The sequence below is a fragment of the Streptomyces sp. CA-288835 genome (assembly GCF_050936385.1).
In the GTDB taxonomy this organism is placed as follows: Bacteria; Actinomycetota; Actinomycetes; order Streptomycetales; family Streptomycetaceae; genus Streptomyces.
The window spans coordinates 3,930,815-4,045,348 of record NZ_JBNJMW010000001.1 but is presented as its reverse complement, the minus strand read 5'-3'; the positions used below and the strand labels follow the sequence as shown (position 1 = coordinate 4,045,348).

Here is a 114,534-nt window from a genome sequence, read left to right as displayed (position 1 = left end):
CCAGTTCACCGCGCTGCGCGCTGCTGAGCTCCGCCAGCAGCGCCCGCTCCTGGTCGAGGAGCGCGGCGAGCGCCTGGTCCGCGCGGTCCCGCCCCTCGTTGGTCAGCCGCACCAGCACGCCCCGGCGGTCGTTGGGGTCGGGGAGGCGCTCCACCAGGCCCTTCTTCGCCAGCCGGTCGATACGGTTCGTCATCGTGCCGGACGTCACCAGGGTCTGGGTCAGCAACTGGCCGGGGGAGAGCTGGTACGGAGCCCCGGCCCGCCTCAGCGCCGTAAGGACGTCGAACTCCCAGGGCTCCAGGCTGTGTTCGGAGAACGCAAGGCGGCGTGCGCGGTCCAGATGCCGGGCCAGCCTGCTCACCCGGCTGAGCACTTCCAACGGCTCCACGTCGAGGTCCGGGCGCTCCCGGCGCCACGCTGCGACCAGCCGATCGACCTCGTCCTCCATAGCGATCAGTGTAGTGGTTGTGTCGATGTGAAGTCTCTTGACGTCAAGATAGTGAGGGTGTGAGGCTGAGGGTTCCCGCCGGTCCCTCTCGGTTCGCTTCAAGGAGGCCCCGCCATGCCTGCCGCCGCCGCTCCCGCCTGGGATCCGAGCCAATACCTGCGCCACGCGGACCATCGCGCCCGCCCCTTCGTGGACCTCCTGGCCCGCGTCCCGGACCTGCCCACCGACCCGCCCCGCATCGCCGACCTCGGCTGCGGCCCCGGCAACATGACCCGCCTTCTCGCCGACCGCTGGCCCACCGCGCACATCACCGGCCTCGACAACTCACCCCAGATGCTCGCCCGCGCCGAACCCCTCGCTGGCCCCACACCGGGCGGCGGCCACCTCGACTTCGCCGCCGCGGACGCCGGGACTTGGGCGCCGGCAGAGCCGTACGACCTGATCGTCAGCAACGCCACCCTGCAGTGGGTACCGGATCACGTATCCCGCTTCCACGCTTGGGTGGACGGCCTCGCCCCGGGCGGCACCCTCGCGTTCCAAGTGCCCGGCAACTTCGACGCCCCCAGCCACCGCCTGATGCGCGAACTAGCCCAGTCCGCGCGCTGGAAGAACCGCCTGGCCGGAACCCTCCGCCACGACGACGCGGTCCACGAGCCCGCCGGCTATCTCCGGGCCCTCACCGAACTCGGCTGCGAGGCCGACGTCTGGGAGACGACGTACCTGCATCTCCTGGCGGGCGAGGACCCGGTCCTGGACTGGGTGAAGGGCACGGGTCTGCGCCCGGTCCTGACGGAGTTGGGCGAGGAGGCGGAGGCTTTCGTCGCCGAGTACCGCGACCTGCTCCGCGAGGCCTACCGGCCTGCGCCGTACGGCACGGTCTTCCCCTTCCGCCGCATCTTCGCGGTGGCGCGGAAGGCGGACGCCTGATCCCGCTGCGCCTGATCCCGCCGAGCCGCAACGGCAGTCACCCACGCCCCGGCGGCAATGTTGTGCAGAATGTTGACCGCCACCATGAGCACGCCTACCTTCGCGGTGTCCCGCCCCCCACTCAAGGGAGACCGCGATGCCCCGGCCCTTAGTCGCATCCCCCCGCACCCGCGCTCGTACGTCATCGGCGCGCGCCACCGCTCTCGCGGTCGCCCTCCTGCTCGCCGCCTCCGCCGTCCCGACGGCCTCCGCGTTGGCCGCCGACGCACCCGCCGAGCACATCGAGGGCACCCTCCCGTCCGGCGCCAAGTACGTCATGGACAAGCCCGCCGACTGGAACGGCACCGTGCTGCTTTTCAGCCACGGCTACCGGCCCGTCGGTTCGCCCCTCGCCGCGCAGAACGCGCCCGACGACGCGACGAAGGCGCTTCTCCTCGAGAAGGGGTACGCGCTCATCGGCTCCTCGTACGCCACCAACGGCTGGGCGGTGACGGACGCCGTGCCCGACCAGCTCGCCACCCTCGACGTGTTCACCGAGCGAGCGGGTAAGGCGCGGCGCACGCTCGCCTGGGGGCAGTCGTACGGCGGACTGGTCACCACCGCCATCGCCGAACGGCACCCCGGGCGCATCGACGGCTCGCTCGCCATGTGCGGGCTGGTCCACGGCGGCGTCGCCAACTGGAACAACACCCTCGACCCCGTCTTCGCCCTCAAGACCCTGCTCGCGCCCGGCTCGTCCGTCGACCTCGTCGGCTTCCCCGACCAGGCCTCGGCTGCCGCCGCCGCCGAGACGATGAGCGCGACCGTCACCGACGCCCAGGCCACACCCGAGGGCCGCGCCCGCATCGCCCTCGCCGCCGCCCTCCACAACCTCCCAGGCTGGAACGACCCCTCGCAGCCCAAGCCCGCCCCGGACGACTGGAACACCCAGCAGGCCAACCAGTACCAGGCCCTCCAGGGAATGCTGAGCCTGCCCGCGTTCAGCTGGCGCCAGGAAGCCGAGAGCCGGGCCGGCGGCAACATGTCCTGGAACACCGGCGTCGACTACACGAAGATGCTCCGCCGGTCGTCGGTGTACAAGGAGGTCACCGAGCTCTACAAGGACGCGGGTCTGTCCCTGAAGAAGGACCTGGGCGCCCTGAACCGGGCCCCGCGGATCAGCGCCGACCCCGCCGCCGTCGACTGGATGAGCCGCACCAGCGCGTTCACCGGCCGGCTGCACAAACCACAGCTCACCATCCACACCACCGGCGACGCCCTCGTCCCCGTACAGGTCCAGAGCGCCTACCGCAGGGCCGCCACCGCCGGGGGCTCGTCGGCGCTGTTGCGTCAGGCGTACGTCGACAACCCCGGCCACTGCACCTTCAGCCCGGCCGAGCAGACGGCCGCCCTGCACACCCTGGAGAAGCGGCTCGACAAGGGGCGCTGGCAGGGCACGGATCCGGCGTCGCTCAACGCCACCGCCGCCGCGGCCGATCCCACGACTCCGGCCCGCTATATCCCGTACCGGCCGGCGCCGTATCCCCGCCCGTACGACCTGGCGCATCCCGGCGACGGCCGGTGACGCGTGCGTACGGCCGCCTGCGCTGTCGCCGGCGCGGGCGGTCGTACCCTTTACCGCTGTGGAGGACGACGACCTGGACATGACGGCCACGACGGACACGACGGACACCGTTGAGGCCCCGCAGTTGCGCCCCCAGTCGCTCGTGCTCACCTTCTTCGGCAACCACGTCCTGGAGGAAGGCGACCTGTGCGTCTACTCCGGCAGCATCATCGACGTGCTCGCCCGGGTCGGGACGGGGGAGCAGGCCGTACGTTCCACGCTGACCCGGATGGTCAACCGGGGCCTGCTGCGGCGCCAGCGCGAGGGCCGCAAGATGTTCTTCGGGCTCACCCCGCAGGCGTCCCGCATCCTCGAGGACGGCGGACAGCGCATCTGGCGCGACGGCGCGGTCAACGAGGACTGGGACGGCACCTGGACCCTGCTCGGCTTCTCCCTCCCGGAATCCTGGCAACGCCAGCGCCATGACCTGCGGTCCCGGCTGACCTGGTCCGGATTCGGCGCCCTCTACAGCGGGCTGTGGATCGCCCCCGGCCACGCCGACGTCCGCGACGCCGTCTCCGAACTCGGGCTCGACGCCCACGTCAAGGTCTTCCACGCCCGCGCCGACGCGTTCACCGACGTCGGCCTGATGATCCGCGAGAGCTGGGACCTGGAGAGCATCGCGGCGCGGTACGTCGCCTTCGACAAGCGGTGGGCCGCCGTGCCGGCGCCGGCCGATCCGGTCGCGACGCGGCTGCGGCTGGTTGCCGAGTGGCTGCGGATCATCCGTACGGATCCTCGGCTGCCTGTGCAGCATCTCCCTCCGGAGTGGCCGGCCCGGCAGGCCCAGGAGACGTTCCGTCGAATAGCGGGGGAGACGGCGGGGTCCGCTGCGCGGATGGCGGCGGAGCTCTTGGAGACGGTTCCGCTGCGTTTGGCTTCATAGCTGGCCAAATAACTGGCTTGTTTCTGGCGCAACCTTTTCTCCCCTCCCCGCTCATCAGATCGAACCGTTCCGCTTTCTAGCCGACCCGCCGAACGTATGCCATACGTCACTGTTACTTCGCTGTGAATTCAAGTGGCGTTTGCTATGGTTCAAAGCCGCAGGGGGGTCTGTGACCAGGCGTGATGATTCTTGCCATCCTTTTTTGCTGCCTTTTTCTGGTGGCTTCAGCCTGCCCTGTTGTTGTTTCCGCGGAGCGGCTCCGCTTCCTGAAAGGAATTCTTCGGTGGTACCCAGACTCCGGATTGTTCGAGTGAAGCCGAGAACGCCGTGAAGATCGCTTTCTTGATCAACAACGCGTATGGAATCGGCGGAACCATCCGCTCCACGGCGAATCTCTCGGCCGCGTTCGCCGAACGGCACGACGTCGAGGTCGTCAGCGTGCACTGCGTGAAGGATGAGCCGGCGCTCCCCTTCGACCCGCGCGTCCGGCTGACCTCGCTGATCGAGATGCGCGAGGACAGCCCGGGATACGAGGGTGAACACGAGCTCACCCGGCAGCCCTGCACGATGTTCCCGGACACGGGAGCGGCCAAGTACTCGTTGAAGCTGCCGTACTCGGGCCTCCAGGACGCGCGCATCGGCGGCTACCTCAAGGACACCGACGCCGACGTGGTGATCGCCACCCGCCCGGACCTCAACGGCTACCTCGCCCGCGACGGCCGGCCCCGCTACCTGCGGATCGGCCAGGAGCACCTGAGCCTGGACGCCCACAGCGACCTGCTGCGCGAGCACCAGAACCGAGCCGTCGCGGCCCTGGACGCCTTCGTCACCGTGTCCGAGGCGGACGCCGCGCAGTACCGCGCCGCACTGCCTGAGGTGACGACGCGAATCGTCTGCGTACCCAACGGCGTGCGCACCCCGGCCGTCCTCCCCTCCTCCCTGGACTCCGACGTCATCGTGGCGGCCGGACGCCTCATCGCCGTCAAGCGGTACGACCGGCTGGTCTCGGCCTTCGCCAAGGTGGCCGCGGAACATCCCGGCTGGACTCTGCGGATCTACGGGCGCGGCCCGGAGAAGGCGAGGCTGCGCGAGCAGATCGAGCGGCTCGGGCTGTCCGATCGCGCGTTCCTCATGGGACCCGTGTCGCCCATCGAGACCGAGTGGGCCAAGGGCGCCATCGCCGCCGTCTCCTCCGACATGGAGTCCTTCGGCATGACGATCGTCGAGGCCATGCACTGCGGCGTCCCGGTCGTCGCCACCGACTGCCCGCACGGGCCCGGCGAGATCATCACCGATGGCCAGGACGGACTGCTCGTACCCCTCTCCGGTGACGTCGACGCCTTCGCCGACGGACTGAAGCGCCTCGTCGCGGACTCCGCACTGCGCCACAAAATGTCCGCCGGGGCCCGGGAGAAGGCCGCGACCTACGCCCCTTCCGTCATCGCCCGCCGCTACGAAGCGCTCTTCGACGAACTCTCCCGCAAGCGCCGCCGCACCCTGGCCCGCGGAAGCACGGCCCTGGTCCGACGCCTGAGCCGCACCGTCAGGACCCGCCCGGCCGCGCCCACCGCGCTCCCGGAGAACACTCCGCCGCCCGCCGCGCATGCCCGCGCGACCGCGGAAGGCGGTCTGACCGTCCTGCTGAAGGTGGCCGAACTGCCCGCCGGACCACTGGACTTCGTCCTCCGGCTGCGCCGCGACCCGGCCAAGCGGGAGGTCCGCCTCCCCGTGCTCCCGGACCCGGACTCCCCGGACACCGGCGCCCGCGTCACCCTGCACCGAGCCGAGCACAGCCTCGCCGAGGGCCGCTGGGACTGCTATGTCGCCCCGCGTGGCAACGGCTCCCGTACGCGGCTCACCGCACGGCTCGTCGAGCAGGCGCCGCTGCTCAGAAGATCCATCGCTGTCCGCGAGCCCGACGGCGTGAGCGCGTGGATCCCCTACACCACCGCCGACGGCTTCCTCGCCCTGCGCACCTGGCTGCGGCCCGCCCATGCCGAGGTCGAGCGGATCGAGGCCGGCGAGCGCTCGGTGTCCGTCACCGTTGTGGTGCACGGCCTCGCGAGTGGGGTTGGGGTCACGGTGCAGGCGGTGTCCCGGACGGAGCGCGCGTACGACTTCTCCGTGGCCGCCCGTCCCGCAGGCACCGACAGCTTCCGCTTCACGGTCCCGTACGAGGAGGTCATGGCCCGGCGCACCGGGGAACAGGACCTCTGGGATCTGCGGCTGTCCACCGCCGACGGCACCATCCCGGTCGGCCGGATCAGCGGAGACATCGTGGAGCGCAAGAAGACGGATGTCGTACCGGCGACGGTCCTCGACCACCCCGAGCGTGGCAGCACCCGGATCAGACCGTACTTCTCCGCCACCAACGACCTGGCACTGAGCGCCCGCGACGTCGAGGACGACTGAGGCCGGGCGGGCTGAGGGGGCCGACTGAACGCCCGGCCTCCTCAGCCCTCCCCTTCAGCTCTTCCGGTGCCCGATCAGGCGCGGCTTGGCCTCCAGCCCGTCCAGGCCGTGCCAAGCCAGGTTCACCAGGTGGGCGGCCACCTCTGCCTTCTTCGGGCGGCGTACGTCCAGCCACCACTGTCCGGTCAGGGCGACCATGCCGACCAGGGCCTGGGCGTACACCGGCGCGAGCTTCGGGTCGAAGCCGCGGCTCTTGAACTCGCGGCCCAGGATGTCCTCGACCTGTGTCGCGATGTCGGAGATCAGCGAGGCGAAGGAACCCGTGGACTGCGGGATGGGGGAGTCACGGACGAGGATGCGGAACCCGTCCGTGTACTCCTCGATGTAGTCGAGCAGCGCGAACGCCGCCTGCTCGCACAGTTCGCGGGGGTGGCCGGCCGTGAGCGAGCTGGTCACCATGTCCAGCAGACGCCGCATCTCACGGTCCACCACCACCGCGTACAGGCCCTCCTTGCCGCCGAAGTGCTCGTACACCACCGGCTTGGAGACCCCGGCCTTCGCCGCTATCTCCTCCACCGACGTGCCCTCGAAGCCCTTGGCGGCGAAGAGCGTGCGGCCGATCTCCAGCAGCTGCTGGCGCCGCTCGGCCCCCGTCATCCGGGTCCGGCGCGCACGCCGCGGCTTTTCGTTGCTGGATGTGCTGGAGTCGGCCACGCCGTCAATCATGCCGCCTCGGCGGTCTCCTGCTTACCTCGGGAGCGCTTCGCCTCCGGGTCCCGGCGCGAATCGATACGCGAGCGTGACGGCCAGCGCACGTCGTACGCCCAGCCGAGCATCTCGAACCAGCGGATGATCCGCGCCGAGGAGTCCACCTGTCCGCGCTCCACGCCGTGCCGGGCGGAGGTCGGGTCGGCGTGATGCAGGTTGTGCCAGGACTCACCGCAGGACAGTACGGCCAGCCACCACACGTTGCCCGAGCGGTCACGCGACTTGAAGGGGCGCTTGCCCACGGCGTGGCAGATCGAGTTGATCGACCACGTGACGTGGTGCAGCAGCGCCACGCGAACGAGTGAGCCCCAGAAGAAGGCCGTGAACGCGCCCCACCAGGACATCGTGACCAGACCGCCGACCAGCGCCGGGAGAGCCAGGGAGATCCCCGCCCAGAGGAGGAACTGGCGGGAGATCGCACGGATCGCCCCGTCCTTGATCAGATCCGGCGCGTACTTCTCCTGCGGCGTCTGCTCCTCGTCGAACATCCAGCCGATGTGCGCCCACCACAGGCCCTTCATCAGCGCCGGGACCGTCTCGCCGAAGCGCCACGGGGAGTGTGGGTCACCCTCGGCGTCGGAGAACTTGTGGTGCTTGCGGTGATCGGCGACCCAGCGGACCAGCGGGCCCTCCACCGCCATCGAGCCCATGATCGCCAGCGCGATCCGCAGCGGGCGCTTGGCCTTGAAGGAGCCGTGCGTGAAGTAGCGGTGGAAACCGATGGTGATGCCGTGGCAGCCGAGGTAGTAGAAGAACACCAGCAGACCGAGGTCCAGCCAGCTCACCCCCCAGCCCCAGGCCAGCGGTACGGCCGCGAGCAGCGCGAGGAACGGGACGGTGATGAAGAGGAGAAGCGTGATCTGCTCGATCGAACGCTTCTGCTCGCCGCCCAGCGTGGCGGAGGGGATCGGGGTGTCGTTGTGCGCCTTCGGGGCGTCGTCGATCACATCGGAGCTTGTGGTCATGGGGCGTCCCCTGTGGGGTTCGTGGATTGTGACGATGCCGGATGTACGGGCATACAGAGCCGTTTGTCATGCCTACGGTTCCGTAACCTACGGCGTCGTAAGTATGGCAGCGCACAGCCCGGCGGCAAGAGGCCGAGAGTCTGCGCATCCGCATCGAGACCTATCCTTGGAATCGGTCGGACAGCGCGGTCCGCTCTGTTTCTTAAGTTCCCGGATGCCTTCCTGCTATGCGGCCAGCGCTGCCGCAGGCCGACGGCTCCCGGGGCGTCCACTCAGCCGAGCCCCCAGACGAGCTTCACCACTGCAAGGAGCCGCACCTGTGAGCAGTGCCGACGACCAGACCACCACGACCAGCAGTGAGCTGCGCGCCGACATCCGCCGCCTGGGCGACCTGCTGGGCGAGACCCTCGTACGCCAGGAGGGCCCCGAGCTCCTCGAACTGGTCGAAAGGGTGCGCCGCCTCACCCGCGAGAACGGCGAGGCCGCCGCCGAGCTGCTGCGCGGCACGGAACTGGAGACCGCCGCCAAGCTGGTGCGCGCCTTCTCCACGTACTTCCATCTCGCGAACGTCACCGAGCAGGTGCACCGTGGCCGTGAACTGCGCGCCAAGCGGGCCGCCGAGGGCGGACTCCTCGCCCGTACCGCGGACCGGCTCAAGGACGCCGACCCCGAGCACCTGCGCGCGACCGTACGGAACCTGAATGTTCGCCCGGTCTTCACCGCTCACCCGACCGAGGCCGCCCGCCGCTCCGTCCTCAACAAGCTGCGCCGGATCGCCGCCCTCCTGGAGACCCCCGTCATCGAGGCGGACCGCCGCCGCTACGACACCCGTCTCGCCGAGAACATCGACCTCGTCTGGCAGACCGACGAACTGCGCGTCGTACGCCCCGAGCCCGCAGACGAGGCCCGTAACGCGATCTACTACCTCGACGAACTGCACGCCGGCGCGGTCGGCGACGTCCTCGAGGATCTGACCGCGGAACTGGAGCGCGTCGGCGTCCAACTGCCCGACGACACCCGCCCGCTGACCTTCGGCACCTGGATCGGCGGCGACCGCGACGGCAACCCGAACGTCACCCCCCAGGTGACCTGGGACGTACTGATCCTCCAGCACGAGCACGGCATCAACGACGCCCTGGAGATGATCGACGAACTCCGCGGCTTCCTCTCCAACTCCATCCGCTACTCGGGCGCCACCCAGGAACTCCTGGACTCCCTCCAGGCCGACCTGGAAAACCTCCCCGAGATCAGCCCCCGCTACAAGCGCCTCAACGCCGAAGAGCCCTACCGCCTCAAGGCCACCTGCATCCGGCAGAAGCTCGAGAACACCAAGCTGCGCCTCGCCAAGGGCATCCCGCACGAGGAAGGCCGCGACTACCTCGGCACCTCCGCCCTCCTGCGCGACCTCACCCTGATCCAGACGTCCCTGCGCGAACACCGCGGCGCCCTCTTCGCCGACGGCCGTATGAACCGTACGATCCGCACGCTCGCCGCCTTCGGCCTGCAGCTCGCCACCATGGACGTACGGGAACACGCCGACGCCCATCACTATGCGCTCGGTCAGCTCTTCGACCGGCTCGGCGAGGAGTCCTGGCGCTACGAGGACATGCCGCGCGAGTACCGGCACAAGCTGCTCGCCAGGGAACTGCGCTCCCGCCGGCCCCTCGCGCCGACTCCGGCCCCGCTGGACGCGGCCGGGCAGAAGACCCTCGGGGTGTTCGAGACGGTCAAGCGGGCGCTCGAGGTCTTCGGGCCCGAGGTCATCGAGTCGTACATCATCTCCATGTGCCAGGGCGCGGACGACGTGTTCGCCGCGGCCGTCCTCGCCCGCGAGGCCGGGCTGATGGACCTGCACGCGGGCTGGGCGAAGATCGGCATCGTGCCGCTCCTCGAGACGACGGACGAGCTGCGCGCCGCCGACACCATCTTGGAAGGCATGCTCGCCGACCCCTCCTATCGGCGGCTGGTCGCGCTCCGCGGCGACGTCCAGGAGGTCATGCTCGGATACTCCGACTCCTCCAAGTTCGGCGGCATCACCACCTCACAGTGGGAGATCCACCGCGCCCAGCGGCGGCTGCGCGACGTTGCCCACCGGTACGGCGTACGGCTGCGGTTGTTCCACGGCCGGGGCGGCACCGTCGGCCGGGGCGGCGGTCCCACGCATGACGCGATCCTCGCCCAGCCCTGGGGAACCCTCGAAGGCGAGATCAAGGTCACCGAGCAGGGCGAGGTCATCTCCGACAAGTACCTGATCCCCGCGCTGGCCCGGGAGAACCTGGAACTCTCCGTCGCCGCCACGCTCCAGGCCTCCGCCCTCCACACCGCCCCGCGCCAGCCCGGCGACGCGCTCGCGCGCTGGGACGCGGCGATGGACGTCGTTTCGGACGCCGCCCATGCCGCGTACCGGCGCCTGGTCGAGGACCCGGACCTGCCCGCGTACTTCTTCGCCTCCACGCCGGTCGACCAGCTCGCCGAACTCCACCTGGGCTCCCGGCCCTCGCGGCGGCCGGATTCCGGCGCGGGCCTCGACGGGCTGCGGGCCATTCCGTGGGTCTTCGGCTGGACCCAGTCCCGGCAGATCGTGCCGGGTTGGTTCGGCGTCGGCTCCGGCCTGAAGGCGCTGCGCGAGGCGGGCCTGGACTCGGTCCTGGAGGAAATGCACGAACAGTGGCACTTCTTCCGCAACTTCGTCTCCAACGTAGAGATGACGTTGGCCAAGACGGACCTGCGGATCGCCGGCCATTACGTGGACACTCTGGTGCCGGATGACCTGAAGCACGTCTTCGACACGATCAAGTCCGAACACGAACTGACCGTCCGCGAGGTGTTGCGGATCACCGGCGAACGCGAACTCCTGGACGCCCAGCCGGTCCTGAAGCAGACCTTCACGATCAGGGACGCTTACCTGGACCCGATCTCGTACCTCCAGGTCGCCCTGCTGAAGCGCCAGCGAGACGCGGCGGCTTCGGGCGCGGACCCGGATCCGCTCCTGTCGCGGGCGCTGTTGCTTACGGTGAACGGGGTGGCGGCGGGGTTGCGTAACACGGGGTGACGGACGGCTTGGAGGGGCGGCAGGGAGGTTCTCGCCCCCGCCGCCCCTACCCGTCCCATCCTCGGGGCGTTGCCCCGAACCCCACCAGGGGCTCCGCCCCTGGACCCCGCTGGGGCTGCGCCCCAGACCCCGCTATCGGCCTGGCGGCCTCGTCCTCAATCGCCGGACGGGCTGAAATTCAGCCCCTCCGGCGTTTGAGGAGCGGGGGTTCGGGGGCTGGCCCCCGAAACGGGGTCCAGGGGCGGAGCCCCTTGGTATGGGACGGGTAAGGGCGGCGGGGGCGAACCCCCCTCACAGTGCCACGAACGCCGCCGTCAGCAGCGTCAACCCCGCGCCACCCAACAGCCACGCAAACCGAGCCGACCGCAGCCCCCCAGCCACCACCAGCGAAGCCAGAAGCATCGCACCCCCGAGCGGAACCCACGCGTACAGCAGCCCGCCGGGCCCCGTGCGGACCACCTCGTTGCTCCCCGGCTTCACCACCACCGCGTACGTCTCACCCTTGTCCACCACCACCGTGCTCGAGATGGTCACCCGCTCACGCGCAGTGGACCCCGGCGACACCGGCGCGTACGACCCCGTACACCGATCGTCCGCGCACCGAGTGACCGTCATCGTCCCCCGCTCACGCCCCTTGGTGAGCATCACATGCTGCGCCGTACCCCACGACGCCCAAACCCCGGCAATCAGCAGCAGCACCGCAACCGTCCCCATGGCCGCGATCCGCCCGAACCGCAGCGCGGAACCCGCGCTCGGGCGGGACATGAGGGCAGACATGGCGGCGATCCTTGGCCATCGCCCTGCGCTCGGTCAACTCCGACTGGATCACACCGGGGGACAAGTCACGAGTTGTACGTACTCTGCGCCCGCTCCAGCCCATCAATCACCAGACACTCCACCGCATCGGTCGCCCGGTCCACGAAGTAGTCCAGTTCCTTGCGCTCCGCCGCGGAGAAGTCCTTCAACACGTAATCCGCGACCTGCATACGCCCCGGAGGCCGCCCGATCCCGAACCGCACCCGGTGATAGTCCGAACCCATCACCTTCGTCATCGACTTCAGCCCGTTGTGACCGTTGTCGCCACCACCCAGCTTCAGCCGCAGCACGCCATAGTCGATGTCCAGCTCGTCATGGATGGCGACGATGTTCGCGACCGGCACCTTGTAGAACTCCCGCAGGGCGTTCACCGGCCCACCCGACAGATTCATGTACGACATCGGCTTGGCCACCACCACCCGCCGACTCCCCGGCCCAGGCGGCCCGATCCGCCCCTCCACCACCAGAGCCTGCGCCTTCCCGGCCCGCTTGAACTTCCCCCCGATCCGCTCCGCCAGCAGATCAGCCACCATGAACCCCACGTTGTGCCGGTTCCCCGCATACTCGGACCCCGGATTACCCAGCCCCACCACCAACCAAGGGGCTCCTGCATCACTAGTCACGTGCATATCTCCTTCATACGCGCAGAGCCGCCGCTCCCCGAAGGGAACGGCGGCTACAGGCTGTGGGCAATCGTTCCGCAGGGCGGAACGGGTGGGCACAGCCCCAAACGCCGGGCGCCTCAGCAGAAGCGGTACGGCGAAGGGCAGCCCCCGGAGGATCAGGCTTCGGCGGTCTCGCCTTCGCCCTCACCCTCGCCCTCAGTCGGCTCCTCCGCCTGCGCGGCCAGAACCTGAAGAACCACCGCATCCTCGTCGATGGCAAGGCTCGTACCGGCCGGCAGCGGGACGTCCTTCGCCAGAATCGAGTCACCAGCCGCCAGGCCCTCGATGGACACGGTCACCGACTCCGGAATGTGCGTGGCCTCGGCCTCGACCGGCAGCGCGTTCAGCACATGCTCGACAAGGAAGGCACCCGGAGCCAGGTCGCCCTCGGTGTGCACGTAGATCTCGACGTTGACCTTCTCGCCACTGCGGACGAGCAGCAGGTCCACGTGCTCCAGGAAGCCCTTGATCGCGTCACGCTGAACGGCCTTCGGAATCGCCAGCCGCTTCTTGCCTTCGATCTCGAGGGCGAGAAGAACGTTCGGCGTACGCAGCGCCAGCAGCAGATCGTGACCCGGCAGCGTCAGATGAATCGGGTCGCCACCGTGGCCGTACAGGACACCGGGAACCTTGCTCTCACGGCGGATACGACGCGCCGCGCCCTTGCCGAACTCGGTACGCGTCTCGGCGGCGAGCTTCACCTCGGCCATGCTCATCACTCCTCGTAGATAGGGGGGAACGTGGTCACCCGGCCATACACAACGGCCTGCTACGAAGAGCGCGTCGATTACGGACCGCCGTACCAGCGCCTTCACAACGCCGTACGGCCTCCCTCGCCGAGCAACTGTGACAGCTTACGCGGCGGGAAGGCCGTACCAGAAATCGATCTTCAGACCCGCAACGGGCCTGCTGACCGGCCAACTACTGACCGGCCTACTGGTCGTCGAACAGGCTCGTCACCGAGCCGTCCTCGAACACCTCACGCACCGCACTCGCGATCGTCGGCGCGATCGACAACACCGTGATCTTGTCCAGCTGCAACTCACCCGGCGTCGGCAGCGTGTTCGTGAAGATGAACTCGCTGACCTTCGAGTTCTTCAGCCGGTCCCCGGCGGGACCCGACAGCACGCCGTGCGTCGCCGTCACGATCACATCCTCCGCACCGTGCGCGAACAACGCGTCCGCCGCGGCGCAGATCGTGCCACCCGTGTCGATCATGTCGTCGACCAGCACACACACCCGGCCCGCGACATCACCGACCACCTCGTGCACCGTGACCTGATTCGCCACGTCCTTGTCGCGCCGCTTGTGCACGATCGCCAGCGGCGCACCCAGCCGGTCACACCACCGGTCCGCCACCCGCACCCGGCCGGCGTCCGGCGAGACCACGGTCAGCTTCGTGCGGTCCACCTTCTTGCCCACATAGTCCGCGAGCAGCGGCAGAGCGAAGAGATGGTCGACCGGGCCGTCGAAGAAGCCCTGGATCTGGTCCGTGTGCAGATCCACCGTCAGGATCCGGTCCGCACCCGCCGACTTCATCAGATCCGCGACCAGACGCGCCGAAATCGGTTCACGTCCCCGGTGCTTCTTGTCCTGACGGGCGTAACCGTAGAACGGCACAATCACGGTGATGCTCCGAGCGGAAGCCCGCTTCAGAGCATCGATCATGATCAACTGCTCCATGATCCACTGGTTGATCGGAGCCGTGTGGCTCTGGATCACAAAGCAGTCCGCACCTCGCGCCGACTCCTCATAACGGACATAGATCTCGCCGTTCGCGAAGTCATAGGCCCTCGTCGGGACAACCCCGACACCCAACTGCTCGGCAACCTCCTTGGCAAGCTCGGGGTGTGCGCGGCCGGAGAAGAACATCAACTTCTTCTCGCCGGTCGTCTTGATCCCGGTCACAGCACTGTCTCCTCAGAGGTATCTCAGCCGGTCGCCAACGGTGATCCCAGCCGGGTGTGCGGATGTGCACCTATCACGGTACGCCGTCGCAGACGCGCCGATTTCTGGTCAGCTTTCGCTTTCGGCCTCCCGGGAAGCCGCCTCAGCCGCCTTCGCGGACGCGCTCCCCGGACGCTTCCGCGCCACCCAGCCCTCGATATTCCGCTGCTGGCCCCGGGCCACGGCCAGCGAACCCGGCGGCACATCCTTCGTGATCACCGAACCCGCCGCGGTGTACGCGCCATCCCCAACCGTGACAGGCGCCACAAACATGTTGTCCGAACCCGTCTTGCAATGTGAACCCACGGTCGTGTGGTGCTTCGCCTCACCGTCGTAATTCACAAAGACACTCGCGGCACCGATATTCGTGTACTCACCGATCGTCGCGTCCCCGACATACGAGAGATGCGGGACCTTGGTCCCCTCGCCGATCGAGGAGTTCTTGGTCTCGACGTACGTGCCGATCTTGGCCTTCAGCCCGAGACGGGTACCGGGACGCAAGTACGCGTACGGACCCACGGACGCCTCCGGACCGACCTCCGACCCGTACGCCACCGTGTTGTCGACACGAGCCCCCGCGCCGACCCGCGTATCCGTGAGACGGCAATTCGGGCCGACCTCTGCACCCTCGCCCAGATGCGTGGCACCGTGCAGCTGAGTGCCCGGATGCACGATCGCGTCCTGCTCGAACGTCACGGTGGCATCGACCCAGGTGGTCGCCGGGTCGACGACCGTCACCCCGGCGAGCATCGCCCGCTCCAGAAGCCGGTCGTTGAGAATCCGACGCGCCTCGGCAAGCTGCACCCGGTTGTTGATCCCCGCGATCTCACGATGATCGCCGGCCACGGACGCCCCGACCCGATGCCCGGCCTCGCGCAGGATGCCGAGCACATCGGTCAGATACTCCTCACCCTGACTGTTGTCCGTACGAACCTTCCCGAGCGCATCCGCCAGCAGCTGCCCATCGAAGGCGAACACACCCGAATTGATCTCACGGATCTCCCGCTGCGACTCGGTGGCGTCCTTGTGCTCGACGATCGCCGTCACGGCTCCGGAGACCCCGTCGCGCACGATCCGCCCGTACCCGGTCGCATCCGGGACCTCGGCGGTCAGCACGGTGACGGCGTTCCCGTCGGCGGAGTGCGTGGCGGCGAGTTTCTGCAGAGTCTCGCCACTGAGGAGGGGAGTGTCCCCGCAGACGACGACAACGGTCCCGTCGACGCCGCCGCCCAACTCCTCCAAGCCCATCCGCACCGCATGCCCGGTCCCGTTCTGCTCGGCCTGAACGGCAGTGCGCACCCCCGGGTCCACCTCGGCAAGGTGCGCGGTGACCTTCTCGCGGGCGTGCCCCACGACGACGACCAGCTGCTCGGGCTCCAACTCGCGTGCGGCGGTGAGTACATGACCGACGAGAGAACGGCCACAGATGTCGTGCAGAACCTTCGGTGTGGCCGACTTCATACGGGTGCCCTCACCCGCTGCGAGTACGACGACGGCTGCCGGGCGGTTGGCGCTCACGGGTGTGCCCTTCGGCTTCGGATGTGGGGTTTGGTCATCCGCAGGATACCGGGGGGTCGTGCGGGGGAAATGTGAGCGGGGCCTGACCCCAACTTCTTGGGCCAGGCCCCGAACCGAGCAGGGCTCCCCCGCCAGGACTCGAACCCGGACAGATGGCACCAAAAGCCACAGTGCTGCCAATTACACCACGGGGGAACGAAGCCGACCGAACCGGACATCCGGCCAGGTCGCCGTGTGGGCACCCAACACTATGCCGTACCAGGCGCCTTCCACGCGACGATACAACTTGGCACCGCGCCGCACTCAGATGCTGAGGCACGAGGAGTGGTGTAGGCCAGTGCGGAAAAGTCACCGGAAAACCGGGTGCGGGCGCCCGTAGGCTGGAGGCATGACCACGACGGGGGAAGACCACACCGCGGCCGGGACGGGGCCGTGGTGGTGGGTGCGGCAGCGTAGTGCGTGGCTCGATGGTGGGCTGGCGTTGGCGTCTGCTGTCGAGTGTGGGTTCGAGGGTGTGGAGTTCGCGCGCGATGCCGGGTTGGCGGAACCGGTGGGCGCGGTTTTCGGGGTGTTGGCGGGGTCCGTACTGCTGTTCCGGCGTCGGTGGCCGATTGCTGTCGTGCTGGTGTCGATCGCGATCACGCCTGCCGCGATGGGCTTCTTGATGGGGATCGTCGCGCTCTACACGCTGGCCGCGTCGGAGTTGCCGCGGCGGATCATCGGTGCGCTGGCGTCGATGTCGATGGTCGGGGTGCTGATCGTCGCGTATGTGCGGGCGCATCAGGGTGTCGCACGCGGTGATGCGGCGTTCGGTGAGTGGGCCGTGCCGTTCTTGTCGCTGACGACCTCGCTGGGGCTGACCGCGCCGCCGATTCTGCTCGGTCTGTATGTGGGCGCGCGGCGGCGGCTGATGGAGAGCCTGCGGGAGCGGGCGGACTCCCTGGAGCGGGAGTTGCAGCTGCTGGCCGAGCGGGCCGAGGAGCGGGCCGAGTGGGCGCGGAACGAGGAGCGGACGCGGATCGCGCGCGAGATGCATGACGTGGTCGCGCACCGGGTGAGCTTGATGGTGGTGCATGCGGCGGCTCTGCAGGCCGTTGCCCGGAAGGATCCGGAGAAGGCGGTCAAGAACGCGGCGCTGGTGGGGGACATGGGCCGGCAGGCGTTGACCGAACTGCGGGAGATGCTGGGGGTCCTGCGTACGGGGGATGGCCTGTCGCCTCGTACGCAGCCGGTGCCGCTCGCGGCGGTGGGTGCGGCGGCGGCTGCCGCGGCGTCCCGGGCCGTCGACGACGAGGGCGGCGACGGGCCGTGCCTGGCCGATCTGGACGAGTTGCTCGGGCAGTCGGCAGCGGCTGGTATGGCCGTGGATCTGTCGGTGGACGGCGATTCGCGTGCGTATGCGCCGGAGGTCGAGCAGACCGCGTACCGCGTCGTCCAGGAGGCGTTGACGAACGTCCACAAGCATGCGGCGGGTGCGAAGACGCATGTGCGGCTGGCGCATCGTTCGGCGGAGATCGCGATGCAGGTGGAGAACGAGCCGCCGCCGGAGCCGGACGCGGCGTCGGGTGCGCGTCTGCCGAGCGGGGGGAACGGTTTGGTGGGCATGAAGGAGCGGGTTGCCGCGCTGGGCGGGGTGTTCGTGTCGGGGCCGACGGATGCGGGTGGGTTCCGGGTGTCCGCGGTGATTCCCGCCGAAGGCTGAAGGCCGAGGGCTGAGGACGTACGAGCCCTAGGGGCGTCAGCCCGTTGTCAGCCGTACCGGCTCGATGCCCGACAGCAGCCCCGTAAGCGCCTGGTCGACATCCGGGCCCAGGTACCAGTCGCCCGTGTGGTCGAGCGTGTAGACGCGGCCCTCGGAGTCGATCGCGAGCAGTGCGCGGCTCTCGGATTCCTCGCCGAGCGGGCAGACCTGGGCGTCCAGGGCGCGGCCGAGGTCGGCGAGCGTACGGGCCATGTGCAGGCCGTGCAGCGGGTCGAGGTGGAGGGGGGACGGGGCGACCTGGCGGCCTGGCCCCGAGACGGGCACATGGAGTCCGCCGAATTCGGCCCATGCTTCGACGGCCGCCGGGAACACGGCGTGCCGGTGTCCGGCCGGGGACTCGTGGTTGCGCAGGGCGTCGGCCCAGTACTCGGCCTGCCTTATGTCCCAGCGGCCCGGCTGCCATCCGGCGGCGCGCAGTGCGGCGTCGACGGGTACGGGGAAGCGGGTCGTGGAGGTGGAGCGGTCGGCGTGCATGGGTCCTACGTTCGTCTGTGCGGCGTTCCTGCGCTGTGGATCATTACGGGCGTACGTGTGGGAAGGCTCACTTCTCCGGTGTCGTCGGGTCGACGATCCGTACGCCGAAGTGGGCGCTGAGTGCGGCGCAGGAGCGGCAGGGTGTGGCGAAGCCGCCGTGCAGGGGGTCGCCGTCCTCGCGGATGTAGCGGGCGGTGAGTTTGGCGTTTTTGAGGGATTTGCGGGCTTCGCTGTTGGTCATGGGCTTGCGGGCGGCTCTTTTGGAGCGGGCCGCGTCGGCGGCGCCGAGGTGCCGGGAGATGAGGATGGTCTCGGCGCAGCGGCCGGTGAAGCGGTCGCGCTGGGCGCTGGTGAGGGTGTCGAGGAAGTCCCGTACGAGGGGGTGGAGTTCGGGGAGCTGGTCGCCGCGTGCGGCGGTGCCGGTGAGGGTGGCGCCGCGTACGGAGAGGGCGGCGGCGACGGTGGGGAGTATGCCGTCGCGGCGGTGCTGGAGGGTGGGCGCGTGAGGTCGTTCGGTGGTGCTCCAGCCGACCCGTGGGTCACCGGATCTGCCCGTCTGCGTAGCGCTCATGATCTTGTTTCCTCCCCATCCCCACGGTGTGGCCGCTGTGGTCGCGACCCCCGGGTGCGGGGACAGAGTGCCAAACTCCGAGGCTGGTGCGGAAGCTGAGGTCACCCGACACGCGTGTTCTTCGTCGCAGGGTCACGGCGGGGTGACGGCAGGTCACGGTGGTGGAGGGTCGGTGTTCGGCGGGCGGAACCGGAGGCCCGGTGACCGGTGTCGTACAACCGCATAGGCTGTCGGCAACCACGATCCAATCGGAACGCCGCAGGGGGCAACCGCCATGACGACAGGTCGGCTCGGGCAGCAAGCCGCGCCGCCGAACGCGGCCTATGCCGGGCAGGTCGTACATTTTCCGGATCCGGTCCGGGCTGCCCGTCACCCCAGAGGTGTACGGGTCGACGAGTACGGCTACCCCGACTTCTCGGACTATGCGCGTGCCGCGGCGGAGATCGCCGAGCCGCCCGAGGGCTTCGGTGTCGATGAACTGCGGCTGACGGACTACGTATCGGCGAACGCGGCGATGGCGGCCACGGGGCACGACCTGTGGGACACCATCCCGGCGGTGGCGACTCCACACGGCTGGACCTGGCATCACGTGCCGGGCACGCGGCGGCTGGAGTTGGTGCCGGTCGAGGTGAAGGCTCTGCTCCGGCACCACGGCGGGCTCGCGACGGCGGCGGTCGACCAGAACAAGAGGGGTACGCGGCCGTTGCAGGAGACGCGGCCGGTGCACTTCGGGCTGCCGAAGACGTCGGTCGCGGTGAGCGAGCAGCTGGTGCAGGGCGTCGAGGAAGACCTGGGGTACCGGCTTCCAGGCGCCTATCGCACGTTTCTGAAGGCGGCGGGCGGCTGTGCTCCGGTGGGGGCCGCGCTGGACGCCGAGTTGGGGCTGCTGGTCGACCAGCCGTTCTTCACGGTGCGCGACGAGGCGGCCGTGAACGACCTCGTGTACGTCAACAAGTGTCTGCGCGACCACCTCACCAAGGATTACCTGGGAGTCGGCTTTGTGCAGGGCGGGTTGCTCGCGGTGAAGGTGAAGGGCGAGCAGGTCGGGTCGGTGTGGTTCTGCGCGTTCGACGACGCGCGTGACCAGGACGCGTGGCCGCCTGCCGAGCGGGTGCAGCGGCTGTTGCTGCCCTGTGGTGACGACTTCGACGAGTTCCTGGGCCGGCTGGCGGGCAATCCGCCGGAGCTGGAGACCGTGGCGAACCTGATGGTGGACGGCGGCTTCGCGCGAGCCGTGTCCGTCTCTTCGGTGGGGGAGTGAGCGTCCGATGGTGACCTTCGCGCAGGCGCAGGAGCGCGCGGAAGAGTGGATCAACGGTGATGTCCCCTCGTATCAGCATCGCGAGGTGCGGGTGCGGGAGTTCGAACTCGGCTTCGTCGTCTGGGCGGAGGACCGGGCCGAGGGCCCGCGTTCCGACGGCGGCGCGCAGCGACTGGTGATCGCGCGGGACAGCGGGGAGGCCACGCTGTGGCCCTCGCTGCCGGTGGGTGAGGTGATCCGCCGGTACGAGGAGGAATACGGGCTGCCGGACGCGGCACCCGAGCCGGCACCGGCGCCTCCGGCGCGGGTGGATCTGAACCAGACGTCGTTCCTGCTGACTCCTCCGGAGTGGTTGCAGGAGGCGGCGGATCGGATGGGGATTCCGGATCGGCGGGAAGGGGCGGGGGCGGGTTCGACCGGTTCGCCTTCGGGGGCGACCGGTTCGTCGGGTTCGTCCTCAGGCTCATCCGGTTCGTCTTCGGGTTCGGCTGATGGGGCGGGGGCCCGTCCGGCCGCCGCCGCCGCTGATGCCGGGGCCGCCAACGGGGCGTCGGGGAGCGGGAGTTCGCCGTCCGGTACGTCGCCGTCCGGGTCCTCCGCTCCCGGTGCGCCGTCGTGGCCGTCCGCCGGGGGTGGGTCCGAGTCGGGTTCCGGCGGCGGGCCCGGTACGCCTGGCGCGGCGACACCGTGGGCCGGGACCGACACCAACGCCGACGCGGGCGAGGACCGTTCGGTGCCGCTGCCCGCGACGGTGTTCTCACCGCCGCTGAGCGAACCCGACGACGGTAGGACGCCGCCGCCCACGCCACCGGACGCCAAGACCGCCCTGATGCAGGGCGGCAGCCAGCTTCCGCGCACGGCGGTGGCTCCGGCGGTCGACGGGCAGCAGACGCCGGGTGCGCCGGGTACGCCTCCGCCCGGTGGTCCGCAGGGGGCGGGTGCGGCCGGCACTCCGCCGCCCGGTTCGTCGTACGGGTATCCACAGGGTCCTGGTGCGTCCGCGCCGGGTGCTCCGCAGGGGACGCCGCCGGGTGCACCGGCTGCTCCTGGAACACCGCCGCCTGGTTCGTCGTACGGCTATCCGCAGGGTCCCGGTGCGTCCGCTCCGGGTGGTGCGCAGGGAGCACGGCCTCCGGGTACGCCCGGCACTCCGCCGCCTGGTTCGGCGTCCGGGTCTCCGCAGGGCCCTGGTGCGTCGGCTCCGGGTGGTGCGCAGGGAGCGCCGCCGCCTGGTGCGCCCGGAACACCGCCTCCGCCCGGTTCGTCGTACGGGTATCCCCAGGGCCCCGGCGCCCAGGGAGCCCCGCCTCCGGGAGCGCCCGGTACTCCGCCGCCTCCCCCTTCGTCGTACGGGTACCCGCAGGCGCCCGGTGGCGCTCCGGGTACGCCGCCGTCCGCCGGGCCCAATGCCCCGCAGCCGCCCGGCGGTTCGGGCGGGCCGGGGCGGCCGTTGGCGCCGAATGCCGGCGACATCGCTGACGCCGCGACCAGCAAGGCGCAGTCGCCGCCGCGTGGGGCGCGTGGTGGTGGCGCGACTACGCCGCCTCCGCCGGGTGCGCCCGGGACGCCGGGGGCGCGGCCGGGCGGTCCGTCCGCACCGTCCGGGCCCGGTGCGCCGGGTTCCTCGGGGGGCGGCGGGTACGTACCTACGCAGCTCGTCTCGCAGCTCCCCCCTGACGCTGACGGGCCCGAGGGGCCCGGACAGCCGGGTGCGCCTGGCGGACCCGGTGCTCCCAACCCTCCGAGCGGTACGCCCTCGGGTGGCGTCCACCATGCGCCCACGATGTTCGCCGACCCGAACCAGCCCGGCGGCAGTTCCGGTGGCCCCAAGCCTCCGGGCCCGCCCGGTGCCCCCGGCCAGCCGGGTACGCCTCCGCCGGGTGCGCCGAACCCGCCAAGCGGTACGCCCGCCGGTGGTGTCCACCACGCGGCGACCATGCTCTCCGGCTCCGGTCCCGGCTCCGGCCCCGGCGCACCGCAACCGCCGGGTGCCCCCGGCGCCCCGGGTGCGCCCAAGCCACCCGGCGCTCCGGGTGCCCCTGGTCAGCACGGCCGGCCCGGCGGCCCCGGAGCCCCGAACCCTCCGGGCGGTACGCCCTCCGCTGGAGTCCATCACCAGCAGACGGTGCTGTCCGGTCCCGGTCCCGCAGGCCCGGCTGCGCCCCCGCCGCCGCAGGCTCCGGGGATGCCGCCGGGTGCGCCACCCCAGCAGCCCGCGCCAGGCCACCCGACACCAGGTCAGCCGATGCCGGGCCAGCCCCCGATGCCGGGCCCGGGCGGCGGACCGACCCCCGGTCAGCCGATGCCCGGTCAGCCCATGCCGGGCGGACAGCCCCCGGCCTACGGTTACCCCCCGCAGGGCGGCCAGCCGACCGTCGGCCCCGGCTATCAAGCCGTACTCCGCTACCGCGCGCAGGACGGCTCCGAGCAGCAGCTCATCCGCCGCTCGGCGCCCGGCACCCCGCACCCGGAGTGGCAGATCCTGCACGAGCTGCGCGCGATGAACGTGCCCCCTCAGCAGGTGCTGGAGCTCCACACGGAGCTGGAGTCCTGCGAACTGCCGGGCGCGTACTGCGCGCGGATGATCCGCGAGAGCTGGCCGCAGGCGAGGATCACCAGCATCGCCCCGTACGGCACGGACCACGCGAGCCGTCAGCAGGGCATGGCTCAACTCCTCGCGCACCAGGGCGAGTTGCACCAGGTCGCGGACGGGCCCGCCCGGCCGGCACCGGTGCGTGCGCCGTTGCCGCCGGTGCAGCCCGCGCCGCCCATCCCGCCGGAGGCGATCGGTCAGGAGCTGGCGGCGGCGTTCGGACCGGGCATCTTCCGGTTCGACCAGGCGGCCGTGTCCCGGCAGGGAGTGCCCCCGATCGTGGCGCACACCCTGGTCGTGGCCGGGCTGCCCGTGGACATGAACCCGTTCTTCTGGGCCCAGGCCCAGCCGGGCCGCCCGGTCCCGACGCTCGCCGAACTGGCTCAGGACCGCGGGGTGCAGCCGGCCTCGGACGCGGGCTCGTACCTGGTCATGGGCAGCGACTTCGGCAAGGCGATCTGCGTCCAGTACGGCACGGCGAACATCGTGGCGGTCCCGGTCGAGGCGGGCCCGGGCGGCGCACCCGTACCGCCGCAGTTCGTGAACACAGGACTTCCGGAGTTCGCCCGCAGCCTGGCGCTGCTGGGCAGGATGTGGCGCCTGCGGTTCGGCCTGAACCAGGAGCAGGCGGGCCGCTGGACCGTCGACTTCCAGGCCCAGCTCGCCGCCCTCGACCCGGCGGCACTCGGTTCGCCGGAGAGCTGGTGGTCGGTGCTGCTGGAACAGATGTGGGACGGCTTGCTCTGACCTCACCTTCCGCAAAGGGGCGGGCCCGGTCGACCGACCGGGCCCGCCCCTTTGTCATCCGGCCCCTATTCCTCATCCCACCCCTTATTTCTCATTCCACCCCTTTTGCCATCCGGCCCTTACTGACTGAACGGGCGGAGTGTCGCATTATGAACACTTCCGTCTGATCTACCAGGATGTGCGGCACATCATGCTGTACGCCGCCGAAGAGGGGATTCGAGGATGAGCAGCGCAACGGGCGCATCGGTGTCGCCTCATGGCTTCATGGCCGTACGAGGCCGTGGTTACCGTCCCGAACAGGTGGACGCGTACACCACGGAACTCTCCGAGGACCGCGACGCCGCCTGGGAACGGGCCGCTCGCCTGACCGTACTGGCCAAGGACATGGAGGCGGAGGCGGGCCGGCTGGCCGAGCGGGTGGCCGGGCTCCCTCCGCAGACGTACGAGGCGCTCGGCGAAGGTGCCGCGCGGCTCTTCGAACTCGTCAAGGAGGAGGCGGCGGCTGTCCGCGAGAGGGCGCACCGGGACGCGAGGAGTGCCCTGGAGGAGGCGGAGTCCGAGGCCGACCGGGTACGCGAGGCGGCACAGGCGGAGGCCGACGCGGTACGGGGCGAGGCCGACGAACGAGCGCGTCAGCGCCTGCTGGCCGCCCAGGCCGAGGCCGACGAACTGCTCATCGCCGCACGCCTGGACGCGAAGGAACAGCGCGGCGAGGCAGTGGCCGCGTTGCGCGACATGCGGGAACGCTCGGAGGCGAAGCTCGCCGAGCAGGCCAAGGAACACGCCGACCGCCTGGCGGAGCTCGACCGCGCGACAGAGGAACAGGGGGCCGCCATCGACGAACGGCACGCCCCGCAACTGTCCCGCGCGGAGGCAACCCTGGCCGAAGCCGAACGAGCCCTGTCCGAGGCCCAGTCCGCGACCCGCCACCTCCAAGAGGAAGCGGAGTCCCAGGCCGCGGCCATCCTGGCAGAGGCCCAGGCCCGCGAAACGAGAATCGCCCACGAAACAGAACGCCTGCTCCGCGCCCACGCGGACCAGCGGGATGAAATGCAGGCCCACATGAACCACGTACGAGACAGTCTGGTGACGCTCACGGGCCAGTCGACAGGTGAATGAGAGCTGACGGGGGAATGAGGGCTAGCGCTCTCGCCGGACCACACCCGCCAGAATCCACCCCTCGACCGCCTCGTACTGCCTGCGCTGTTCCTCCGCTTGTCGCCGTCCGGAAAGCACCGTCCCCAGCCAGCCGAAGGCGAAGCCGAGCGGAATGGACAGCAACCCGGTCGTGGTGAACGGGAACCAGGTGAAGTCATGGTCGGGGAACGCCGAAATAGGTGACCCGGAGACCAGGTTGGTCCCGGTCATCAGCACGAACGTACTGACCGAGCCGCCGATCAGCGTGCAGAGCAGCCCCGCCCGGGTGTAGCGGCGCCAGAAGAGCCCGTACACCAGCGCGGGCGCGATCGCCGAAGCACCGAGGCAGAACGACAGCGTCACCAGCGGCTGCAGACTGCGGTGCTGGACCAGTGTGGCCAGCAGAATCGTCGGCACGCCCACCGCCGCCGCGGACAGTCGGGCCAGCGTCATCTCGCGCCGGGGCGACAACTGCTTCCGGCCGTGCGCGAAGACATCATGTGCGAGGGAGTTGGCGCAGGCGAGGATCATCCCGGCCACGGACGCGAGCACGGTCAGGAAGATCGCGGTCGTGACGGTCGTGAACAACAGCGTCTCGGCCGTCGACACATCCGATCCGAACACGGCCCGCGAGCCCAGCAGATAAGCGGTGTTGCCCTGCGGATCCACCGCGGTGATCGCGTCCCGCCCGATCATGGCGACCGTACCGAACCCGACCACCGTGATGATCAGCACGAACAGCGCCACGGCCGGCACCGCCCACGACATCGACCGCCGCACCTCACGCGCACTGCCCGCGGTGTACATGCGCATGGTGATGTGCGGCAGCACAGCGGCGCCGAGGACCACCGTCAGCTCTGAGGTGATCATGTCCAGCTTTGGACTCGGCCCGCCCGCGAACTGCAGCCCCGAGCTGAGAAACGCCGGCCCCGCCCCGCTGCTCTCCGCCGCCGTGCTGAAGAGGCCGCCGAGGTTCCAGTCGAACTGGTTCAGGATGAGTACGGAGATGACGGCGCCGGAGCCGAGCAGCATCACGATCTTCAGGATCTGGATGAGCGCGGTGCCCTTCATGCCGCCGATCGCCGCGTAGCTGATCATCAGTGTGCCGAGCCCGATGATGCAGCCGGTCTTCAGCGAGTCGCTGGAGAAGCCGAGGAGAAACGCCAACAAATCGCCCGTGCCCGCGAGTTGGACGAGCATCATCGGCATCAGCGCGGCCAGCGTCACGACGCAGGCCGCGATGCGTACGGAGCGTCCCGGCATCCGCCGCGCGAACACGTCGCCCATGGTGAACCGGCCCGCGTTGCGCAGCGGTTCGGCCAGCAGGAACATCAGCAGCATCAGGGAGAGGGCGGTGCTCAGGGCGAGTACGACCCCGTCGTATCCGAACAGCGCGATCACGCCGCCCGTGCCGAGCACCGTCGCGGCGGAGATGTAGTCGCCCGCGATGGCGAGGCCGTTGCGCATGGGGGACATCGAGCTGTAGCCGGTGTAGAACTCGTCGAGGTCGTCGCGGTCGGGGCCGGTCATCACGCACAGCAGCAGCGTGATGGTGGCGATGACGGTGAACGCCACCAGTGACATCGCCTGCGAGGAATTGCTGAACCCGGTCATCGGTCGCCCTCCGCCCGCTTGGCGTCCAACTCGGCCTGTTTCCTTATCCGTTCGGCGATCGGATCGACGCCGCGGCGGGCCGTGAACTCGTACAGCGCGATGGCCGCGCAGGTGACGGGCACCTGGATGAGCCCGAGGAGTAGTCCGAGGGGCAGCCCGTCGGTGACCTCCTGCGTCATGAACTCCGGCGCGTACGCGGACAGGACGAGAAACAGCGTGAAGTACCCCAGTGCGGTGAGCGTCGCCACGCGCCGCTGCCACCGGTACGCGGTGCGCAGCACGCGGATGTCGCTGTGGTGGCCGAGCGCGACGTGCTGGGGGCGGGTGCGCGCGGGTTCGGGGTCCGGCTGCGGGTCGGGTGCCCAGGGATAGGTGAAGTACGAGGGCGACGAGTCGTGCGGCGGTGGTACTGGGTACGACGGGGAGGGGTCGTAGGACATCCCGGTCTTCCTTGCGTGGCTCGGGCCCGAGTACGCGAGTACGTGCGGGCCGCAGGGAATCTTGTGGATGGGCATGGGCGGGAACGAGCCACGCACGCTACTCGGCGCCCTCCGGATGCGCTGCTCTTTTCACCAAACTGATTGGTCGGTGCGCGCTTACTTCGCTGACCTCGGGTGTTACCCCCGTTAACCCGTGTTGCCCCATTGGTCAGTCGCGACGAGAACGTAAACGGTGGGGCGGCTTCCGGTGTCGTGCGCGGCGGCGCGGGTCGCCTGCGTGGCCCTTGGGTGCCTCTGGTCTAGCGTTCACTTCCATTCATTGCAACGAGCTGGTCGGCTGATGTTGCGTTAATTTCAGAGCCGTTGCAACGATTTCTAGCTTTTTACCTGCAGTAATGTCGATGGTGCGCAACGAGTCTGTTGCCAGAACTATGAACGCAACGTAGCTTTTCTATTGTCAGAAACAAGGAACTGAAGGAGAGAACGATGCAGAACTTCACCACCCCCGCCCCGATCGCCGCCGTCCTCGACATCCCCGCCGGGCGCATCAAGTTCATCGCCGCAGACCGGGCCGACACCACGGTCGAGGTCCTGCCCGCGGACGCGTCCAAGAGCCGCGACGTGAAGGCGGCCGAGGACTTCGAGGTCGCCTACGGCGATGGCGTCCTGCGGATCCAGGCTCCGGAGGCGAAGAACCAGTACTTCGGTCCCTCGGGCTCCGTCGAGGTGACCGTTCACCTGCCGACCGGTTCGCGGGTCGAGGCGAAGGCGGCCAGCGCCGAGTTCCGGGGCGTCGGGCGGCTCGGCGACGTCGCTTTCGAGGGCTCACACGGCCCGGTCGAGATCGACGAGGCCGCGAGTGTCCGGGTCACCGCCTCCGCCGGTGACGTCACCGTCGGCCGCCTGGGCGGTTCGGCGGAGATCAGTACCCAGAAGGGCGACATCAAGATCGCCGAGGCCTTCTCCGGCACGGTCACGCTGCGCACCCAGGCGGGCGATGTGTCGGTCGGCGCCGCGGCCGGAGTCTCCGCCTCCCTGGACGCCTCCACCGGGTACGGCCGGCTCAACAACTCCCTGAAGAACACCGACGGCGCCGCCGCCAGCCTCACCATCCACGCGACCACGGCCCACGGCGACATCACCGCCCGCAGCCTCTGACCTTTCATCAACAAAGGAGAACCCGCCATGAAGTCGCCACTCGCACAGAAGCCCGAGACGGCGACTTCGGCCACCCCCGGCCCCGTCGCCTCCTTCCTACGGTTTGTGATATCCGGAGGAGGCGTCGGGGTCCTGTCCAGCTTCGCGGTAACGCTGCTGGCCATAACCATGCCCTGGGCCGTCTCGAACGCGATCATCACCGTCGCCTCCACCCTGCTGTGCACCGAACTGCACGCCCGCTTCACCTTTGCCAAAGGCCGCAGCGCGGGTTGGCGAGAGCACTGGCAGTCCGCGGGCTCGGCAACCGCCGCGTACCTGGCGACCAGCGTCGCCGTGTACGTCCTGCACCTGGCCCAGCCCTCCGCCGACACACTGACCGAACAGATCGTCTACCTCAGCGCCTCCGGCCTCGCCGGCGCGGGCCGCTTCATCGTCCTGCGCCTCTACGTGTTCACCGGCCGCCGCAGCCGGACGGGCCGGACCACGCGACCGCTGATGCAGCAGGGGCAAGGGCAGGGGCAGGGGACGGTGCCCGCGCCCGGCCCGACGGGACTGCGGCAGTCGTCGAGCAAGACCTGGCCGAACGGTTCGCGGCCAGAACTGGCCGCGTGAGTCGGGAGGGGCCGAACCCAGTCCAGAGGCGGGGACCGGTCCCCGCGTCTCGGGGATAACCTCAGCGCCTCGATCGCGACGCTCGCCCTGAATCGTGTGGAGCCTCAGATGATGTTCGGCATTGCCATCCTGTGCATCTTCGCTTGGATGGCCTGGTCAGTCGTCCTGATGAGTCACCTACCCCCCTGGCGCCGGGGGCTCCCCGCAACACTGCTTGCCGCCGCCGTGTCCTTGTGGTTTCTCGTCACGGCCGCCGGTGCCTCCGACTTGCTGGTGCTGTATCTGCCCCTGTGCATCGCACTGGCATCGTGGGGCGTCAGCTTGGGAGAACGCCGCGCGGCGGGCAGGCAGGAGCGCGCCAAGCAAGCGATGCCACCCGGGAATCCCTGAGCGCCGCACCAAGGCCGCTCACTTGTCGAGGTCGGCCGGGTGGCCCAGCCCCAGCAGTGCCAACGGGTGCTGTCCAGAGGGCACGATCGCGGGGGTGAGGCCGAGGAGCCGGTCGTCGTCGAAACCGGCGACGAGTACCACGCCGAGGCTTGACTCGGCGGCCTGGAGATAGACGTTCTGGCTGGCATGACCCGCCTCCAGCCATACGTACCGCCGTCCCCGTCGGCCTTGCGGCGGCTGGTCGGCGAAGTGGCGCGTGGCCGTGTCCATGTCGCCACTGAGCAGCAGCAGGACCGCCGCGTGTCGCAACCAGTCGTGGTCGACGAGGGTGGTGCGGGCAACGCGGTCGCGATGATCGCCATCGGCGACCGGGGTCAGTACGTGCCGCTCGGCGTCGTACCGGTAGGCCCCGGCGGCCAGCCCGTCCACGTTGCCCGCCACCACGGTGAGGCCGAGGGGGTGCAACGCGTGCGCCGACGGGCATACGCGATGCCCGTCGGCGGTTCGTCCCTGGGCCGCCCAGGCCAGGAGGGTGAGCTGGTCGAAGGCCAGCGGCAGCGAGTTGAAACTGCGCGTGCTGCGTCGCCGTATCAGCAGGGATCCCAGGCCCGCCAGGTGGTCCCCGGTCGCAGTCGTAGGCCGAACAGGCGCCAGAGGCACTTCTCGTTGTGTCATCGCCCAAGGCAAGCATGTCCGGCCCACCCCCTCACGACACACTGAAATCATGAACGCAGACGACAGGAACCTTCTGGCAGAGGGAAGCGTCGCGACCAGGCTTCCCGCTCAGGACCTGGACCGGGCGCGGCGTTTCTATTCCGAGCAGCTCGGTCTGGAGCCCGTCGACGAGCGGCCCGGTGGGCTGTTGTACCGGTGCGGAGGTGCGGAGTTCGCGCTGTTCAAGTCGACGGGAGCGTCTCCCGGCACCTTCACGCAGATGGGGTGGCAGGTCGACGACATCGAGGCAGTCGTGGCGGAGCTGAGGCGGCGCGGCGTGGTGTTCGAGGAGGTCGACGTGCCCGGCTTCCGGACGAGGAACGGGATCGCGGACATCGACGGCCACTATCCGAGCAAGGGCGCAAAGGGCGAACGCGCCGTCTGGTTCCGCGACAGCGAGGGGAACCTGCTGGGTATCGGGCAGCCGGTGTTCTGACGGGCCTTCCAGCCTTCTGAGCAGAGCGCCCGGCCGGGAGGGACGAGGCAGGTCAGTAACCCTTTGTGGCCCGCCATACCGGCCCCAGATACTCGGCGAGTTCAGATCCTTCCCGCCGCGCCAGTTCGATGAGTTCGGAGTTCCGGAGGTCACCCTCGCCGGAGGTCATGATCTCCCGCACTTCATCGGCCATCGGCAGCATTTCCGGCGAGAGGCACGCCTCCGCCGAGCCCGGGCCCTCCACTTCCTCCGCCGAACGGCGGACGTGGAGGATCAGCGCGGCCAACGCGACGTCTCTGACTTCGAGTTGCTGTGCGTCCCGAAGCCTGGCGACCTCCTGAGCCGTGACCATGAGGTCACGCGCATCGACCGTCATGTGTCTCATTGCGCCCCTGGTGCACTCGTGTCTCGTGTCTCGTGCGGACCGGCGAAGAGTACGGACGGCAGGTGAACAAGAGGGGCCGGTCACGAATCGGTGGCGTTCTTGATCAGCGGAAAGCGGCGCGGTGCCATCAGCAGCAGGACCAGGAAAGCGAGTCCGGCTGCGCAGGCCGCTCCGTAGTAGACCGCGTGGACCGCGTCGGCGACCGCGTGGCGGACGTGGTCCGAGAGGGTGCCCGAGTCGAGGGAGCGGGTGATCGCGTCCAGGTCGCCGGCGCCGCCGAGGCGGGTGGCCAGGACGCCGTTGGCGACGGCTCCGAAGAGGGCCGCGCCCAGGGTTTGGCCGGTCTGGCGGCAGAAGAGTACGGAACCGGTGGCCGTGCCGCGTTCGGACCAGACGACGATCGACTGGACGCCTATGAGCAGGGGGAGTTGGAACAGGCCGAGCGCGGCGCCGAGCAGCAGCATCAGCAGGGCCGGCTGCCAGGGTTCGCCGGGGTACGGCAGGAACGGGAACGCGAGCAGGAGGAGAGCGGCCGTGCCGATGCCGATCAGCGCCGAGTTGCGGAAACCGATCCGGCGGTACACATGCTGGCTGAGCGCCGCCGACACCGGCCAGCTCAACGTCCATACGGAGAGCACGAATCCGGCCGCTATCGGTGCGAGGCCGAGGACCGCCTGGGCGTAGGTCGGGAGGAAGACCGTCGGCGCCACCATCAGCAGACCCAGCGCGCCGAGCGCCAGATTGACCGCCGCGATGGTGCGGCGGCGCCAGACCCAGCCGGGGATGATCGGTTCGGCGGCCCGGCGTTCGATGACCACGGTGAGTGCGACGAGGGCAAGTCCCGTACCCAGCAGGGCGATTGAGGGAGCGGACAGCCAGGGCCACGCCACTCCGCCCTGCACCAGCGCCGTCAGCAGTACTCCGCCGCACGCGAAGACCGCGAGCGCGCCCGCCCAGTCGATACGAGGACGGGGGCCGGGCGTCCGCGCGGGTTCGTGCAGGTGACGGACGATCAGCCAGAGGGCCACCGCGCCGACCGGCAGGTTGATGAGGAAGATCCACCGCCAGTCCGCGTACGCCGCGAGGACGCCGCCGACCGCCGGGCCCGCGACCGCCGAGGTCGCCCAGACCGTGGACAACTTCGCCTGGATCTTGGGGCGTTGCTTCAGGGGGTAGAGATCGGCGGCGAGCGTTTGGACGGTGCCCTGGAGGGCGCCGCCGCCGAGTCCCTGGACGATACGGAAGGCGATGAGCGCCGCCATGTTCCAGGCGAGCGCGCAGAGCAGGGAGCCGAGCAGAAAGATGGCCGCGCCCGCGATCAGTACGGGCTTACGGCCGAAGGTGTCGGAGAGCTTGCCGTAGACGGGCAGCGTGACCGTCACGGCCAGCAGATAGCCCGAGAACAGCCAGGAGAAGACGGAGAAGCCGCCGAGGTCGCCCACGATCTGCGGTACGGCGGTCGACACGATCGTGGAGTCGAGCGCGGCCAGGCCCATGGCGAGCATGAGGGCGGCGACGACGGCACGGCGTTTACGGGGGTCGACCGGCCCGGCGGCCGATGGCGCGGACGGTGCGTCGGTGTCCGGCCTCGGTCCCGGCCCGGGCCCCGGTCCCTGGGTTTCCTCCTGGCTCACGGATTTCCTTTCCCCCTGCATCTATCTGCCGGAGGACACTCTCCCACTTCAGCCTCAACCTGTGGGAGGTATGTGGGAGGGATGACGCCGACTGGCCTCAAGGGTGCAGCCGACCCTTAGTACCCCTCCGCCGCCGGGTGGAGATCCCGTAGGGGTACCTCCGTACTACGGCCCGGGGAGGCTTCGTACCGCCGGAGGACGAGACGCCCCCTGCCCCCTCCTTAACCTGGCTTTACGCCGCTGAGGGCGGTGTACCGCAGCTCCGGAGGTGGGGTTTACCCCAGGAAAAGACTGCGCTGAGCACCAGCGCGCCGGACCCCCTCCCGCCGACAGACTCATTCACGTAGCAGCGCACCCAGAGCACGCAGAACACCTGGAGCACGCAGATGATGCGTGCCACCTGCTGACCGACTTAGGAGACATACCGTGACTACGGCTGTAAGCATTCCCAGGCACGGGGGCACTGGAGGGCGAACGGCCGTTGCCGCGCGGGCGCGGCAGGTCGTCAAGGCGTACGGGTCCGGGGAGACCCGAGTCGTCGCCCTGGACCACGTCGACGTGGACATCGCGCGGGGCCAGTTCACCGCGATCATGGGCCCCTCGGGGTCCGGCAAGTCCACACTGATGCACTGCCTCGCCGGCCTCGACACCGTCACCTCCGGGCAGATCTACCTGGACGAGACGGAGATCACCGGCCTCAAGGACAAGAAGCTCACGAAGCTGCGCCGGGACCGGATCGGCTTCATCTTCCAGGCCTTCAACCTGCTGCCGACGCTGAACGCGCTCGAGAACATCACGCTGCCCATGGACATAGCGGGCCGTAAGCCGGACAGGGGATGGCTCAGCCAGGTCGTCGAGACCGTCGGCCTGAGCGACCGGCTGAAGCACCGGCCGACCCAGCTCTCCGGCGGTCAGCAGCAACGCGTCGCCGTGGCACGGGCGTTGGCCGCACGGCCCGAGATCATCTTCGGTGACGAGCCGACCGGGAACCTCGACTCCCGCGCCGGCGCCGAGGTGCTCGGCTTCCTGCGGCGCTCCGTCGACGAGCTCGGCCAGACCATCGTGATGGTGACGCATGACCCGGTGGCCGCCTCGTACGCGGACCGGGTGCTGTACCTGGCCGACGGCCGGATCGTCGACGAGATGTGGAAGCCCACCGCCGAAACCGTCCTGGACCGGATGAAGGACTTCGACGCCCGGGGGCGTACGTCATGACCGTCATGAAGACCTCGATGCGCAACTTCTTCGCGCACAAGGGACGTATGGCCCTCTCGGCCGTGGCGGTCCTGCTGTCGGTGGCCTTCGTCTGCGGCACGCTCGTCTTCACCGACACGATGAACACGACGTTCGACAAGCTCTTCGCGGCCACCTCGTCCGACGTCCAGGTCAGCGCCAAGGGCGCCTCGGACACCGGTGAGACCCAGGCCGACAACGGCAAGCCGCCGGTCATGCCCGCTTCCGTGCTGGGCGAGGTGCGCAAGGCGGAGGGGGTCAAGTCCGCCGAGGGCACCGTCTTCTCCACTTCGGTGACCGTCGTCGACGCCGACAAGGACAGCCTCTCGCCCTCGGGCGGGGCTCCGACCATCGTCGGCAACTGGAACGCCAACGACGCCCGCACGATGAAGATCGCCTCCGGCAACGCCCCGCGCGGACCGGACCAGATCATGGTCGACGCCGACACCGCCGACAAGCACCACCTGAAGCTCGGCGACGAGATCGGCGTCATCACGGCGGTGGGCACGCACCGTGCCAAGGTCTCGGGCTTCGCGGAGTTCGAGGTCACCAACCCGGGTGCCGCGATCTTCTACCTGGACACGAAGACCGCGCAGCAGGCCCTGGTCGGCGACACCGGCGTCTACACCAACGTCAACGTCACCGCCGCCTCCGGCTTCAGCGACGCCCAGGTGAAGAAGAACGTCACGGCCGCGCTCGACAGCGGCTACCAGATCCAGACGGCCAAGGAGGTCGCGGACGCCAACGCCAAGGACGTCGGCGAGTTCATGGGCGTGATGAAGTACGCGATGCTCGGCTTCGCCGGGATCGCCTTCCTCGTCGGCATCTTCCTGATCATCAACACCTTCTCGATGCTGGTCGCCCAGCGGACCCGCGAGATCGGCCTGATGCGGGCCGTCGGATCGAGCCGCCGCCAGGTCAACCGGTCCGTGCTCGCCGAGGCGCTGCTCCTCGGGGTCTTCGGCTCGGTGCTCGGGGTCGGAGCGGGCGTGGGCCTGGCCATCGGCCTGATGAAGCTCATGGGCGCCACCGGCATGAACCTCTCCACCGACGACCTCACCGTCGCCTGGACCACCCCGGTCGTTGGCCTGCTGCTCGGCGTCGTGGTCACCGTGCTCGCCGCGTACCTGCCCGCCCGCCGGGCCGGCAAGGTCTCGCCGATGGCGGCGCTACGGGACTCCGGGGCCCCGGTGGACGCCAAGTCCGGTGTCATACGGGCCCTGCTGGGCCTGGTCCTGACGGGCGCGGGCGGCTACGGCCTCTACCTCGCCTCCCAGGCCGACAAGGCCAGCGAGGGCTCGATGTGGCTGGGCGGCGGTGTGGTGCTGTCGCTGATCGGCTTCGTCGTCATCGGCCCGCTGCTCGCGAGCGGCGTGGTGCGGGTGCTGGGCGCCGTGGTGCTGCGGATCTTCGGCCCGGTCGGACGGATGGCCGAGCGGAACGCACTGCGCAACCCGCGTCGTACGGGGGCGACCGGCGCCGCGCTCATGATCGGCCTCGCGCTGGTCGCGTGCCTGTCGGTGGTCGGCTCGTCGATGGTCGCGTCGGCCACGGACGAGCTGGACAAGACCGTCGGTACGGACTTCATCATCCAGTCCGACAGCGGTCAGCTGATCACGCCGCAGGCGGTGCAGGCGGCCAAGTCGGCGAAGGGCCTGGAGGGAGTCACCGAGTACAAGTGGAGCCAGGCCGACTTCACCACCCCCGACGGCAAGACACTCAAGGAAACGGCCATCACGGCGGCCGACCCGAGCTACGCCACGGACCTGAACACCGAGACGGTCGCCGGCAACCTCAAGGACGCCTACCGGCCCGACTCGATGTCCGTCCACGAGGACTTCGCCAAGAGCCACGGCATCAAGCTCGGCTCCAAGATCACCGTCGCCTTCGAAGCCGGCAGGGAGCCGGCCCGGCTGACGGTCCGCGCGATCACCAGCAGTGAGGCCGTCATCGACCAGGGGGCCATGTACACATCCATCGACACGATGGCCAAGTACGTCCCCGCCGACAAGATGCCGCTCGACGAGATGGTCTTCGCCTCGGCGAAGGACGGCCAGGAAGCGGCCGCGTACAAGTCGCTGAAGACCGCGCTGGACGACTACCCGCAGTACACCGTCCGCGACCAGACCGACTACAAGGAAGCGCTGAAGGACCAGATAGGCCAGCTTCTGAACATGATCTACGGCCTGCTCGCCCTGGCGATCATCGTCGCCATCCTGGGTGTGGTGAACACCCTGGCGCTGTCGGTGGTGGAGCGGACGAGGGAGATCGGCCTCATGCGGGCGATCGGCCTCTCGCGCCGTCAGCTGCGCCGCATGATCCGCCTGGAGTCGGTGGTGATCGCCCTGTTCGGCGCCCTCCTGGGCCTCGGCCTGGGCATGGGCTGGGGCGCCACCGCCCAGCAGCTCCTCGCCCTGGAGGGCCTGAAGGTCCTGGAGATTCCGTGGCCGACGATCATCGGGGTGTTCCTGGGGTCGGCGTTCGTGGGCCTGTTCGCGGCACTGGTACCGGCGTTCAGGGCGGGCCGCATGAACGTGCTCAACGCGATCGCTACGGAGTAGCTGCGCAGGCTGCTGTGGACGGGGGTACGGGGGGGGAGGAGCCCGGCGCTGGGGGCGCCGGGCTCCTTCAGTTTTGCGCGGGGGTGCCTCCGGCGGTTGGGCGGCTGCGGGTTGAGTGTGGCTGGTCGCGCAGTTCCTCGCGCCCCTTGGGTTTGTGGTGGGTGCGGGGCCGCGTCGGGGGTGTCCGTCCTCGGACCGGCGCGCGTTGCTGTTGGCTGGTAGAGGGTGCCGGTGTTGGCGCGCCGGCCGCTGCGGGCGCACACCCCCGCCCCGTCCCCTTGCCGCCGTGGACGGCTGCGGGGCCATGGGGGTCCGGGCTCCCTCCGGGCGGCCTTTCCGGACCGCGGGCTTACTCGGGGCGCAGGCGCCTTCCGGGCACGGGCTGCTCGGGCGCGGGCGCCTCCCGGCCGCGGGCAGTCGCAGGCTTTTAGGGGCGCGGGGAACTGCGCGACAAGCCACAACGCACCCGCAGCCGCGACACGATCCCAACACCCCACCCCGGTAGGCACCCCACCTACCCCCACAAACCCACCCACCCGCCGTAGGCGCCCACCCATCCGCCGGAGGCAGGGGGCCTGGGGGCGCAGCCCCCAGTTTCGGGAAGGGGCGGGGTTGGGGAAAGGAACCCCGCCCCCAGACCGCCGCAGACGTCACCGTTCGCGTCGAAGCACCAGATACCCCTCGGCGGACCCCGCAACGACGTACTCCGCACGAGGGTGCAACTCGTGGACGTACCCCACAGGGTCCTCGTAACGTCCGGAGGAGTTGTCCAGCGCAATGAAGTCCGGCGTCACCCCACGCGTGTTGGTGATCCAGAAGACCCGACACCGAGAGGTGAGCCGACTGATCGGCCCGATGTTGGACTCGACGGTGGCGCCGTCAGGGATGCGCCCCAGCAGCCTGTCGATGGCGGAAACATGCGCCGGCACGCTATAGGCCGTGGACTCGGTCAGCGCCCCCACCGGAAGCGTGGTCGTCAGCGCCAGCGCGGCCGAGACAACCGCGGTCGGCAGATGAAGCGCGTACGACCGCAACCACGGCCGAGCACTGTGCCGCGCAGAGGCAAGCGCGTCCGCCAGCGCGAGCACAACAACCGGCATCAGAACCGCGCTGTAGTGCCAATCCGTACCCCAGTGATGCGGATCGGAGGAAAAGAACCGCCACCCCAGCGTCGGCACGACGATCAGCAGAAGCGGGGAACGCAGGGCCAGCAGCCCGGTGGTGGGGATCAACAACCAGCCGAGGGTACGGAGTTTGGTGTCGAACCCGTCGAAGGGCCCACTCGAGTCGCTGACCTTGCTCCAGTAGTCGTAGGCATCCGTGGTGTTGAACGCAGGTATGACCAGCGTCATCGTGACCACCGTGGCCAACACGCCGAAGCCCGCGACCCCGAGCGCCCACAGGGCCGTCCGCCGAGACGACTTCCGGGCCCGCAGCGCGACGACCAGAGCGAGGGCCGCGAGGGTCAGACCAAGGTCCTCCTTGACCAGGACCAGGGGCAGGGCCCAGTACAGAGCGGCCCGCCAGCGCTGCCGCAGCAACGCCTCCAGCGAGAAGGCGATCAAAGGAACGGCGAAACAGATCTCGTGGAAGTCGAAGTCGACGGCCCGCTGAATGCCCCACGACAGCCCGTACGCGACACCGAGCGCAAGCCCGCGCTTGCGTCCGAGCAGCTGGGCGGCGGCCCGGGTGACCGGTATCGCGGACAGCGCCAGCAGCGCGGCCTGGGCGACGAGCAGCGTGACGGGGGAGGGGAAGAGCCGGTAGAAGGGGGCGAGCAGCGCGGTGACGGGGCTGAAGTGATCGCCGAGGACGTTGGCGCCGGGCCCCTTGAGATCCACGACAGGCACCTGGAAGTGCGCGTACGCGCGCACGGCCTGCTCGAAGATGCCGAGGTCCCAGGACTGGTTGCCCAGCCGCAGGTACCGGCCTATGGAGACCACGGCGTACGCCACGAACAGCACCGCGGCCAGCATGTACGGATCCCGCCGCCCGTCCAGCAGGCGGCGGAGCCCCCGGTCACGGGACGGCTCGACCGGAGCCGCACTCCGGGGCGGGTCCTGCGCGGTCCGGTCGGATTCGGACGCGGCGACGGGGGCTCCCTGCACGGGGACGGTCCTTCGGTCGGGCGGTGGGGCGCTCGGGCGGTGGGGCCAAGGGTTCGAACTGAGACGGTACCTCTGCGGTGTGTGCCCCCAGTAAGGGGCGCTGGCCCGGCTTCCTCCGCCCGAAACCCACGAAGAGGCGCCGGTCCGGCTCCCTCCCCCCGGAACCCAGACGTTATCCACAGGCCCGGCACCCGTGACCGAGCCGACGTACCCTAGGACACCCCCGGCCCGTACGACGTGTCGGGCGTTCCGCGTTGCCCAACCTCGGATGGAAGCCCCTTCATGAGCCTGCACGGTCTGCTCGATGCCGTCGTCAAGGACGCCGCTCTCACCGAAGCGGTGAAGGCCGCCACGGACGGCAACCGGATGCACATCGACGTGGTCGGGCCTCCGGCGGCCCGTCCCTTCACGATCGCCGCGCTGGCCCGCGAAACCCGTCGTACGGTCCTCGCGGTGACCGCCACGGGCCGCGAGGCCGAGGACCTGGCAGCGGCCCTCAGGTCCCTGCTGCCCCCCGACACAGTCGTGGAGTACCCGTCCTGGGAGACCCTCCCGCACGAGCGCCTCTCCCCGCGCAGCGACACCGTGGGTCGGCGGCTGGCCGTCCTGCGGCGGCTCGCCCATCCCCGCCCGGACGACCCGGAGACCGGCCCGGTCTCGGTCATCGTCTCGCCCGTGCGCTCCGTCCTCCAGCCCCAGGTCAAGGGCCTGGGCGACCTGGAGCCGGTGGCGCTGCGGACCGGCGAGAGCGCCGACCTCGGCGATGTCGTCGAGGCGCTGGCGGCAGCGGCGTACTCCCGGGTCGAACTGGTCGAGAAGCGCGGCGAGTTCGCCGTACGGGGTGGGATCCTCGACGTCTTCCCGCCCACCGAGGAGCACCCGCTGCGCGTGGAGTTCTGGGGCGACGATGTCGAGGAGATCCGTTACTTCAAGGTCGCCGACCAGCGGTCCCTCGAAATCGCCGCGCATGGCCTGTGGGCGCCGCCCTGCCGCGAGCTGCTGCTGACGGACGAGGTCCGGGAGCGGGCGGCGGCACTGGCCGAGGCGCATCCCGAGCTGGGCGAGCTGCTCGGGAAGATCGCGGAGGGCATCGCCGTCGAGGGCATGGAGTCCCTGGCTCCCGTACTCGTCGACGACATGGAGCTGCTCCTCGACGTGCTGCCCCAGGGCTCCATGGCCGTCGTATGCGATCCGGAGCGGGTCCGGACGCGGGCCTCGGACCTGGTGGCGACCTCGCAGGAGTTCCTGCAGGCGTCGTGGGCCGCCACCGCGGGTGGCGGAGACGCGCCCATCGACGTCGGCGCGGCCTCCTTGTGGTCCATCGCGGACGTCCGGGACCGGGCCCGTGAGCTGGACATGATGTGGTGGTCGGTCTCGCCCTTCGCGGCGGACGAGTCCATCGACGACACGAACGGGGACTCGCTGAAGCTCGGCATGCACGCCCCGGAGGCGTACCGCGGCGACACCGCCAGGGCGCTCGCCGACACCAAGGGCTGGCTCGCGGACGGCTGGCGTGCGGTGTTCGTCACCGAGGGCCACGGCCCGGCCGCCCGTACGGTCGAGGTCCTCGGCGGCGAGGGCATCGCGGCCCGCCTGGAGTCCGACCTCGGCAAGCTGACGCCGTCCGTTGTCCAGGTGGCGTGCGGTTCGATCGAGTTCGGCTTCGTTGATACGGCCCTGAAGCTCGCCGTCCTGACGGAGACCGACCTCACCGGTCAGAAGGCGGCGGGCAAGGACGGCGCGCGCATGCCCGCCCGGCGCCGCAAGACCATTGACCCGCTCTCCCTGGAGACGGGCGACTACATCGTCCATGAGCAGCACGGCGTCGGCCGCTATATCGAGATGGTGCAGCGGACCGTGCAGGGCGCGACCCGCGAGTACCTGGTCGTCGAGTACGCCCCCGCCAAGCGCGGCCAGCCCGGCGACCGGCTCTACATCCCGACCGACCAGCTGGAGCAGATCACCAAGTACGTGGGCGGCGAGGCCCCCACGCTGCACCGCCTGGGCGGCGCGGACTGGACGAAGACCAAGGCGCGCGCGAAAAAGGCCGTCAAGGAGATCGCCGCCGACCTGATCAGGCTCTACAGCGCGCGGATGGCAGCCCCGGGGCACGCCTTCGGCGCGGACACCCCGTGGCAGCGCGAGCTGGAGGACGCCTTCCCGTACGCGGAGACGCCCGACCAGCTGACGACCATCGCCGAGGTCAAGGAGGACATGGAGAAGACGGTCCCGATGGACCGCCTGATCTGCGGCGACGTCGGCTACGGCAAGACGGAGATCGCGGTACGGGCCGCCTTCAAGGCCGTACAGGACGGCAAGCAGGTGGCCGTGCTCGTACCGACCACCTTGCTGGTGCAGCAGCACTTTGGGACCTTCGGCGAGCGCTACTCCCAGTTCCCGGTGAACGTACGGGCCTTGTCGCGCTTCCAGTCGGACACGGAGGCGAAGGCCGTCCTGGAGGGGCTGCGGGACGGCTCGGTGGACATCGTCATCGGCACGCACCGGCTGTTCTCCGCCGAGACCAAGTTCAAGGACCTGGGGCTCGTGATCGTCGACGAGGAGCAGCGGTTCGGAGTCGAGCACAAGGAGCAGCTGAAGAAGCTGCGGGCCAACGTGGATGTGCTCACGATGTCGGCCACCCCGATCCCCAGGACCCTGGAGATGGCGGTCACGGGCATCCGCGAGATGTCCACGATCACGACGCCTCCGGAGGAGCGGCACCCGGTCCTGACCTTCGTCGGGCCGTATGAGGAGAAGCAGATCGGCGCGGCGATCCGACGCGAACTGCTGCGCGAGGGGCAGGTCTTCTACATCCACAACCGCGTCGAGTCCATCGACCGCGCGGCGGCCAGGCTCCGGCAGATCGTCCCCGAGGCGCGCATCGCCACCGCTCACGGCCAGATGTCGGAACAGGCCCTGGAACAGGTCGTCGTCGACTTCTGGGAGAAGAAGTTCGACGTCCTCGTGTCGACCACGATCGTGGAGTCCGGCATCGACATCTCCAACGCGAACACGCTGATCGTGGAGCGCGGCGACAACTTCGGCCTCTCGCAACTGCACCAGCTGCGCGGCCGGGTGGGCCGTGGCCGCGAGCGGGGATACGCGTACTTCCTGTACCCGCCGGAGAAGCCGCTGACCGAGACGGCCCACGAGCGGCTGGCGACCATCGCCCAGCACACGGAGATGGGCGCGGGCATGTACGTGGCCATGAAGGACCTGGAGATCCGCGGCGCCGGCAATCTGCTGGGTGGCGAGCAGTCGGGTCACATCGCGGGCGTCGGCTTCGACCTGTACGTACGCATGGTGGGCGAGGCGGTCGCGGACTACCGGGCGTCGCTGGAAGGCGGAGTCGAGGAAGAGGCACCGCTGGAGGTCAAGATCGAGCTCCCGGTTGACGCACACGTCCCGCACGACTACGCGCCCGGCGAGCGGCTGCGCCTCCAGGCATACCGGGCGATCGCGTCGGTGAACTCCGAGGACGACATCAAGTCCGTACGCGAGGAACTCGTCGACCGCTACGGCAAGTTGCCCGAGCCGGTGGAGAACCTCCTGCTGGTGGCCGGACTCCGCATGCTCGCGCGGGCGTGTGGCGTCGCCGAGATCGTCCTCCAGGGCAACAACATCCGCTTCGCACCGGTGGAGTTGAGGGAGTCCCAGGAGCTGCGCGTCAAGCGCTTGTACCCGGGCGTCGTCATCAAGCCCGCCGTCCACCAGGTCCTGGTCCCGCGCCCGAAGACCGCGAAGGTCGGCGGAAAGCCGCTGGTCGGGCGGGATTTGCTGGGGTGGACGGGGGAGTTCCTGGCTTCGATCCTGGGGTCGTGAGGGGCGGGCTGGGCCGGACCTTGCGTCCGGCTCAGCCCTTCCAGTCCACCTGGGTCTCCGGTACGCCCACCGACCGGGCGTACGCCTGCACTTCGGCGCGCGCCGCCGCGTCACCGCGTGCGTAGCGGAAGACTCGGCCGGCGAAGACGACGTACACCTCGGTCGTGGTGCTGAAGTCGACGTACCAACCGCCGGTCGGTGCCAGACAGTTCGCTAGTCCCTCGGCGAGTTGGCCGGCCGTGTCCTCAGGTGCACGGAAGTGCAGCAGGGTCCAGTGCTTCGGCTGATCGGCGTTGGCGTCGCCCACCGCGATGCGCTCAAGCTTCGTGACCTGGAGCGGAACGCCGCTCAACTCGGCGCCCACGCGGAGGCTTTCGGAGATCAGGACGCCGCTGAGAGTCTGCGGGGCGGGCGGCGTGGATGCCATGCGGTGCTCCTTTGCGTCGGTCCGGTCGCGACCGGAACAGCATCCCCGAAGGCATCCGGCCGCACTGCCCGGCCCTCTCGCTCGCTACCGTGAGGAACACAGCGGGAACCGCCCGGCCAGGGCAGATCCCGGGAGTCATGGGGAGGGGAGCGCGCGTGACGCTCTGGACCAGAGGGGCCGGGGTCGCGGTCGTGTTGCTTGCCGTGAGCGGGTGCAGCGCGGTGAGTACGGGGTCGGCCGGAGGCGAGGAGTCCGCGGAGCCGTCCGCTTCGGCGGGCTCCGGGCAAGCGCCCGGAGGTGAGGAGCCTGTGGAGCCGTCCGCTTCGGCGGGCTCCGGGCAGTCGGCCGGTGGCGCGGCCCTCGCCGCCGTCGACTCGCTGACCGTCAAGGGGAGGGCGCCCAGGACGGGGTACGACCGCGACAGGTTCGGCAGCCCCTGGGCCGACACCGACTCGAACGGCTGCGGGACCCGGGACGACATACTCAAACGGGATCTGAAGGACGTGAAGTTCAGGGACGGTGACTGCGAGGTCGGCTCGGGGAAGCTCGACCCGGACCCGTACACCAACGAGGACGTGACGTTCGTACGCGGCCGGAGTCAGGTCGACATAGACCACGTCGTCGCCCTGTCGGACGCCTGGCAGAAGGGCGCCCAGCAGTGGGACCCCAGCAAGCGAATAGCCCTGGCCAACGATCCGCTCAACCTCCTCGCCGTCGACGCGAGCACCAACCGCAGCAAGAGCGACGGTGACACGGCGACCTGGCTGCCGCCCAACAAGGCGTACCGCTGCACGTATGTGGCGGGGCAGGTGGCCGTGAAGAAGAAGTACGGGCTGTGGGTCACCGAGGCCGAGAAGGCCGCCATGAAGCGGGTGTTGACCGGTTGCCCGGGGCAGAAGCTTCCCTCGGGAGGGAGTCCGACGACGGCGCCGGAGCGGTTCCATGCGGACTGAGTAGCTCCGTCTGCGCTTGGCGTTACAACGGTTCGGTACAGGCAGGGACCGTTGTCGGTGTCGGCCTATACGCTCGTCTTCACATTCGTACGTCTGCTGGTATCAGGTCATCAGGAGCATCCATGCACGGCCACGGCTACGTGCCGCCACCGCCGCGACCGCCCTCGTCGGGGACGGTGGTGACGCTGCGCGTGATCCTCGTGGCGCTGCCCCTGATGACCTGCGGCTTCCTCCCCTGGCCGGCCACGCTGCGGGCCGCTCTGGTGACCCGTCGCAAGCGCGAGTGGTGGGCCTTCGCGGCCTCGATCGTGATCTGGACCTTCGCCATCGCGCTCATGAGCACCGACAACACCGAGAGCTTCACCTCCCCGGCCGGCAGCTTCGGCCTGATCCTCTTGCTGCTGAACGGCCTCGCCAGTGCCATCTACTTCCTGGTCGTGGACATCGGCCATTACGGGCGGCCCTTGGTCACGGGCAACGTGCCGCCCCAGCAGATGACCCACATGCCGCCCCAGCAGACGACTCTCTACGGCTACCCGCAGGCACCGTCGGCCGCGCAGCCGCCCGGCCCCCAGCCGCCCACCCCGCAGCCGTACGCCGGCACACCCGTCCCGGGGCCTCCGCAACCCCAGTCGACTCCCACCCCGCCGCCCCCGCAGCGCCCCGCGCCCGCCCGCATCGACCAGGTGCGCGCCGAGCTCGACGAGCTGAGTGACTACCTCCGCAAGCACGAGGACGGCAGGTGACCGTGGCGTCGGGACGTGTGATCACCGGACGCTACGAACTGTCCTCGCTCATCGGCCAGGGCGGCATGGGCCAGGTGTGGACGGCGTACGACCAGCGCCTGGACCGTCGCGTCGCGGTCAAGCTGCTGCGCCCCGACAAGGTCGCGGGCGCGGATGCCGACGAGCTGCGCCGCCGTTTCGTACGGGAGTGCCGCGTCACCGCCCAGGTCGACCACCCCGGCCTGGTCACGGTGCACGACGCGGGCACCGAGGGCGAGGAGCTGTTCCTCGTCATGCAGTACGTCGACGGGGTTGACCTCTCCGGCCACCTCGCCGAGCGCAATCCGTACCCCTGGCAGTGGGCCGTCGCGGTCGCCGCCCAGCTGTGCGCCGTACTGTCCGCAGTGCACGCCGTGCCGATCGTGCACCGCGACCTGAAGCCCCGAAACGTCATGGTCAAGCAGGACGGCACGGTCACCGTCCTCGACCTCGGTGTCGCCTCCGTCATGGACACGGACACGACCCGCCTCACCCACACCGGCTCACCCATCGGCAGCCCCGCCTATATGGCGCCCGAGCAGGCGATGGGCGGCGCGGTCGGCCCGTACACCGACCTGTACGCGCTGGGCGTGCTGCTGCACGAACTGCTCAGCGGAGATGTGCCGTTCTCCGGCTCCACCGCCCTCGGAGTGCTCCACCGGCACCTCTACGAACCGCCCGTCCCGGTACGCCAACTGCGCCCCGAGGTCCCCGAGCCGCTCGAAGCCCTCGTCCTGCGCCTGCTCGCCAAGGACCCGCAGCACCGCCCGGCGTCCGCGCAGGACACGTACGAGCAAATGCTCCCGATGCTCCCCGCGCGCGGAATCCCCAGCGTCGGCCCGCTCGACCCGACGCGCCCCTTCCTGCGCCCGCACGCCCCCTGGCCCGACCGGGCCCGCACTCCCGCAGCCCAGCCGCAGGCCACGCCCGCCGTGGACAAGCCCGATGTCGCGGGCGCCGTCGACGAGGTCAAGCGGCTCCTCGACGAGGGCCGTATCACGCAGGCCGTCGACATCCTCGGCTCGATCCTCCCGGCCGCTGCCGAGCGGCACGGCGAGCACTCGACCGTCGTCCGCACCCTGCGCAAGCAGTACGCGGCCACGCTGATGGACGACGGCCAGTTCCGCCGCGCCCTGCCCGAGCTGCGCCGCCTCGCCGACGAGCGCGCCAAGGAGGCCGGCCAGGCCGACCCGCAGTCCCTGCGCTTCCGCTACGAGGCCGCCCAGTGCCTCGAGCAGCTCGGCGAACCCGCCGCCGCGCTCGCCGAGTACAGGTCCCTGCTCCCGTACTACGAGAACCAGTACGTGGCCGGCGACCCCGAGCTCTCGTACGACGTGCGCCGCCGTATCGGCCACCTCCTGCTCGCCGTCGGCGACCGGGGCGCCGCCCACGCGACGCTCTCCCGACTGCTCGTCGATGTGGAACGCCTCCAGGGCCCGGCGCAGCCGATGGCCGCGGAGATCCGCCGGACCTTGCAGTGGCTGGGCCAAGTGCGCGGTTAGGGACGTCGTAGCGACTTCGGGGCAGTACGGAACTCCTGGCGAATCGTTGGGTCGAATGGGTGGCCGAGAGCCGGTCCCCTGCCTACCATCGATCACCGCAAGACTTTGTGCACTGCCGCACAAGCTCTCCCCAGGAGGTCTTCCTTGCACCGCCGCCGTCGCACCGCGCTCCTCCTCGCCGCCACGCTCGTCACCGCGGCGCCCCTCCTCACCGCCTGCGGAGACGAGGCGCATCCCGGTGCCGCGGCCGTCGTCGGCGACGACCGGATCACGGTCTCCCAGCTGGAGAACCGGGTGAAAGAGGTGCGCACCGCGCAGCGGGACGCCATCCCGAATGACGCCCAGTACAAACAGGCCATCGCCCAGTCCGGCGGCCTCACCCGCGAGATCCTCAACAACATGGTCCTCGACCGGGTACTGCACAGCGCCGCCCAGGACGCCGGGGTGACCGTCTCCCGCAAGGAGGTCACGAAGGTCCGGGGCGAGCTCGAGGACCAGCCGGGTGGCGTCGAGCAGTTGGAGAGGGACTGGCTGCAGACGTACGGCATTCCGCCGGAGCGGATCGACGAAAACCTCCGCCTCCAGCTCGAGGCCCAGAAACTCGCCGCCCAGCTGGGCACCGACACGAGCGGCCCCGCCTTCTGGAAGGCCCTCTCCGACGCCTCCAAGAAGCTCGACGTCGACCTGAACCCGCGCTACGGCACCTGGGACCCCGAGAAGAACAGCCGCGTCGAGGCCAAGCTGCCGTGGCTGCGCCAGGTCACGCAGGCGGGCAGCCAGGAGACCGCGTAACCGCTGTCCCCACCTGCTGCCTCTGCTGACCTTGTTGTCAGTGGCGTGGGTTACGTTCGAGGGGTGAACGCATCCAGCCCGGGGCGCATCGTCCTGCTCACCACCAGCCATCGCGTCGCGCCCGGACTCCTGTCCTGGCCCGCCTGGCAGGCCCTGCACGACGCCGACCGCGTCCTGTGCGCGGACGGCGCCCACCCCCAGCTGCCGTATCTGCGCGAGGCGGGCGTCAAGGTCGACGAGGCCGCCCCGACCGCCGAGGAACTCGTCGACGCCTGCGCCGGCGGCCACACGGTGACCGTGGTCGCCACAGGCGAGGGCGAGCCCCAACTGACCGACGGGCTCGCCCGCCTGGCCGGCTCCGGCCGCGTCCAGATGCCCGACCTCGAACTGCTCCCCGCCTCGTACGACCTCCCCGGCGCCCGCCTCCTCGACCTCGTCCAGGTCATGGACCGCATCCGCGCCGAATGCCCCTGGTCGTCCCAGCAGACCCACAAGGGCCTCGCGAAATACGGCATCGAGGAGGCGTACGAACTGGTCGAGGCGATCGAGGAGGGCGACCGTCACGAACTGCGTGAGGAACTGGGCGATGTCCTGCTCCAGGTCGTCTTCCACGCCCGGATAGCGGAGGAGGATCCCGAGGAGCCCTTCTCGGTGGACGACGTGGCGGCCACCATCGTCACCAAACTCATCCACCGCCACCCCCACGTCTTCGGCGACGAAACCGCCACGACCCCCGAAGAGGTCAAGGCCCACTGGCTGCGCACCAAGGCGGCGGAAAAGCAGCGCACGTCCGTGACGGAGGGCGTGCCGCTCGGCCAGCCCGGACTGGCCCTGGCGGCGAAGCTGGCATCTCGTGTACGTACAGCGGGACTTGAGGTGCCGATACCGCAGGGCGAGGGCGTCGGTTACGAGCTGTTGGCGATGGCGGCTCGCGCCGAGGCGGAGGGGGTGGACCCGGAGGCGGCGTTGCGGGCTGCCGCGCGGGCTTACCGGGATGCGATACGGGCGACGGAGGGCTCGGAGTGAGGTAAGCGGCGGACGCGGAACTCCCGAGGACGGCCACCATCAAGGGCGTACGGCTGTGAACTCCACGGGAAGGTTGCGCAGCCCGCGCATGATCAGGCCTCCTCGCCAGCGCAGGTCCGCGGGATCGGCGGCCAGCCGGAGATCGGGCAGGCGGTGCAGCAGGGTGCCCAGGGCGGTGCGGCCTTCGAGGCGGGCGAGGGGGGCGCCGAGGCAGTAGTGGATGCCGTGTCCGTAGCCGAGGTGCTGGTTGTCCCGGCGGGAGAGGTCGAGTGTGTCCGGCTCGCTGAAGCGGGCGGGGTCACGGTCGGCGGCGGCGAGGACCACGAGCACAGGGTCACCGGAGGCGATGCGCTGCCCGCCGATTTCGAGAGGCTCGGTTGCGTAGCGCCAGGTGGCCAGCTCGACCGGGCCGTCATAACGGAGTAGCTCTTCGATGCCTGTGTCGAGCAGTTCTTGTTCGCCACGCTCTATCGACTGCTGTAGCTGCCCGCGCTGCTTCGGATTGCGCAGTAGCGCGTATGTGCCGTTGCCGATGAGGTTGATGGTCGTTTCGAAGCCGGCGAAGAGGAGGACGAAGCACATGGCCGCGGCTTCGTTCTCGGTGAGGTGTTCGCCGTGGTCGGAGGCGCGGATGAGCCCGGAGATGAGGTCTTCGCCGGGGTCGGGGGTGGCCGGAAGTGCCTCCCGTTTGCGGTGGATCAGCTCGGCGAGATAGCCGCGCATCTTCTTCACCGACCGCGCGACCCCGCCGCGTGGCCCGCCGCCGTGCCGGATCATCATCCCCGCCCAGTCCCGGAAATCGTCCTGGTCCTCGCGCGGGACGCCGAGCAGATCGCAGATCGCGTAGATAGGGAGGGGGAACGCGAACTCGTGGATGAGGTCGGCGGAGCCCTTGGGCGCGAACTGGTCGATGAGGTGATCGGTCAACTCCTGGACCCGAGGCGCGAATTCGGCCACGCGACGCGGGGTGAACGCCTTGGAGACGAGCCGACGGAGCCGTGTGTGGTCCGGCGGATCGATGTTGAGCAGATGGGTCATGAGGTTGGCACTGCGCTCACCCGGAATGCCCGTCTTGGCCTTGCCGTGGGCGTCCTCGGAATGGTGCACGGGATTCTTGGAAAGTCGCTGGTCGGCCAGGGCCTGCTTGGCGTCCGCATACCGGGTCACGAGCCACGCCTCGACGCCGCTGGGAAGCGTGGTGCGGTGCACGGGCGAATGCTCCCGGAGCCACGCATAGGCGGGGTACGGGTCGGTGGCGAACTCCCAAGTGAAGAGTTCGGGTCGGATATGCGGCGCGTTCACGAGGTGACGGTACCGTCTCGCAACTGACGAACCCCCAGCTCAAAGGTGACGTATTCTCAAGTCCGTGATCTTTACGTGATCTGCGCTACATCTACTGGTGACAAGTGATCGAGTCCCACTAGGTTCTCGCGAAAGCGCACCTCAGCAGTCTCATTGGTCACACCCAGGTCACCCACTGTCGCGTGAAAGGCAACCGCATGCTCTCCGGGAACGGTCGACACCGTCGCCCCCGTCAGGCACCGGCTCTCTTGGTGGCGGCGGGGGTGACCGGATCGGCCCTCGCGATCCCTCTGCTCGCGGCGAGCGGCGCGAGTGCCGCCAGTGATGCGACCTGGGACGCGGTCGCGGAGTGCGAGAGCGGCGGCTCCTGGAGCGCCAACTCCGGCAACGGGCAGTACGGCGGCCTCCAGATGACCCAGGAGGAGTGGGAGCAGTACGGCGGTCTCGACTACGCGATGAGCGCCGATTTGGCGAGTCGCTCGCAGCAGATAGCCGTCGCCGAGAAGGTCCTCGCAGACCGGGGCACGAGCCCCTGGGCGACCTGCGGACTCGTCGCGGGCCTCACGCAGAACTCCGACTCGCCCGACGTGGATACGGGCTTGGCGCAGGACTCGCCCGCTCCGAGCCCGACTCCGTCCAACGAGGCGGAGTCGGGGTCGAGTTCGGGGGCGGATTCGGGCACCGGCTCGGACACCGGCTCCGGGTCGGAGGCGGGTTCGGGCGCGGACTCGGACTCCGGCTCCGATTCGGGGCAGACGTCAAGTGGCGGCTCCGTAAAGGGTGATTCATCCGGTACGTCGGGTGCGTCCGACTCATCCGATACGTCCGCCGACTCGGACTCGTCCGGTACATCCGAATCGTCCACCGGCACTTCACAGGACTCCGGCAGCGATTCCACAGCCGAAACGCCGAGCCCCGAGAGCTCGCCAAGCCCTCCGACGGACACGACGAACGAGGGCGACTCGGACAACTCCGGCGAAAACGCCGACTCTTCGGGCGGCGAGAGTGAGAGCACAAACACAGACGAGGGCACCGGCCGCCACCGTGGCGACAGTGCCGAAGAGGGCGCCGAGGACTCCCGTACGGACGACTCCACCGGCCGGCACGCCTCCCGTGGCGACGACGCCTCGCGCGAGGCGGCGGACGCCCAGGACGGCTCGTACACCGTCCGCTCCGGTGACAGTCTCTCGGCGATCGCCGACTCCCATGGCCTCCAAGGTGGATGGGCCGGGTTGTATGCAGCGAACGAGTACACGGTCGGCGCCGACCCGGATCTCATCCTTCCCGGTCAGCGCCTTGAACTCGGCACAGACTGAGGGGTGTGCAAGGTGCCGAACCCGACCAAAAGCGGCGGCAGTTCGGGCCAGATGTCCGGTTTGATGAGAGTGAGACATGGATCTCAAAGGGCCTGATCGACTTTGAAATTCGGCGGATCGCATGTTTACGGTCGTGACCGCTCGCCACAGCGGGCCCCGACGGACGTCACGCCGAATCCTGCCAACGTCCGTACGGGAACAGTCGTCGCGTAAAGCGCCGTAGGCAGGAGCGGGGGACCCAAGGTAAGTGCCGGGCCCGGTCGTCGAGACCGGGTGCGGCTTGGGGTGAAGTCGTGCGGAGCGATCCGTACGGCCGGGCAACTCACCAGGCCCGAACCCGACAGCTCACCTCGTAGGCGTCGGTGAGGGGATCTCTTCATGCTGCTTTCCGGCAAGGGCAAGCACCGTCGCCCGTCCAAGGCCAGCCAAATAGCCACGCTCGCCGGTGTCACCGGTGCCGCCATCGCCGCCCCGCTGATGGTGTCGGGTACGGCCTCTGCCGCCACCGCCTCCGAGTGGGACGCCGTCGCCCAGTGCGAGTCGGGCGGTAACTGGAAGATCAACACCGGCAACGGCTACTACGGCGGTCTGCAGTTCTCCGCCTCCACCTGGTCCGGTTACGGCGGCACGAAGTACGCCGCCACCGCCGACCAGGCCTCCAAGGCCCAGCAGATCGAGATCGCCGAGAAGGTCCTCGCGGGTCAGGGCAAGGGTGCCTGGCCGGTCTGCGGCAAGGGGCTGTCGAACGCCGCGTACAACGGCGGCGGCTCGGACTCCGGTGCCGCGCAGCAGAACACCCAGCAGTCCCAGCAGCAGAGCGCGCCGGCCCAGGAGGAGCGTGCCTCGCGTTCCGCGGACCGCCCGGCTGCCAAGAAGACCGTCACCACCCCGACCGGCAAGAAGGTCAAGAAGGGCGACGGCGAGTACAAGGTCGTCAAGGGTGACACCCTCAGCGCGATCGCTTCGGAGAACGACGTCAAGGGCGGCTGGCAGAAGCTGCACAAGCTGAACGACGACATCGTCGACGACGCGAACGTCATCTACCCGGGCCAGCAGCTGCACCTCAGCTGACACCGAGCCCCCGGCTCAGCTGAAGCCCAGCCCCCAGCGCGGCGTCAGCTGAGCCCCGAGCTCGGCCGAAGCCGAGTCCCCCAACTCGGCCGAAGCTGAGCCCCCGGACAGTCCCGCACCGGTGCGTCTTCCCCCGTACGCACCGGTGCGGGACTTTTCTGTCCCCCTACTCGTCCCCTGCTCGTCCCTACTCGTCCCTCTACTTGTCCAGCCCTCGCTTTGTTCCGTTCGGAAACAATTTACTTTCGGTTCGGTCCATGCGAGGGGCGGACGGCTGGCCGATCGCCCGGAGCCGGTTAGGCTCGTCATCGCGGAGCCGCCGCGGCTTCGCGCTGTGCGGGCCCAGCGGCCCGCGTCACCGCGTCACATCCCAGAAGGAGATGCTCGTGCCGTCCATCGACGTCGTCGTAGCCCGGGAAATCCTGGACTCCCGAGGCAATCCCACGGTCGAGGTCGAGGTTGGCCTCGACGACGGCAGCACGGGTCGTGCCGCCGTTCCGTCCGGCGCCTCCACGGGCGCCTTCGAGGCCGTCGAACTCCGCGACGGAGACGCCAACCGCTACCTCGGCAAGGGTGTCGAGAAGGCGGTCCTCGCCGTCATCGAGCAGCTCGGCCCGGAGCTCGTCGGTTACGACGCCACCGAGCAGCGGCTGATCGACCAGGCCATGATCGACCTGGACGCCACCGACAACAAGGGCTCGCTCGGCGCCAACGCCATCCTCGGCGTCTCCCTCGCCGTCGCCCACGCCGCCTCCGAGGCCAGCGACCTCCCGCTGTTCCGTTACCTGGGCGGGCCGAACGCGCACCTGCTGCCGGTCCCGATGATGAACATCCTGAACGGCGGCTCGCACGCCGACTCCAACGTGGACATCCAGGAGTTCATGATCGCCCCCATCGGTGCGGAGTCCTTCTCCGAGGCGCTGCGCTGGGGCGCCGAGGTCTACCACACCCTCAAGAAGGTGCTGAAGACCAAGGGCCTGTCCACCGGCCTCGGCGACGAGGGCGGCTTCGCCCCGAACCTCGAGTCCAACCGTGCCGCCCTCGACCTCATCATCGAGGCCATCAAGGAGGCCGGCTACCAGCCCGGCGAGCAGGTCGCCCTCGCCCTCGACGTCGCCGCCTCCGAGTTCTACAAGGACGGCGTCTACGTCTTCGAGGGCAAGGAGCGCTCGGCCGCCGAGATGACGGAGTACTACGAGGACCTCGTCGCCTCGTACCCGCTCGTCTCCATCGAGGACCCGCTGTTCGAGGACGACTGGGCCGGCTGGAAGGTCATCACCGACAAGATCGGCGACAAGGTCCAGATCGTCGGCGACGACCTCTTCGTCACCAACCCGGAGCGCCTGGCCCGCGGTATCGAGGAGGGCTCCGCCAACGCCCTGCTGGTCAAGGTCAACCAGATCGGCTCGCTGACCGAGACCCTGGACGCCGTCGAGATGGCCCAGCGCAACGGCTTCAAGTGCATGATGTCCCACCGCTCCGGCGAGACCGAGGACGTCACCATCGCCGACCTCGCCGTCGCCACCAACTGCGGCCAGATCAAGACCGGCGCCCCGGCCCGCTCGGACCGCGTCGCCAAGTACAACCAGCTGCTGCGCATCGAGGAGATCCTCGACGACGCCGCGGTGTACGCGGGCCGCTCGGCGTTCCCCCGCTACAAGGGCTGACCTGCTTGCAGGCACCTCCTTGCCTACGTCCCCGTACGCGGTCCCGTACCGTGTGCGGGGACGTACGCGTGTGGGTGCAGGGGAGGCATGACATGGCCGGGAAGGACCGGGACCGGTTCTCCACCGCGACCAGGCTGCGGCTGCTCGGCGAGCAGACGGCGGCACGCGTCTACCGCTCCCAGACCAGGCGCCAGGCCCGCCGTTCCCGGCTGACCGGGCGGGCCGCACTCCTCGCCCTCGTCCTGTGCACCCTCGTCGTCGCCCTCGCGTATCCGACCCGGCAGTACGTCTCCCAGCGCGCCGAGATCGCCGAACTCGAGCGGGAACGGCAGCAGGCCCGTGAGCGCGTCGAGCAACTGCGCGACCTCAAGGCACGCTGGCAGGACGACGCGTACGCCGAGCAGCGGATCCGCGAGCGCCTGCACTACGTGAAGCCGGGCGAGACCGGCTACATCATGATCGATCCGAACGCGGCGAAGAAGTCGCGTACGACGCAGGGGGCGGCCGCCCGCCCCTGGTACGCCAATGTCTGGGACGGGGTCGACAAGGCCGACCGCGCCGACCAGTGATTGCTGAATGTGCTGAATGCTGAACGTGACGAGAAAGACGGCTATGGACACCCCCCCGCCTCCCACTCCGCGAACCGAGCCCACCGACGCGGACGTCGAGGCCTTCAAGCAGCAGCTCGGCCGCCCGCCGCGCGGTCTGCGCGCGATCGCGCACCGTTGCCCGTGCGGTCAGCCCGACGTGGTCGAGACAGCGCCGCGACTGCCGGACGGTACGCCGTTCCCGACGACGTACTACCTGACATGCCCCCGCGCCGCCTCCGCGATCGGCACCCTCGAAGCGAACGGTGTCATGAAGGAGATGACGGAACGCCTGGCCGAGGACCCCGAGCTGGCCGCCGCGTACCGCGCCGCCCACGAGGACTACCTAGCCCGCCGCGACGCCATCGAGGTCCTGGAGGGCTTCCCCAGCGCGGGCGGCATGCCGGACCGCGTGAAGTGCCTGCACGTACTCGTGGCCCACTCCCTGGCCGCGGGCCCCGGAGTGAACCCGCTGGGCGACGAGGCGCTCGCGATGCTGCCCGAGTGGTGGTGGAAGGGGCCGTGCGTGATGCCGTTCCAGTCCCAGGACGACCTCCTGAAGCTCGGCGCCAACGGCGGAGGCTTCATCGGTGTTGAGGAAACTCAGGACGAGGAAGGTGGCGAGAAGTGACACGCGTCGCCGCCGTCGACTGCGGTACGAACTCCATCCGCCTCCTGGTCGCCGACGCGGACCCCGGAACCGGTGAACTCGTCGACCTGGACCGGCGGATGACCATCGTCCGCCTCGGCCAGGGCGTCGACCGTACGGGTCGCCTCGCGCCCGAGGCCCTGGAGCGGACGTTCGCCGCCTGCAAGGAGTACGCGGCGGTCATCAAGGAGCACGGAGCGGAGCGCGTCCGTTTCGTGGCGACCTCCGCATCCCGGGACGCCGAGAACCGCGACGACTTCGTACGGGGCGTCCTGGACATCCTCGGTGTCGAGCCCGAGGTCATCACCGGTGACCAGGAGGCGGAGTTCTCCTTCACCGGCGCGACCAAGGAACTGAGCGGCCGGACGGACCTCGCCAAGCCCTACCTGGTCGTGGACATCGGCGGCGGCTCCACCGAGTTCGTCGTCGGCGACGACCACGTACGCGGCGCACGCTCGGTCGACATCGGCTGCGTACGCATGACGGAACGCCACCTCGTGCATGACGGGGTGGTCGCCGATCCGCCGACTCCCGCTCAGATCGACGCCATGCGCGCCGACATCGAGGCGGCTCTGGATCTCGTAGAGCAGAGCGTGCCGCTGCACGAGGCCCACACGCTGGTCGGCCTCGCGGGTTCCGTCACCACGGTGTCGGCGATCGCGCAGAACCTCCCGGCGTACGACCCGGGCGCCATCCACCACTCCCGGGTCCCGTACGCCCGCGTCCGCGAGATCACCGAGTCCCTGCTGGCCTCCACCCACGCCGAGCGCGCCGCGATCCCCTCGATGCACCCGGGCCGGGTGGACGTCATCGGCGCCGGCGCCCTCCTACTCCTCTCGATCATGGAACGGATCGGTGCGGAGGAGGTCGTCGTGAGCGAGCACGACATCCTTGATGGGATCGCGTGGAAGGCCGCGGAGGACCTTCAGTAGCCCTTCAGTAGCTCTTCAAGGGGCCGCTAAGCTACCCGCAGGTAGCCTCCCCTGAGCGGCTCCGGTAACGTATGAGCGCGCCTGAGGGGCTCCAGAAGCCCCTCGGAAACGTCTCGTCGAGAAAGTTCGTGAAGTTCTTCACAAGGAAATCGACCCTGCTGAGGGAGGTTTTTACGTCCCGAGGCGCCCCTGGAGCCATACGGGGTTCCGGCGCGGAGGTGCAGAACAATTTTCGCGGGCGGCGGGAGACGGCGAATCAGACGACTGGTTCACCTGGCTCGCAGGCCCAAAGAGCAGCTCACGCGGTGTTGACAACGCCCCAAAGCACCCCATGGTTCCTCCGTGGAGGCGGGGGCCGGGAATGCGAGCCGGGCAGTGTAGCAGAGGGTGCGATGGAGCTTGTGAAGGGGCGCACGAGCTACCCCCCTTTGGCGGGTGGATACTCGATGGCATGAGCACCACGGAGCGTCCCAGGATCCTCGTAGTAGGCGGTGGGTACGTAGGCCTGTACGCAGCTCGGCGCATTCTGAAGAAGATGCGCTACGGCGAGGCGACCGTCACGGTCGTCGACCCCCGGTCGTACATGACCTACCAGCCCTTCCTCCCCGAAGCCGCCGCCGGCAGCATTTCGCCTCGGCACGTCGTCGTCCCGCTGCGACGCGTGCTGCCCAAGGCGGAAGTTCTGACCGGCCGGGTCACCACCATCGACCAGGACCGCAAGGTCGCCACGATCGCCCCGCTGGTCGGCGAGGCGTACGAGCTGCCCTTCGACTACCTCGTCATCGCGATGGGCGCGGTCTCCCGCACCTTCCCGATCCCCGGCCTCGCCGAGCAGGGCATCGGCATGAAGGGCATCGAGGAGGCCATCGGCCTGCGCAACCACGTGCTGGAGCAGCTCGACAAGGCGGACTCCACGACCGACGAAGAGGTCCGCCGCAAGGCGCTCACCTTCGTCTTCGTCGGCGGTGGCTTCGCCGGCGCCGAGACCATCGGTGAGGTCGAGGACATGGCCCGCGACGCGGCCAAGTACTACACCAGCGTGTCCCGCGAGGACATGCGGTTCATCCTCGTCGACGCCGCGGACAAGATCCTTCCCGAGGTCGGTCCCAAGCTCGGCACGTACGGCAAGGAGCACCTGGAGGCCCGTGGGGTCGAGGTGTACCTCTCCACCTCCATGGACTCCTGCGTCGACGGCCACGTGGTGCTGAAGAACGGCCTCGAGGTCGACTCCAACACCATCGTGTGGACGGCCGGCGTCAAGCCGAACCCGGTCCTGTCCCGCTTCGGTCTGCCGCTCGGCCCGCGCGGTCACGTCGACACCCAGGCGACTCTCCAGGTCCAGGGCACCGACTACATCTGGGCCGCCGGCGACAACGCCCAGGTGCCGGACGTCGCCGCCCGCAAGGCCGGTGTCGAGAACGCCTGGTGCCCGCCGAACGCGCAGCACGCGCTGCGTCAGGCGCGGATCCTCGGCGACAACGTGATCTCCGGTATGCGGGGCTTTCCGCAGAAGGAGTACTCGCACGCCAACAAGGGTGCGGTGGCCGGGCTCGGCCTCCACAAGGGGGTCGCGATGATCGTCATGGGCAAGATGAAGATCAAGCTCAAGGGGCGGCTGGCCTGGTACATGCACCGCAGCTACCACGGCTTTGCGATGCCGACGTGGAACCGTAAGATCCGGGTCTTCGCCGACTGGACGCTGGCGATGTTCCTCAAGCGCGAGGTTGTCTCGCTCGGGGCCATCGAGACTCCGCGCGAGGAGTTCTACGAGGCGGCCAAGCCGGCGCCCAAGGTGGCCCAGTCCGCCGAGGCCCAGCTCCCGCCGGCCACCCGCACCAAGTCGGAGGAGAAGGCCAAGGCCTCCTGACCTCCGCTCCCTGCGCGACCCGAAGGGGCTCCCCGCCATCCGTGGTGCGGGGGGCTCCTTCGTCGTTTTTCCTCGCCCCCGCCGCCCCTACCCGTCCCATCCCGGGGCCAGCCCCGGGCCCCGCTGGGGGCTGCGCCCCCAGACCCCGCCATGGGCTCCGCCCCTGGACCCCGCTGGGGCTGCGCCCCTAGACCCCGATCGGCCTGAACGGCCTCGTCCTCAAACGCCGGACGGGCTGAAAAATCAGCCCGTCCGGCGTTTGAGGAGCGGGGGTCCGGGGGCTGGCCCCCGAACGGGGTCCGGGGCGGAGCCCCGAGCGGGTCCAGGGGCGCAGCCCATGGCCGGGGTCCGGGGTGGAGCCCCGTGGGGGGTCTGGGGGCGCAGCCCCCAGTGGGGTCCAGGGGCAGCGCCCCTTGGTATGGGGCGGGTAGGGGCGGCGGGGGCGCACCCCCCAACCCGCACCCCCATTTTGCGTAGATGTAACGCTTTTGCGGGACTGCGCTAAAGCCTCCGCAGTGTTTACGTGGTGTTGGACTTTCGGGATCCACCGTCACGGAGGTGTGCGCCATGCAGGACGCCGCACTGCGGCTCAAGACTCTCCTCGAACAGCTCCTGGGGGCCCCGGTCCCGGTGCGTCTGCGCGCCTGGGACGGTTCGGAAGCGGGTCCCCCCGGTGCCCCCGCCCTCGTCGTACGCAATCGCCGCGCAATCCGCCGACTCCTGTGGAAGCCGGGGGAGTTGGGGCTGGCCCGGGCATGGGTCGCCGGTGATCTGACCGTGGACGGCGACCTCTACACCGCCCTCGACCTGATGTCAGGGCTCGTCTGGGAGCGCGACGAGGACGCCAAGAGCCTCGGCGAGACACTGCGCGATCCCGAGGCGCGGGCCGCCGTACGCGGGCTCGTACGGATGGCGTGGCCCCCGCTGCCACCCGCCCCGCCCCGCGAGGAGGTGCGCCGCCGCTCCCACCTGCACACCAAGCGCACCGACAGACGAGCCATCAGCCACCACTACGACGTAGGCAACGACTTCTACGAGATCGTCCTCGGCCCGTCCATGGTCTACTCGTGCGCGTACTGGCCCACCCCGGACGCCACCCTCGAGGAAGCCCAGCGCGACAAGCTCGAACTCATCGCCCGCAAACTGGACTTGAAGCCGGGAGGGCGGCTGCTGGACGTCGGCTGCGGCTGGGGCTCGATGGCCATCCACGCCGCCCGCGAGCACGGCGTGAGCGTCGTCGGCGTCACGCTGTCGCACGAGCAGGCCGCGTACGCCCGTAAGCGCATCGCCGACGAAGGGCTCACCGACCGCGTCGAGATCCGCGTCCAGGACTACCGAGACGTCGCGGACGGTCCGTACGACGCGATCTCCTCCGTAGGCATGGCCGAACACGTCGGCAGCGAACGGTACTTGGAATACGCGCGCACCCTGTTCGCCCTGCTCAAGCCGGGCGGGCGGCTCCTGAACCACCAGATCGGACGTCGTCCGCATCGCGACGAATCGGCGTACGAGGTCGACGAGTTCATCGACGCGTACGTCTTCCCGGACGGCGAACTCGCGCCCATCGGCAGCACCGTCACGCAACTCGAGCGCGCCGGGTTCGAGGTGCGGGACGTCGAGTCGATCCGCGAGCATTACGCGCTCACCCTGCGCCACTGGGTCGCCAACCTGGAGGCCGGCTGGCCGCTGGCGGTCCGCCTCACCAGCCCCGGCCGCGCCCGCGTCTGGCGCCTCTACATGGCCGCGTCCGCCGTCGCCTTCGAACGCAACCGCATCGGCGTCAACCAGGTCCTCGCCGTCCGGACACCCGAATCCGGCGCGTCCGGGATGCCGCTGCGGGCGCGTACCTGGGGCTGACACGCAGAGGGCCCCGTTCCCTCTGGGGAACGGGGCCCTTGTGCGCGTACGCCTGTCTATTCCGTCTTGATCGCGTTCAGCATGTTCAGCCTCGCGGCGTTGCGGGCCGGCCACAGCGCGGCCAGGACGCCCACCAGACCGGCCAGCACCAGGAAGATCCCGATCCGGTCCCAGGGCAGGACGAGCGCGTAGCCCGGGATCGAGCTCTCGATGGTCTCGCCGATCGCCCAGCCGAGGAACGAGCCGAGACCGATGCCGATGACCGCGCCGAACACCGAGATGACCACGGCCTCCAGCCGGACCATCCGCTTCACCCGGCGCCGGTCGAGACCGATCGCCCGCAGCATGCCGATCTCCTGCTGCCGTTCGAAGACCGACATCGCGAGCGTGTTGACGACGCCCAGCACGGCGATGATCAGGGCCATCGCCAGCAGGCCGTACATGACGTTCAGCATCGTGTTGATGGCGCCGCCGAACTCGTTGCGGATGTCCTGTTTGTCCATGATCTGCATCGCGGGGTTGTTGCCCAGCGCGTCGATGAGGACCTTCTCGTTCGCCGAGGTCTGGCCGCCGTCGACCTTCACGAAGATCTGCAGGATGTACGGCTTCACCTCGTGCGGGTTCACGACCTTGGTGTCGATGAGCATGGGGTTGAGGAACTCGCTGTCCTTGTAGACAGCGCCGACCGTCAGTTTGGCCTTCTTCTCGTCGGCGAAGGCGACAGAGAGGCTGTCGCCGGGCTTCCAGCCCTTGCTCTTGGCCGTCTTCTCCGCGACCGCGACCTGGCCCTTCGCGAGCGAGTCGATGTTGCCGGCGACGACGTCGACGTTCAGGACCTGCTCGATGTCGCCCGGCGTGACCGCCCCAGCGGCCATGAAGTCGTCACCGATGTCGATGTAGGTGTCCTGCTGCGGCGAGACCGCCGAGACGCCCTTGGCCTTCTCCAGCGCCGTCAGTGCGGACTGGTCGAGGTCCCCGCCGTTCGCCATCGAGACCATGTAGTCGGCCTTGATGTTGTCCGTGGTCATCTTGTCGATGGCCGTGCCGACCGTGACACCGAGCACCGACAGGCCGGTCACCAGCGTCAGTCCGATGGCCAGCGCGGAGGCGGTGGCTCCGGTACGGCGCGGATTGCGGACCGCGTTCTGGCCGGCCAGCTTGCCGGACACCCCGAACGGGCCGACCAGCAGCGGACGGACGAGCGCGATCACGGGCCGGGACAGCAGCGGGATCAGGATGATCACACCGACCAGCGCGAAGAACGCGCCCGCCCCGATGTACGTCCGGCCGTCGCCGCCGCCGGTCGAGGCACCCAGCACGATCCCGGCCGCGCCGAGGCCGGTGATGGCCGTACCGATGGAGTTGCGCACCACCAGCGACTTGGTGGTCGCCACCGCGTGGACGCTGCTCATGGCAGCCACCGGCGGGATCTTCGCGGCCCGACGGCCGGGCAGCCAGGCGGCGAACATCGTGATCAGCACACCGACGCCGAGCGCGGCGAGCACGGGCGTGGTGGACAGGATCAGCGGGCCGTCCGGAATCTTCATCTCGAACGCGGCCATTCCGGACCGCAGACCGACCGCGAGACCGATGCCCAGGACGAAGCCGATCACCGAGGCGACCAGGCCCACCACCGCGGCCTCGGCGAGCACCGAGCGGGTGATCTGCTTGCGCGATGCGCCGACGGCGCGCATCAGGGCGATCTCCTTCGTGCGCTGGGCGACCAGCATCGTGAAGGTGTTGGAGATCAGGAAGATCCCGACGAACAGCGCGATGCCCGCGAAGCCGAGCAGGATCTGCTTGAGCGAGTCCAGACCCTGTTCGATGTTCTTGGCCTGCTCGTCCGCGAGCGCCTGGCCGGTCTGGGCCACGGCCGTGTCGGGCAGCAGCGGCTTGACCGCGTCCAGGATCTTCGCGTCGGACGCGCCGGCGGCGGCGGTGACGGTGACGCTCTCGAAGTAGCCCGGCTTGAGGTACTGCTTCTGGGCGACCGCGGTGTCGAAGAGGACGAGGCTGCCGCCGGCGTTCACGGCGCCGTCCTCGGTGGTGAACACACCGCTGAGGGTGTACTCCTTCACCGGTCCGTTGGTCGCGACCCGCACCCGGTCGCCGACCTTGTACTCGCCCTTGGTCGCGGATTCCTTGTCCAGGGCGATCTGATCGTCCTTCACCGGGCCCGAGCCGTCGATGAACGTGTAGGCCCTGTCCTTGCCGTCCTTGCCGGGGGCGAAGTTGGAGCCCTTGTTGGACCAGCCGACGCCGATCAGCTTCCCGTCGGGGTCGGCGACTCCGGCGAAGCCCTCGACTCGGCCGTCCACGCCGGCGACGCCGTCCACGGCGGAGATCTTGTCGAGGGTCTTCCGGGAGAGGCCGGGTTCTTCCTCGGGGTCGTCCGAGTTGGCGTGCGAGGTGACGGAGACCGCGACGTCGTCGTAGCTCTTCGCCGACTGCTTGCGGAAGGCGTTGGAGAGCGTGTCGGCGAAAACCAGAGTGCCGGACACGAACGCCACGCCAAGCATCACGGCGAGCACGGTCATCAACAACCTGGCTTTATGCGCGAGCACGTTGCGCAGGGCAGTACGGAACATGGTGTCTTCTCAGTCCAGGAGAGGGGAGGGAGAACAGGCTGGTGGGCGAGTGGGGCCGTATGCCGGTGGCCAACCGCGGGCAGCAGGAGGCGCGCCCCTTTAGGGGCGCGGGGCTGTATCGATTTGCGGCTCCGCCGCGTGGGCGCGACAAGCCACGACTGACCCGCAGTCGAGACACGACCCCTGGGAGGGGGGCTTGGGGCGCAGCCCCAACAACCGCACAACCAGGCAGCGTCAGCTGGTCCGACCCTTGGCATCGAACTGCTTCATCCGATCCAGCACCGAATCCGCCGTAGGCCCATACACCTCATCGACGATCCGCCCGTCCGCGAGGAACACAACCCGGTCGGCATACGCCGCGGCCACCGGGTCATGCGTGACCATCACCACGGTCTGCCCCAACTCCCGTACGGAGTTGCGCAGAAAGCCCAGCACCTCCGCACCCGAGCGCGAGTCAAGGTTCCCGGTCGGCTCGTCGCCGAAGATGATCTCCGGCTTGGAGGCGAGCGCCCGCGCCACCGCGACCCGCTGCTGCTGGCCGCCGGACAGTTGGGTGGGCCGGTGGGAGAGGCGGTCGGCAAGCCCCACCATCCCGATCACCGAGTTCAGCCACTCCTTGTCGGGCTTGCGGCCCGCGATGTCCATCGGAAGGGTGATGTTCTCCAGCGCCGTCAACGTCGGCAGCAGGTTGAACGCCTGGAAGATGAACCCGATCTTGTCCCGCCGAAGCTTCGTCAGCTGCTTGTCCTTGAGGGAGCCGAGCTCCGTGTCACCGATCCGCACGGAGCCGGACGAGAACGAGTCCAGGCCCGCCACACAGTGCATCAGCGTGGACTTGCCGGACCCGGAAGGACCCATGATCGCGGTGAGTTCGGCCTGCCGGAAGTCGACGGAGACCCGGTCCAGGGCGACCACCTGGGTCTCGCCCTGTCCGTAGACCTTCGACAGTTCCGAGGCGCGCGCGGCCACGGCGGTGGCGGGTCCGGCGAAGGGAGTGGTGGTGGTCACGGATCAGTGCTCCTGTCGGTACGACGACGGGTGGGGAACGTGGCTTCCATCGTCGCGGCCGGTCACCGCCGTGTAGTCACCCGTTGTTCTGGTTCTGAAGGGCGACTTCGGTCGGACGGTACGCCCCGGTGTCATACCTGGGGATGACCCCTGCCCCTGACAGCGCCCCCGACCGGGGCATCGGTGACGGTTCGTCGGATGACGCTCGTTCGGGCGGTGAATTCACGTCATTCCCCGGGTGACACGAGCCGCCTGTGAAAGGGCTCGTGGCAAGTGCCGATCGCCCGTACGGTGGGCTGATGCACCCTCAGACGTCAATAAAATAAGACAACATCGAGCCGACCGTCCGCTGTTCGAGCGATGCGCCCCGATAGGCTCGGAACCTCAAAATGCGGAGCCAATGGCCTGCCCGGATGGTGGAATGCAGACACGGCGAGCTTAAACCTCGCTGCCCCTACGCGGGCGTGCCGGTTCAAGTCCGGCTCCGGGCACCACCGACCTCCTGCGGGCCCGTGTTTTGCCTGCATCGTGCATTGAAGACTTCACATCACGCACCCGTTGACAGCGGCCGTACGTCGTCGGAGACTCACGTTCAGCAGATTAGTGAAGTAAATTTCACTGGACGAACAACCTCCACACTACACCACCGCTCGAACAGCGCGAAGGGGCGTGCCGATGCGTACCACCGTCGGGATCATCGGGGCCGGACCGGCCGGACTGCTGCTGGCGCGGCTGCTGCACAACGCGGGGATCGACTCGGTCGTCCTGGAAAGCCGCGACCGTGCGTATGTCGAGCACCGCCAGCGGGCCGGAATCCTGGAGCAGGGCACGGTCGACGTGCTGCGCGCGGCCGGCGCCGGTGAGCGCATGGACCGCGAGGGGCTGCGGCACGACGGGATCGAGCTGCGGTTCGCGAAGAGGCGCCACCGGGTCGACTTCCCCGGGCTCACCGGCGGCCGGTCGGTGATGGTGTACGCGCAGACGGAGGTCTGCAAGGACCTCATCGCCCTCCAGCTCAAGGAGGGCGGCCCGCTGCTCTTCGAGGCGGAGGCGCTGGCCGTGGAGGGGGCGGACAGCGACAGCCCGCGCGTGCGCTTCCGGCACGAAGGGCGCGAGGACGTCCTGGAGTGCGACTACGTCGTCGGCTGCGACGGCTTCTGGGGAGTGGCCCGCAAGGCGATCCCCGAGGAGCTCACGCAGGTCTTCGAGCGGACGTACCCCTTCGGCTGGCTCGGCATCCTCGCCGACGTACCGCCCTCGCACGACGAACTCGTCTACGCCCACCACGACCGCGGCTTCGCCCTGCTGAGCATGCGCTCCCCCGAGGTCTCCCGGCTCTACATCCAGGTGCCCGAGGGAACGGAAGCCGAGGAGTGGAGCGACGAGGCGATCTGGGACGAGCTGGAGCGCCGCTTCGAGACGGCCGACGACTGGAAGCTGGAGCGGGGCCCGATCACGCAGAAGTCCGTGACGCCGATGCGCTCGTACGTCCACGAGCCGATGCGCCATGGCCGGCTCTTCCTCGCCGGGGACGCCGCCCACATCGTGCCGCCCACCGGAGCGAAGGGCCTGAACCTCGCCGTCGGCGACGTCGTCACCTTCGCGCGGGCGCTCGGCCACCTCAAGGAGACCGGCTCGGCCGAGCGCCTCGACGCCTACTCCGAGACCTGTCTGCGCCGCGTCTGGCAGGCGGAGCGCTTCTCGTACGCGATGACGACCCTGCTGCACCGCATGCCCGACGCGACCCCCTTCGAGGACCGCATCCAGCTCGCCCGGCTCGACCGGATCGCCGCCGCCCGCTCGGCCGAACAGGACCTCGCCGAGTCCTACACGGGCTTCCCGCTGGAGTGACCCGTCCGACGCACCACGATCGAGGGAACCGGAAGAGGCCGTACCGGCGTTGTAACGGTGCTGGGAATGCTGGATTGAACACTGGCGTTCCCGGTCACAACAGAGGAAAGATCCTCCCCAAGCACTAGAGGCATTCCTTTGCCTACCCATTACTCTTGAGCCAGAGCCACGCAGGGTGGCCATGGAGGAGTGAAATGAGGAGCAGCAACCCGGTCTTCTCGCGACGGGGGTTCAGCCGCGACAACGGCTACGCGGGCTTCAACGCCCAGCCGCAGGCCGGGGGCCCCGCTGTCGGTACGCAGGGGAACCCGTACGCACAGGGCTCCCCGTACGCCCCGCAGGGCGGCAACCCGTACGCGCAGAATCCGTACGCACAGAACCCCTACGCCCCGCAGGACGTCCAGCACGGCGCCCCGCCGCAGGCCCCGCCCGCCGCCGACCGCATGACGATGGACGACGTGATCGCCCGCTCGTCCATGACGCTCGGCACGGTCGTCGTCGGCGCGGTCCTCGCCTGGGCCCTGCTGCCGGTCTCGCCGAGCAGCTGGGGTCTGGCCATCGGCGCCGCGCTCATCGCGATGGTGCTGGCACTGGTCCAGACGTTCAAGCGCAAGGCCTCGCCCGCACTGATCCTGTCGTACGCCGCCTTCGAGGGCGTTTTCCTCGGCGTGATCAGTGAGATGTTCAACAGCCGCTGGTCGGGCGCGCCCTTCCAGGCGGTGCTCGGCACCATGGCGATCGCCGGTGCCACCCTTCTCGTCTACCGAGCGGGCTGGATCCGCGTCACCGCCAGGTACGCACGCATCGGCATGACGATCGCCATCGGCTTCATTCTCGTCATGGCGGTCAACCTGCTGCTGGTCGTGTTCGGCATCGCGCCGGACGGTGGCCTGCGGAGCATGGGCCCGCTGGGCGCGATCGTCGGCATCCTGGCGCTCGTCCTGGGCGCGTTCTTCCTGACGCTCGACTTCAAGCAGATCGAGGACGGCGTCGCCTACGGCGCTCCGCGCCAGGAGTCCTGGCTGGCCGCGTTCGGCCTGACCATGACCCTCGTGTGGATCTACATCGAGATGCTGCGCCTGGTCGCCATCTTCAGCGGCGACGATTAGCAGGGCCGTGCCGCCCGGACCACCACCGGGCGGTAGCGGCTGAAGGGCCCGTGAACCTCCGGTTCACGGGCCCTTCGTCGTGGTTCTCCCTGGTGCGCGCCTCAAAGCAGTTTGCGCGCGGCCCTCCTCAGGTCGTACTCGTGAATGATCGCTTTGGCGTGGCCGTACGCGAGGTTGTGCTCGGCGCGGAGCCAGCTGACCTTCTCCTCGAAGCGGAAGAGAGCGGGGCCATCATCGACGGTGCGCAGCCAGTCGGACACTTCACGACCGGTGCAATGGGGGATGCGGGCGAGCATGTTGCGGTGGGTCTCCTCGGAGAAGACTTGGGACATCGGCGCCTCCGGACGCATGGGATGTAAGCCGGTCCTTCAAGTCACGGTGCCTGAGGGTTCGCGTGTTGGCAACAGTCCGGTTAAGGCGCGTAGTCTCGCGGCGTGCTCGATACCACCCCCCTCACCCGTGCCGTGGACCATTTCGCCGACCGGCTGCGGGCCGCTCCGCAGAGTCGGCTCCAGAGGGGTGCGGCGGCCGAAGCACTGGGCCTGGCAAGGGAGTTGGCGCTACGTGCCCAGCGGCTCGAGGACCCTCAGGGGCCGCTGCGGGAGATGCCCGACGCGGGAATGTTCGCCGCCGCCGACCAGATCATGGTCGCCGGGCACGATCTGGCCGTCGTACTGGGATCCGAAGAGGAGCTCGCGGAGGCGTTGCGGCTCGTCGAGGAGGCGCAGAAACGCGCCGGGGTGTAGTTCTCCGCTCCCGGCGCGCGTGAGGCTCACGGGCCCTTACAGCGACGCTATGACCCGGTCCGCGAGTATGTAGACGTTCTCTTCCCCGCAGGCGAAGGTCAGGGCGTACGCCCCCGAGATGCCCGAGCCGCCCAGCAGGACCGGGGTCTCGCCGTTCTGGAGGGCGGCGGCCAGTTGCTCGGCGGTCTCGCGGTGGCCGGGGGTCATGCAGAGCGTGGTGCCGTTGGCGAAGACGTAGACATCGAGGGTGCCCAGCGGGCCGGGGCGGACGTCGGTCAGCTCCGTACGGGACTCCGCGAGGTCCTCCAGGCAGGCGACCGTACGCTCGTGGTCGTTCACGACCGGTGACTGGACCGGTACGAAGTCGGGGTGCGAGGGGTGGCGGCGGCGGGCCGCGGCCAGCTCGGGGGAGTCCGCGGCGAGCTCCTCGGCGTCGGCGCCGGGCTCCGTCACCGACTCCAGGTGGTCCAGGCCCGCGAAGTCCGACTGCCGGGGCAGGAACAGTTCGCTGTCCGGCAGACCGAGCAGAGTGGGGGCGTCAGAGGCGTCACGCGCCTCCTGGGCGGCCCAGAACGCCCGCGCCTCGGCCAGCTCCCGCTCCCGCTCCTCCGCGAGCGCCTCGGCGACGGCAGCACGTATCTCGTCCGTGTCCGAGGCCGAGCGGGCCGGGGGCACCACGGCACGCGGGCCCGCCACACGGCTCGCGGTGAGCTCCGTGTGCAGGGACGCGAGCTGCCGGCGCAGCCCGAGTACGGCGCGCAGGGTGGCGACGCCCACGGCCAGGGCGGCGGCCGCGGTGAGCAGTAGGGCAAGAGGGATGGCGCTCACTGACGTACTCCCGGTTTCAAAGTCGACCCCCGACTTCCTACATCAGCTTGAAGGGCGGACTATCCACCTGTCAGTGCGTAACGTCACGAAATGGACAGGATATTCGGCCCGGAGTTTCCCGGATGGACGGCCCTGACCTGCGTACATCACATCCCACAGGGAGATAGGTCACATCCTGGGCGAGATTGGATCACAAAACGGCCCAGAGCCCCGGGGGTGCTGGGATCTGGGCCGCTTCGGTCACGCCGGGTTCACCTGCTGTACCCGTACGTGCTTCAGCTGAGGCGCTCGATGACCATCGCCATGCCCTGGCCGCCGCCCACGCACATCGTCTCCAGACCGAACTGCTTGTCGTGGAACTGGAGGGAGTTGATCAGCGTGGCGGTGATCCGGGCGCCGGTCATGCCGAAGGGGTGGCCGACCGCGATCGCGCCGCCGTTGACGTTCAGCTTGTCGAGCGGGATGTTCAGGTCGCGGTAGCTCGGGATGACCTGGGCGGCGAAGGCCTCGTTGATCTCGACCAGGTCGATGTCGTCGATGGTCAGACCGGCGCGGGCGAGCGCCTGCTTGCTGGCCTCGACCGGGCCGTACCCCATGATCTCGGGAGACAGGCCCGTCACACCCGTGGAGACGATCCGGGCGAGCGGCGTCAGGCCCAGCTCAGCGGCCTTGGTGTCGCTCATGATCACCAGGGCGGCGGCGCCGTCGTTCAGCGGGCAGCAGTTGCCGGCGGTCACGAGGCCGTCCGGCCGGAAGACCGGCTTCAGACCCTGAACGCCCTCCAGCGTGACCCCCGCGCGAGGACCGTCGTCCTTCCCGACGACCGTGCCGTCCGGGGTGGTGACCGGGGTGATCTCCCGCTCCCAGAAGCCGTTCTTGATGGCTTCCTCGGCGAGGTTCTGCGAACGGACGCCGAACTCGTCCATGTCCTGGCGGGTGACGCCCTTCAGACGTGCCAGGTTCTCGGCGGTCTGACCCATCGCGATGTACGGGTCGGGGAGCAGGCCGTCCTCTCGCGGGTCGTGCCAGTCGGCGCCCTCGCTCTGCGCGACCTCGGCGGTACGGGCCTCGGCGTCGGCGAACAGGGGGTTGTGCGTGTCGGGCATCCCGTCGCTTGAGCCCTTCACGCTCCGGCTGACCATCTCCACGCCCGCCGAGATGAACACGTCGCCCTCGCCGGCCTTGATGGCGTGCAGGGCCATGCGGCTGGTCTGGAGCGAGGAGGAACAGTAACGGGTGATGGTGCAGCCCGGCAGGTGGTCCATGCCCATCTGTACGGCCACGATGCGGGCGAGGTTGTGGCCCTGCTCGCCGCCGGGGAGGCCGCAGCCGAGCATCAGGTCGTCGATGTCCTTGGGGTCCAGCGACGGGACCTTGGCCAGGGCGGCCTCGATGATCGTGGCGGTCAGGTCGTCCGGGCGCAGGTCTTTCAGCGAGCCCTTGAAGGCGCGGCCGATCGGGGAGCGGGCGGCTGAGACGATCACGGCTTCGGGCATTACGGCTCCATTGGCGTATGGCGTACGAGTGTGACTTGACAGGCCTGTCAAGGAAGTTACCCGCACGTACCGTCAAGGTCACGCGTGTAGCCGTGTGACCCCGACCGCTTTTTACTAAGCGCTCGCTTGGCGCTCCGCCGGCTGCTGGTGAGGGTTCCTTTTCCCCAGCCCCGCCCCTTCCCGAAACGGGGGGCTGCGCCCCCAGGCCCCCTGCCTCCGGCGGGTGGAGTGCCTACGGCGGGTGGGTGGGGTGCCTACCGGGGTGGGGGTGACATGTTGTGTCGCGGCTGCGGGTGCGTTGTGGCTGGTCGCGCAGTTCCCCGCGCCCCTAAAGGCAAAAGCCTACGACTGCCCGCACCCCGACGAGCAAGCGACCCGAAAAAGCCCTCGCCCCGGAAGGCGCCTGCGCCCCGGGCAAGCCCGCGGTCCGGAAAGGCCGCCCGGGGGGAGCCCGGACCCCCATGGCCCCGCAGCCGCCTACGGCGGCAAGGGGACGGGGCGGGGGTGTGCGCCCGCAGCGGCCGGCGCGCCACCCCGAGCACCCTCTACCAGCCGACAGCAACGCGCGCCGGTCCGAGGACGGACACCCCCGACGCGGCCCCGCACCCACCACGCACCCAAGGGGCGCGGGGAACTGCGCGAGCAACCACCCACGCACCCGCACCCGCCCAACCGCCGGAGGCACCCCGCAGGGCTGCGCGACCAGCTACAACGGCGCCGCAGCCGACAACGAACCCCTTAACCGCCGGAGGCAGGCGCCGGGTCCGTAGCCGGCACCCGGCGGCGCCGCCGGCGCTTCAGCAGCACCCATGGCCCACGCGGCCCCGTCGGCACCGCCGCCGCGACCTCCGTACCGGCCTCGGAGGCCGCCTCCGCCGCCGCCCGAGCCACCGGCAGGAAGCCCTCGCGGCGGGACGCATCCGGCCGCTCCTCCTCCGCCGGCCACAAGCCCAACGCGGCGCACACCGTCGGCAGCACAGCCATCGCGGCCGTGGCGTAACCCTCCGCCGAGGGGTGGTAGTTGTCGGGACCGAACAACTCCCGCGGATTGGCCGCGAACTCCGGACCCAGCAGGTCCCCCAGAGACACCGTCCGCCCGCCCTGCTCCACCGTGCCGATCGTCTGCGCCGCAGCCAGCTGCCGCGAGGCCCGCCGGGCCAGCCACCGCAGCGGCTGCTGCACGGGCTCGATGGTGCCCAGATCGGGACAGGTGCCGACCACGACCTCGGCACCGGCCGTACGCAGCGCACGCACCGCCGCCGACAGATGCCGAACCGACTGCGTCGCGGGCATACGGTGCGTGACATCGTTCGCGCCGACCATGATCACGCATACGTCGGGGACCCGATCCGGGTCCCCGAGAGCCAGGACGACCTGGCGGTCCAGGTCGTCCGACTGAGCGCCCGGCAACGCCACGTTCCGCAACTCCACAGGCCGCTCGGCCACCGCCGCGAGCCCCGACGCCAACAGCGCCCCCGGCGTCTGACGAGCCCGGTGCACACCCTGCCCCGCAGCCGTCGAATCCCCGAGCATGGTCAGCCGCAAGGGGGCACCGGCAGCCGCGTACGCACGCCCGTACAGCCCGTCCGCGCTGGGCGGATGCGGACTGTGACCGTTCCCCACCTGCCGCTTCGCCAACTGCACCTCGGCCAGCACCAGACCGATCGTCGCCGCGCCCAACAGCCCGATCCCACCGCCGCCGAACGCCGCGCCCGCCGCGATCCGCCGTGCCACCCTCGCCCTCGACAAGCTCGACATGCGAAGCCGCCACCTCCTCAAACCCGTACATCCTCTGCTTGCCCCGCGGAGGCTGTCGGCCAATCTCAACACAGCGTGAACGCCCGGTAGGGGGCTTAGGCTGACGGCAACTACCCCGACCACCCCTTTTCAGCTCCGGAGACAACGGTGCAATTCCACGACTCGATGATCAGCCTCGTCGGCAACACCCCGCTGGTGAGGCTCAACAGCGTGACCGCCGGCATCCAGGCGACCGTCCTCGCGAAGGTCGAGTACTTCAACCCCGGCGGCTCCGTGAAGGACCGCATCGCCCTGCGCATGATCGAGGCCGCGGAGGAGAGCGGAGCCCTCAAGCCCGGGGGCACGATCGTCGAACCGACCAGTGGCAACACGGGTGTCGGGCTCGCCATCGTGGCGCAGCAGAAGGGGTACAAGTGCATCTTCGTGTGCCCCGACAAGGTGTCCACCGACAAGATCAATGTGCTGCGCGCGTACGGCGCCGAGGTCGTCGTATGCCCGACCGCCGTGGACCCCGAGCACCCGGACTCGTACTACAACGTCTCCGACCGGCTGGTCCGGGAGACCCCCGGCGCCTGGAAGCCCGACCAGTACTCCAACCCCCACAACCCCCTCTCGCACTACCACTCCACCGGCCCCGAGCTGTGGGAGCAGACGGAGGGGAAGATCACGCACTTCGTCACCGGGGTCGGGACGGGCGGCACCATCTCCGGTACAGGGCGGTATCTGAAGGACGCGAGTGACGGCAGGGTCCAGGTCATCGGCGCCGACCCGGAGGGGTCCGTGTACTCCGGCGGATCCGGGCGGCCGTACCTCGTGGAGGGCGTCGGCGAGGACTTCTGGCCCACCGCCTACGACCGGACCGTCGCGGACGAGATCGTCGCCGTCTCCGACAAGGACTCCTTCCAGATGACGCGACGCCTCGCGAAGGAGGAAGGGCTGCTCGTCGGCGGGTCCTGCGGGATGGCCGTCGTGGCGGCCCTGAAGGTGGCCTCGCGGCTCGGGCCGGATGATGTGGTGGTCGTGCTGCTGCCGGACAGTGGGCGCGGGTACCTCAGCAAGATCTTCAACGACGAGTGGATGGCTGACTACGGCTTCCTGGAGGACAGCGGGCCCAGCGCGCGTGTCGGTGATGTGCTCAGCGACAAGGCGGGCGGGACCATCCCCTCCCTCGTCCATATGCACCCGGACGAGACGGTCGGGGACGCGATCGAGGTGCTGCGCGAGTACGGCGTCTCGCAGATGCCGGTCGTCAAGCCGGGCGCCGGACACCCGGACGTGATGGCCGCCGAGGTCGTCGGCTCGGTCGTCGAACGGGAGCTGCTGGGAGCCCTGTTCAGCAAGTCGGCCTCCCTCGAGGACCCGCTGGAGAAGCACATGTCGGCGCCGCTGCCGCAGGTCGGCTCCGGTGAGCCGGTGGCCGACCTGATGTCCGTACTCGGGGCGGCCGACGCGGCCATCGTGCTGGTCGAGGGCAAGCCGACCGGGGTCGTCAGCCGTCAGGACCTGTTGTCCTTCCTGGCGAAGAGCAACCGGCAGTAGGAATTCCGGTGAACTGCGCGTGCCGGAGCGGAACTTCCGGCACGCGTGACCCGTGCGGAACTTCGCGGAAGTGGTACGAGCGCGTCACGTCCGCGCAGCACCGGCTTAACACGGGTCCGGCACTGTTGTGGATGTCGGCAAGGGCGGGAGCGGCTCCCCGCTCGGGCCGACGCCGAACGGCGCCAAGGACCTCCGGAGCGGCTCCCGGACCTCCATGGACGCCACGGACGCGTAAGCCCGGCCCTGACCCGGCCCGCGTCCCTCGCGGGGACCGCCGTCGTCCCGCCCCCCGTTCACGGGGGTGCGGCGGTCCCCGCGCATAGTTTTTTCTACGCGCGCGATTCCCCGTACGGCGCGGGGGTCACCCACAAGCGCCCCCCTTTACGGCGGAGAAGTCAGTCTTCCCAGTCCGAGCTCGACTTGGCCTTGCCGCGGCCGAACAGCGGGGTATGGCGGGACACTTGGACCACGTTGACGCCCACGATGCCCGTCCAGGCGATGAGGAGGCCGGGCAGGTCCGCGACTCCTCCGCCGATTGCGGACAGGGGGACCGCGAGGACCAGGGAGACTATGCCGAAGCCGAAGCGCTCGCCCCAGGAGTCGTTGGACTGCGGGGAACGTGCGCCCCGGGCCACCACCATCTGCTGTTCCGCGAGCTGTCGTCGTACCCGGCGCTCGATGGCGCCGTCCATGCGCTGCTCGACCTTCTCCAGGAAGGAGTCGACCAGCGCCGAGTCGTACTCGTCGCCCAGTTCCCTGCGGGCGTGCAGGGTGGCGTCGAGTTCTTTTTTGAGTTCGGCGTCGCGGGCATCCATACCGGTCATGTGTTCACCGTAAGGAGCCCGGGCCCGCTTGGCACTGGGGTTAGCCCCCCCTGTCCGCGCTGGGCCGTGCCCCCGGCCGTCACCCGGCTGCCGCCCTGCCGGGGCTCCCGGCCGCTATGCCGTCAGACCTTTCTCCTCGGCGTACGTGTTCGCCACGTCCTCGGGGTCCTTCTTGTCCTTGTCGACCTGGCGGTTGAGTTCGGTGAGGTCCGCGGTGGTGAGGACGTTGCCGAGTTCGGCGAGGGCTTTGCGGACGGTCGAGTCGGCCCTGCGGTCGGCGATCAAGGGGACGATGTGCTGGCCGGGGATCAGGTTCTTGGGGTCGGTGAGGACGACCCACTGGTTCTCCTGGATGTCGGTGTCGGTGGTGAAGAGGTTCGCCACGTCCACGTCGCCCTTCTTGAGAGCGCCCTTCACCAACGGGCCCGAGGAATCAAGGGACTTGAACTCCTTGAACTCGACCCCGTACACGTCCTTCAGACCCACCACGCCGACCTCGCGTGTCTTGACCTCGGGCGCGGCGCCGATGACGAGCTTGCCGTTCTGCTTCTTCAGATCGGCCAGGGAGGCGAGGCCGTACTTCTCGGCGGTCTCCCGCGTGACGGCGAACGCGTCGGAGTCCTCGGCCTTGCCGTACGGCAGCACCTGGAGCCCGGCGGGCAGGGCCATCGCGAGGGCGTTCTGCATCTCGCCCTCCTCGGTGGCCTGCGACTTGGGGTCGACGTAGTGGAGCAGTGCGCCCTGGTACTCGGGGAGCAGGTCGATGTCGCCGCCCTTGATGGCGGGGATGAGGATCTCGCGGGTGCCGAGGTTGGGGCGGACGGTCGTTTTGACGCCCGCGGCGTCGAGTACGGCCGCGTAGAGGTAGCCGAGGACCTGGTTCTCGGTGAAGTTGGCGGTGCCGATGGTGATGCCGCTCTTGCTGGATCCGCCACCGGTGCCGGCGCCGCCCTCGCCGTCGAGCGAGGTGATGCCACTGCTGCAGGCGGCGAGCGCGGGGACGGAGGCGGCGGCGAAGAGGCCGCCGAGGAGGGTGCGTCGGTTCATCAGAGGTGCTCCTAGGCCTTAGGCCGGGCGGTGGCGGAAGAGGGCGCGCTGGAGGGCGGAGAGGGCGAGGTCCAGGGCTACGGCGACCACGGCGACCAGCACCGCGCCGCCCAGCACCTGCACGAGGTCGCGCTGGGCCAGGCCGTCGAACACGTACCGGCCCAAGCCGCCGAAAGACACGTACGCGGCGATGGTGGCCGTCGCCACCACCTGGATGAGGGCGAGGCGCAGGCCGGTCATGATCAGGGGGAGCGCCAGGGGCAGCTCGACCTGGAAGAGGACCTGGTGCCAGCGCATGCCCTGGCCGCGCGCGGCGTCCTTCACGTCGGGGTCGACGGCGTTCATGCCCGCGTATGTGTTCGTGACGATCGCCGGGACGGCGAGGGCGACCAGTGCGACGTACACCGGCCACATCGACAGTCCGCTGGCGAGGAAGACCAGGACGACCAGGCCGACGGTCGGGAGCGCGCGGCCGAAGGACGAGAGGTTGATCGCGACGAACGCGCCGCGTCCGGTGTGCCCGATGAGCAGGCCCAGGGGGAGAGCGATCGCGGCGGCCACGAGGGTGGCGAGGAGCGAGTACTGGAGATGTTCGGCGAGGCGGTGGCCGATGCCGTCGGAGCCGGACCACTGCTCGCCGCTGACCAGCCAGTTGCCGAGGTTCTTGAAGAGTTCGTACATGGGCTCAGGCCGCCCTTTGCTTCCGGTGGGTCCATGGCGTGAGTACGTACTGGAGGGCGACCAGCAGCGCGTCCGCGACCAGTGCCAGCAGCAGGGTGAGGGCGACGCCGACGATCACCGGTGTGGGGTAGTTGCGCTGGAAGCCGTCGGTGAAGAGCTGGCCGAGGCCGCCGTCGCCGATGTAGGTCGCCACGGAGACGAGCGAAATGGACATGACCGTCGCGATACGGACGCCCGCCATGATCACCGGGAGCGCCAGGGGGAGTTCGACGGTGAGGAGGGTGCGGAAGGGGCGGGTGCCCATGGCCTTCGCGGCCTCTTTGGTCTTCGTCGGTACCGAGTCCAGGCCCTCGACGGTGTTCCTGAGCAGGACGACGAGGGTGTAGATCGTCAGGCCGATGACCGTGGTGGTGCGGGTGAGTCCGCTCACGGGCAGCAGGAGCACGAAGATCGCGATCGACGGGATCGTGAACAGGACGTTGGAGAGGCCGAGGAGGAGGCCGCGCAGGGGGCGGATCCGGTGGGCGACCACGGCCAGGGGGAGGGAGATCAGCAGTCCGAAGAAGACGGCGGAGAGGGCGGCCTGGAGGTGGGAGACGGTGAGGGTGGTGAGGTCGTCGGTGTGGTCGCCGATCCACGACCAGTCGATGCTCATACGGCGGCGCCCGATGTGCTGTGCGCGCTGTGCGCCTCGCCCGCGTGCTCGTGGATCTCGGCGCGGGAGGTGACGCCGGTGAGGACGCCTTCTGCGTCGACACGTGCCACCAGTGCGGTCGGGGAGGCGATGGACTCGTTGAGCGCGGCGAGCAGGGAGTCGGTGTCCCGAAGGGGTCGTACGGGGATTTCCGCGTCCTCGCTGCGCCAGGCCTGGGGCTTGCGTGCCTCGTCCAGGACGAGCTTCCAGGTGCCGCCCTCGGGCGCCGGTGCCTGCGGTACGTCCGCGAGCGTCGTCAGCGACAGGAGCTTCAGCCCTCGCTCGGCGCCCAGGAAGTCCGCCACGAACTCGTCCGCCGGGCGCGCCAGCAGCTCCGCGGGGGCCGCGCACTGGACGAGGTGGCCGCCGGTGCGGAAGATCGCAATGCGGTCGCCTAGCCGTACCGCCTCGTCGACGTCGTGCGTGACGAAGACGATCGTCTTGCTCAACTCCTTCTGGAGCCGGATCAGTTCGTCCTGGAGCTGAGTGCGGACGACGGGGTCGACCGCGCCGAACGGTTCGTCCATGAGGAGGACGGGCGGGTCGGCGGCGAGGGCGCGGGCCACGCCGACGCGCTGCTGCTGGCCGCCGGAGAGCTGGTGCGGGTAGCGCTTCCCGGCCTCGGCCGTCAGACCGACCGTCTCCAGGAGCTCTGCCGCCCGCGCCCGCCCCTTTCTACGGCCCCAGCCGAGGAGCAGCGGCACGGTCGCGATGTTGTCGAGCACCGTGCGGTGCGGGAACAGGCCCGACTGCTGGATGACGTAACCGATGGAGCGGCGGAGTTCCGCGGCGTCCTGTTCCAGCACGTCACGGCCGCCGACGCGGATGGTGCCGGAGGTCGGATCGACCATCCGGTTGACCATGCGCAGCGTCGTTGTCTTACCGCAGCCGGAAGATCCCACGAGGACGGTCACGCCGCCCTCGGGCATCTCCAGGGAGAGGTCGTGCACCGCCGTGGTGCCGTTCGGGAAGCGCTTGTGGACCGCATCGAACTGGATCATGTGGTGTCCCTTGCCCGGCATGCATATCGTCATGCAGAGTTCTTGGTGTCTGAATAGGTTGTCAACACTCCGACGTAAAACGCCGGTTACAGATGACCGCCAGGCAAGATCGGATGTCTGAGTTTGAGGGGAGTTCGTGCGTGATGTCGTCTCGGATCGTGGACATTCCGGGGGCCGCCGACTCGGACTCCGGCGCCCTTACGCCCGGTCTGGTCGTCCTCGACGGGTACGGCACCGGCGTCGCCGACATCGTGCGCCTCGCCGACGGAGCCGCCCGGCCCGTCCCCGGCACCGAGGCGATGAAGCGCGTCGAGGAGTCCTGGGACGCGGCCCGGCGGATCGCCGCGACCGGGCGCGTGTACGGCCGCTCGACCGGCGTCGGCGCCAACCGCAACGAGGACGTGCCGACCGAGGCGGCGGCCGGCCACGGTCTGCGCCTGCTGCGCAGCCACGCCGGGGCGATCGGCGCGGAGCTGCCCGCCCGGCAGGTGCGCGCGATGCTGGCCGTACGGGCGAATCAGCTGCTCGCGGGCGGCGCGGGCCTACGGCCCACCGTCGTCACGGCACTGTGCGAGGCACTGGAGACCGGGGCGTACCCGGTCGTGAACGAGTTCGGCTCGGTGGGCACGGGGGACATCGCGGCCCTTGCCCAGGTGGGGCTAGCGTTGGCGGGGGAGCATCCATGGCGGGAGGCTGAGGTCGGGTGGCGTGGGGCGGGAGCGGGTGGACCGGGGGCCGATGGGCAGGGAGCGCACGGGCTGGAGGCAGACGGCCAGGGAACGCGCGAGCCAGAAACGGACCGGCTGGGAGTGCACGGGCCGGGGGCAGCCGGGCTCGGAGCGCACGGGCCGGAGGCGGACGCGCGGCGAGTGCGCGGGCAGGGTGCGGACCGGCAAGGAGCGCGCGAGCCAGGACTGGACGCGCAGGGAGCGCGCTCGCCAGCCGCGGGCGCTCCCGAGGCGCAGCCGCTCGACAACAACGACGCGCTCGCCCTCATCAGCAGCAACGCCCTCACCCTCGGTCAGGCCGCGCTCGCCCTGCATGAGTTGCGCGGGCTGATCGGGGCCACGCAGGTCGTGGCCGCGTTGTCCCTGCTCGCGGTGGACGGCTCGCACGAGGCGTACGCGGCGCCCGTGCACGCCGCGCGCCGGCATCCCGCTACGGCCGAAGTGGCGCGCCGTATGCGGGAGTTGATCGGTGCCGCCGACCGGCCGACGCCGCCGCTCGGGCGCCTTCAGGACCCGTACGGATTCCGCTGTCTGCCCCAGATCCACGGCCCCGCGCTCGACGCCGCCGACGCCCTCGAAGAGGTGCTGACCGTCGAGATCAACGCCGCCGCCGAAAACCCGCTGATCTCCGCCGAGGACATGGCCGCATACCACCACGGCGGCTTCTACCAGGCCGGACTCGCCCTGGCCCTCGACCACTTCAGGCTCTCCCTCACCCAGGTCGCGCGGCTGTCGACATCCCGCCTCTCGACCTTGAACGAACCCGCCTACACCCGGCTGCGCCCCTTCCTCGCCGACCCCGAGCCCGCGTCCTCCGGCGTGATGATCCTGGAGTACGCCGCCGGGGCCGCCCTCGGTGATCTGCGTGCCTTCTCCGCGCCCGCCTCGCTCGGCCACGCTGTACTCTCCCGAGGCGTCGAGGAGCAGGCGAGCTTCGCCTCGCTCGCCGCACGTCAGACGTTGCGCGCCTGCGACGCGTACCGTCTCGTCGTCGGCTGCGAACTCGTCGCCGCCGTACGGGCCTTGCGGCAGCGTGAGCTGCGGCCGGGCCCGGAATTGCCGGTGGGCCGGGCGCTGGAACTCGCCGAGTCGGTGCTCGACGCGGACCAGACCGACCGGCCGCTCACGGACGATGTGACGGCGGCGGCCGCACTGCTCGACCGGTTCACGGACATCTGGAGGGGGAGCACGGCATGAGCGTGGACAGGGATACGGGCACGACGACGGGTGTGGACGGAGACGCGGGCGTGGACAGGGACATGAAGGCGGCGGACAGTCCTGCCGCGCGGCTGCAGGCCCTCTTCGAGGGGCACCGGCTGACGCCGACGCAGCGGCGTATCGCGCACTGCATGGTGCGGCGGGCCGCCGACGTGCCTTTCCTGTCGAGCGTCGAACTCGCCGAACTCGCCGGTGTCAGCCAGCCCTCCGTCACCCGCTTCGCCGTCGCCCTCGGCTTCGACGGCTACCCGGCGCTGCGCAAACACCTGCGGGAGGTCGCGCCCACCGGTCCTGTCACGGACACCGCCTCGTACAACGAGTACCAACAGGCCGTCGAGGCCGAGATCGAGAACCTGCGGCATCTGGCCTCCGTACTGGCCGATCCGCGGCCGGTGGAGCGCGCGGGGCGGCTGCTCGCGGCGTCCCGTCCGCTGCCGGTGCTCGGGCTGCGGGCGGCGGCGTCCCAGGCGTACGGCTTCTCGTACTTCGCGGCCAAGGTCCATCCGGACGTACGGCTGCTGAACGAGGGCGGCACGATGGTCCACGACCGGATCGACTCGGCGGTACGGGCCGGGGCCACGGCTCTGCTGTGCTTCGCGCTGCCGCGTCATCCGCGCGAGGTCGTGGACACCCTGGCGTATGCGAAGGAGGCCGGGCTGACCGTGGTGACCGTCGCGGACTCGGCGTTCGCGCCGGTGGCGAAGGCGTCGGATCTGCTGCTGCCCGCCGCGGTGGGTACGGGGCTCGCCTTCGACACGGCCTGTGCGCCCATGCTGCTCGGGCGGGTGCTGCTGGAGGCCATGTGCGACGACCTTCCGGACGCGCAGGCGCGGTTGGAGGAGTTCGACGGGCGGGCGGCGGCGCGGGGCTTGTTCGTTGAGTAGAGGGCTTGTTCGTTGAGTGGTCGCCTTGTTAAGACTCGTCTCACCTTCGGTCGCTAACCTGCGCGGCCGAAGAGATTGCGGTCCTTCGGACGAGGAGGCGGGAAGGTGACGCGCGGAGGTCAGGGACTGGCTCGGGTGGCCGTCGTCGTACGGGCCGGGGCTGCGCCGATGTGGTGGCTGGGTGTGCTGGCCGCGGGCATCGGCCTGGCGGTTCCGGGGGTGACCGGGCGTCGGATCGGGGTGATGGCGGGGGCGGCGTTGTTCCTCGTCGTGGCGGCCTTGGTGGCGTTGCTGCGCAGGAAGCGGTACGTGGCTCTGGCGGGCGCCGCTGCCCGAGCGGGCAAACACGATGTGCTCCAGGACCGGGCTGTGACCGCGCGCAACTGGCGCCGGGGGCATCGGTGGTGGTTGCTGCTCGCGTTCTTGGCCGCGCTGGGGAGTGCGTTCGCGGTGCCCGCGGCCGGGGGCATGCTGCTCGCCGGTGCGGGCGTCGGGCTGCGCCTGAAGGCGGCGTGGTTGGGCAGCGTTGAGCGCGGCCGCGAGGAGTTGCTGTGGGTCCGCGTCGACTGGCTCGGGCGTGGGGCGGGTGCCCCGGCGGGTAAGCGGGTGAAGGCTTACCGGGCCACCGGGATCGCGGCGGGCGACGCCGCGCCGGGTGGGGCGCGGCGTCGGGGTGGCGTGCTGGTGTAGTGGGTGGGTTTCTTCTCCCACCCACGCACCGCCCGTTTCAACTTGGCTGTCCTGTGCGGGTTTCCTGTGGGGGTGCTCGCCGTTGGCGGCTGCAGGCCGCGGCCGTGAAATCGGCCAGGCATGCCTTGGCCTGCGGCCCACCGCCGAGCGTCAGCCGTTGGCCAGGGGCCGGGGGCAGGGACGCTGCCCCCGGCCCCTGGCCCCCTACTACTCCTCGCCCCGTACCCGAAGCACCACCTTGTTCACCGCCCACAAACCCACGCCGATCGCCAGCAGTACCGCCGCGCGGATGTACACGTCCGCCGGGCGGTCGGCCAGCGGGCTGGCCAGGATCAGGGCCGTGATCGCGCCCAGGACCGGGAGGAACGTGGGGGTGCGGAAGTGGGCGTGGTCCACGGGGTCGCGGCGGAGGACCAGGACCGCGATGTTGACCACGGCGAAGACGCACAGCAGGAGGAACGCTGTGGTGTCGCCCAGGCCCTCGATCTCGCCCGTGGAAACCAGGCCGATCGCGAGCACGGTGACGAAGACGATGCCGACCACGGGGGTTCGGCGGCGGCGCAGAACGCGGCCCATGCCACGGGGCAGGATGCGTTCGTTGGCCATGCCGTAGCACAGGCGTGAGGCCATCATGATGTTGATCAGCGCGGAGTTGGTGACGGCGAACAGCGCGATGAGCGCGAAGAGTTTGTGCGGGAAGTCGACGCCGCCTGCCTTCACGACCTCGAGAAGCGGCCCGCTGGATCCCTCCAGCACCTTGTGGTCGACCAGGAGCGACGATACGAGCGCCACCAGCACGTAGATCGTGCCCGTCACCGCCACCCCGATGAAGATCGCCCGCGGGAAGGTCCGTACGGGATCCTTCGTCTCCTCCGCCATGTTGACCGAGTCCTCGAAGCCCACGAACGCGAAGAAGCCCAGCGCCGTGGCCCCCAACACGCTGGTGATCAGGGCGTATCCGCTGCCGCTCGCCTCGAACTCGCCCAGCCGGGACGGCTCTCCATCACCCGTCAGCACGGCGTACGCGCCGATCGCGAGGATGATCGCCAGGCCCGTCAGCTCGACCAGGGTCAGGACGACGTTCGTCTTCACCGACTCCGAAACGCCCCGCAGGTTCAGGCCGGCGAGGAGCAGGATGAAGCAGATCGCGATGAGCGTCGGCGGGAGTGCGTCTCCCGTCAGCTCGGAGAGATAGTCGCCGCTGAACGCGCGGGCCGCCGCACTCGCGGACGACAGGCCCGAGGCCATCACCATGAAGGCGACGATGAAGGTGATGAACGGGACCTTGAAGGCCTTCTGCGTGTAGAGGGCCGCCCCGGCCGCCTTCGGGTACTTGCCGACGAGTTCGACGTACGACGCCGCCGTCAGGATCGCCACGACGAAGCCGATGACGAACGGCAGCCACAACGCCCCGCCGACCTTCCCCGCGACGGCGCCGGTGGTGGCGTAGATGCCGGTCCCGAGAATGTCGCCGATCACGAACAGGACCAGCAGTTTGGGGCCGATGGCGCGCTTGAGCCCCGGTTCCTCGGCGGGCGACTGCGCGCCCGTGGTGGTTTCGGTGGTGGACAAGAGAACCTCCCCCGGTCGGTGATCCGTCCGGGGGAGTTCTGCCCGGTCGTGTGGCCGGGATGCGTGCGGGTGCGATTCTCAGAGCTTCACCTGAGGTTCCGTCAGGCCGTCAGACTTCCAGGTCCGCCTCGATCTTCTTCAACTGGTGGCGTGCCATCGCCAGGTTGGCCCGCTTGGAGTCGAGGACCAGATAGAGGAAGAGGCCGTTGCCGCCGCGGCCGGTGAGCAGGCGGATCAGGTGGTACTGGTCGGACAGGGTGATCAGGATGTCCTCGATCTCGCCCTTCAGGCCCAGGTGTTCCATGGTGCGGAGCTTGGCGCGTACGACGTCGGTGTTGCCGGCGGCGGCGACGTTGAGGTCGAAGCTCTTGCTGCCGCCCAACGTGCCCAGCGCCATGCCGCTGGTGTAGTCGACGAGCGCGGCTCCGGTCGCGCCCTCTATGGAGGCGAGGGCTTCCTTCAGCGTGGTTTCGGTGTTGGCCATGGTGTGCGGTCCTCTCAACTCTCGTTGGTGGTAGGGGTGTTGGTGGTGGTTCGGCCGGTGGTCCGGTTGGTGCTCCGCCCGTTTGCCTGTGCGCTGCCTGCGGTCTGCGCAGCTCGCGAGGCGGACTGGGCGGTCTGTGTGGTCCGTGGGGTTCTGGCTCGTGGGGGCTTGGCGGGGCGCGTCGGAAGTGCGGACTTGTCCGTGGTCGAGGTCGGGGTCGGGGTCGTGTTCTTGGTCGTGGAGGTGGCCTTCGGTAGGGCTTTGCCTTCGGCGGTGGCTGCAGCGGTTCGCGGAGGTCGTGCGGTGCGGGCCGTTGCCGCGTCGGCCAGCTCGCCGATACGGGTCGCGGCGCGGCGTCCCTCCAGGTGCAGGCGGCCGACGTTGACCCGGTCCTGCGCCAGCAGCGTCAGTACGGCCGAGGAGCCGGCCGAGTACGTCGCCACATAGCCGTGCGTGCCGCGTACGAGCAGCTCGCGGAGGTCGCCCCGGCCGGTGGCGTCCGCCAGCCGCACGGCGACGCCCAGTGCGGCGGCGGTCAGCGCGGCCAGGCCCTCCGGTTCCACGCCCGGCGTGTCCTGGGCGATGACCAGGCCGTCGACGCTGGCCGCGAGCGCGCCGGTCAGCTGAGGTACGCGGGCCCGTAACCGGTGGAGTTCGTCGAGGACTTCGGCCTCCGCCGCCATGAGCAGTCTCCTCTCGGCACGCTGTCGAAGCGCGCGGATCACAGGGCCTCCAGGGCGTCTCTCAGGCGGCGCAGCAGAGCGACGTCGGGGTCGGCCGAAGATTGGATGAGCAGGGCTGACGCGGGGTCCAGGGCGGGTGGCGGGTGCTCGGGGGCCGGGTCCGCTCGGAGTGGCCCCGGTGGCTCGGGTAGCCGGGGCGTTTGGGATGCCTGGGACCGCCGGGATTGCTGGTGCGCCATGACCGCCTTGGGCTTTTTGGGCGGCTGGGAAGGCGTCGTCACGATGCCCGCCGTGGCGAGCCTGCGCAGTTCGACCAGGGTGTGGAAGGCGGGGCGGCCCAGGGCGAGAGAGATGTCGGCGGCCGTGCGGACCCCGTTGACCTGGTCGAGTACCGCCTCCTGGCGGGCCGGGACCGGCGGCTCGGCGGCACGGTCGGTCCGTACCAGCGGGGCGGTGTCCGTCGCCGGGTCGGGCCAGATGCGGTGCAGCAGCTCACGGCGGCGCAGGGTCTCGCGCTCCAGGGCGGCCACCGGTACGGGGCGTACCGGCCCGAGCCAGTGCGCGGCCTCGTACCGAAAGCGCGCCGGGGCGCTGGACGGCCCCAGAACGAAGTACGCCGCGTCGAACAGCGCCGCCACGTGGCACAGCTCCAGCACGCCCTCGGCCACCCGGCCGCTGTCCACCAGAAACCGCCCGACCTGCCCGTCCGCCCCGGCCCTCGCGACCGCCTCCCGCCAAGCCCCGGCATCCAGAACGCCGCCGCTGGTGAGCAGCACATCGAGCCCCGGACTCTCCGGGCTCTCGGCGTACGTGACCCGGCCGTCGATGAGATGGAGCGCGCCGCGCTCGCGCAGCAGTACCCCGGTGGCACGCTCCTCGGCGAGCCGGCGCAGCATCGGCGAGACGCCGGGGCCGAACGAGCGGCGCCGCAAGGGCAGTCTGGGCGGAGGCGTGCTGACCACGGTCATCCCAGCACCAGCCGTCCGGCCATCTCGCCGAGCCGTATGCGGGCCAGCGCGAGGTTGCCGTCCGAGCGGGCCAGCCACAGGTGCAGGAAGACGCTGCTGTCGAAGCTCGTCGCCACGAACCGCAGGACGTGGTACGTGTCGACGTTGCTGATGATCAGGTCCTCGACCGGCGGGTCCTGCGCTGCCTGGTCCGGTCCCGCCTCCGGTGCGAACGCCCGGTGCTCCGCCGCGAGCCGCGCCAGCTCCGCCGCCTCCGCCGCGGTCGTCTCGTGGTCACCGCCCGGGGCGTCCCCGACCGTGCCCAGTGCCAGGCCGCTGGTCCAGTCGACCACCGCGGCGCCCAGGGCACCGGGCAGCCTCATGGCCTCCAGCAGACACTCGTCGATTCCGGGCACCTGGGCTCCCCTCCCGCCTCGGGTACGGCTCGGTGACGAAGAAGCTACGCACCGTGTGCGCGAGAGGTGAGCGTTCTGGCATTTTCCAGCGGAACATGCGCCCGCTGACTAAGGTGGGTCAACTGGCCTTGTGGCGGGGTGCGTTGATGCCCGGGCTGCCGATGGTGGTCTGACGTGGGCAGATGGCTCCGGGCGCCGGGTCCGGAGCCGCGTGCCACTGCGTCAATCCGGCGCCCACGCATGGCTGAGTTGAAGCACGGCGCACGCTCGTGCGCCGGGGTGCGATGTGCGCCGAGCGCCGTTTCCGGTGACTACAGCTCCGACAGGCCGCCCGCATGGCCCCCGCCCGACTCCGCCACGATCTCCTCCAGAGTCTGCGGAGTCCGTACGGTCGCGAACCGCACCCCGCCTTCCCTGTCCGGCCCGAACCCGTAAATCCCCGGCCGCGGAAGCGAGTTGTACGCGTAGTGGTGTGCGAAGTTGTACGCCCCCGTGTCCAGCGCGGCCACGTAGTCGCCCTGTTCGAGCAGCGGCAGCGCACGCCCCTCTGCCAGCAGGTCACCCGCGAAGCAGGCGGGACCCGCCACGTCCTGTACGACCTCGGGCCCGGCCTTGGGGCGCCCCTTCGCGTCGTACGCCTCCACCCGCAGAGGCCACGTCGCCGGCGCGTACACCGTGCGGGTCGCCACCTGCACGCCCGCGTGCGTCACCGCGATCGCGCGCCCGCCGGCGCTCTTCGCGTACTCGACCCGTGCCAGCGTCACCCCGTGCTTGGCGAGCAGTGACCGTCCGAACTCCGTGACCAGCCCGTATCGCCCGTCGAACAGCCCCGGCACGGTCTCGGCCAGCAGCCGCGCGTACTCCGCGTAGGCCGGGCTCTGGGCGTCCGAGTGGTAGTTCACCGGCAGCCCGCCGCCGATGTCGAGCGTGTCGATCTGCCGGCGACCGGCGCGCTGGTTGATCTCCTCGGCGAGCTCGTACGTCTGCGCCGCCCCGCGCGCCAGCAGCTCCAGTGGTATCCCCTGCGAACCGGAGTGCGCGTGCAGCCGGGTCAGCCACGGCCGGTCCAGATACGCCCGTACGACCCACTCGCGCGCCCCCTCGTCCCGCAGCGCCACCCCGAACTTCGAGGTCGCCGTCGCCGTGGACAGCGCCTCGATCGAACCCCCGCCGACCTGCGGATTCACCCGCAGCCCGATGGGTGACCGGGTGGCCGCCGACTGGACCAGGCCGTCGATGCGGGCCAGCTCCTGCGGGTTGTCGGCGTTGATCGCGATGCCGAGCGCCAGCGCCTCCCGTAGCTCCGCCGGGGTCTTGGCCGGGGAGTCGAGGACCGTACGGGACGGGGGCACCCCGGCCGCGCGGGCGAGAGCCAGTTCGCCGGCGCTCGCCACCTCCGCGCCGAGGCCCTCCTCGTGCAGCAGCCGCAGTACCGGCACGAGCGGGGTCGCCTTCACCGCGAACGCGTGCAGCACGGGCGTACCCGGTGCGACCACCGCGTCGAAGGCCGCGCGCAGTGCCGCCGCCGAGCTGCGGATGCCGGTGATGTCGAGGAGCCCGACGAGGGGAGTGGCGGGGCCCACGAGCCCTTGCTCCACGGCCGCGCGGACGGCGTTGTCCCGTCGCGCGGCCCCGTTTGCCGCCGTATCCGCCGCGTCTTGCGCCTCGCCCGATGGGTGCGTGTCCCCTGTGTATGCCGTCATGGATTCCAGCCAAACACCCGTACGGCGCCGACGCCGACGCAGGGGGCGTATTGACTAGTTCTATTCATCAAGCCAGGATGTGAATATCTCTGCAATCAGCCCGCCGGGAGGCAGCCCATGTCAGGACCACGCCCTGTCCGAGCACCGCGCGGTACGGAACTGAGCGCCCTGGGATGGCAGCAAGAAGCCGCCCTGCGGATGCTGCAGAACAACCTCGACCCCGAGGTCGCCGAGCACCCCGACAAGCTCGTCGTCTACGGCGGCACCGGCAAGGCCGCCCGCGACTGGCGCTCCTTCGACGCCATGGTCCGTACGCTGCGCACCCTCAAGCAGGACGAGACGATGCTCGTCCAGTCCGGCCGCCCGGTCGGCGTCATGCAGACCCACGAGTGGGCGCCGCGCGTGCTCATCGCCAACTCGAACCTCGTGGGCGACTGGGCGAACTGGGAGGAGTTCCGGCGCCTGGAGCAGCTCGGACTCACCATGTACGGCCAGATGACGGCTGGCTCGTGGATCTACATCGGTACGCAGGGCATCCTGCAGGGCACCTACGAGACCTTCGCCGCGGTCGCCGCCAAGCGGTTCGGGGGTTCGCTCGCCGGGACGATCACACTCACCGCCGGACTCGGTGGCATGGGCGGCGCCCAGCCGCTCGCCGTGACGATGAACGACGGCGTCGCCATCTGTATCGACTGCGACCCGCGGGCCATCGAGCGCCGTATCGAGCACCGGTACCTGGACGTACGGGCCGACTCCCTCGAGCACGCCCTCCAACTGGCCGTAGAGGCGCGCGACGCCCGGCGCCCGCTGTCGATCGGGCTGCTCGGCAACGCCGCCGAACTGCTGCCGCGCATGCTCGCCGAGGGCGCCCCCGTCGACATCGTGACCGACCAGACCTCGGCCCACGATCCGCTGTCCTACCTGCCGCTCGGCGTGGACTTCGACGACATGGCCTCGTACGCGGCCAAGGACCCCGCCGGGTTCACTACCCGTGCCCGCGAGTCCATGGCCCGGCATGTAGAGGCCATGGTCGGCTTCATGGACGCCGGTGCCGAGGTCTTCGACTACGGCAACTCCATCCGTGGCGAGGCCCAACTCGTCGGCTACGAGCGGGCGTTCGCCTTCCCCGGGTTCGTGCCCGCCTACATCCGGCCGCTGTTCTGCGAGGGCAAGGGCCCCTTCCGGTGGGCCGCGCTGTCCGGTGAGGCCTCGGACATCGCCAAGACCGACAAGGCGATCCTCGACCTCTTCCCCGAGAACGAGTCCCTCCACCGCTGGATCAAGATGGCGGGTGAGCGGGTGCACTTCCAGGGGCTTCCGGCGCGGATCTGCTGGCTCGGGTACGGGGAGCGGGACCGGGCGGGTGAGCGCTTCAACGACATGGTCGCGAGCGGGGAGTTGGCGGCGCCGCTGGTGATCGGGCGCGACCACCTCGACAGCGGCTCCGTGGCCTCCCCGTACCGCGAGACCGAAGCCATGCTGGACGGCTCCGACGCGATCGCCGACTGGCCGCTACTGAACGCCATGGTGAACATCGCGTCGGGGGCGTCCTGGGTCTCCCTTCACCATGGGGGCGGAGTGGGGATGGGGCGGTCCATCCATGCGGGGCAGGTGTCCGTGGCCGACGGCACGGCGCTGGCCGGGGAGAAGATTCGCCGGGTGCTGACGAATGACCCGGGGATGGGTGTCATCCGGCATGTGGACGCCGGGTACGACATCGCGGCGTCGGTGGCGGATGAGCGGGGCGTGCGGGTGCCTATGCGGGAGGGCGAGTGAGCTTGCCTGTCGGTGGGGGGCGGGATTCTTCCCCAACCCCGCCCCTTCCCGAAACTGGGGGCGCTGCCCCCGGGCCCTGCTGGGGGCTCCGCCCCCGGACCCCCGATCGGCCTGAACGGCCTCGTCCTCAATCGCCGGACGGGCTGGTTGGGTTCCACGAGATGTGGCGTGACCTCAGCCCCATCGGGCGCCACCCCGCCTCCGGTGGCTACCGGCGGTTCGCCTGGACCGGGGCCGATGTCGAGTGTCGGGCCTGGTTCGAGGCGCAGGCCCGGGCTCGAGGGCTTGCCTACGAGGTGGACCGGAACGGGAATCAGTGGGCCTGGCTCGGGGATCCCGAGGCCGGGGGCGCTGTCGTCACCGGGTCCCATCTTGACTCCGTCCCCGATGGCGGCGCCTTCGACGGTCCCCTCGGTGTCGTGTCCTCCTTCGCCGCGCTGGATGAACTGCGGAGCAGGAACGTGCAGTTCAGCAAGCCTCTCGCCATCGTGAATTTCGGGGACGAGGAAGGTGCCCGGTTCGGGCTGGCCTGTGTCGGGTCGCGGCTCGCGGCCGGAGAGCTCACCGTCGAGCAGGCGCATCGGCTCAGGGACGCCGACGGTGTCAGCCTGCCGACGGCGATGGAGAGTGCCGGGTACGACCCGGACGCCATCGGGGCGGACCCGGAGCGGCTCGACCGGATCGGGGCGTTCGTCGAGCTGCATGTCGAGCAAGGGCGTGCTCTTGACCTGACAGGCGACCGGGTCGGGATCGCCAGCGCCATCTGGCCGCACGGGCGGTGGCGGTTCGACTTCCGGGGTGAGGCCAACCACGCGGGGACCACTCGGCTCGTGGACCGCCGCGACCCCATGCTGTCGTACGCGGAGACCGTGCTCGCTGCCCGCCGGGAAGCCCAACTCGCCGGTGCCGTCGCCACCTTCGGCAAGATCTCCGTCGAGCCGAACGGCGTCAACGCCATCCCCTCCCTCGTCCGCGGCTGGCTCGACTCCCGTGCCGCGGACCAGGCGAGCCTCGACACCGTCGTCAGCGGCATCGAGCGGTCGGCCCGCGAGTACGCCGACGCCCACGGCATCGAACTCGACATCGTCCGCGAGTCGTTCACCCCCGTCGTCGAGTTCGACCACGCCCTGCGCGACGAACTCGCCCGCATCCTGGGAACCGGCACGGACCTCAAGGTCCCCGTCCTCGGCACGGGCGCCGGACACGACGCCGGCATCCTCTCCGGGCGCATCCCCACAGCCATGCTGTTCGTGCGCAACCCCACCGGCGTCTCGCACTCCCCGGCCGAGTACGCCACCGAGGACGACTGCGTGGCCGGGGTACTCGCCCTGGCCGACGTACTGGAAGGGCTGGCCTGCACGTGACCCACCCACACCCCCGCCCCCGCACGCAGACGTACTGGCTGGAGCACGCCTGGCTCGACTCGTTCGTCGAGCCAGGCGTGGCCGTCGAGGTCGCCGACGGCCGGATCGCGGCCGTTCGTACGGGCATCGACAGCCCGCCGCCGGGCGCCGAGGTGCTCCGCGGGCTGACGATCCCCGGTCTTGCGAACGCCCACTCGCACGCTTTTCACCGCGCTCTCCGCGGCACCGTCCAGGTCGGCTCCGGCACCTTCTGGACCTGGCGCGAGGTCATGTACGCCACCGCCGACCGGCTGACCCCGGACACGTACCACGCCCTCGCCCGCGCGGTGTACGCGGAGATGGCGCTCGCCGGAATCACCTGTGTCGGCGAGTTCCACTACGTCCACCACGCCCCCGGCGGCACCCCCTACGCCGACCCCAACGCGATGGGCGAGGCGCTCATCGACGCCGCCGCCGAAGCCGGTATCCGTATCACCCTCCTCGACACCGCCTACATTTCCTCCGGCTTCGGACAGCCGCCCAACACCCATCAGCTCCGCTTCTCCGACGGGAGCGCGAACGCCTGGGCGGAACGCTGTTCAGTTCTCAAGGACCGGGATCACCTGAGGATCGGTGCGGCCATCCACTCCGTACGGGCCGTGCCCGCGCGGGAGTTGGCCACGGTGGCGCGATGGGCCGAGGAGCGGCGGGCCCCGCTCCATGTGCACCTGTCCGAGCAGACGGCGGAGAACGACGCCTGCCGGGCCGCGCACGGCTGCACCCCCACCCGGCTGCTCGCCGACCACGGCGTGCTAGGCCCGCGCACGACGGGCGTCCACAACACCCACCTCACCGACGAGGACATCGCGCTGCTCGGCGACTCCACGACCGGCACGTGCATGTGCCCCACCACCGAACGCGACCTCGCCGACGGCATCGGCCCCGCCGCCGCCCTGCAGAAAGCAGGCTCGCCGCTCTCTCTCGGATCCGACAGCCACGCCGTCATCGACCTGCTCGAAGAGGCGCGCGCGATGGAGCTGAACGAGCGCCTGCGCACCCGTACACGCGGTCACTGGACGGCGGCTGCTCTCCTGCGGGCGGCCTCGGCGGGCGGCCATGCTGCCCTCGGCTGGGACGACGCGGGCATCATCGAGACCGGCGCGCTCGCCGACCTCACGACTGTCGCGCTCGACTCGGTCAGGACAGCGGGGCCGCTGCCCAGGCTCGGCGCCGAGACGGCCGTATTCGCCGCGACAGCGGCGGACGTACGGCACACGATCGTGGCCGGCCGGCACGTCGTACGAGACGGGGTCCACACGCTCGTCCCCGATGTGCCGCAAGCCCTCGCGCAGGCAGTCGAAGCCCTGCGCGCCTGACGACGACCGCCGAACCGCGCCCCCGCGAGGACGACATGAGCAGCCCGACGAGCATCCCCACAAGCAGTCCGACCACCGTCATCACCAACATCGCCAGCCTGGTCACCAACGACCCCTCCCTCGGTGACAATTCCCCCCTCGGTCTGATCCAGGACGCGGCCGTCGTCATCGAAGGCGACCGCGTCGCATGGACCGGTGAATCAAGGAAAGCACCCGCCACTGACAATCGGGTCGACGCTGGCGGCCGGGCGGTGATCCCGGGCTTCGTCGACTCCCACTCACACCTGGTCTTCGCGGGCGACCGCACGCAGGAGTTCAACGCCCGTATGTCGGGCCGGCCCTACAGCGCGGGCGGCATCCGTACGACGGTGGCCGCGACGCGCGCGGCGAGCGACGAGGAACTGGAGCGCAACCTCACCCGTTACCTCGCCGAGGCCCTCCGCCAGGGCACCACCACCTTCGAGACCAAGTCCGGCTACGGCCTCACCGTCGAGGACGAGTCCCGCGCCCTGCGCATCGCGTCCCGGCACACGGACGAGGTCACGTACATGGGCGCGCACATCGTGTCCCCCGACTACGCCGAAGACCCGGCGGCGTACGTAGCCCTCGTCACCGGCGAGATGCTCAACGCCTGTGCCCCGTACGCCCGTTGGATCGACGTCTTCTGCGAGAAGGGCGCCTTCGACGGTGACCAGGCCCGTGCGATCCTCACGGCGGGCAAGACGGCGGGTCTGCACCCGCGCATCCACGCCAACCAGCTCTCGTACGGCCCCGGCGTCCAGCTCGCCGTCGAACTCGACGCCGCGAGCGCCGACCACTGCACCCACCTCTCCGACGCGGACATCGACGCCCTGGCGAACAGCCGAACCGTCGCCACGCTGCTCCCCGGCGCCGAATTCTCCACCCGCGCCGAGTGGCCGAACGCCCGCCGCCTCCTCGACGCCGGCGTCACGGTCGCCCTCTCCACGGACTGCAACCCGGGCTCGTCCTTCACCTCCTCCGTCCCGTTCTGCATCGCACTGGCGGTACGGGACATGGGGATGACACCGGACGAGGCGCTCTGGTCGGCGACAGCCGGCGGCGCGGCAGCCCTCCGCCGCACGGACATCGGCCACCTCACCCCGGGCGCGTACGCCGACCTGGCCTTCCTCGACGCACCGAGCCATGTGCATCTGGCTTACCGCCCGGGCGTACCGCTGGTCAGCGAGGTGTGGCGGCGAGGCGTCCGCAAGGTCTGATCAGCACGAGACCAGCACGAGACCAGGTGTGGCATCGGTTGCGGCATCAGGCGGGAGCCGCCCCCGCCGTCCACCGCTGCTCGTCCCGCCCCTGCGCCGGAATCAGGAAGAGGCGGTTCCCGTACGCGGTCACCGCGTGGTCCGGGGCGATCGCCGGGCGGATCACACCGTCGCCGCCCACGGTGAACGTCAGGTTCCGGCCGTTGGGGCCGTAGACCGCGTCGCATTCCCAGATGCCGAGGCCACGGCTGACGGAGCCACGGCTGTCCAGGCAGTAGCCGGGGTATGCGTACGACTGCAGCACGCCGCGCCCGGAGTCGACCCGCCACCGTTGGTCGCGAGAGGACGTGCAGGTGGCCGCGTCGACGTCCGTGCCGTTCTGCGGGGCGCCGTCGATGTCCAGGCACAGGCCCGACCCGGCGTTCACCACCTGGGCGTAGGCGCCGTTGGGCGGGTGGGGTGCGGGGGGCTTCGGCTTCTCGGGAGTGGGCGAGGGACGCGGCGTCCTGGAGGGTTGTGGGGGCTTCGAAGTCTTCGTCGGTTCAGGGGACTTGGTCCTGCGCGTCGGTGAAGGCGACGGGGACGACGTCGCCGAGATCGTCGGCGTCACCGTCACCGCGGACGGCCGCGCGGGTGGGGGCACGGAGTTGGCGGCGCGCTGGGGCTGTGAACTGTTCGACGAGAGCAGGTACATCAGCAGGGGAGCCACCGCGATGCCGAACGCCGCCGAGGCGAGCCCGAAGCGTCGCGACGGCAGCCAGGCCGCTGCCGCGGTGGTCCGGGTCCGGGGCCGGGAGTGCCTGGCAGTGCGGGCGCGCCGGGAAGCACGACCAGGCGCGGTGGATCCGTCCGAGGCGTAAGCCGCGCCGCCCCACACCAGCAGCCCGTCGGCCGACGCGGTGCGCGGGGCGTCCCGCAGCGCGCACTGCTCCTCGTACGCGGCGGCGCAGTGCGCGCACTGCGAGATGTGGGCGTCCAGATCCATTCCGTACCGCGGATGCTCGGGGCGCACCGCCTCCTCGATCAGTCGCCGGAAGCCCTGGCAGCGCGGATCGCCGGAGCTGGCCAGCCGGGCCTTCAGACAGGCCTGACGCAGCGACTGGAAGGCCGGCTCCTTCCCGTACGTCACGTCCTGCGGCGTGAATCCCAGGTAGACGGCCGCTCCGGCGTCGGGCTCCTCGTCCACGACCGTGTACCAGACGAGGCCCTGGACACGGGTCGGAAGGCTGTGGAACGCGGCGAGCATCGGCGGTTCGCGGTCGTCGGCACTCGTCTCGCGCAGGTGGGTCAGCAGGTCCGGATGGAGGCGGTTGCCGCGGTCGTCGGTGGCCCATGCGGCGGCCACGCGCGTGACCAGAAGCAGAAGCTTGTGCCGCCACGGTCCGCGCGGCTCGACGCCGCGCGCCGTCTCGCGGGCGGCCAGCGCGAACGCCTGGGCCGTGAGTCGGCGTGCGCCGGGCTCGTCCATGGCACACAGCCGCGCGTACGCCAGCACGGCGGGCCGGTGCCGCAGGCGCAGCTCGCGCAGCGCCGGGTACGCGGTGGCGGCGTCGGCGCGTATCAGCGCGGTGAGCTGCGTGTCGGGCGTGCTGGTGTGCGGGCCGGCGCCCGCGTTCGCCTTCGCGCCTGCGGTTGTTCCTGCGTGGTTCTCGTCGCCCTGATGCGCCCGAGTCATCCCCGTTCCCCCCTCTTGCCCCCGCCTCGCCACCGTCGGCACCTCGGCGTACCGATTGGTATGGGGTGGGGTCATAGTGGTGGGAAGAGGTCGAAGAGGGTAGGGGTTTCCGCCAGTAACGATGTTTGCGTGGCTTGTTTGTGATGATGGCGCCCGCCGAGCCCCGCTCAGCGGGACCTCGTACGGGCGCCATCAACGAGCTTCACCGTCACGTGCGTTGGGGCCACCTCTGGTGGCCCCACCTGCGGCGGAGCGCTACTCCTCGACCGTCAGGCCTCTCCGGAGGCGTACCAGCGTGCGGGACAGCAGGCGGGAGACGTGCATCTGGGAGATGCCCAGCTCATCGCCTATCTCGGACTGCGTCATGTTGGCGACGAAGCGGAGGGAGAGGATCTTCCGGTCGCGGGAAGGGAGTTCGGCGATCAGGGGCTTCAGGGACTCGACGTACTCGATGCCTTCCAGGCCGTGGTCCTCGTAGCCGATGCGGTCGGCCAGGGCGCCTTCGGAGTCGTCCTCCTCCGGCTGGGCGTCGAGTGAAGATGCGGTGTAGGCGTTGGACGCGGCCATGCCCTCGACGACCTCGTCGTTCGACAGGCCCAGACGCTCCGCCAGCTCTCCCACTGTCGGAGCGCGATCGAGTTGCTGGGCCAGTTCGTCGCCGGCCTTGGCCAGGTCCAGGCGGAGTTCCTGGAGTCGGCGGGGCACGCGCACCGACCAACTGGTGTCGCGGAAGAAACGCTTGATCTCGCCGACGATCGTCGGCATCGCGAAGGTCGGGAACTCCACGCCACGGCTGAGCTCGAAGCGGTCGATCGCCTTGATCAGGCCGATCGTGCCGACCTGGATGATGTCCTCCATCGGCTCGCTGCGGGAGCGGAACCGGGAGGCGGCGAACTTCACCAGAGCGAGGTTCAGTTCGACCAGGGTGTTGCGTACATAGGAGTACTCGTGCGTGCCTTCTTCCAGGGATTCCAGCCGCTCGAAGAGGGTCTTGGAAAGGGCCCGTGCGTCCACCGGCCCCACCTCGTCGTACGGCGGGATCTCCGGAAGGCCGGCGAGTCCGTCGAGGTCCTCCTCGACGAGATCCGCCTGTTCTGGAGAAGGTGTCGACGTCGCCTGGGGGGTCTGCGATGCGTCGAGCCGGGGTGACATGATGTCCTCCATCGTTCTCGGCATATGGCCGCCGATGCCAATACGTGCACTGCGGTGTGCGGCGCCTCCAAAGCCGGCCGTGTTGATTCGTGTCCCTACTAGCCCTACCCGCTTTCGTCAGCCCTCCGCAAGTGCGCTTGTTGAAGAAATGTCCCACTCTGAGCGGTTATTCGGGTGTGGCAAGGTCGTAGAGAGGTCGTAGGGAAGGAACCGCACGGCAGGAGTCGTGGTCGTAGGGAAGGCGTAGTGTTCAAGAGCGTCAGTCATCAGCCACGACGGTCGGAAGAGAGAGACGGCATGGACCGCGGGACGGTCGGCAGCGCACAATCGGGCCGGCTTCTGGTCGAGGTGCGGGAAGAGGGCTCAAGCGCCGTCGTGACCCCGGCGGGTGAGTTGGATCACCACACCGCCGATCTGCTGCGAGTACCGCTCGAGGATTGCCTCGAGCGCGGGTTCGCACGCCTCGTCGTGGATTGTTCGCGGCTCGAGTTCTGCGACTCCACCGGGCTGAACGTGTTGCTCGGCGCCAGGCTCAAGGCCGAGGACGCGGGCGGCGGGGTCCATCTCGCCGGGATGCTTCCGGTCGTGGCCCGGGTGTTCGAGATCACCGGTGCGGCAGCCGTCTTCACTGTGCATGACACGCTCGATGCGGCACTGCGCGAGTGATCGCCGGTACATGACACGCTCGGCGCACTCTGTGTCCTCGATGCGTTCCGCGTGAGTTGTCGCATTCTGTCGCACCCTCCAGAGCGTTTTCGATCAGACCCCCGGTGAGTAACCGCCCGGCTGCGGTGTGCATAGTTATGGCTCAGTTGTCTCTGTGTGATCGGCGCGTTATCAGCGTCACAGTGCTCACGACGAATCAGTGGGTGTTCTGACGGATCGGCCGGGCAGGAGACATCCTGAATATGTCAGCAAGGCCAACGGCAAGCGCGCGGCAGTCCCGAATCCTGAGTGTCCTGAGCTTTCTGAAATGTCTTGAGTCTTGAATCGAGAACTGGTGAATCGGTGAGGTGAAGCGCTGATGAGCACCACCCGGCCTTACCCGCCGGGCGACCGCGGCCCGGAGGCGGGCGTCTGCGGCGCTTCGGGGGAGGCCAGAGACGACGGGTCCGCGCGCCCGGCCGCCCGTCAGGTCCGTCGGCTCAACCTCGACGGGGCGAGCGGGGTCGTCCCCCTCGCCCGTGATTTCGCACGCCAGGCGCTGTACGCGTGGGGCTGGCTGCCCGCCGCGACCGCCGACCGGCGGGCCGCCGCCGAGGACGTACTGCTGGTCGTCTCCGAGCTCGTCACCAACGCCTGCCTGCACGCCGAGGGCCCGGACGAGCTGTGGATCGCCTGCGACAACAAGGTGCTGCGCGTCGAGGTCTCCGACCGGGGCGCCGGCCAGCCCACTCCGCGCACCCCGCACCGCGCCGGGCGCCCCGGCGGCCACGGGATGTTCATCGTGCAGCGGCTGTGCCTGGACTGGGGGGTCGTCCGCGCTCCAGGGGTGGCGGGCAAGACGGTATGGGCGGAGCTCGGGGCGCCCGCTTAGCCGGAAGTAACCCCCACCAAGGGTTACCGCAAGTTCGAAACCATCGTCGTACGCGGCGGATCGATCGAGATCCGGCGCGTCCTTTGTCTTCCCTCCACAAGGCCCCGGGCGTACCTTGACGGCCGATCTGATGTGCCGTCAGGAATGAGGGGACCGTGTCATACCGGACGTACCAGAAACGAACCGCCGCGCTCGCGTTCGCCGCGGCCCTGGCAGGCTCGGCGGTGCTGATGGCCGCCCCCGCAGCTTGGGCCGAGGCCGTCGACGTCGAGTACAACTGCAAGACGCCGATCGGTGACAAGTCCGCCGTCTCGCCCATCGACATCAAGAGCGCCGAGAGCGGCAACGGCTACAAGATCACCATGTCGTGGCAGAAGGGCGTCTCGTCCAGCCCCGTCGAACTGGGCAAGGGCGCGATGAGCCCGAGCGCCACCATCAAGCTGGGCGGCGCCGAGAGCGGCACGCTCGAAGTGAAGGGCCCTCCCAACGCGGAGGCGATCCCTGCCAACACCCCCATCAAGGTCAGCGACTTGAGCGGTACATACACACCGTCCAAGAGCGGCAAGGTCACCTTCACGCCGGGCGTGCTCACCATCAAGGCGCTCGGTACGACGACGACCTGTGAGCCCGGCAACGATCCGGGTCCCGCGCTGAGCCTGGACGTCAAGGCCGCGGGTGGCGGCGGCGGTTCGTCGGAGACCGCCCCCGAGGGCGGCGCGGGCGCCGGCGCCGAGCTCCCGCAGACCGGGCCCGAGGACAACGCGATCGCCCTCGGCACGCTCGGCGGCACGGTGATCCTCGCCGGAGCGGCCGGAGTGCTGTGGCTGACCCGACGGAACCAGGCGCCGCGCTGACCTTTCGTTCTTCTCGCGTACGCGCAGGACGAGCCCACTGCCGTACGCCGCACCAGCAGCTGTGACGTTCCTCTGGAGCCGCCCGTGACATCCGTGCAGTCCGCCGCCCGTGGCCTCTGTGTCCTCGCTCTCGCCGCCGCAGTCCTGCTCGGCCTGCCCGGCGCCGCACCGAACGCCGTGGCCGACGAGGGCTGGTCCGTCGTGCCCTCGGCGGGCGGCCGGGACGGGCGGCCCTCCTTCTACGCGGAGGGCGAGCCCGGTGCGGTCCTTCAGGACACGGTGTCGGTGATCAACCCGGACGACAAGCCGCTCACCGTACGGCTGCGGGGCGCGGACGCCGACAACAGCGCAGAGGGCGGCGGCTTCGCGCTGCGGGCGAAGCCGCGCGACACCGGCGCGTGGATCACCTTCGCCGAGAAGACTGTCAAGGTGCCCGCGCGGACGCGTGCCGACGTTCCGTTCACCATCGGCGTCCCGGAGAGCGTCATCCCCGGCGACCACCCTGGCGCGATCGTCGCGAGCGGCGGCGGTCGGTCCGCCGCCGTACGCGTCCAGCTGCGGGTCGCCGGCCCGACCCTGTCCGCGCTCACGGTTGAGGACGTGGCCGTACGGGACGGCCGGATCTCGTACGACCTGGTCAACCGCGGCAACACCGTACTGACCCCGAAGCTCGCCGTACGCGCCGACGGACTGTTCGGCGAGGTGCTCGACCGCGCCCCGCGCACCCTCCCCGTCGAACTGCTCCCCGGCCGCCGCGTCACCCTCCGCGAGCCCTGGCCCGACCGGCCCACGTTCGACTCGGTCGACCTCCGGCTCACGGTCACGGCAGCGGACGGGGCGCGCGACGAGGCGGGCACGACGGCGCGGTTCGTGCCCTGGGGCGCGGTCGCGGGCCTGGCGGTCGGGCTCGTCCTGTGTGCGGGCGGTGCCGGCTGGCTCGTACGACGTCGAAGGCGCGCCGAGGAGTCCGGCGAGCCCCGTGGACCCGGCGGGCCAGGTGGATCTGGTGGATCCGGTGGGCGCGAACAGCCGCGTACGGATGTCGAGTTGACGGGAGCGGTGACGTGAGCGGGAAGGTGCGGATTCCGGCGTTGGTGGTGGCGGTGCTCGCGCTGCTCGTGCTCCCTCTGGGCGCGGTGGCGACGGGCGCGGACGGGAAACCGGAGGTCAAACTGTCCAAGTCCCAGGCGGGGACGGGCGGTTCGATCACCGTGACCGGCTCCGGATGGCGCCCGGACGCCATCCTCATGATGCTGATCTGCGGCCAGTCCTCGCCCGACCGGGGCGTCATCGGCGGCACCAACTCCTGCGCCAACGCCGACGGCAGGGCCGTCACCACGGACGACAAGGGCGCGTTCAGCAAGAAGCTGCCCGTCGTCGAGCCGCCGCAGCCGTGCCCGTGCGTGGTGCACGTCGCGACCGTGACCGGCCAGAAGGCGGACGCGGACGCGGCGTTCCTGGTGGCAGGGCACGAGGTCGAGCCCCTGCCGAAGGAGGACACCAGCGGGCGGCTCTCGGTGCTCACCGACACCCGGCTCGACGGGTCGAGCGGTGTGCTGACCTGGTTCGGCGCGCCGCCGTCCCGCGACTTCGTCTTCACCGTCGGCAACGTCGGCTCCCTGCCCGTCAAGGATCCCGTCTTCCAAGTCGGCACCTCACACGGCGTGTTCGCCCCGCAGTGGGAGGAACAGCAGTGGCGCGGCACCATCGCGCCCGGCAAGAAGGCGCAGATCGAGCTGCCCGTCGAGCTGTCCGCCGGCGCACACGGCGACTACACGGTCTCGGTGAAGTACGGCGGCAAGGTGCTCGCCGAACAGCCCTGGGGCGTGGGCCGCCCCTGGGGCGTGACGCTCTTCTGGATCCTGCTCTTCATCGTCGTACCGGGCGCCGTGTTCCGCATCGGGATGGCCGTCGTGGACCGCGTACGTCCGCAGGGCAGGTCGAGGCCGGCCGGACGCTGGGGATCCCGCCCGAGGAGCGGCGGCGGGCACGCCGGTCCCCGCCGGAGTCTGCGGCTGCCCGAAGTCACCGTACGCATGCCAAAGTTGAGCTTCTCGTCCACGGCGTCGTCCCCCCACGCGGACGCCGACAGCGACACCAGTACGAACCGGACCTTGCCGTGGTTCACCCCGGACAGCGCTCCGGGAACCGAGGCCGGTCAGCTCTCCGCACCGCAAGAGAACAGCCCTTCGACCCCCACCAGAAAGGGAAACTCGTGAGCACGCTACGGAGAGTCCGGCCAGGAGACGGCGGATTTGGGGTGCGGAAGCCCACCAGAGCGAGCGCGGCCGGAGTCGCGCTCATGCTCGGCGGCGCGGGCATCCTGCTCGGGGTGACGGCGGCGCCGGCGCAGGCGGCCGAGGTGTCGTACAAGACCGAGTGCGTACCGCCCGCGATCTCCGGGATGGATCCCGTGCAGGGCACGACCAAGGTGGAGATCACCGCGCCCGCCGAGGCGAAGGTCGGGGACGAGGTGCAGATCACCTGGAAGTTCGTCCAGGCCGCCTCCAAGAACCCCGACCTCATCGACCTGGAGAAGGACACCGTCCAGCCGACCGGCACCCTCAAGGCGAGCGGCGCGCAGACTGCGGACATCGCGATGGAGGGGCCGCGGCAGAACCCCGCCATCCCCAAGAACAGCGACATGAAGCTCTCCGACATGAAGGGCACGCTGAAGCTGACGACGGCCGGAGAGGTCACGCTGACCCCGGACGCGTACAACGTCAACGTCAACAAGCCGGTGTCCGCGGACACCAAGTGCACGCCCAAGGAGGCCGTGAAGTCCGCAGCGACGATCAAGGTGAGCGGGGACTCGGGCGGGACGACCGGTGGGCTGCCGACAGGCGTCCCGTCGGTGCCGACCGAGGTGCCTACGGGGCTGCCGACCGGGAGTACGCCTCCGTCGTCTCCCTCGGAACCTTCCGAGAGCGCGACCGGGGGTGGCAGCGGGGGCGGTTCGTCGGGCTCCGGTGGCTCGGACTCCGGCGGTTCCGGGGGCGGGCAGACCGAGTTCACCGGCAAGGAGGTCGAGATTCCCTACGAGTGCAAGACACCGATCGGGGACAAGAACGCGACCTCTCCCGTACAGATCGACGCCAAGAAGGACGGCGGGAACTTCGGGCTGACAGTGCAGTTCAAGAAGTCGGTCATGGACAGCCCCGCGGACATCCCGGCGGACTCCGTGAAGCCCTCGATGGAGGTCGTGCTGGGCGGCGCGGACAAGGGCACGGTGCATGTGGAGGGCCCGACGAACCCTGAGCCGATCAAGTCGGGTGACCCGATCGAGGTTCCCGACCTCAAGGGCACGTACAAGCCGGGCGCGGACGGCGAGTCGACGCTGTCGCCGGGCGTGCTGACGGTGGAGGCACTGGGCACGACGACGACGTGTACGCCGGCCAAGAGTGAGGTTTCGCTGACGCTGGATACGTCGTCGCAACCGGGCGGGGCCGCGGGTGGCTCGGGCTCCGGTTCGGGTTCCGGCTCCGGTACGTCGGGGGCAGGCCCCGCGTCCTCAGGCGGCGGCCTCGCGGACACGGGCTCCGACGACAACGGTCTGCTGCGGGCGCTCGGCCTGCTGGCGGGCACGACGATCCTGCTGGGCGGTGCGGTGTTCACGTTCATGCCGCGACGTCGCCTTCGTTAGCAGTATCCACACCCCCAACTACCCGCAGCCTCCCACCGGCGGGAGGGGACGTGGGCCGGTGCGTCGTATGCCCGTCGCTTAGCTTCGGTCTGGGCATACCAGAACCCTGTGTGAGCAAGGGGCCGTATGCCCTGTTGGCGACGGGCTGACGCACCGGCCCGCGGCCCCGCACCCCAGCGAACCCAGGGGCGCGGGGAACTGCGCGAGCAACCACGACGGCGCCGCACCCGCTCAACCGCCGGAGGCACCCTGCGGAGCTTTTGGTGAGATCTCGATCTTCGGCCGCGGGGGTTGTCCGTCGCGGACTACCATCAGTCCATGACCCGAGTACTGCTCGCCGAGGACGACGCGTCCATTTCGGAGCCGCTGGCCCGCGCTCTGCGTCGGGAGGGTTACGAGGTCGAGGTACGCCAGGACGGGCCCACCGCGCTCGACGCCGGTATTCAGGGTGGCGTCGATCTGGTCGTGCTCGACCTCGGGCTGCCCGGTATGGACGGACTGGAGGTGGCCCGCCGGCTGCGTGCCGAAGGGCACACCATCCCGATCCTCATCCTCACCGCGCGCGCCGACGAGGTGGACACCGTCGTGGGGCTCGACGCGGGCGCCGACGACTACGTCACCAAGCCGTTCCGCCTTGCCGAGCTGCTCGCCCGGGTGCGGGCGCTGCTTCGGCGCGGGGCCGCGGAGCCGCAGCAGGCGCCCGCCACGCATGGGGTGCGCATCGACGTCGAGTCACACAGGGCGTGGATGGGTGACGAGGAACTCCAGCTGACGGCCAAGGAGTTCGATCTTCTGCGGGTGCTGGTCAGGGACGCGGGGCGGGTCGTCACGCGGGACCAGCTGATGCGCGAGGTGTGGGACACGACCTGGTGGTCTTCCACCAAGACCCTCGATATGCACATCTCGTGGCTGCGCAAGAAGCTCGGTGACGACGCGGCCAACCCTCGGTACATCGCGACGGTACGGGGCGTCGGCTTCCGCTTCGAGAAAAGCTGAACCCACTCCGGAGCAGTGCGGCGCCCAGGGGCACACTGGACCTCGTAAACCAGCAGCTCGGAGGGCCCCGTGCGTCGCCGTCTTATTCAGTCCACTCTCGCCGTGGTCCTTGTCGTGATCGCTGTGTTCGGGGTCTCCCTTGTCATCGTGGAGACCCGGACGATCGGTGCCAGTGCGCAGGAACGTGTGGATCTGGAGGCGCTGCGGCTGGCCAGCATCGTCGACAGCCGGATTCTCGGGGACGAGCAGATCAATGCCGAGATACTCGAGGACCAGGTCACGGACCAGCGCTATGCGCGGGTCGAGATTCCGGGCCGGGACCCGATCGAGGTCGGCACCAAGCCCACCGGCGAGGTCATCCAGTCGAAGGAGGCCGTCGGTGAGGAGGGCGAGACGGTCGTCGTCGAGGAGCCGCGGTCCTCGATCACCCGTGAAGTCGGCCGTACGTTCCTGATCATCGGCGCCGTCGCCCTGCTCGCGGTGATCGCCGCCGTCCTGCTCGCCGTCCGCCAGGCGAACCGGCTCGCCTCCCCGCTGACCGACCTCGCGGAGACCGCCGAGCGGCTCGGCTCCGGGGACCCGCGTCCGCGCCACAAGCGGTACGGAGTGCCGGAGCTGGACCGTGTCGCCGATGTGCTGGACAGCTCAGCCGAGCGCATCGCGCGGATGCTCACAGCCGAACGCCGACTGGCCGCCGACGCCTCCCACCAGCTCCGTACGCCCCTCACCGCCCTGTCGATGCGCCTGGAGGAGATCACGCTCACCGACGACCCGGACACGGTGAAGGAGGAGGCGATGATCGCGCTCGGCCAGGTCGAGCGCCTCACGGACGTGGTGCAGCGGCTGCTCACCAACTCGCGCGACCCGCGCACCGGCTCGGCCGTCACCTTCGACTTGGACGAGGTCATCAACCAGCAGCTCGCGGAATGGCGCCCCGCCTACCGCAGCGTGGGCCGCGCCATCGTCAGCTCCGGCAAGCGGCATCTGCAGGCCGTGGGTACGCCCGGAGCCGTGGCCCAGGTGCTCGCCGCCCTGATCGAGAACTCGCTGATGCACGGCGGCGGCACGGTCGCTCTGCGTACCCGCGTCACCGGCAACCAGGCCGTGGTCGAGGTGACCGACGAGGGCGAGGGAGTCCCCGCCGAACTCGGCGCCCGGATCTTCGAGCGGGCCATCAGTGGCCAAAACTCGACGGGTATCGGCCTCGCCGTGGCCCGTGATCTGGCGGAGGCGGACGGCGGACGGCTCGAAATGCTCCAGGCGCAGCCGCCGGTCTTCGGCTTGTTCCTGTCCCGTACGCCGAAGAAGCGGGCGTCGGCGGGGCAGGAGCCGGAGACGGTTCGATAGCCGGGTCAGCGAACGCGCGTGAACTGCCGGGTCGGGCGGTCCTCCGCCAGCAGGGCCTCCGGCGTCAGGAACGATTCGGCACTGGCCACGGCCTCGCGGGCCGGGAGCGAACGGAACACCCAGGTGCGGTAGGACCAGAAGCGGAACAGGGTCGCGATACCGATGCCGAGGAACTTGAAGAAGTTGCTCTGCAGGGCGCTGTCGAGGTCGAGGCCGTACGTGGCGACGTACAGAATGCCGTTCTCGATCACCAGGCCGATGGCGCTGAACAGCAGGAAGAGCGAGAGTTCCTTGGTGCGGCCGCTCTTGTCGCGGTCGCGGTAGGTGAAGTAGCGGAAGCCTATGTAGTTGGAGACGATCGCCACCACCGTGGCGATCACACTGGCCCGCACGACCTGCAGATCCGTGGTGCTGCGGACGAGGTTGAAGACGAGGAGATTGACCCCCAGCCCCAGGCCGCCGACCACCCCGAACTTGGCGAGCTCCCGTGTCAGCCGGTCGATACGCTGGCGTACCACGCTGCGCGGCGCGGCATGTGCCCCGCGTGAACCACCTTTGCCCATGGTGTCGCCCAGCCCCCGTCTCGTCGGATACGCCAACTTCGTCAACCTTCGTCGACTCGACCATGCTATCCAGCCCGACTGGTCCAGTCCTGGGCAGAGCCCGAAGATGTGGCCAGTATGTGATGAGCATGCGGAAGTTTCGATGATCATGAGCGCGGCTGAGGCGCCCCGGCATGGCCGTTACCCTGGGTGCGTGACTTTCCCGGTAGTCGGCATGGTCGGCGGAGGCCAGCTCGCGCGTATGACGCACGAGGCTGGCATCCCGCTCGGCATCAGATTCAAGCTCCTCAGTGACACCCCGCAGGACTCCGCGGCGCAGGTCGTCGGCGATGTCGTCGTCGGCGACTATCGCGATCTCGACACGCTGCGTGACTTTGCGCGGGGCTGCGATGTGATCACCTTCGATCACGAACATGTGCCCACCGAGCATTTGCGGGCCCTGGAGGCGGACGGAATTCCCGTACGCCCCGGCCCCGACGCTCTGGTGCACGCCCAGGACAAGGGTGTGATGCGCGAGCGGCTCGACGCGATCGGGGTGCCGTGCCCACGGCACCGGATCGTGAGCGACCCGGCCGATGTCGCCGCGTTCGCGGAGGAGGGCGACGGCTTCCCGGTCGTCCTGAAGACCGTCCGCGGCGGCTATGACGGCAAGGGCGTGTGGGTCGTGGAGTCCGCGGAGGAGGCCGAGGATCCCTTCCGCGCCGGTGTCCCGGTGCTCGCCGAGGAGAAGGTCGACTTCGTACGGGAACTCGCCGCGAACGTCGTCCGCTCGCCCCACGGCCAGGCGGTCGCGTACCCCGTCGTGGAGTCGCGGCAGGTCAACGGCGTCTGCGACACGGTGATCGCCCCCGCCCCGGACCTCCCCCAGGAGCGGGCGCTGAAGGCCGAGCAGCTCGCCCTGAACATCGCCAAGGAACTCGATGTCATAGGCCACCTCGCCGTGGAGCTCTTCGAGACCCGCGACGGCCGCATCCTGGTCAACGAACTGGCCATGCGCCCCCACAACTCCGGCCACTGGTCCCAGGACGGCGCGATCACCTCCCAGTTCGCCAACCACGTCCGCGCGGTCCTCGACCTGCCGCTCGGCGACCCGCGCCCGCGCGCGAAGTGGACGGTCATGGTGAACGTCCTCGGCGGCGACTACCCCGACATGTACTCCGCGTACCTGCACTGCATGGCCCGCGACCCGAAGCTCAAGATCCACATGTACGGCAAGGACGTGAAGCCCGGCCGCAAGGTCGGCCACGTCAACACCTACGGCGACGACCTGGCCGACGTCCTCGACCGCGCCCGTCACGCAGCCGCATACCTGAGAGGGACGATCACCGAATGAGCACTGCGCCAGAGTCGCCCGTCGTCGGCATCGTCATGGGCTCGGACTCCGACTGGCCTGTCATGGAGGCGGCGGCCCAGGCCCTGGACGAGTTCGAGATCGCGTACGAGGTCGATGTCGTCTCCGCGCACCGGATGCCGCGCGAGATGATCGCGTACGGCGAGGAGGCGGCCGACCGCGGCATCAAGGTGATCATCGCGGGTGCGGGCGGGGCCGCCCATCTGCCGGGCATGCTCGCCTCCGTGACCCCGCTGCCCGTGATCGGCGTGCCCGTGCCGCTGAAGCACCTGGACGGCATGGACTCGCTGCTGTCGATCGTGCAGATGCCCGCCGGAGTGCCGGTCGCCACCGTGTCGGTCGCCGGCGCGCGCAACGCCGGACTGCTCGCTGCCCGCATCCTCGGCACCCACGACGAGGAACTCCGCGGCCGTATGCGGGAGTTCCAGCAGGAGCTGAACGACCAGGCTTCGGAGAAGGGCAAGCGGCTGCGCGCCAAGACCGAGGGCGCCGCGGGCTTCGGCTTCGGTTCGGGGAGCTGAGAGCATGACGTCCCTGGACGAAGCCCGGGAACTGCTGCGGGAGTTCCCGATCGCCGACGGGCACAACGACCTTCCCTGGGCCCTGCGCCAACAGGTCCGCTACGACCTCGACGCCCGCGACATCTCCGCCGACCAGAGCGCGCACCTCCACACGGATCTGCCGCGGCTGCGCGCGGGCGGCGTGGGCGCCCAGTTCTGGTCGGTGTACGTCCGCTCGGACCTGCCGGAGCCCGTGTCCGCCACCCTCGAACAGATCGACTGCGTACGGCAGTTGATCGCGCGCCATCCCGCGGACCTGAGGGCAGCGCTGACGGCCGCCGACATGGAGGCGGCGCGCGGCGAGGGCCGCATCGCCTCGCTGATGGGCGCGGAGGGCGGCCACTCGATCGCCAACTCCCTCGCCACGCTACGGGCGCTGTACGCGCTGGGCGTCCGCTACATGACCCTCACCCACAACGACAACATCCCCTGGGCGGACTCCGCGACGGACGAGCCGGGCGTCGGTGGCCTGTCGGCCTTCGGCCGCGAGGTGGTCCGGGAGATGAACCGCGAGGGCATGCTCGTCGACCTCTCCCACGTCGCCCCGACGACGATGCGCGACGCCCTCGACACGACCATCGCGCCCGTGATCTTCTCCCACTCCTCCGCACGCGCGGTGTGCGACCACCCCCGCAACATCCCGGATGACGTACTGGAACGCCTGCCGGCCAACGGCGGCGTCGCGATGGTGACCTTCGTCCCGAAGTTCGTCCTCCAGGCGGCCGTCGACTGGACGGAGGCGGCGGACGACAACATGCGCGAGCACGGCTTCCACCCCCTGGACACCACCTCGGAGGCGATGAAGGTCCACCGCGCCTTCGAGGACGCGCACCCCCGCCCGGTCGCCACGGCCGCGACGGTCGCCGACCACCTGGACCACATGCGCGAGGCCGCCGGAATCGACCACATCGGCATCGGCGGCGACTACGACGGCACAGCCTTCACCCCCGACGACCTGCACGACGTCTCGGGCTACCCGAACCTCATCGCCGAACTCCTGAACCGCGGCTGGTCAAAGCCCGACCTCGCCAAGCTGACCTGGCAGAACGCGGTACGAGTGCTGGGAGCGGCGGAGGACGTGGCACGCGACGAACGCTCCCGCAGGGGTCCGTCGAACGCGACACTGGCGCAACTGGACGGCTAAGCGGGCTTCTGCCGTTGGGCGGGATCCCCGATCAACATGGTCGGAGCTCCCTTCACTCGCGTCAGGAACACGGTTGCCGAGTTCGGCCCCTGCGGCTTCACCTTGCGCCGGAGTTCCTCCGGCTCGACCGCTGAGCCGCGCTTCTTGACGGTCAGGGTGCCGACCCCGCGCTCTCGTAGCAGCGCCTTCAACTTCTTTACGTTGAAGGGGAGTTGGTCGGTGATCTCATAGGCGGTGGCGTACGGGGTCGGGGTCGCGGCGTCCGCGGTGACGTACGCGATCGTCTCGTCGAGCAGCCCGCCGCCTACCTCGTCTGCGACCTCCGCGACCAGGTGCGCGCGGATGACGGCACCGTCGGGTTCGTACAAGTACCGCCCCGGCGGCCGCACTTGAGGATCGGGCAGCCCGCGCCCACGCAGGCTGCGCGGCCCCGGCAGCAGGGTGGCACGCACAAGCCCGGGCTCGGTGCCGAACCACAGCACCGCCTCCTTCACATCCCCGGCATCCGAGACCCACTCGGCCTCGGCGTCACCCGGAACCGCCTCGTGCGGAATCCCGGGCGCGATCTTCAGCGCGGCCCGAGGCGCCTTGTGAGCCGCGTCGATAGCCCAGGCGAGAGGCGGCGAATAGGCCTCGGGATCGAAGATCCGCCCTCGTCCACCCCTCCTCGCGGGGTCGACGAAGACCGCGTCATACGAGGACGTATCGACCTCCGTGACATCCGCCTCCCGTACGTCGATCAGGTCGCCGAGCCCCAGCTCGTCGGCGTTCGCTCGCGCCACCGCGCAGGTCAGCGGGTCGCGATCGACAGCCAGGACACGTACCCCCGCGCGGGCGAGGGCGATGGCGTCCCCGCCGATGCCACAGCAGAGATCGGCGACGGACCGTACGCCGAGCTCCGTGAAACGCTTCGCCCGGTACGCCGCGACCGTCGCCCGAGTCGCCTGCTCGACCCCGTTCGCGGTGAAGAACATCCGCCCGGCGTCAGCGCCCCCGAACTTCGCCACCGCCCGCTGCCGCCACCGCGCCTGCGCGATGGCCGCGGACACGAGCTCAGCGGGATGCTCCCGCCGCAACCGCGTGGCCACGGCCAGCTCCTGCGCCGGTTCGACCTCCCGCACCTCGTCGAGCAGAAACCGTCCGCGGTCGGTGAGCAGCGCGGCGAAGGAGGCCAGGGGGTCGTGATCGTCCACAGCCCCATTGTGGGCCAGTCGGTGGACGGTACGCGCCCGGTGGCGGTGTCGGCGGGCTCGTACGGCTCATGGCCTGTGAGGATCCGGGGCCATGCGATCGGTACGACAAGATGGCAAAGTCGGCCTCCGTCGCGCCCTGGCCACGGCCGTACTCACGTCCGCACTGCTGGCCGCAGGCGCCACCGGCTGCGCCCGGCCCATCGCCCCGGCCGAACACCTCGACAGGCTCGACAAGAAGGCGACATCGACGGTGGGCGCCCACAGCGTCCCGGCCGCGACGTACCGTCGCTGGGGCCTCCCCGCCCCGCTCGCCCCGGCACCGGAACCACCCGCCCGCCCCGCCGTACGCCCCGCGGGTCCCGGCCTGCCGCCCGTCGTCGACCGTGTCCCCACCCGCGACAAGGTCGTCTTCCTGACCTTCGACGACGGCGCCGAGCGCGACCCGCGGTTCGTCGACCTGGTCCGCGAACTCCGGCTGCCGGTCAGCATGTTCCTCACGGACAGCGTCGTAGGACCGGGATACGCGCACTTCGGCCGCCTGCGCGCGGCAGGCGCAAGCGTCCAGAACCACACCCTGGACCACCCCTACCTGCCCGGCCTCCCCTACGCCGGCCAACGAGCCGAGATCTGCGGCCAACAGGACAAACTCAAGCACCGCTTCGGAATCCGCCCCCACCTGTTCCGCCCCCCGTACGGCGCCTACAACCACGACACGCTCAGAGCGGCGGCGGACTGCGGAGTAGCAGCGGTGGTCCTGTGGAGCGACGCGAAGCGCCTACGGCCGGGCGACATCCTCCACTGCCCGGAGGGCCGCGACGGCGCAACCCTCGCGGAGACGACGACGCGAATGCTGAACCACATCCAGCGGCAGGGCTTCACGGTGGCAAGGCTGGAGGACTACCTCTGAGGCCTTCTGCGGGGCTCGGAGGCGGGGCGGGGGCGCAGTCGGCGCGCGATCTCCAACCGGCCCAGCCATATTCAGCCCGTCCGGCGCTTGAGGACGAGGCCGAAGGCCGATACGGGGGTCTGGGGGCGAAGCCCCCAGAGGACGCCGGCACCAACGCAGGGTGCCCAAACCCCCGAACACGCCGGAGGCGATTGGCACTCCGCTTGACCGAGTGCTAATCGCGGTCATAGTCTCAGGTCTGGCACTCCCCACTGGAGAGTGCCAACAACGCGACGGGCAGGTCCGGCACCCGCGACGACGGATCGACCTGGTCGCCACCTCAGACAGTTAACCCCGTGAGATCTCCGAAGGGGGAGGTCGGATCGTGACGACCGCCAGCTCCAAGGTTGCCATCAAGCCGCTCGAGGACCGCATTGTGGTCCAGGCCGTCGAGGCCGAGCAGACCACGGCCTCGGGCCTGGTCATCCCGGACACTGCGAAGGAGAAGCCCCAGGAGGGCGTCGTCCTTGCCGTGGGCCCGGGCCGGTTCGAGAACGGCGAGCGCCTGCCGCTCGACGTAAAGACCGGCGACATCGTGCTGTACAGCAAGTACGGCGGCACCGAGGTGAAGTACAGCGGCGAGGAGTACCTCGTCCTCTCGGCTCGCGACGTGCTCGCGATCATCGAGAAGTAATTCACCCAGGTTTGCTTTGAACCGCGCCCCTGGCCCCCTGCGACCACTAAGAAGCCGGGCGCCGGGGGCGCGGTTCGTTTTTTCCGAAAGGACTGACTCAGCTCCATGGCGAAGATCCTGAAGTTCGACGAGGACGCCCGTCGCGCCCTCGAGCGCGGCGTCAACAAGCTGGCCGACACGGTCAAGGTGACCATCGGCCCCAAGGGCCGCAACGTCGTGATCGACAAGAAGTTCGGCGCGCCCACCATCACCAACGACGGCGTCACCATCGCCCGCGAGGTCGAGGTCGAGGACCCGTACGAGAACCTCGGCGTCCAGCTGGTGAAGGAGGTGGCGACCAAGACCAACGACGTGGCGGGTGACGGTACGACCACCGCCACCGTGCTGGCCCAGGCGCTGGTACGCGAGGGCCTGCGGAACGTCGCCGCCGGCGCGTCCCCCGCGGCCCTGAAGAAGGGCATCGACGCGGCCGTCGCCGCGATCTCCGAGGACCTCCTCGCGACCGCCCGCCCGATCGACGAGAAGGCCGACATCGCCGCCGTCGCCGGGCTTTCCGCCCAGGACCCGCAGGTCGGCGAGCTGATCGCCGAGGCGATGGACAAGGTCGGCAAGGACGGTGTCATCACCGTCGAGGAGTCCAACACCTTCGGTCTCGAGCTGGACTTCACCGAGGGCATGGCCTTCGACAAGGGCTACCTGTCGCCGTACTTCGTGACGGACCAGGAGCGTATGGAGGCCGTCCTCGACGACCCGTACATCCTGATCCACCAGGGCAAGATCTCCTCCATCCAGGACATGCTGCCGCTGCTGGAGAAGATCATCCAGACCAACTCCTCCAAGCCGCTGCTGATCATCGCCGAGGACGTCGAGGGCGAGGCCCTGTCGACCCTGGTCGTGAACAAGATCCGCGGCACGTTCAACGCGGTGGCCGTGAAGGCCCCCGGCTTCGGCGACCGCCGCAAGGCGATGCTCGGCGACATGGCCACCCTCACCGGTGCCACCGTCATCGCCGAGGAGGTCGGCCTCAAGCTCGACCAGGTCGGTCTCGACGTGCTGGGCACAGCCCGCCGCGTGACCGTCACCAAGGACGACACGACGCTCGTCGACGGCGGCGGCAAGTCCGAGGACGTCGCGGGCCGCGTCGCCCAGATCAAGGCCGAGATCGAGACCACGGACTCCGACTGGGACCGCGAGAAGCTCCAGGAGCGCCTCGCGAAGCTGGCCGGCGGCGTCTGCGTGATCCGTGTGGGCGCGGCCACCGAGGTCGAGCTCAAGGAGAAGAAGCACCGTCTGGAGGACGCCATCTCCGCGACCCGCGCCGCGGTCGAGGAGGGCATCGTCTCCGGTGGTGGCTCCGCGCTCGTCCACGCCGCGAAGGTCCTCGAGGGCTCCCTCGGCAAGACCGGCGACGAGGCCACCGGTGTCGCCGTGGTCCGCAGGGCCGTCGTCGAGCCGCTGCGCTGGATCGCGGAGAACGCGGGCCTCGAGGGCTACGTGATCACCTCCAAGGTGGCCGAGCTCGACAAGAACCAGGGCTTCAACGCCGCGACCGGCGAGTACGGCGACCTGGTCAAGCAGGGCGTCATCGACCCGGTCAAGGTCACCCGCTCCGCCCTGGAGAACGCCGCCTCCATCGCCTCCCTGCTTCTGACGACCGAGACCCTGGTCGTCGAGAAGCCGGCCGAGGAGGAGCCGGAGGCCGGAGGCCACGGCCACGGTCACTCCCACTGAGCGCTGACGAACGGTAGGGCGGTACGTCCCTGACGACGCCCGGAGAGAGGCCCGGTACCCCACGCGCGGGGTACCGGGCCTCTCTCAATTCGCCCTAGATTTCGAGCTGGTCGAGCACCCCGAGCTGGGCCATCAGCCCCAGCCGGTCGTACTGCCACCAGCCCTCGACGATCTTGCCGTCCTCCTGGCAGCGGAAGACGGTCGTCCCGGTCATGCTGACCGTCCTGCCGGTCGACGGAATCCCCAGGAAGTCACCCTTGTGGGTGCCGTTCCAGGTCCAGCGCGTGCAGACCCGGTCGCCCTGGGTGATCTGGTCCTCGACGGTGAACGTGAAGTCGAACGCTCCGCGCCACATCCCCATCTCGCGCCGCATCGCGTCGAGTCCGATGGTGTCCTGGTCGTTGGCGGGATCGTGGTCGTGGTAGTTCTCCGCGATCAGGTCGTTGAGCGGGGGCAGTTCACCCTTCGTGCCGATCGTCTCGAAGAGCTTGCGGATATTCGCCGCGTACAGCTGCTCGTCCCGTACGACATCCAGGTCCGTGAACGTCGGCATCTCCTCGCAGAGCGCCACCAGCTGGCGGAAGACCTCGTCCGTCTCGGGCAGATTCGAGTTCCGCATCGCCTCCTCGTACGACGGGAACTCGACGATCTCGATGATGTGCGACGAGTCGGACCGGTCCTGGCCGATCAGACTGTGCGTCGCCGTCCGCTTCCCCTTGGTCCGCTCGACCCAGGTGTCCATCAGCCGGTTCACCTCGTCGAACCGGCTCGTCTTGCAGTCGATGAGTTGCACAAAGGTCATGACGCCGCCTCCAGCCCCCCTGACTCCGGCTGAATCCCCCATTTTAGTGAAAATCACTCAAGGATGTCTTAGTTGAATTAGCGACGTGAATAGGGGCAATGCGGTGGCGACCGGGTGTTACTGCGGCCCGTATTTCCTTCCCGCCCTCGAACTGACCCCGCCGAGCAGACCGCGCGGGGCCACTTTCACCAAGCCCATGATGGCCTTGTAACGAGGATCGGGAATGGACAGCGACTTGCCGCGGGCCAGGTCCGCGAGGGCCGCCGTGGCCACTTTGTCGGCGTCGAGCCACATCCAGTCGGGGATGTTGTCCGTGCCCATCCCGGCCCGCTCATGGAACTCCGTACGCACAAAGCCGGGGCACAGCGCCATCAGCCGGACCCCGGACCCGGCCAGGTCCTTCGCCACGCCCTGGGTGAACTGCACGACCCAGGCCTTCGACGCCCCGTAGGTGCCACGCGGCAGGAACGCGGCCACCGACGCGACGTTGACGACACCCCCGCGCCCCCGGTCCCGCATGGACTCCGTCGCCGCCGAGGTCAGCCGGAGCACCGCCTCGCAGTGCACCTTGAGCATCGTCAGCTCGTCCGCCATCGGTACGTCCAGAAAGCGGCCCTTGTTGCCGAAGCCGGCGTTGTTGACCAGCAAGTCGACCGGGTGCTTACGGTCCGAGAGGCGGGCGGCCACCGCCTCGATGCCGTCGTCCGTCGCCAGGTCCGCCGACAGCACCTCCGCCTCGATGCCGTGCCGGTCGTGCAACTCGGTCGCCTGCTCACCGAGCCGCTTCTTGTCACGCGCCACCAGCACGAGGTTGTGGCCGTCGGAGGCCAGGCGCCGCGCGAAGGCGGCACCGATGCCCGCGGTCGATCCCGTAATCAGAGCCGTTGTCATGCCCCAAGGTTATGGAGTGCGCGTCGGCCCGACCGCATCGGATTCCCGAATTCCGCCCCACCGGGATGACGATCCGTCAACTCTGCCGCGCCATATAGGCCCGCGCCCTCTCGATCGCCTCCGGATGCAGCGCGTCACCCGCCGCGAGCAGCCGCGGCAGCAGCTCCCGCTCGGTCGTGACCGCCCGGAACTGGAAGGCGACGGTCACCTCGTGATCCGGCCGGTGCACGATCTCTATCGGATCCCCGGCCCGTATCTCCCCCGGCTCGATCACCCGCAGATACGCGCCTGGCGCCCCCTTCCGCGTGAACCGCCTGACCCACCCCTTCTCCCCGAGATGCCCCTGGAAGGTGTTGCACGGAATCCGCCCACTGGTGACCTCGAGGACCACCTCGGAACCGATCCGCCAGCGCTCCCCGATCTTCGCGCCGGACACATCGAGCCCCTCCGTGGTGAGGTTCTCGCCGAAGGTGCCGCTGGTCAGCGTGCGCCCCAACTCCCGCTCCCAGTCGTCGAGATCCTCCCGCGCGAAGGCATACACAGCCTGGTGATCCCCACCGTGATGCTTCGTATGACACACGGCGTCGCCGGCCACCCCGCTGGCACCGACCCCCTTGGGCCCAGGCGCCGCCACCCGCACCGGCCCGCCCACCGGCCGCTTGTCGATCCCGGTCACGCGCTCCGGCTGATCCGTGTGCTCGGTGACCTCGGGCCGGCCCAGATTCAACGACAGAAGCTTCATGCCAGCACGCTAGGCGAGGGTGACCAAAGGCGCGACGCAATATTCAGCTACGTACCCAAGATGCGCTTATGCTCAGGACATGATCGAGGCCCGTCATCTCCGTGTGCTGCGCGCCGTGGCCGCCACCGGCTCCTTCTCGGCGGCGGGGCGCGAGCTGGGCTGCACCCAGCCCGCCGTCAGCCAGCAGATGAAGGCCCTGGAAGCCTCCGTCGGTACCCCGCTGCTGATCCGCACGGGCCGCGAAATGCGCCTGACGCAGGCCGGGGAGGCGCTGGTACGCCATGCCGCGGGCATCATCGCCGGCCTCACCGCCGCCGAGGAGGAGGTCGCCGCGATCGCGGGCCTGCGCGCGGGCCGGGTCCGCCTGGTCTCGTTCCCCAGCGGCAGCTCGACGCTCGTACCGACCGCGCTCGCCGCCCTGCGCGCCGCACACCCCGGAACCCGGGTCTCCCTGGAGGAGGCCGAGCCGCCGCACTCGGTCGCGATGCTGCGAGAGGGCGACTGCGATGTGGCGCTGGCCTTCAGGTACGAGGGGGCGGCGAGCGCCGAGGAATGGGACGACCTGGTGGTACGGCCCCTGCTCAGCGACCGGCTCGTCGGGCTCGTACCGGAGGGGCACCGGCTGGCCGGTGCGAAGTCGGTCGCCATTGGCGAACTCGCCGGGGACCCGTGGATCGCGGGCTGCCCCCGCTGCCGCGGCCAGCTCGTCGAGGCCTGCGAGAGCGCCGGCTTCACCCCTCGTATCGACTTCGCGACCGACGACTATCCGGCGGTGGTCGGTCTGGTCGGTGCGGGTCTCGGCGTCGCCGTTCTGCCGGAGCTGGCCATCGAGTCCGTACGCCCCAAGAGGGCACGCACGGTGACGGTGGAGCCCGCGCTCCGGCGGGAGATCGTCGCGCTCACGCTGCCCGATCTGGCCCAAGTTCCCGCGGTGGCGGCCACGCTGAACGAGCTGGCCCGCGCCGCGGCGCGCTGAATACAGCGCGTCCCCCAGCAGAGCATCCGCTGTTGTGCACAGCCTGTGCAGAAACGTTCCTTCGATCGTTCAGTTGTTCGACGCGACGCCTCCGCTCGGCGCCGAGGCCGAGACGAGCCGGTTGCGGGCGCGTCCCATGAGCTCTTCGCGTTCGTCCTCGGTGAGTCCGCCCCACACCCCGTACGGCTCGCGCACCGCCAGCGCGTGCGCCGCGCACTGCGCGCGTACCGGGCACCTCATGCAGACCTCTTTGGCCGAGTTCTCGCGAGCGCTCCGGGCTGCCCCGCGCTCGCCCTCCGGGTGGAAGAACAGGGAGCTGTCGACTCCACGGCAGGCCGCGAGGAGCTGCCAGTCCCACAGATCCGCGTTGGGTCCGGGAAGGCGGGAGAAATCTGCCATTGCGTTGTCCCCTTGTGGCCGTTCAGGCGGATACCTGCCCATGATCGCATGTAGACGATCTAAGGAGATGAAAATATGACTCATTGCGAATCTAGCTACAGACACCAGCGAATGGGAAGAAAAACGTCTGAATGGGGCATGCCTTGTGATGAAACCTTGTGGGTCCTCGGCGGCTGTCTGCACCGTGTCCGCACCCTCACGTAGAGTGCCGAAGGTGGCTCACCGCCCCGTAACTCTTTCGAGTGACCGTCGTTGAGTGTGCTGAGGCGGTTGAAGGAACAAACGCTCGGTCGGACGGCAGAATCCGTCGGCGAGTATCGACCGCACAGGTGACGATTCGTACCAGCCTGGAGGCTCAAGGTGACGCGCAGCAGCTGTGAGAGCCGCGGAGGACAGTCATGACATCGGTCCTCGTCTGCGACGACTCCCCGCTTGCCCGAGAGGCGTTGCGCCGCGCGGTCGCGACCGTGCCCGGCGTCGAGCGTGTGACGACGGCGGCCAACGGCGAGGAAGTCCTCCGCCGCTGGGGCGCCGACCGCTCGGACCTGATTCTGATGGACGTACGCATGCCCGGTCTGGGCGGCGTGGAGACGGTCCGGCGGCTGTTGTCCGCCGATCCCGGTGCGCGCATCATCATGCTCACCGTTGCCGAGGATCTGGACGGGGTCGCGCTCGCCGTGGCCGCAGGAGCCCGTGGCTATCTGCACAAGGACGCCTCGCGCGCGGAGCTGCGTGCGACCGTGACGCAGGCACTCGCCGACCCGACCTGGCGGCTCGCCCCGCGCAGGCTGCGCTCGGC

Annotated in this window: 99 protein-coding genes, 2 tRNA genes and 1 riboswitch (2 of these 102 only partly in view); of the genes, 57 read left to right on the top strand and 44 right to left on the bottom strand. The window is 69.8% G+C overall.

The genetic code is table 11. The features are described from left to right. On the bottom strand, positions 1-448 hold the 5' portion of the coding sequence (locus ACQEVY_RS18080; RefSeq protein ID WP_432949680.1) for a MarR family winged helix-turn-helix transcriptional regulator. The gene continues 50 nt to the left of window position 1, outside the view; 448 of the gene's 498 nt are visible here — the first part of the coding sequence; its start codon is at positions 446-448; its stop codon lies beyond the left edge, outside the window. A gap of 114 nt (positions 449-562) precedes the next feature. Between ACQEVY_RS18080 and ACQEVY_RS18075 the strand changes: the two genes are divergently transcribed. The 4 genes from ACQEVY_RS18075 to ACQEVY_RS18060 all read left to right on the top strand — a co-directional run bounded on the left by ACQEVY_RS18075 (position 563) and on the right by ACQEVY_RS18060 (position 6,276). Next, a complete protein-coding gene (locus ACQEVY_RS18075; protein ID WP_432949678.1) occupies positions 563-1,375 on the top strand; it encodes a trans-aconitate 2-methyltransferase in 813 nt (270 codons plus the stop codon). A gap of 136 nt (positions 1,376-1,511) precedes the next feature. Continuing rightward, positions 1,512-2,939: an alpha/beta hydrolase family protein gene (locus ACQEVY_RS18070; protein WP_432949676.1), complete on the top strand. Its 1,428-nt coding sequence runs from the start codon at positions 1,512-1,514 to the stop codon at positions 2,937-2,939. A 58-nt stretch (positions 2,940-2,997) separates the two neighbouring features. Next, on the top strand, positions 2,998-3,864 hold the full coding sequence (locus tag ACQEVY_RS18065; protein WP_432949674.1) for a PaaX family transcriptional regulator: 867 nt from the start codon (positions 2,998-3,000) through the stop codon (positions 3,862-3,864). 327 nt (positions 3,865-4,191) lie between these two features. Beyond that, positions 4,192-6,276, top strand: a complete 2,085-nt coding sequence (locus tag ACQEVY_RS18060; protein ID WP_432949672.1) for a glycosyltransferase family 4 protein — start codon at positions 4,192-4,194, stop codon at positions 6,274-6,276. A gap of 54 nt (positions 6,277-6,330) precedes the next feature. Here the strand turns inward: ACQEVY_RS18060 and ACQEVY_RS18055 are convergent, their stop codons facing one another. Beyond that, entirely contained in the window at positions 6,331-7,002 is a 672-nt protein-coding gene (locus ACQEVY_RS18055) for a TetR/AcrR family transcriptional regulator (protein WP_165344273.1), read from the bottom strand. Continuing rightward, positions 6,999-8,009: an acyl-CoA desaturase gene (locus tag ACQEVY_RS18050; RefSeq protein WP_432949669.1), complete on the bottom strand. Its 1,011-nt coding sequence runs from the start codon at positions 8,007-8,009 to the stop codon at positions 6,999-7,001. The genes ACQEVY_RS18055 and ACQEVY_RS18050 overlap by 4 nt, the downstream gene beginning before the upstream one ends. A gap of 319 nt (positions 8,010-8,328) precedes the next feature. Here ACQEVY_RS18050 and ppc point away from each other — a divergent pair, with 319 nt between their 5' ends. After that, positions 8,329-11,061, top strand: coding sequence for a phosphoenolpyruvate carboxylase (gene ppc, locus ACQEVY_RS18045; RefSeq protein ID WP_432949667.1), 2,733 nt, complete (start codon positions 8,329-8,331; stop codon positions 11,059-11,061). 291 nt (positions 11,062-11,352) lie between these two features. Here the strand turns inward: ppc and ACQEVY_RS18040 are convergent, their stop codons facing one another. The 6 genes from ACQEVY_RS18040 to ACQEVY_RS18015 form a co-directional block, all read right to left on the bottom strand. Beyond that, positions 11,353-11,838, bottom strand: coding sequence for a hypothetical protein (locus ACQEVY_RS18040; protein ID WP_432949665.1), 486 nt, complete (start codon positions 11,836-11,838; stop codon positions 11,353-11,355). A 65-nt stretch (positions 11,839-11,903) separates the two neighbouring features. Beyond that, positions 11,904-12,506 (bottom strand): aminoacyl-tRNA hydrolase, encoded by a 603-nt coding sequence (gene pth, locus ACQEVY_RS18035; protein WP_328769298.1) that lies wholly within the window; start codon positions 12,504-12,506, stop codon positions 11,904-11,906. Positions 12,507-12,658: 152 nt separating this feature from the next. Further along, on the bottom strand, positions 12,659-13,252 hold the full coding sequence (locus tag ACQEVY_RS18030) for a 50S ribosomal protein L25/general stress protein Ctc (RefSeq protein WP_432949663.1): 594 nt from the start codon (positions 13,250-13,252) through the stop codon (positions 12,659-12,661). Between the two features lie 223 nt (positions 13,253-13,475). Then, on the bottom strand, positions 13,476-14,450 hold the full coding sequence (locus tag ACQEVY_RS18025) for a ribose-phosphate diphosphokinase (protein ID WP_432949661.1): 975 nt from the start codon (positions 14,448-14,450) through the stop codon (positions 13,476-13,478). Positions 14,451-14,558: 108 nt separating this feature from the next. After that, entirely contained in the window at positions 14,559-16,007 is a 1,449-nt protein-coding gene (glmU, locus tag ACQEVY_RS18020; RefSeq protein ID WP_432949659.1) for a bifunctional UDP-N-acetylglucosamine diphosphorylase/glucosamine-1-phosphate N-acetyltransferase GlmU, read from the bottom strand. A 123-nt stretch (positions 16,008-16,130) separates the two neighbouring features. Beyond that, positions 16,131-16,202, bottom strand: a tRNA-Gln gene (locus ACQEVY_RS18015). A 193-nt stretch (positions 16,203-16,395) separates the two neighbouring features. Here ACQEVY_RS18015 and ACQEVY_RS18010 point away from each other — a divergent pair. Continuing rightward, the gene (locus tag ACQEVY_RS18010; RefSeq protein WP_432949657.1) at positions 16,396-17,709 is read left to right on the top strand and encodes a sensor histidine kinase; all 1,314 of its coding nucleotides are present in this window, start codon (positions 16,396-16,398) and stop codon (positions 17,707-17,709) included. A 36-nt stretch (positions 17,710-17,745) separates the two neighbouring features. Here the strand turns inward: ACQEVY_RS18010 and ACQEVY_RS18005 are convergent, their stop codons facing one another. Together ACQEVY_RS18005 and ACQEVY_RS18000 are read right to left on the bottom strand one after the other, a co-directional pair. Then, on the bottom strand, positions 17,746-18,243 hold the full coding sequence (locus ACQEVY_RS18005; protein ID WP_432949655.1) for an SUKH-3 domain-containing protein: 498 nt from the start codon (positions 18,241-18,243) through the stop codon (positions 17,746-17,748). Between the two features lie 67 nt (positions 18,244-18,310). Next, positions 18,311-18,814 carry a YwqJ-related putative deaminase gene (locus ACQEVY_RS18000; protein ID WP_328769293.1) on the bottom strand — a complete coding sequence of 168 codons (504 nt, stop codon included), beginning with the start codon at positions 18,812-18,814 and terminating at the stop codon, positions 18,311-18,313. A gap of 274 nt (positions 18,815-19,088) precedes the next feature. Here ACQEVY_RS18000 and ACQEVY_RS17995 point away from each other — a divergent pair, with 274 nt between their 5' ends. From ACQEVY_RS17995 to ACQEVY_RS17985, 3 genes are all read left to right on the top strand, one after another. Next, the gene (locus ACQEVY_RS17995; protein WP_432949653.1) at positions 19,089-20,075 is read left to right on the top strand and encodes an SMI1/KNR4 family protein; all 987 of its coding nucleotides are present in this window, start codon (positions 19,089-19,091) and stop codon (positions 20,073-20,075) included. A gap of 7 nt (positions 20,076-20,082) precedes the next feature. Then, the gene (locus ACQEVY_RS17990) at positions 20,083-23,415 is read left to right on the top strand and encodes an SUKH-4 family immunity protein (RefSeq protein WP_432949652.1); all 3,333 of its coding nucleotides are present in this window, start codon (positions 20,083-20,085) and stop codon (positions 23,413-23,415) included. A gap of 222 nt (positions 23,416-23,637) precedes the next feature. Next, complete coding sequence (locus tag ACQEVY_RS17985; RefSeq protein ID WP_432949650.1) at positions 23,638-24,534, top strand: cellulose-binding protein; 897 nt, start codon at positions 23,638-23,640, stop codon at positions 24,532-24,534. A gap of 21 nt (positions 24,535-24,555) precedes the next feature. On the opposite strand, the gene ACQEVY_RS17980 is transcribed toward ACQEVY_RS17985, so the two are convergent. Both ACQEVY_RS17980 and ACQEVY_RS17975 read right to left on the bottom strand, forming a co-directional pair. Then, positions 24,556-26,166 (bottom strand): cation acetate symporter, encoded by a 1,611-nt coding sequence (locus ACQEVY_RS17980; RefSeq protein ID WP_432949648.1) that lies wholly within the window; start codon positions 26,164-26,166, stop codon positions 24,556-24,558. Then, entirely contained in the window at positions 26,163-26,606 is a 444-nt protein-coding gene (locus ACQEVY_RS17975) for a DUF485 domain-containing protein (RefSeq protein ID WP_432949646.1), read from the bottom strand. Before ACQEVY_RS17975 ends, ACQEVY_RS17980 begins: the two co-directional genes overlap by 4 nt. Positions 26,607-27,092: 486 nt before the next feature. On the opposite strand from ACQEVY_RS17975, the gene ACQEVY_RS17970 reads away from it, so the two are divergent. From ACQEVY_RS17970 to ACQEVY_RS17960, 3 genes are all read left to right on the top strand, one after another. Then, positions 27,093-27,764, top strand: a complete 672-nt coding sequence (locus ACQEVY_RS17970) for a DUF4097 family beta strand repeat-containing protein (RefSeq protein ID WP_432949644.1) — start codon at positions 27,093-27,095, stop codon at positions 27,762-27,764. A gap of 27 nt (positions 27,765-27,791) precedes the next feature. Next, positions 27,792-28,376: a GtrA family protein gene (locus tag ACQEVY_RS17965; RefSeq protein WP_432949642.1), complete on the top strand. Its 585-nt coding sequence runs from the start codon at positions 27,792-27,794 to the stop codon at positions 28,374-28,376. Positions 28,377-28,484: 108 nt separating this feature from the next. Next, positions 28,485-28,766 (top strand): hypothetical protein, encoded by a 282-nt coding sequence (locus tag ACQEVY_RS17960; protein WP_432949640.1) that lies wholly within the window; start codon positions 28,485-28,487, stop codon positions 28,764-28,766. Between the two features lie 18 nt (positions 28,767-28,784). Here ACQEVY_RS17960 and ACQEVY_RS17955 read toward each other — a convergent pair whose 3' ends face one another. Continuing rightward, positions 28,785-29,441 (bottom strand): SagB/ThcOx family dehydrogenase, encoded by a 657-nt coding sequence (locus tag ACQEVY_RS17955; RefSeq protein ID WP_432949638.1) that lies wholly within the window; start codon positions 29,439-29,441, stop codon positions 28,785-28,787. 49 nt (positions 29,442-29,490) lie between these two features. Here ACQEVY_RS17955 and ACQEVY_RS17950 point away from each other — a divergent pair, with 49 nt between their 5' ends. Then, entirely contained in the window at positions 29,491-29,916 is a 426-nt protein-coding gene (locus tag ACQEVY_RS17950; RefSeq protein ID WP_432949636.1) for a VOC family protein, read from the top strand. 52 nt (positions 29,917-29,968) lie between these two features. On the opposite strand, the gene ACQEVY_RS17945 is transcribed toward ACQEVY_RS17950, so the two are convergent. Then, positions 29,969-30,292, bottom strand: coding sequence for a hypothetical protein (locus ACQEVY_RS17945; protein WP_432949634.1), 324 nt, complete (start codon positions 30,290-30,292; stop codon positions 29,969-29,971). Between the two features lie 89 nt (positions 30,293-30,381). Continuing rightward, positions 30,382-31,935, bottom strand: coding sequence for an MFS transporter (locus ACQEVY_RS17940; protein ID WP_432949632.1), 1,554 nt, complete (start codon positions 31,933-31,935; stop codon positions 30,382-30,384). A 426-nt stretch (positions 31,936-32,361) separates the two neighbouring features. Between ACQEVY_RS17940 and ACQEVY_RS17935 the strand changes: the two genes are divergently transcribed. Then, the gene (locus ACQEVY_RS17935) at positions 32,362-33,150 is read left to right on the top strand and encodes an ABC transporter ATP-binding protein (RefSeq protein WP_432949630.1); all 789 of its coding nucleotides are present in this window, start codon (positions 32,362-32,364) and stop codon (positions 33,148-33,150) included. Then, positions 33,147-35,729 (top strand): ABC transporter permease, encoded by a 2,583-nt coding sequence (locus tag ACQEVY_RS17930; protein WP_432949628.1) that lies wholly within the window; start codon positions 33,147-33,149, stop codon positions 35,727-35,729. The genes ACQEVY_RS17935 and ACQEVY_RS17930 overlap by 4 nt, the downstream gene beginning before the upstream one ends. A gap of 650 nt (positions 35,730-36,379) precedes the next feature. On the opposite strand, the gene ACQEVY_RS17925 is transcribed toward ACQEVY_RS17930, so the two are convergent. Continuing rightward, on the bottom strand, positions 36,380-37,705 hold the full coding sequence (locus ACQEVY_RS17925) for a DUF2079 domain-containing protein (protein WP_432955283.1): 1,326 nt from the start codon (positions 37,703-37,705) through the stop codon (positions 36,380-36,382). A gap of 414 nt (positions 37,706-38,119) precedes the next feature. Here ACQEVY_RS17925 and mfd point away from each other — a divergent pair, with 414 nt between their 5' ends. Beyond that, complete coding sequence (mfd, locus tag ACQEVY_RS17920) at positions 38,120-41,659, top strand: transcription-repair coupling factor (RefSeq protein WP_432949626.1); 3,540 nt, start codon at positions 38,120-38,122, stop codon at positions 41,657-41,659. 31 nt (positions 41,660-41,690) lie between these two features. Here the strand turns inward: mfd and ACQEVY_RS17915 are convergent, their stop codons facing one another. Further along, positions 41,691-42,086, bottom strand: coding sequence for a hypothetical protein (locus tag ACQEVY_RS17915; RefSeq protein WP_432949624.1), 396 nt, complete (start codon positions 42,084-42,086; stop codon positions 41,691-41,693). Between the two features lie 155 nt (positions 42,087-42,241). Between ACQEVY_RS17915 and ACQEVY_RS17910 the strand changes: the two genes are divergently transcribed. From ACQEVY_RS17910 to ACQEVY_RS17890, 5 genes are all read left to right on the top strand, one after another. Continuing rightward, positions 42,242-43,039, top strand: a complete 798-nt coding sequence (locus tag ACQEVY_RS17910; RefSeq protein WP_432949622.1) for an HNH endonuclease family protein — start codon at positions 42,242-42,244, stop codon at positions 43,037-43,039. A 122-nt stretch (positions 43,040-43,161) separates the two neighbouring features. Further along, a complete protein-coding gene (locus ACQEVY_RS17905) occupies positions 43,162-43,785 on the top strand; it encodes a hypothetical protein (protein ID WP_432949620.1) in 624 nt (207 codons plus the stop codon). A 38-nt stretch (positions 43,786-43,823) separates the two neighbouring features. Then, positions 43,824-45,305, top strand: coding sequence for a protein kinase domain-containing protein (locus ACQEVY_RS17900; RefSeq protein ID WP_432955281.1), 1,482 nt, complete (start codon positions 43,824-43,826; stop codon positions 45,303-45,305). Positions 45,306-45,449: 144 nt separating this feature from the next. Then, a complete protein-coding gene (locus tag ACQEVY_RS17895; protein ID WP_432949618.1) occupies positions 45,450-46,097 on the top strand; it encodes a SurA N-terminal domain-containing protein in 648 nt (215 codons plus the stop codon). A gap of 45 nt (positions 46,098-46,142) precedes the next feature. After that, complete coding sequence (locus ACQEVY_RS17890) at positions 46,143-47,123, top strand: nucleoside triphosphate pyrophosphohydrolase (RefSeq protein ID WP_432949616.1); 981 nt, start codon at positions 46,143-46,145, stop codon at positions 47,121-47,123. A 39-nt stretch (positions 47,124-47,162) separates the two neighbouring features. Here ACQEVY_RS17890 and ACQEVY_RS17885 read toward each other — a convergent pair whose 3' ends face one another. After that, on the bottom strand, positions 47,163-48,425 hold the full coding sequence (locus tag ACQEVY_RS17885) for a cytochrome P450 family protein (protein ID WP_432949614.1): 1,263 nt from the start codon (positions 48,423-48,425) through the stop codon (positions 47,163-47,165). 263 nt (positions 48,426-48,688) lie between these two features. Between ACQEVY_RS17885 and ACQEVY_RS17880 the strand changes: the two genes are divergently transcribed. The 8 genes from ACQEVY_RS17880 to ACQEVY_RS17845 all read left to right on the top strand — a co-directional run bounded on the left by ACQEVY_RS17880 (position 48,689) and on the right by ACQEVY_RS17845 (position 58,371). After that, positions 48,689-49,741 carry a transglycosylase family protein gene (locus ACQEVY_RS17880; RefSeq protein ID WP_432949612.1) on the top strand — a complete coding sequence of 351 codons (1,053 nt, stop codon included), beginning with the start codon at positions 48,689-48,691 and terminating at the stop codon, positions 49,739-49,741. A gap of 205 nt (positions 49,742-49,946) precedes the next feature. Then, positions 49,947-50,115: riboswitch (cyclic di-AMP (ydaO/yuaA leader) on the top strand. A gap of 4 nt (positions 50,116-50,119) precedes the next feature. Next, positions 50,120-50,812, top strand: a complete 693-nt coding sequence (locus tag ACQEVY_RS17875) for a transglycosylase family protein (RefSeq protein ID WP_432949610.1) — start codon at positions 50,120-50,122, stop codon at positions 50,810-50,812. A gap of 380 nt (positions 50,813-51,192) precedes the next feature. Beyond that, positions 51,193-52,479: a phosphopyruvate hydratase gene (gene eno / locus ACQEVY_RS17870; RefSeq protein ID WP_432949608.1), complete on the top strand. Its 1,287-nt coding sequence runs from the start codon at positions 51,193-51,195 to the stop codon at positions 52,477-52,479. A 92-nt stretch (positions 52,480-52,571) separates the two neighbouring features. After that, entirely contained in the window at positions 52,572-53,048 is a 477-nt protein-coding gene (locus tag ACQEVY_RS17865) for an FtsB family cell division protein (RefSeq protein WP_432949606.1), read from the top strand. Positions 53,049-53,091: 43 nt separating this feature from the next. Then, positions 53,092-53,697 (top strand): DUF501 domain-containing protein, encoded by a 606-nt coding sequence (locus ACQEVY_RS17860; RefSeq protein ID WP_432949604.1) that lies wholly within the window; start codon positions 53,092-53,094, stop codon positions 53,695-53,697. Beyond that, complete coding sequence (locus ACQEVY_RS17855; protein WP_432949602.1) at positions 53,694-54,647, top strand: exopolyphosphatase; 954 nt, start codon at positions 53,694-53,696, stop codon at positions 54,645-54,647. Before ACQEVY_RS17860 ends, ACQEVY_RS17855 begins: the two co-directional genes overlap by 4 nt. A 451-nt stretch (positions 54,648-55,098) precedes the next feature. Further along, a complete protein-coding gene (locus ACQEVY_RS17850) occupies positions 55,099-56,514 on the top strand; it encodes an NAD(P)/FAD-dependent oxidoreductase (protein WP_432949600.1) in 1,416 nt (471 codons plus the stop codon). A gap of 567 nt (positions 56,515-57,081) precedes the next feature. Next, positions 57,082-58,371, top strand: a complete 1,290-nt coding sequence (locus ACQEVY_RS17845) for a class I SAM-dependent methyltransferase (protein WP_432949598.1) — start codon at positions 57,082-57,084, stop codon at positions 58,369-58,371. Between the two features lie 56 nt (positions 58,372-58,427). On the opposite strand, the gene ACQEVY_RS17840 is transcribed toward ACQEVY_RS17845, so the two are convergent. Both ACQEVY_RS17840 and ACQEVY_RS17835 read right to left on the bottom strand, forming a co-directional pair. Further along, positions 58,428-60,959 (bottom strand): ABC transporter permease, encoded by a 2,532-nt coding sequence (locus ACQEVY_RS17840; RefSeq protein WP_432949596.1) that lies wholly within the window; start codon positions 60,957-60,959, stop codon positions 58,428-58,430. 234 nt (positions 60,960-61,193) lie between these two features. Next, complete coding sequence (locus ACQEVY_RS17835) at positions 61,194-61,967, bottom strand: ABC transporter ATP-binding protein (RefSeq protein WP_432949594.1); 774 nt, start codon at positions 61,965-61,967, stop codon at positions 61,194-61,196. Between the two features lie 407 nt (positions 61,968-62,374). Between ACQEVY_RS17835 and ACQEVY_RS17830 the strand changes: the two genes are divergently transcribed. From ACQEVY_RS17830 to ACQEVY_RS17820, 3 genes are all read left to right on the top strand, one after another. Next, positions 62,375-62,461 (top strand) — tRNA-Leu (locus tag ACQEVY_RS17830). Between the two features lie 181 nt (positions 62,462-62,642). After that, the gene (locus ACQEVY_RS17825; protein WP_432949592.1) at positions 62,643-63,818 is read left to right on the top strand and encodes a 4-hydroxybenzoate 3-monooxygenase; all 1,176 of its coding nucleotides are present in this window, start codon (positions 62,643-62,645) and stop codon (positions 63,816-63,818) included. A 194-nt stretch (positions 63,819-64,012) separates the two neighbouring features. Then, positions 64,013-64,927 carry a Bax inhibitor-1/YccA family protein gene (locus ACQEVY_RS17820; RefSeq protein WP_432949590.1) on the top strand — a complete coding sequence of 305 codons (915 nt, stop codon included), beginning with the start codon at positions 64,013-64,015 and terminating at the stop codon, positions 64,925-64,927. Between the two features lie 101 nt (positions 64,928-65,028). On the opposite strand, the gene ACQEVY_RS17815 is transcribed toward ACQEVY_RS17820, so the two are convergent. Beyond that, positions 65,029-65,259 (bottom strand): DUF4287 domain-containing protein, encoded by a 231-nt coding sequence (locus ACQEVY_RS17815; RefSeq protein ID WP_328769259.1) that lies wholly within the window; start codon positions 65,257-65,259, stop codon positions 65,029-65,031. A gap of 102 nt (positions 65,260-65,361) precedes the next feature. On the opposite strand from ACQEVY_RS17815, the gene ACQEVY_RS17810 reads away from it, so the two are divergent. Further along, the gene (locus tag ACQEVY_RS17810) at positions 65,362-65,673 is read left to right on the top strand and encodes a hypothetical protein (RefSeq protein WP_432949588.1); all 312 of its coding nucleotides are present in this window, start codon (positions 65,362-65,364) and stop codon (positions 65,671-65,673) included. A 36-nt stretch (positions 65,674-65,709) separates the two neighbouring features. Here the strand turns inward: ACQEVY_RS17810 and ACQEVY_RS17805 are convergent, their stop codons facing one another. The 3 genes from ACQEVY_RS17805 to ACQEVY_RS17795 all read right to left on the bottom strand — a co-directional run bounded on the left by ACQEVY_RS17805 (position 65,710) and on the right by ACQEVY_RS17795 (position 69,755). Further along, complete coding sequence (locus ACQEVY_RS17805; RefSeq protein WP_432955279.1) at positions 65,710-66,492, bottom strand: hypothetical protein; 783 nt, start codon at positions 66,490-66,492, stop codon at positions 65,710-65,712. 284 nt (positions 66,493-66,776) lie between these two features. Further along, entirely contained in the window at positions 66,777-67,997 is a 1,221-nt protein-coding gene (locus ACQEVY_RS17800; RefSeq protein ID WP_432949586.1) for an acetyl-CoA C-acetyltransferase, read from the bottom strand. A gap of 738 nt (positions 67,998-68,735) precedes the next feature. Beyond that, positions 68,736-69,755: an SGNH/GDSL hydrolase family protein gene (locus ACQEVY_RS17795; RefSeq protein ID WP_432949584.1), complete on the bottom strand. Its 1,020-nt coding sequence runs from the start codon at positions 69,753-69,755 to the stop codon at positions 68,736-68,738. Between the two features lie 147 nt (positions 69,756-69,902). Here ACQEVY_RS17795 and ACQEVY_RS17790 point away from each other — a divergent pair, with 147 nt between their 5' ends. Then, complete coding sequence (locus ACQEVY_RS17790; protein ID WP_432949582.1) at positions 69,903-71,294, top strand: cystathionine beta-synthase; 1,392 nt, start codon at positions 69,903-69,905, stop codon at positions 71,292-71,294. Positions 71,295-71,689: 395 nt separating this feature from the next. Here the strand turns inward: ACQEVY_RS17790 and ACQEVY_RS17785 are convergent, their stop codons facing one another. The 5 genes from ACQEVY_RS17785 to ACQEVY_RS17765 all read right to left on the bottom strand — a co-directional run bounded on the left by ACQEVY_RS17785 (position 71,690) and on the right by ACQEVY_RS17765 (position 75,541). Further along, positions 71,690-72,118 (bottom strand): hypothetical protein, encoded by a 429-nt coding sequence (locus tag ACQEVY_RS17785; protein WP_432949580.1) that lies wholly within the window; start codon positions 72,116-72,118, stop codon positions 71,690-71,692. A 114-nt stretch (positions 72,119-72,232) separates the two neighbouring features. Beyond that, complete coding sequence (locus ACQEVY_RS17780; RefSeq protein ID WP_432949578.1) at positions 72,233-73,165, bottom strand: ABC transporter substrate-binding protein; 933 nt, start codon at positions 73,163-73,165, stop codon at positions 72,233-72,235. 18 nt (positions 73,166-73,183) lie between these two features. Continuing rightward, a complete protein-coding gene (locus ACQEVY_RS17775) occupies positions 73,184-73,846 on the bottom strand; it encodes an ABC transporter permease (protein WP_432949576.1) in 663 nt (220 codons plus the stop codon). A gap of 4 nt (positions 73,847-73,850) precedes the next feature. Beyond that, positions 73,851-74,501: an ABC transporter permease gene (locus tag ACQEVY_RS17770; RefSeq protein WP_432949574.1), complete on the bottom strand. Its 651-nt coding sequence runs from the start codon at positions 74,499-74,501 to the stop codon at positions 73,851-73,853. Beyond that, on the bottom strand, positions 74,498-75,541 hold the full coding sequence (locus ACQEVY_RS17765) for an ABC transporter ATP-binding protein (protein WP_432949572.1): 1,044 nt from the start codon (positions 75,539-75,541) through the stop codon (positions 74,498-74,500). Before ACQEVY_RS17765 ends, ACQEVY_RS17770 begins: the two co-directional genes overlap by 4 nt. A 143-nt stretch (positions 75,542-75,684) precedes the next feature. On the opposite strand from ACQEVY_RS17765, the gene ACQEVY_RS17760 reads away from it, so the two are divergent. The 3 genes from ACQEVY_RS17760 to ACQEVY_RS17750 all read left to right on the top strand — a co-directional run bounded on the left by ACQEVY_RS17760 (position 75,685) and on the right by ACQEVY_RS17750 (position 79,061). Then, on the top strand, positions 75,685-77,466 hold the full coding sequence (locus tag ACQEVY_RS17760) for an aromatic amino acid ammonia-lyase (protein WP_432949570.1): 1,782 nt from the start codon (positions 75,685-75,687) through the stop codon (positions 77,464-77,466). Positions 77,467-77,528: 62 nt separating this feature from the next. Then, complete coding sequence (locus ACQEVY_RS17755; protein WP_432955277.1) at positions 77,529-78,371, top strand: MurR/RpiR family transcriptional regulator; 843 nt, start codon at positions 77,529-77,531, stop codon at positions 78,369-78,371. Positions 78,372-78,476: 105 nt separating this feature from the next. Then, positions 78,477-79,061, top strand: coding sequence for a hypothetical protein (locus ACQEVY_RS17750; RefSeq protein ID WP_432949568.1), 585 nt, complete (start codon positions 78,477-78,479; stop codon positions 79,059-79,061). Between the two features lie 207 nt (positions 79,062-79,268). Here the strand turns inward: ACQEVY_RS17750 and ACQEVY_RS17745 are convergent, their stop codons facing one another. The 6 genes from ACQEVY_RS17745 to ACQEVY_RS17720 form a co-directional block, all read right to left on the bottom strand. Continuing rightward, entirely contained in the window at positions 79,269-80,633 is a 1,365-nt protein-coding gene (locus ACQEVY_RS17745; protein ID WP_432949566.1) for an APC family permease, read from the bottom strand. A gap of 109 nt (positions 80,634-80,742) precedes the next feature. Next, positions 80,743-81,117: a hypothetical protein gene (locus tag ACQEVY_RS17740; RefSeq protein ID WP_033323198.1), complete on the bottom strand. Its 375-nt coding sequence runs from the start codon at positions 81,115-81,117 to the stop codon at positions 80,743-80,745. 14 nt (positions 81,118-81,131) lie between these two features. Beyond that, positions 81,132-81,800: a roadblock/LC7 domain-containing protein gene (locus tag ACQEVY_RS17735; protein ID WP_432949564.1), complete on the bottom strand. Its 669-nt coding sequence runs from the start codon at positions 81,798-81,800 to the stop codon at positions 81,132-81,134. Between the two features lie 38 nt (positions 81,801-81,838). Beyond that, positions 81,839-82,768 carry a hypothetical protein gene (locus tag ACQEVY_RS17730; RefSeq protein WP_432949562.1) on the bottom strand — a complete coding sequence of 310 codons (930 nt, stop codon included), beginning with the start codon at positions 82,766-82,768 and terminating at the stop codon, positions 81,839-81,841. Further along, positions 82,765-83,163 (bottom strand): hypothetical protein, encoded by a 399-nt coding sequence (locus ACQEVY_RS17725; protein WP_432949560.1) that lies wholly within the window; start codon positions 83,161-83,163, stop codon positions 82,765-82,767. Before ACQEVY_RS17725 ends, ACQEVY_RS17730 begins: the two co-directional genes overlap by 4 nt. Before the next feature lie 311 nt (positions 83,164-83,474). Next, a complete protein-coding gene (locus tag ACQEVY_RS17720; RefSeq protein WP_432949558.1) occupies positions 83,475-84,866 on the bottom strand; it encodes a diaminopimelate decarboxylase in 1,392 nt (463 codons plus the stop codon). A 117-nt stretch (positions 84,867-84,983) separates the two neighbouring features. On the opposite strand from ACQEVY_RS17720, the gene hutU reads away from it, so the two are divergent. The 4 genes from hutU to hutI all read left to right on the top strand — a co-directional run bounded on the left by hutU (position 84,984) and on the right by hutI (position 90,599). Further along, positions 84,984-86,642, top strand: coding sequence for a urocanate hydratase (hutU, locus tag ACQEVY_RS17715; RefSeq protein ID WP_432949556.1), 1,659 nt, complete (start codon positions 84,984-84,986; stop codon positions 86,640-86,642). Between the two features lie 161 nt (positions 86,643-86,803). Next, on the top strand, positions 86,804-88,006 hold the full coding sequence (locus ACQEVY_RS17710) for an allantoate amidohydrolase (RefSeq protein ID WP_432949553.1): 1,203 nt from the start codon (positions 86,804-86,806) through the stop codon (positions 88,004-88,006). Then, complete coding sequence (locus tag ACQEVY_RS17705) at positions 88,003-89,361, top strand: formimidoylglutamate deiminase (RefSeq protein ID WP_432949552.1); 1,359 nt, start codon at positions 88,003-88,005, stop codon at positions 89,359-89,361. Before ACQEVY_RS17710 ends, ACQEVY_RS17705 begins: the two co-directional genes overlap by 4 nt. Before the next feature lie 35 nt (positions 89,362-89,396). Beyond that, entirely contained in the window at positions 89,397-90,599 is a 1,203-nt protein-coding gene (gene hutI / locus ACQEVY_RS17700; protein WP_432949550.1) for an imidazolonepropionase, read from the top strand. A gap of 46 nt (positions 90,600-90,645) precedes the next feature. On the opposite strand, the gene ACQEVY_RS17695 is transcribed toward hutI, so the two are convergent. Beyond that, positions 90,646-92,274 (bottom strand): ricin-type beta-trefoil lectin domain protein, encoded by a 1,629-nt coding sequence (locus tag ACQEVY_RS17695; protein ID WP_432949548.1) that lies wholly within the window; start codon positions 92,272-92,274, stop codon positions 90,646-90,648. 255 nt (positions 92,275-92,529) lie between these two features. Then, entirely contained in the window at positions 92,530-93,426 is an 897-nt protein-coding gene (locus ACQEVY_RS17690) for an RNA polymerase sigma factor SigF (RefSeq protein WP_388679047.1), read from the bottom strand. A 297-nt stretch (positions 93,427-93,723) separates the two neighbouring features. Here ACQEVY_RS17690 and ACQEVY_RS17685 point away from each other — a divergent pair, with 297 nt between their 5' ends. The 8 genes from ACQEVY_RS17685 to ACQEVY_RS17650 all read left to right on the top strand — a co-directional run bounded on the left by ACQEVY_RS17685 (position 93,724) and on the right by ACQEVY_RS17650 (position 101,803). Continuing rightward, positions 93,724-94,092 (top strand): STAS domain-containing protein, encoded by a 369-nt coding sequence (locus ACQEVY_RS17685; RefSeq protein WP_328774125.1) that lies wholly within the window; start codon positions 93,724-93,726, stop codon positions 94,090-94,092. A gap of 358 nt (positions 94,093-94,450) precedes the next feature. Continuing rightward, complete coding sequence (locus ACQEVY_RS17680) at positions 94,451-94,963, top strand: ATP-binding protein (RefSeq protein WP_432949545.1); 513 nt, start codon at positions 94,451-94,453, stop codon at positions 94,961-94,963. Between the two features lie 155 nt (positions 94,964-95,118). After that, complete coding sequence (locus tag ACQEVY_RS17675; protein WP_432949543.1) at positions 95,119-95,817, top strand: LPXTG cell wall anchor domain-containing protein; 699 nt, start codon at positions 95,119-95,121, stop codon at positions 95,815-95,817. Positions 95,818-95,901: 84 nt separating this feature from the next. Further along, positions 95,902-96,885 (top strand): COG1470 family protein, encoded by a 984-nt coding sequence (locus tag ACQEVY_RS17670; protein WP_432949541.1) that lies wholly within the window; start codon positions 95,902-95,904, stop codon positions 96,883-96,885. Beyond that, positions 96,882-98,036 (top strand): hypothetical protein, encoded by a 1,155-nt coding sequence (locus tag ACQEVY_RS17665; protein WP_432949539.1) that lies wholly within the window; start codon positions 96,882-96,884, stop codon positions 98,034-98,036. The genes ACQEVY_RS17670 and ACQEVY_RS17665 overlap by 4 nt, the downstream gene beginning before the upstream one ends. A gap of 83 nt (positions 98,037-98,119) precedes the next feature. Continuing rightward, entirely contained in the window at positions 98,120-99,460 is a 1,341-nt protein-coding gene (locus tag ACQEVY_RS17660; RefSeq protein WP_432955275.1) for a hypothetical protein, read from the top strand. Positions 99,461-99,778: 318 nt separating this feature from the next. Next, positions 99,779-100,456 carry a response regulator transcription factor gene (locus ACQEVY_RS17655; protein WP_165344433.1) on the top strand — a complete coding sequence of 226 codons (678 nt, stop codon included), beginning with the start codon at positions 99,779-99,781 and terminating at the stop codon, positions 100,454-100,456. Positions 100,457-100,525: 69 nt separating this feature from the next. Then, on the top strand, positions 100,526-101,803 hold the full coding sequence (locus ACQEVY_RS17650) for an ATP-binding protein (protein ID WP_432949536.1): 1,278 nt from the start codon (positions 100,526-100,528) through the stop codon (positions 101,801-101,803). Between the two features lie 5 nt (positions 101,804-101,808). Here ACQEVY_RS17650 and ACQEVY_RS17645 read toward each other — a convergent pair whose 3' ends face one another. Next, a complete protein-coding gene (locus ACQEVY_RS17645; protein ID WP_432955273.1) occupies positions 101,809-102,366 on the bottom strand; it encodes a GtrA family protein in 558 nt (185 codons plus the stop codon). 193 nt (positions 102,367-102,559) lie between these two features. Here ACQEVY_RS17645 and ACQEVY_RS17640 point away from each other — a divergent pair, with 193 nt between their 5' ends. From ACQEVY_RS17640 to ACQEVY_RS17630, 3 genes are read left to right on the top strand one after another with little or no spacing between them, the layout of a single operon-like run. Continuing rightward, positions 102,560-103,699, top strand: a complete 1,140-nt coding sequence (locus ACQEVY_RS17640; RefSeq protein ID WP_432949534.1) for a 5-(carboxyamino)imidazole ribonucleotide synthase — start codon at positions 102,560-102,562, stop codon at positions 103,697-103,699. After that, positions 103,696-104,238 carry a 5-(carboxyamino)imidazole ribonucleotide mutase gene (purE, locus tag ACQEVY_RS17635; protein WP_432949532.1) on the top strand — a complete coding sequence of 181 codons (543 nt, stop codon included), beginning with the start codon at positions 103,696-103,698 and terminating at the stop codon, positions 104,236-104,238. The genes ACQEVY_RS17640 and purE overlap by 4 nt, the downstream gene beginning before the upstream one ends. Positions 104,239-104,242: 4 nt before the next feature. Next, positions 104,243-105,421: a dipeptidase gene (locus tag ACQEVY_RS17630; RefSeq protein ID WP_432949530.1), complete on the top strand. Its 1,179-nt coding sequence runs from the start codon at positions 104,243-104,245 to the stop codon at positions 105,419-105,421. Here ACQEVY_RS17630 and ACQEVY_RS17625 read toward each other — a convergent pair. After that, complete coding sequence (locus ACQEVY_RS17625; protein ID WP_432949528.1) at positions 105,418-106,614, bottom strand: class I SAM-dependent methyltransferase; 1,197 nt, start codon at positions 106,612-106,614, stop codon at positions 105,418-105,420. The two genes, ACQEVY_RS17630 and ACQEVY_RS17625, sit on opposite strands and share 4 nt — an antisense overlap. 91 nt (positions 106,615-106,705) lie before the next feature. Here ACQEVY_RS17625 and ACQEVY_RS17620 point away from each other — a divergent pair, with 91 nt between their 5' ends. The 3 genes from ACQEVY_RS17620 to groL all read left to right on the top strand — a co-directional run bounded on the left by ACQEVY_RS17620 (position 106,706) and on the right by groL (position 109,925). Beyond that, the gene (locus tag ACQEVY_RS17620; protein WP_432949526.1) at positions 106,706-107,521 is read left to right on the top strand and encodes a polysaccharide deacetylase family protein; all 816 of its coding nucleotides are present in this window, start codon (positions 106,706-106,708) and stop codon (positions 107,519-107,521) included. Between the two features lie 364 nt (positions 107,522-107,885). Next, on the top strand, positions 107,886-108,194 hold the full coding sequence (gene groES / locus ACQEVY_RS17615) for a co-chaperone GroES (protein WP_328769227.1): 309 nt from the start codon (positions 107,886-107,888) through the stop codon (positions 108,192-108,194). A 105-nt stretch (positions 108,195-108,299) separates the two neighbouring features. Beyond that, on the top strand, positions 108,300-109,925 hold the full coding sequence (gene groL, locus ACQEVY_RS17610) for a chaperonin GroEL (RefSeq protein WP_432949524.1): 1,626 nt from the start codon (positions 108,300-108,302) through the stop codon (positions 109,923-109,925). 94 nt (positions 109,926-110,019) lie between these two features. On the opposite strand, the gene ACQEVY_RS17605 is transcribed toward groL, so the two are convergent. The 3 genes from ACQEVY_RS17605 to ACQEVY_RS17595 form a co-directional block, all read right to left on the bottom strand. After that, on the bottom strand, positions 110,020-110,727 hold the full coding sequence (locus ACQEVY_RS17605) for an ester cyclase (protein ID WP_432949522.1): 708 nt from the start codon (positions 110,725-110,727) through the stop codon (positions 110,020-110,022). A 117-nt stretch (positions 110,728-110,844) separates the two neighbouring features. Further along, positions 110,845-111,618, bottom strand: coding sequence for an SDR family NAD(P)-dependent oxidoreductase (locus ACQEVY_RS17600; RefSeq protein ID WP_432949520.1), 774 nt, complete (start codon positions 111,616-111,618; stop codon positions 110,845-110,847). A 76-nt stretch (positions 111,619-111,694) separates the two neighbouring features. Continuing rightward, on the bottom strand, positions 111,695-112,360 hold the full coding sequence (locus ACQEVY_RS17595; protein WP_432949518.1) for an MOSC domain-containing protein: 666 nt from the start codon (positions 112,358-112,360) through the stop codon (positions 111,695-111,697). A gap of 79 nt (positions 112,361-112,439) precedes the next feature. Here ACQEVY_RS17595 and ACQEVY_RS17590 point away from each other — a divergent pair, with 79 nt between their 5' ends. After that, positions 112,440-113,336 (top strand): LysR family transcriptional regulator, encoded by an 897-nt coding sequence (locus ACQEVY_RS17590; RefSeq protein WP_432949516.1) that lies wholly within the window; start codon positions 112,440-112,442, stop codon positions 113,334-113,336. A gap of 69 nt (positions 113,337-113,405) precedes the next feature. Here the strand turns inward: ACQEVY_RS17590 and ACQEVY_RS17585 are convergent, their stop codons facing one another. After that, positions 113,406-113,735 carry a WhiB family transcriptional regulator gene (locus ACQEVY_RS17585; protein ID WP_432949514.1) on the bottom strand — a complete coding sequence of 110 codons (330 nt, stop codon included), beginning with the start codon at positions 113,733-113,735 and terminating at the stop codon, positions 113,406-113,408. Between the two features lie 398 nt (positions 113,736-114,133). Here ACQEVY_RS17585 and ACQEVY_RS17580 point away from each other — a divergent pair, with 398 nt between their 5' ends. Further along, positions 114,134-114,534, top strand: partial view of a response regulator transcription factor gene (locus ACQEVY_RS17580; RefSeq protein ID WP_003948568.1) — the 5' portion only. 211 nt of this gene lie beyond the right edge of the window; the window shows 401 of its 612 coding nt (coding positions 1-401); it begins with the start codon at positions 114,134-114,136; its stop codon lies off the right edge, out of view.

Excerpts from the sequence above, each read along its gene's own strand:
- ACQEVY_RS18075 (WP_432949678.1), top strand. The coding sequence starts at position 563 with ATGCCTGCCGCCGCCGCTCCCGCCTGGGATCCGAGCCAATACCTGCGC.
- ACQEVY_RS18070 (WP_432949676.1), top strand. The coding sequence starts at position 1,512 with ATGCCCCGGCCCTTAGTCGCATCCCCCCGCACCCGCGCTCGTACGTCA.
- ACQEVY_RS18055 (WP_165344273.1), bottom strand. The coding sequence starts at position 7,002 with ATGATTGACGGCGTGGCCGACTCCAGCACATCCAGCAACGAAAAGCCG.
- ACQEVY_RS18050 (WP_432949669.1), bottom strand. The coding sequence starts at position 8,009 with ATGACCACAAGCTCCGATGTGATCGACGACGCCCCGAAGGCGCACAAC.
- ACQEVY_RS18040 (WP_432949665.1), bottom strand. The coding sequence starts at position 11,838 with ATGTCTGCCCTCATGTCCCGCCCGAGCGCGGGTTCCGCGCTGCGGTTC.
- pth (WP_328769298.1), bottom strand. The coding sequence starts at position 12,506 with ATGCACGTGACTAGTGATGCAGGAGCCCCTTGGTTGGTGGTGGGGCTG.
- ACQEVY_RS18030 (WP_432949663.1), bottom strand. The coding sequence starts at position 13,252 with ATGGCCGAGGTGAAGCTCGCCGCCGAGACGCGTACCGAGTTCGGCAAG.
- ACQEVY_RS18010 (WP_432949657.1), top strand. The coding sequence starts at position 16,396 with ATGACCACGACGGGGGAAGACCACACCGCGGCCGGGACGGGGCCGTGG.
- ACQEVY_RS18005 (WP_432949655.1), bottom strand. The coding sequence starts at position 18,243 with ATGCACGCCGACCGCTCCACCTCCACGACCCGCTTCCCCGTACCCGTC.
- ACQEVY_RS18000 (WP_328769293.1), bottom strand. The coding sequence starts at position 18,814 with ATGAGCGCTACGCAGACGGGCAGATCCGGTGACCCACGGGTCGGCTGG.
- ACQEVY_RS17995 (WP_432949653.1), top strand. The coding sequence starts at position 19,089 with ATGACGACAGGTCGGCTCGGGCAGCAAGCCGCGCCGCCGAACGCGGCC.
- ACQEVY_RS17990 (WP_432949652.1), top strand. The coding sequence starts at position 20,083 with ATGGTGACCTTCGCGCAGGCGCAGGAGCGCGCGGAAGAGTGGATCAAC.
- ACQEVY_RS17985 (WP_432949650.1), top strand. The coding sequence starts at position 23,638 with ATGAGCAGCGCAACGGGCGCATCGGTGTCGCCTCATGGCTTCATGGCC.
- ACQEVY_RS17980 (WP_432949648.1), bottom strand. The coding sequence starts at position 26,166 with ATGACCGGGTTCAGCAATTCCTCGCAGGCGATGTCACTGGTGGCGTTC.
- ACQEVY_RS17975 (WP_432949646.1), bottom strand. The coding sequence starts at position 26,606 with ATGTCCTACGACCCCTCCCCGTCGTACCCAGTACCACCGCCGCACGAC.
- ACQEVY_RS17970 (WP_432949644.1), top strand. The coding sequence starts at position 27,093 with ATGCAGAACTTCACCACCCCCGCCCCGATCGCCGCCGTCCTCGACATC.
- ACQEVY_RS17965 (WP_432949642.1), top strand. The coding sequence starts at position 27,792 with ATGAAGTCGCCACTCGCACAGAAGCCCGAGACGGCGACTTCGGCCACC.
- ACQEVY_RS17960 (WP_432949640.1), top strand. The coding sequence starts at position 28,485 with ATGATGTTCGGCATTGCCATCCTGTGCATCTTCGCTTGGATGGCCTGG.
- ACQEVY_RS17955 (WP_432949638.1), bottom strand. The coding sequence starts at position 29,441 with ATGACACAACGAGAAGTGCCTCTGGCGCCTGTTCGGCCTACGACTGCG.
- ACQEVY_RS17950 (WP_432949636.1), top strand. The coding sequence starts at position 29,491 with ATGAACGCAGACGACAGGAACCTTCTGGCAGAGGGAAGCGTCGCGACC.
- ACQEVY_RS17945 (WP_432949634.1), bottom strand. The coding sequence starts at position 30,292 with ATGACGGTCGATGCGCGTGACCTCATGGTCACGGCTCAGGAGGTCGCC.
- ACQEVY_RS17930 (WP_432949628.1), top strand. The coding sequence starts at position 33,147 with ATGACCGTCATGAAGACCTCGATGCGCAACTTCTTCGCGCACAAGGGA.
- ACQEVY_RS17925 (WP_432955283.1), bottom strand. The coding sequence starts at position 37,705 with ATGCTGGCCGCGGTGCTGTTCGTGGCGTACGCCGTGGTCTCCATAGGC.
- mfd (WP_432949626.1), top strand. The coding sequence starts at position 38,120 with ATGAGCCTGCACGGTCTGCTCGATGCCGTCGTCAAGGACGCCGCTCTC.
- ACQEVY_RS17915 (WP_432949624.1), bottom strand. The coding sequence starts at position 42,086 with ATGGCATCCACGCCGCCCGCCCCGCAGACTCTCAGCGGCGTCCTGATC.
- ACQEVY_RS17905 (WP_432949620.1), top strand. The coding sequence starts at position 43,162 with ATGCACGGCCACGGCTACGTGCCGCCACCGCCGCGACCGCCCTCGTCG.
- ACQEVY_RS17875 (WP_432949610.1), top strand. The coding sequence starts at position 50,120 with ATGCTGCTTTCCGGCAAGGGCAAGCACCGTCGCCCGTCCAAGGCCAGC.
- eno (WP_432949608.1), top strand. The coding sequence starts at position 51,193 with ATGCTCGTGCCGTCCATCGACGTCGTCGTAGCCCGGGAAATCCTGGAC.
- ACQEVY_RS17865 (WP_432949606.1), top strand. The coding sequence starts at position 52,572 with ATGGCCGGGAAGGACCGGGACCGGTTCTCCACCGCGACCAGGCTGCGG.
- ACQEVY_RS17860 (WP_432949604.1), top strand. The coding sequence starts at position 53,092 with ATGGACACCCCCCCGCCTCCCACTCCGCGAACCGAGCCCACCGACGCG.
- ACQEVY_RS17850 (WP_432949600.1), top strand. The coding sequence starts at position 55,099 with ATGAGCACCACGGAGCGTCCCAGGATCCTCGTAGTAGGCGGTGGGTAC.
- ACQEVY_RS17845 (WP_432949598.1), top strand. The coding sequence starts at position 57,082 with ATGCAGGACGCCGCACTGCGGCTCAAGACTCTCCTCGAACAGCTCCTG.
- ACQEVY_RS17840 (WP_432949596.1), bottom strand. The coding sequence starts at position 60,959 with ATGTTCCGTACTGCCCTGCGCAACGTGCTCGCGCATAAAGCCAGGTTG.
- ACQEVY_RS17825 (WP_432949592.1), top strand. The coding sequence starts at position 62,643 with ATGCGTACCACCGTCGGGATCATCGGGGCCGGACCGGCCGGACTGCTG.
- ACQEVY_RS17820 (WP_432949590.1), top strand. The coding sequence starts at position 64,013 with ATGAGGAGCAGCAACCCGGTCTTCTCGCGACGGGGGTTCAGCCGCGAC.
- ACQEVY_RS17815 (WP_328769259.1), bottom strand. The coding sequence starts at position 65,259 with ATGTCCCAAGTCTTCTCCGAGGAGACCCACCGCAACATGCTCGCCCGC.
- ACQEVY_RS17800 (WP_432949586.1), bottom strand. The coding sequence starts at position 67,997 with ATGCCCGAAGCCGTGATCGTCTCAGCCGCCCGCTCCCCGATCGGCCGC.
- ACQEVY_RS17795 (WP_432949584.1), bottom strand. The coding sequence starts at position 69,755 with ATGTCGAGCTTGTCGAGGGCGAGGGTGGCACGGCGGATCGCGGCGGGC.
- ACQEVY_RS17785 (WP_432949580.1), bottom strand. The coding sequence starts at position 72,118 with ATGACCGGTATGGATGCCCGCGACGCCGAACTCAAAAAAGAACTCGAC.
- ACQEVY_RS17780 (WP_432949578.1), bottom strand. The coding sequence starts at position 73,165 with ATGAACCGACGCACCCTCCTCGGCGGCCTCTTCGCCGCCGCCTCCGTC.
- ACQEVY_RS17775 (WP_432949576.1), bottom strand. The coding sequence starts at position 73,846 with ATGTACGAACTCTTCAAGAACCTCGGCAACTGGCTGGTCAGCGGCGAG.
- ACQEVY_RS17770 (WP_432949574.1), bottom strand. The coding sequence starts at position 74,501 with ATGAGCATCGACTGGTCGTGGATCGGCGACCACACCGACGACCTCACC.
- ACQEVY_RS17765 (WP_432949572.1), bottom strand. The coding sequence starts at position 75,541 with ATGATCCAGTTCGATGCGGTCCACAAGCGCTTCCCGAACGGCACCACG.
- ACQEVY_RS17760 (WP_432949570.1), top strand. The coding sequence starts at position 75,685 with ATGTCGTCTCGGATCGTGGACATTCCGGGGGCCGCCGACTCGGACTCC.
- ACQEVY_RS17755 (WP_432955277.1), top strand. The coding sequence starts at position 77,529 with ATGAAGGCGGCGGACAGTCCTGCCGCGCGGCTGCAGGCCCTCTTCGAG.
- ACQEVY_RS17740 (WP_033323198.1), bottom strand. The coding sequence starts at position 81,117 with ATGGCCAACACCGAAACCACGCTGAAGGAAGCCCTCGCCTCCATAGAG.
- ACQEVY_RS17735 (WP_432949564.1), bottom strand. The coding sequence starts at position 81,800 with ATGGCGGCGGAGGCCGAAGTCCTCGACGAACTCCACCGGTTACGGGCC.
- ACQEVY_RS17730 (WP_432949562.1), bottom strand. The coding sequence starts at position 82,768 with ATGACCGTGGTCAGCACGCCTCCGCCCAGACTGCCCTTGCGGCGCCGC.
- ACQEVY_RS17720 (WP_432949558.1), bottom strand. The coding sequence starts at position 84,866 with ATGACGGCATACACAGGGGACACGCACCCATCGGGCGAGGCGCAAGAC.
- hutU (WP_432949556.1), top strand. The coding sequence starts at position 84,984 with ATGTCAGGACCACGCCCTGTCCGAGCACCGCGCGGTACGGAACTGAGC.
- ACQEVY_RS17710 (WP_432949553.1), top strand. The coding sequence starts at position 86,804 with ATGTGGCGTGACCTCAGCCCCATCGGGCGCCACCCCGCCTCCGGTGGC.
- hutI (WP_432949550.1), top strand. The coding sequence starts at position 89,397 with ATGAGCAGCCCGACGAGCATCCCCACAAGCAGTCCGACCACCGTCATC.
- ACQEVY_RS17695 (WP_432949548.1), bottom strand. The coding sequence starts at position 92,274 with ATGACTCGGGCGCATCAGGGCGACGAGAACCACGCAGGAACAACCGCA.
- ACQEVY_RS17690 (WP_388679047.1), bottom strand. The coding sequence starts at position 93,426 with ATGTCACCCCGGCTCGACGCATCGCAGACCCCCCAGGCGACGTCGACA.
- ACQEVY_RS17685 (WP_328774125.1), top strand. The coding sequence starts at position 93,724 with ATGGACCGCGGGACGGTCGGCAGCGCACAATCGGGCCGGCTTCTGGTC.
- ACQEVY_RS17680 (WP_432949545.1), top strand. The coding sequence starts at position 94,451 with ATGAGCACCACCCGGCCTTACCCGCCGGGCGACCGCGGCCCGGAGGCG.
- ACQEVY_RS17660 (WP_432955275.1), top strand. The coding sequence starts at position 98,120 with ATGCTCGGCGGCGCGGGCATCCTGCTCGGGGTGACGGCGGCGCCGGCG.
- ACQEVY_RS17655 (WP_165344433.1), top strand. The coding sequence starts at position 99,779 with ATGACCCGAGTACTGCTCGCCGAGGACGACGCGTCCATTTCGGAGCCG.
- ACQEVY_RS17645 (WP_432955273.1), bottom strand. The coding sequence starts at position 102,366 with ATGGGCAAAGGTGGTTCACGCGGGGCACATGCCGCGCCGCGCAGCGTG.
- purE (WP_432949532.1), top strand. The coding sequence starts at position 103,696 with ATGAGCACTGCGCCAGAGTCGCCCGTCGTCGGCATCGTCATGGGCTCG.
- ACQEVY_RS17630 (WP_432949530.1), top strand. The coding sequence starts at position 104,243 with ATGACGTCCCTGGACGAAGCCCGGGAACTGCTGCGGGAGTTCCCGATC.
- ACQEVY_RS17620 (WP_432949526.1), top strand. The coding sequence starts at position 106,706 with ATGCGATCGGTACGACAAGATGGCAAAGTCGGCCTCCGTCGCGCCCTG.
- groL (WP_432949524.1), top strand. The coding sequence starts at position 108,300 with ATGGCGAAGATCCTGAAGTTCGACGAGGACGCCCGTCGCGCCCTCGAG.
- ACQEVY_RS17605 (WP_432949522.1), bottom strand. The coding sequence starts at position 110,727 with ATGACCTTTGTGCAACTCATCGACTGCAAGACGAGCCGGTTCGACGAG.
- ACQEVY_RS17600 (WP_432949520.1), bottom strand. The coding sequence starts at position 111,618 with ATGACAACGGCTCTGATTACGGGATCGACCGCGGGCATCGGTGCCGCC.
- ACQEVY_RS17595 (WP_432949518.1), bottom strand. The coding sequence starts at position 112,360 with ATGAAGCTTCTGTCGTTGAATCTGGGCCGGCCCGAGGTCACCGAGCAC.
- ACQEVY_RS17590 (WP_432949516.1), top strand. The coding sequence starts at position 112,440 with ATGATCGAGGCCCGTCATCTCCGTGTGCTGCGCGCCGTGGCCGCCACC.
- ACQEVY_RS17585 (WP_432949514.1), bottom strand. The coding sequence starts at position 113,735 with ATGGCAGATTTCTCCCGCCTTCCCGGACCCAACGCGGATCTGTGGGAC.